The organism is Pseudomonas sp. NUPR-002 (genome assembly GCF_056322725.1).
The window spans coordinates 1,755,901-1,866,738 of the sequence record NZ_CM150476.1; the positions used below are offsets into that span (position 1 = coordinate 1,755,901).

102 protein-coding genes and 14 tRNA genes (2 of these 116 cut by a window edge) are annotated in these 110,838 nt (G+C 60.5%); 82 read left to right on the forward strand and 34 right to left on the reverse strand.

From position 1 onward, the window contains the following. Positions 1-213, forward strand: the 3' end of a protein-coding gene (locus ACVWSC_RS08145) for a hypothetical protein (RefSeq protein WP_442113081.1). 771 nt of this gene lie to the left of the window's left edge; only the last 213 of its 984 coding nucleotides appear in the window; its start codon lies beyond the left edge, outside the window; it ends in the stop codon at positions 211-213. Between the two features lie 60 nt (positions 214-273). Here ACVWSC_RS08145 and ACVWSC_RS08150 read toward each other — a convergent pair whose 3' ends face one another. From ACVWSC_RS08150 to ACVWSC_RS08165, 4 genes are all read right to left on the reverse strand, one after another. Continuing rightward, the gene (locus ACVWSC_RS08150; RefSeq protein ID WP_442113083.1) at positions 274-2,403 is read right to left on the reverse strand and encodes a TonB-dependent siderophore receptor; all 2,130 of its coding nucleotides are present in this window, start codon (positions 2,401-2,403) and stop codon (positions 274-276) included. A gap of 119 nt (positions 2,404-2,522) precedes the next feature. Next, the gene (locus tag ACVWSC_RS08155; protein WP_442113085.1) at positions 2,523-2,903 is read right to left on the reverse strand and encodes a hypothetical protein; all 381 of its coding nucleotides are present in this window, start codon (positions 2,901-2,903) and stop codon (positions 2,523-2,525) included. 103 nt (positions 2,904-3,006) lie between these two features. Beyond that, positions 3,007-4,200, reverse strand: a complete 1,194-nt coding sequence (locus ACVWSC_RS08160) for an MFS transporter (protein WP_442113087.1) — start codon at positions 4,198-4,200, stop codon at positions 3,007-3,009. A gap of 141 nt (positions 4,201-4,341) precedes the next feature. Continuing rightward, the gene (locus ACVWSC_RS08165) at positions 4,342-5,091 is read right to left on the reverse strand and encodes a 3-oxoacyl-ACP reductase family protein (protein ID WP_442113089.1); all 750 of its coding nucleotides are present in this window, start codon (positions 5,089-5,091) and stop codon (positions 4,342-4,344) included. Between the two features lie 123 nt (positions 5,092-5,214). On the opposite strand from ACVWSC_RS08165, the gene ACVWSC_RS08170 reads away from it, so the two are divergent. Next, positions 5,215-6,153, forward strand: a complete 939-nt coding sequence (locus tag ACVWSC_RS08170) for a LysR family transcriptional regulator (RefSeq protein ID WP_442113091.1) — start codon at positions 5,215-5,217, stop codon at positions 6,151-6,153. Positions 6,154-6,169: 16 nt separating this feature from the next. Here the strand turns inward: ACVWSC_RS08170 and ACVWSC_RS08175 are convergent, their stop codons facing one another. Both ACVWSC_RS08175 and ACVWSC_RS08180 read right to left on the reverse strand, forming a co-directional pair. After that, positions 6,170-6,652 carry a GreA/GreB family elongation factor gene (locus tag ACVWSC_RS08175; protein ID WP_442114274.1) on the reverse strand — a complete coding sequence of 161 codons (483 nt, stop codon included), beginning with the start codon at positions 6,650-6,652 and terminating at the stop codon, positions 6,170-6,172. Positions 6,653-6,656: 4 nt separating this feature from the next. Continuing rightward, positions 6,657-7,037 (reverse strand): hypothetical protein, encoded by a 381-nt coding sequence (locus ACVWSC_RS08180; RefSeq protein ID WP_442113093.1) that lies wholly within the window; start codon positions 7,035-7,037, stop codon positions 6,657-6,659. A gap of 122 nt (positions 7,038-7,159) precedes the next feature. On the opposite strand from ACVWSC_RS08180, the gene earP reads away from it, so the two are divergent. Together earP and efp are read left to right on the forward strand one after the other, a co-directional pair. After that, on the forward strand, positions 7,160-8,293 hold the full coding sequence (earP, locus tag ACVWSC_RS08185; protein ID WP_442113095.1) for an elongation factor P maturation arginine rhamnosyltransferase EarP: 1,134 nt from the start codon (positions 7,160-7,162) through the stop codon (positions 8,291-8,293). A 48-nt stretch (positions 8,294-8,341) separates the two neighbouring features. After that, entirely contained in the window at positions 8,342-8,911 is a 570-nt protein-coding gene (gene efp / locus ACVWSC_RS08190; protein ID WP_442113097.1) for an elongation factor P, read from the forward strand. 60 nt (positions 8,912-8,971) lie between these two features. On the opposite strand, the gene ACVWSC_RS08195 is transcribed toward efp, so the two are convergent. From ACVWSC_RS08195 to ACVWSC_RS08205, 3 genes are all read right to left on the reverse strand, one after another. Further along, positions 8,972-9,400 carry an organic hydroperoxide resistance protein gene (locus ACVWSC_RS08195; protein ID WP_442113099.1) on the reverse strand — a complete coding sequence of 143 codons (429 nt, stop codon included), beginning with the start codon at positions 9,398-9,400 and terminating at the stop codon, positions 8,972-8,974. A 125-nt stretch (positions 9,401-9,525) separates the two neighbouring features. Beyond that, positions 9,526-9,984 (reverse strand): MarR family winged helix-turn-helix transcriptional regulator, encoded by a 459-nt coding sequence (locus ACVWSC_RS08200; protein WP_442113101.1) that lies wholly within the window; start codon positions 9,982-9,984, stop codon positions 9,526-9,528. Between the two features lie 47 nt (positions 9,985-10,031). Then, positions 10,032-10,997, reverse strand: coding sequence for a LysR family transcriptional regulator (locus ACVWSC_RS08205; RefSeq protein WP_442113103.1), 966 nt, complete (start codon positions 10,995-10,997; stop codon positions 10,032-10,034). 112 nt (positions 10,998-11,109) lie between these two features. On the opposite strand from ACVWSC_RS08205, the gene ACVWSC_RS08210 reads away from it, so the two are divergent. Then, a complete protein-coding gene (locus ACVWSC_RS08210) occupies positions 11,110-11,859 on the forward strand; it encodes a sulfite exporter TauE/SafE family protein (protein ID WP_442113105.1) in 750 nt (249 codons plus the stop codon). On the opposite strand, the gene ACVWSC_RS08215 is transcribed toward ACVWSC_RS08210, so the two are convergent. Beyond that, positions 11,849-12,703 carry a LysR substrate-binding domain-containing protein gene (locus ACVWSC_RS08215; protein ID WP_442113107.1) on the reverse strand — a complete coding sequence of 285 codons (855 nt, stop codon included), beginning with the start codon at positions 12,701-12,703 and terminating at the stop codon, positions 11,849-11,851. The genes ACVWSC_RS08210 and ACVWSC_RS08215 overlap by 11 nt on opposite strands. Positions 12,704-12,800: 97 nt before the next feature. Here ACVWSC_RS08215 and ACVWSC_RS08220 point away from each other — a divergent pair, with 97 nt between their 5' ends. Together ACVWSC_RS08220 and ACVWSC_RS08225 are read left to right on the forward strand one after the other, a co-directional pair. Next, positions 12,801-13,013 (forward strand): DUF1127 domain-containing protein, encoded by a 213-nt coding sequence (locus tag ACVWSC_RS08220; protein WP_442113109.1) that lies wholly within the window; start codon positions 12,801-12,803, stop codon positions 13,011-13,013. 58 nt (positions 13,014-13,071) lie between these two features. Further along, positions 13,072-14,313 (forward strand): winged helix-turn-helix domain-containing protein, encoded by a 1,242-nt coding sequence (locus tag ACVWSC_RS08225; protein WP_442113111.1) that lies wholly within the window; start codon positions 13,072-13,074, stop codon positions 14,311-14,313. On the opposite strand, the gene ACVWSC_RS08230 is transcribed toward ACVWSC_RS08225, so the two are convergent. Beyond that, positions 14,294-15,640, reverse strand: a complete 1,347-nt coding sequence (locus tag ACVWSC_RS08230) for a class II 3-deoxy-7-phosphoheptulonate synthase (protein ID WP_442113113.1) — start codon at positions 15,638-15,640, stop codon at positions 14,294-14,296. The two genes, ACVWSC_RS08225 and ACVWSC_RS08230, sit on opposite strands and share 20 nt — an antisense overlap. A 129-nt stretch (positions 15,641-15,769) precedes the next feature. Here ACVWSC_RS08230 and ACVWSC_RS08235 point away from each other — a divergent pair, with 129 nt between their 5' ends. After that, positions 15,770-16,525: a spermidine synthase gene (locus ACVWSC_RS08235; RefSeq protein ID WP_442113115.1), complete on the forward strand. Its 756-nt coding sequence runs from the start codon at positions 15,770-15,772 to the stop codon at positions 16,523-16,525. A gap of 355 nt (positions 16,526-16,880) precedes the next feature. Then, entirely contained in the window at positions 16,881-18,545 is a 1,665-nt protein-coding gene (locus ACVWSC_RS08240) for a DEAD/DEAH box helicase (RefSeq protein WP_476461725.1), read from the forward strand. 174 nt (positions 18,546-18,719) lie between these two features. Here ACVWSC_RS08240 and ACVWSC_RS08245 read toward each other — a convergent pair whose 3' ends face one another. Next, positions 18,720-19,487 carry a DODA-type extradiol aromatic ring-opening family dioxygenase gene (locus ACVWSC_RS08245; protein WP_442113117.1) on the reverse strand — a complete coding sequence of 256 codons (768 nt, stop codon included), beginning with the start codon at positions 19,485-19,487 and terminating at the stop codon, positions 18,720-18,722. Positions 19,488-19,590: 103 nt separating this feature from the next. Between ACVWSC_RS08245 and ACVWSC_RS08250 the strand changes: the two genes are divergently transcribed. Next, complete coding sequence (locus tag ACVWSC_RS08250) at positions 19,591-20,241, forward strand: thiopurine S-methyltransferase (protein ID WP_442113119.1); 651 nt, start codon at positions 19,591-19,593, stop codon at positions 20,239-20,241. Between the two features lie 152 nt (positions 20,242-20,393). Here the strand turns inward: ACVWSC_RS08250 and htpX are convergent, their stop codons facing one another. Continuing rightward, positions 20,394-21,281 carry a protease HtpX gene (gene htpX, locus ACVWSC_RS08255; protein ID WP_130265684.1) on the reverse strand — a complete coding sequence of 296 codons (888 nt, stop codon included), beginning with the start codon at positions 21,279-21,281 and terminating at the stop codon, positions 20,394-20,396. A gap of 223 nt (positions 21,282-21,504) precedes the next feature. Continuing rightward, positions 21,505-22,716: a pyridoxal phosphate-dependent aminotransferase gene (locus ACVWSC_RS08260; protein WP_133210859.1), complete on the reverse strand. Its 1,212-nt coding sequence runs from the start codon at positions 22,714-22,716 to the stop codon at positions 21,505-21,507. A 167-nt stretch (positions 22,717-22,883) separates the two neighbouring features. Between ACVWSC_RS08260 and msrB the strand changes: the two genes are divergently transcribed. Beyond that, positions 22,884-23,276, forward strand: coding sequence for a peptide-methionine (R)-S-oxide reductase MsrB (msrB, locus tag ACVWSC_RS08265; protein WP_442113122.1), 393 nt, complete (start codon positions 22,884-22,886; stop codon positions 23,274-23,276). A 16-nt stretch (positions 23,277-23,292) separates the two neighbouring features. Continuing rightward, positions 23,293-23,778: a glutathione peroxidase gene (locus ACVWSC_RS08270; protein ID WP_442113124.1), complete on the forward strand. Its 486-nt coding sequence runs from the start codon at positions 23,293-23,295 to the stop codon at positions 23,776-23,778. Here ACVWSC_RS08270 and ACVWSC_RS08275 read toward each other — a convergent pair. Beyond that, a complete protein-coding gene (locus ACVWSC_RS08275; RefSeq protein ID WP_442113126.1) occupies positions 23,771-26,131 on the reverse strand; it encodes a response regulator in 2,361 nt (786 codons plus the stop codon). The two genes, ACVWSC_RS08270 and ACVWSC_RS08275, sit on opposite strands and share 8 nt — an antisense overlap. Before the next feature lie 82 nt (positions 26,132-26,213). Between ACVWSC_RS08275 and ACVWSC_RS08280 the strand changes: the two genes are divergently transcribed. Together ACVWSC_RS08280 and ACVWSC_RS08285 are read left to right on the forward strand one after the other, a co-directional pair. After that, positions 26,214-27,104: an ATP-binding protein gene (locus ACVWSC_RS08280; protein ID WP_442113128.1), complete on the forward strand. Its 891-nt coding sequence runs from the start codon at positions 26,214-26,216 to the stop codon at positions 27,102-27,104. After that, the gene (locus ACVWSC_RS08285; protein WP_442113130.1) at positions 27,101-27,583 is read left to right on the forward strand and encodes a GAF domain-containing protein; all 483 of its coding nucleotides are present in this window, start codon (positions 27,101-27,103) and stop codon (positions 27,581-27,583) included. Before ACVWSC_RS08280 ends, ACVWSC_RS08285 begins: the two co-directional genes overlap by 4 nt. An 86-nt stretch (positions 27,584-27,669) precedes the next feature. On the opposite strand, the gene ACVWSC_RS08290 is transcribed toward ACVWSC_RS08285, so the two are convergent. Then, on the reverse strand, positions 27,670-28,437 hold the full coding sequence (locus ACVWSC_RS08290; protein ID WP_442113132.1) for a hypothetical protein: 768 nt from the start codon (positions 28,435-28,437) through the stop codon (positions 27,670-27,672). Between the two features lie 336 nt (positions 28,438-28,773). On the opposite strand from ACVWSC_RS08290, the gene ACVWSC_RS08295 reads away from it, so the two are divergent. The 5 genes from ACVWSC_RS08295 to ACVWSC_RS08315 all read left to right on the forward strand — a co-directional run bounded on the left by ACVWSC_RS08295 (position 28,774) and on the right by ACVWSC_RS08315 (position 29,573). Beyond that, positions 28,774-28,849 (forward strand) — tRNA-Glu (locus ACVWSC_RS08295). Positions 28,850-28,851: 2 nt separating this feature from the next. After that, positions 28,852-28,927, forward strand: a tRNA-Gly gene (locus ACVWSC_RS08300). Between the two features lie 332 nt (positions 28,928-29,259). Next, a tRNA-Glu gene (locus tag ACVWSC_RS08305) sits at positions 29,260-29,335 on the forward strand. Between the two features lie 2 nt (positions 29,336-29,337). Continuing rightward, positions 29,338-29,413 (forward strand) — tRNA-Gly (locus ACVWSC_RS08310). 84 nt (positions 29,414-29,497) lie between these two features. Beyond that, positions 29,498-29,573: transfer RNA gene (locus ACVWSC_RS08315), tRNA-Gly, on the forward strand. Positions 29,574-29,668: 95 nt separating this feature from the next. On the opposite strand, the gene ACVWSC_RS08320 is transcribed toward ACVWSC_RS08315, so the two are convergent. Beyond that, entirely contained in the window at positions 29,669-30,079 is a 411-nt protein-coding gene (locus tag ACVWSC_RS08320; RefSeq protein ID WP_133210873.1) for a PA2817 family protein, read from the reverse strand. Positions 30,080-30,146: 67 nt separating this feature from the next. Next, positions 30,147-32,594, reverse strand: a complete 2,448-nt coding sequence (locus tag ACVWSC_RS08325) for an acyl-CoA dehydrogenase (RefSeq protein ID WP_442113134.1) — start codon at positions 32,592-32,594, stop codon at positions 30,147-30,149. 183 nt (positions 32,595-32,777) lie between these two features. Between ACVWSC_RS08325 and ACVWSC_RS08330 the strand changes: the two genes are divergently transcribed. The 3 genes from ACVWSC_RS08330 (at position 32,778) to ACVWSC_RS08340 (ending at position 35,248) form a co-directional block, all read left to right on the forward strand. Beyond that, positions 32,778-33,401 (forward strand): glutathione S-transferase, encoded by a 624-nt coding sequence (locus ACVWSC_RS08330; protein WP_442113136.1) that lies wholly within the window; start codon positions 32,778-32,780, stop codon positions 33,399-33,401. A gap of 138 nt (positions 33,402-33,539) precedes the next feature. Further along, positions 33,540-34,472: an ABC transporter ATP-binding protein gene (locus tag ACVWSC_RS08335; RefSeq protein ID WP_442113138.1), complete on the forward strand. Its 933-nt coding sequence runs from the start codon at positions 33,540-33,542 to the stop codon at positions 34,470-34,472. Next, on the forward strand, positions 34,469-35,248 hold the full coding sequence (locus ACVWSC_RS08340; protein ID WP_442113140.1) for an ABC transporter permease: 780 nt from the start codon (positions 34,469-34,471) through the stop codon (positions 35,246-35,248). Before ACVWSC_RS08335 ends, ACVWSC_RS08340 begins: the two co-directional genes overlap by 4 nt. On the opposite strand, the gene ACVWSC_RS08345 is transcribed toward ACVWSC_RS08340, so the two are convergent. Next, positions 35,216-35,758: a DUF2062 domain-containing protein gene (locus ACVWSC_RS08345; protein ID WP_442113142.1), complete on the reverse strand. Its 543-nt coding sequence runs from the start codon at positions 35,756-35,758 to the stop codon at positions 35,216-35,218. The genes ACVWSC_RS08340 and ACVWSC_RS08345 overlap by 33 nt on opposite strands. Before the next feature lie 143 nt (positions 35,759-35,901). On the opposite strand from ACVWSC_RS08345, the gene ACVWSC_RS08350 reads away from it, so the two are divergent. From ACVWSC_RS08350 to murB, 8 genes are all read left to right on the forward strand, one after another. Further along, entirely contained in the window at positions 35,902-38,124 is a 2,223-nt protein-coding gene (locus ACVWSC_RS08350) for a DNA internalization-related competence protein ComEC/Rec2 (protein WP_442113144.1), read from the forward strand. 70 nt (positions 38,125-38,194) lie between these two features. Continuing rightward, positions 38,195-38,830, forward strand: coding sequence for a MotA/TolQ/ExbB proton channel family protein (locus tag ACVWSC_RS08355; protein WP_442113146.1), 636 nt, complete (start codon positions 38,195-38,197; stop codon positions 38,828-38,830). Then, positions 38,827-39,258 (forward strand): ExbD/TolR family protein, encoded by a 432-nt coding sequence (locus ACVWSC_RS08360; protein WP_442113148.1) that lies wholly within the window; start codon positions 38,827-38,829, stop codon positions 39,256-39,258. The genes ACVWSC_RS08355 and ACVWSC_RS08360 overlap by 4 nt, the downstream gene beginning before the upstream one ends. Further along, positions 39,258-40,268 (forward strand): tetraacyldisaccharide 4'-kinase, encoded by a 1,011-nt coding sequence (lpxK, locus tag ACVWSC_RS08365; RefSeq protein ID WP_442113150.1) that lies wholly within the window; start codon positions 39,258-39,260, stop codon positions 40,266-40,268. The genes ACVWSC_RS08360 and lpxK overlap by 1 nt, the downstream gene beginning before the upstream one ends. Positions 40,269-40,306: 38 nt before the next feature. Further along, positions 40,307-40,492: a Trm112 family protein gene (locus tag ACVWSC_RS08370; protein ID WP_442113152.1), complete on the forward strand. Its 186-nt coding sequence runs from the start codon at positions 40,307-40,309 to the stop codon at positions 40,490-40,492. Next, positions 40,489-41,253 carry a 3-deoxy-manno-octulosonate cytidylyltransferase gene (kdsB, locus tag ACVWSC_RS08375; RefSeq protein WP_442113154.1) on the forward strand — a complete coding sequence of 255 codons (765 nt, stop codon included), beginning with the start codon at positions 40,489-40,491 and terminating at the stop codon, positions 41,251-41,253. Before ACVWSC_RS08370 ends, kdsB begins: the two co-directional genes overlap by 4 nt. After that, the gene (locus ACVWSC_RS08380; protein ID WP_442113156.1) at positions 41,253-41,717 is read left to right on the forward strand and encodes a low molecular weight protein-tyrosine-phosphatase; all 465 of its coding nucleotides are present in this window, start codon (positions 41,253-41,255) and stop codon (positions 41,715-41,717) included. Before kdsB ends, ACVWSC_RS08380 begins: the two co-directional genes overlap by 1 nt. After that, complete coding sequence (gene murB / locus ACVWSC_RS08385) at positions 41,714-42,733, forward strand: UDP-N-acetylmuramate dehydrogenase (RefSeq protein WP_442113158.1); 1,020 nt, start codon at positions 41,714-41,716, stop codon at positions 42,731-42,733. The genes ACVWSC_RS08380 and murB overlap by 4 nt, the downstream gene beginning before the upstream one ends. Before the next feature lie 128 nt (positions 42,734-42,861). On the opposite strand, the gene rne is transcribed toward murB, so the two are convergent. Then, positions 42,862-45,978 (reverse strand): ribonuclease E, encoded by a 3,117-nt coding sequence (gene rne / locus ACVWSC_RS08390; protein ID WP_442113160.1) that lies wholly within the window; start codon positions 45,976-45,978, stop codon positions 42,862-42,864. Positions 45,979-46,726: 748 nt separating this feature from the next. Between rne and rluC the strand changes: the two genes are divergently transcribed. Genes rluC through ACVWSC_RS08405 form a run of 3 tightly spaced genes read left to right on the forward strand, consistent with a single transcriptional unit; the run spans position 46,727 to position 49,349 of the window. Beyond that, entirely contained in the window at positions 46,727-47,683 is a 957-nt protein-coding gene (gene rluC / locus ACVWSC_RS08395) for a 23S rRNA pseudouridine(955/2504/2580) synthase RluC (protein WP_442113162.1), read from the forward strand. Further along, positions 47,673-48,350: an HAD family hydrolase gene (locus ACVWSC_RS08400; protein WP_442113164.1), complete on the forward strand. Its 678-nt coding sequence runs from the start codon at positions 47,673-47,675 to the stop codon at positions 48,348-48,350. Before rluC ends, ACVWSC_RS08400 begins: the two co-directional genes overlap by 11 nt. A gap of 6 nt (positions 48,351-48,356) precedes the next feature. Further along, positions 48,357-49,349 carry a S49 family peptidase gene (locus ACVWSC_RS08405; RefSeq protein ID WP_442113166.1) on the forward strand — a complete coding sequence of 331 codons (993 nt, stop codon included), beginning with the start codon at positions 48,357-48,359 and terminating at the stop codon, positions 49,347-49,349. A gap of 131 nt (positions 49,350-49,480) precedes the next feature. Here ACVWSC_RS08405 and ACVWSC_RS08410 read toward each other — a convergent pair whose 3' ends face one another. Continuing rightward, positions 49,481-50,059 (reverse strand): Maf family protein, encoded by a 579-nt coding sequence (locus ACVWSC_RS08410; protein WP_442113168.1) that lies wholly within the window; start codon positions 50,057-50,059, stop codon positions 49,481-49,483. Between the two features lie 95 nt (positions 50,060-50,154). Between ACVWSC_RS08410 and ACVWSC_RS08415 the strand changes: the two genes are divergently transcribed. The 12 genes from ACVWSC_RS08415 (at position 50,155) to ACVWSC_RS08470 (ending at position 59,920) form a co-directional block, all read left to right on the forward strand. Continuing rightward, positions 50,155-50,682 (forward strand): YceD family protein, encoded by a 528-nt coding sequence (locus tag ACVWSC_RS08415; RefSeq protein WP_045187160.1) that lies wholly within the window; start codon positions 50,155-50,157, stop codon positions 50,680-50,682. 13 nt (positions 50,683-50,695) lie between these two features. Next, a complete protein-coding gene (gene rpmF, locus ACVWSC_RS08420; protein WP_010223221.1) occupies positions 50,696-50,878 on the forward strand; it encodes a 50S ribosomal protein L32 in 183 nt (60 codons plus the stop codon). Between the two features lie 3 nt (positions 50,879-50,881). After that, positions 50,882-51,892 carry a phosphate acyltransferase PlsX gene (plsX, locus tag ACVWSC_RS08425; protein ID WP_442113171.1) on the forward strand — a complete coding sequence of 337 codons (1,011 nt, stop codon included), beginning with the start codon at positions 50,882-50,884 and terminating at the stop codon, positions 51,890-51,892. A gap of 129 nt (positions 51,893-52,021) precedes the next feature. Next, complete coding sequence (gene fabD / locus ACVWSC_RS08430; protein ID WP_442113173.1) at positions 52,022-52,960, forward strand: ACP S-malonyltransferase; 939 nt, start codon at positions 52,022-52,024, stop codon at positions 52,958-52,960. Between the two features lie 16 nt (positions 52,961-52,976). Continuing rightward, positions 52,977-53,717 (forward strand): 3-oxoacyl-ACP reductase FabG, encoded by a 741-nt coding sequence (gene fabG, locus ACVWSC_RS08435; RefSeq protein WP_038994156.1) that lies wholly within the window; start codon positions 52,977-52,979, stop codon positions 53,715-53,717. Between the two features lie 195 nt (positions 53,718-53,912). Beyond that, positions 53,913-54,149 (forward strand): acyl carrier protein, encoded by a 237-nt coding sequence (gene acpP / locus ACVWSC_RS08440; protein ID WP_003175607.1) that lies wholly within the window; start codon positions 53,913-53,915, stop codon positions 54,147-54,149. Positions 54,150-54,254: 105 nt separating this feature from the next. Next, positions 54,255-55,499, forward strand: coding sequence for a beta-ketoacyl-ACP synthase II (gene fabF, locus ACVWSC_RS08445; RefSeq protein WP_442113175.1), 1,245 nt, complete (start codon positions 54,255-54,257; stop codon positions 55,497-55,499). Beyond that, entirely contained in the window at positions 55,499-56,314 is an 816-nt protein-coding gene (pabC, locus tag ACVWSC_RS08450; RefSeq protein WP_442113177.1) for an aminodeoxychorismate lyase, read from the forward strand. Before fabF ends, pabC begins: the two co-directional genes overlap by 1 nt. Before the next feature lie 3 nt (positions 56,315-56,317). Continuing rightward, positions 56,318-57,466, forward strand: coding sequence for an endolytic transglycosylase MltG (gene mltG / locus ACVWSC_RS08455; RefSeq protein ID WP_442113179.1), 1,149 nt, complete (start codon positions 56,318-56,320; stop codon positions 57,464-57,466). Positions 57,467-57,485: 19 nt separating this feature from the next. Beyond that, complete coding sequence (gene tmk, locus ACVWSC_RS08460) at positions 57,486-58,118, forward strand: dTMP kinase (protein ID WP_442113181.1); 633 nt, start codon at positions 57,486-57,488, stop codon at positions 58,116-58,118. Further along, positions 58,111-59,097, forward strand: coding sequence for a DNA polymerase III subunit delta' (locus ACVWSC_RS08465; protein WP_442113183.1), 987 nt, complete (start codon positions 58,111-58,113; stop codon positions 59,095-59,097). Before tmk ends, ACVWSC_RS08465 begins: the two co-directional genes overlap by 8 nt. 43 nt (positions 59,098-59,140) lie before the next feature. Then, positions 59,141-59,920, forward strand: a complete 780-nt coding sequence (locus ACVWSC_RS08470) for a TatD family hydrolase (protein WP_442113185.1) — start codon at positions 59,141-59,143, stop codon at positions 59,918-59,920. Positions 59,921-60,223: 303 nt separating this feature from the next. Here the strand turns inward: ACVWSC_RS08470 and ACVWSC_RS08475 are convergent, their stop codons facing one another. Beyond that, positions 60,224-61,357: an aminotransferase class V-fold PLP-dependent enzyme gene (locus ACVWSC_RS08475; protein WP_442113187.1), complete on the reverse strand. Its 1,134-nt coding sequence runs from the start codon at positions 61,355-61,357 to the stop codon at positions 60,224-60,226. Between the two features lie 72 nt (positions 61,358-61,429). On the opposite strand from ACVWSC_RS08475, the gene ACVWSC_RS08480 reads away from it, so the two are divergent. From ACVWSC_RS08480 to ACVWSC_RS08495, 4 genes are all read left to right on the forward strand, one after another. Further along, a complete protein-coding gene (locus ACVWSC_RS08480) occupies positions 61,430-62,068 on the forward strand; it encodes a TetR/AcrR family transcriptional regulator (protein WP_133210931.1) in 639 nt (212 codons plus the stop codon). 126 nt (positions 62,069-62,194) lie between these two features. Continuing rightward, complete coding sequence (locus ACVWSC_RS08485; RefSeq protein WP_442113190.1) at positions 62,195-63,163, forward strand: GTP 3',8-cyclase MoaA; 969 nt, start codon at positions 62,195-62,197, stop codon at positions 63,161-63,163. A gap of 66 nt (positions 63,164-63,229) precedes the next feature. Further along, the gene (locus ACVWSC_RS08490) at positions 63,230-63,835 is read left to right on the forward strand and encodes a DUF4823 domain-containing protein (RefSeq protein ID WP_442113192.1); all 606 of its coding nucleotides are present in this window, start codon (positions 63,230-63,232) and stop codon (positions 63,833-63,835) included. Between the two features lie 10 nt (positions 63,836-63,845). After that, positions 63,846-64,406 carry a DUF1285 domain-containing protein gene (locus tag ACVWSC_RS08495; protein WP_442113194.1) on the forward strand — a complete coding sequence of 187 codons (561 nt, stop codon included), beginning with the start codon at positions 63,846-63,848 and terminating at the stop codon, positions 64,404-64,406. A 106-nt stretch (positions 64,407-64,512) separates the two neighbouring features. Here ACVWSC_RS08495 and ACVWSC_RS08500 read toward each other — a convergent pair. Next, positions 64,513-64,588 (reverse strand) — tRNA-Asn (locus tag ACVWSC_RS08500). Between the two features lie 62 nt (positions 64,589-64,650). Then, positions 64,651-65,847 (reverse strand): amino acid aminotransferase, encoded by a 1,197-nt coding sequence (locus tag ACVWSC_RS08505; protein WP_442113196.1) that lies wholly within the window; start codon positions 65,845-65,847, stop codon positions 64,651-64,653. Positions 65,848-66,155: 308 nt separating this feature from the next. Here ACVWSC_RS08505 and uvrB point away from each other — a divergent pair, with 308 nt between their 5' ends. After that, positions 66,156-68,171 (forward strand): excinuclease ABC subunit UvrB, encoded by a 2,016-nt coding sequence (uvrB, locus tag ACVWSC_RS08510; protein ID WP_442113198.1) that lies wholly within the window; start codon positions 66,156-66,158, stop codon positions 68,169-68,171. Between the two features lie 96 nt (positions 68,172-68,267). On the opposite strand, the gene ACVWSC_RS08515 is transcribed toward uvrB, so the two are convergent. Then, positions 68,268-69,818 carry a DHA2 family efflux MFS transporter permease subunit gene (locus tag ACVWSC_RS08515; RefSeq protein ID WP_442113200.1) on the reverse strand — a complete coding sequence of 517 codons (1,551 nt, stop codon included), beginning with the start codon at positions 69,816-69,818 and terminating at the stop codon, positions 68,268-68,270. Next, positions 69,808-70,857 carry an HlyD family secretion protein gene (locus ACVWSC_RS08520; protein WP_442113202.1) on the reverse strand — a complete coding sequence of 350 codons (1,050 nt, stop codon included), beginning with the start codon at positions 70,855-70,857 and terminating at the stop codon, positions 69,808-69,810. The genes ACVWSC_RS08515 and ACVWSC_RS08520 overlap by 11 nt, the downstream gene beginning before the upstream one ends. Before the next feature lie 144 nt (positions 70,858-71,001). On the opposite strand from ACVWSC_RS08520, the gene gltX reads away from it, so the two are divergent. The 7 genes from gltX (at position 71,002) to ACVWSC_RS08555 (ending at position 74,796) form a co-directional block, all read left to right on the forward strand. Beyond that, positions 71,002-72,483 (forward strand): glutamate--tRNA ligase, encoded by a 1,482-nt coding sequence (gltX, locus tag ACVWSC_RS08525; RefSeq protein ID WP_442113204.1) that lies wholly within the window; start codon positions 71,002-71,004, stop codon positions 72,481-72,483. 254 nt (positions 72,484-72,737) lie between these two features. Continuing rightward, a tRNA-Ala gene (locus ACVWSC_RS08530) sits at positions 72,738-72,813 on the forward strand. Between the two features lie 79 nt (positions 72,814-72,892). Then, a tRNA-Glu gene (locus tag ACVWSC_RS08535) sits at positions 72,893-72,968 on the forward strand. Between the two features lie 53 nt (positions 72,969-73,021). Beyond that, a tRNA-Ala gene (locus ACVWSC_RS08540) sits at positions 73,022-73,097 on the forward strand. A 44-nt stretch (positions 73,098-73,141) separates the two neighbouring features. Continuing rightward, positions 73,142-73,217, forward strand: a tRNA-Glu gene (locus ACVWSC_RS08545). Between the two features lie 179 nt (positions 73,218-73,396). After that, positions 73,397-73,936 carry a TetR/AcrR family transcriptional regulator gene (locus tag ACVWSC_RS08550; RefSeq protein WP_442113206.1) on the forward strand — a complete coding sequence of 180 codons (540 nt, stop codon included), beginning with the start codon at positions 73,397-73,399 and terminating at the stop codon, positions 73,934-73,936. 26 nt (positions 73,937-73,962) lie between these two features. Beyond that, on the forward strand, positions 73,963-74,796 hold the full coding sequence (locus ACVWSC_RS08555; protein WP_442113208.1) for an alpha/beta fold hydrolase: 834 nt from the start codon (positions 73,963-73,965) through the stop codon (positions 74,794-74,796). A gap of 3 nt (positions 74,797-74,799) precedes the next feature. Here the strand turns inward: ACVWSC_RS08555 and ACVWSC_RS08560 are convergent, their stop codons facing one another. Then, positions 74,800-75,534 (reverse strand): ATP-binding cassette domain-containing protein, encoded by a 735-nt coding sequence (locus ACVWSC_RS08560; RefSeq protein ID WP_442113210.1) that lies wholly within the window; start codon positions 75,532-75,534, stop codon positions 74,800-74,802. Continuing rightward, positions 75,534-76,280: an ABC transporter permease gene (locus ACVWSC_RS08565; protein ID WP_442113212.1), complete on the reverse strand. Its 747-nt coding sequence runs from the start codon at positions 76,278-76,280 to the stop codon at positions 75,534-75,536. Before ACVWSC_RS08565 ends, ACVWSC_RS08560 begins: the two co-directional genes overlap by 1 nt. A gap of 465 nt (positions 76,281-76,745) precedes the next feature. Here ACVWSC_RS08565 and ACVWSC_RS08570 point away from each other — a divergent pair, with 465 nt between their 5' ends. From ACVWSC_RS08570 to ACVWSC_RS08580, 3 genes are all read left to right on the forward strand, one after another. Beyond that, positions 76,746-77,186, forward strand: a complete 441-nt coding sequence (locus ACVWSC_RS08570) for an acyl-CoA thioesterase (protein WP_442113214.1) — start codon at positions 76,746-76,748, stop codon at positions 77,184-77,186. Between the two features lie 49 nt (positions 77,187-77,235). Continuing rightward, positions 77,236-78,195 carry a tRNA dihydrouridine synthase gene (locus tag ACVWSC_RS08575; RefSeq protein WP_442113216.1) on the forward strand — a complete coding sequence of 320 codons (960 nt, stop codon included), beginning with the start codon at positions 77,236-77,238 and terminating at the stop codon, positions 78,193-78,195. Positions 78,196-78,309: 114 nt separating this feature from the next. Then, positions 78,310-78,756: an Hsp20 family protein gene (locus ACVWSC_RS08580; protein ID WP_442113218.1), complete on the forward strand. Its 447-nt coding sequence runs from the start codon at positions 78,310-78,312 to the stop codon at positions 78,754-78,756. Positions 78,757-79,462: 706 nt separating this feature from the next. Here ACVWSC_RS08580 and ACVWSC_RS08585 read toward each other — a convergent pair. Further along, the gene (locus tag ACVWSC_RS08585; RefSeq protein ID WP_442113220.1) at positions 79,463-82,759 is read right to left on the reverse strand and encodes a sensor domain-containing protein; all 3,297 of its coding nucleotides are present in this window, start codon (positions 82,757-82,759) and stop codon (positions 79,463-79,465) included. A gap of 53 nt (positions 82,760-82,812) precedes the next feature. Further along, the gene (locus ACVWSC_RS08590) at positions 82,813-83,703 is read right to left on the reverse strand and encodes a LysR family transcriptional regulator (protein ID WP_442113223.1); all 891 of its coding nucleotides are present in this window, start codon (positions 83,701-83,703) and stop codon (positions 82,813-82,815) included. Between the two features lie 132 nt (positions 83,704-83,835). Between ACVWSC_RS08590 and leuC the strand changes: the two genes are divergently transcribed. From leuC to ACVWSC_RS08685, 19 genes are all read left to right on the forward strand, one after another. Next, a complete protein-coding gene (leuC, locus tag ACVWSC_RS08595) occupies positions 83,836-85,269 on the forward strand; it encodes a 3-isopropylmalate dehydratase large subunit (protein ID WP_442113225.1) in 1,434 nt (477 codons plus the stop codon). Beyond that, on the forward strand, positions 85,266-85,910 hold the full coding sequence (gene leuD / locus ACVWSC_RS08600) for a 3-isopropylmalate dehydratase small subunit (protein ID WP_442113227.1): 645 nt from the start codon (positions 85,266-85,268) through the stop codon (positions 85,908-85,910). The genes leuC and leuD overlap by 4 nt, the downstream gene beginning before the upstream one ends. 122 nt (positions 85,911-86,032) lie before the next feature. Next, entirely contained in the window at positions 86,033-87,115 is a 1,083-nt protein-coding gene (gene leuB / locus ACVWSC_RS08605) for a 3-isopropylmalate dehydrogenase (RefSeq protein ID WP_442113229.1), read from the forward strand. A gap of 68 nt (positions 87,116-87,183) precedes the next feature. Beyond that, positions 87,184-88,296, forward strand: a complete 1,113-nt coding sequence (asd, locus tag ACVWSC_RS08610) for an aspartate-semialdehyde dehydrogenase (RefSeq protein ID WP_442113231.1) — start codon at positions 87,184-87,186, stop codon at positions 88,294-88,296. A gap of 230 nt (positions 88,297-88,526) precedes the next feature. Continuing rightward, entirely contained in the window at positions 88,527-89,537 is a 1,011-nt protein-coding gene (locus ACVWSC_RS08615) for an aspartate-semialdehyde dehydrogenase (RefSeq protein WP_442113233.1), read from the forward strand. Between the two features lie 72 nt (positions 89,538-89,609). After that, entirely contained in the window at positions 89,610-92,360 is a 2,751-nt protein-coding gene (locus ACVWSC_RS08620; protein WP_442113235.1) for a motility hub landmark protein FimV, read from the forward strand. A 90-nt stretch (positions 92,361-92,450) separates the two neighbouring features. After that, a complete protein-coding gene (gene truA / locus ACVWSC_RS08625; RefSeq protein ID WP_442113237.1) occupies positions 92,451-93,326 on the forward strand; it encodes a tRNA pseudouridine(38-40) synthase TruA in 876 nt (291 codons plus the stop codon). A gap of 38 nt (positions 93,327-93,364) precedes the next feature. Then, positions 93,365-93,985: a phosphoribosylanthranilate isomerase gene (locus tag ACVWSC_RS08630; protein ID WP_442113239.1), complete on the forward strand. Its 621-nt coding sequence runs from the start codon at positions 93,365-93,367 to the stop codon at positions 93,983-93,985. A gap of 281 nt (positions 93,986-94,266) precedes the next feature. Further along, a complete protein-coding gene (gene accD / locus ACVWSC_RS08635) occupies positions 94,267-95,187 on the forward strand; it encodes an acetyl-CoA carboxylase, carboxyltransferase subunit beta (RefSeq protein ID WP_442113241.1) in 921 nt (306 codons plus the stop codon). Continuing rightward, positions 95,184-96,491: a bifunctional tetrahydrofolate synthase/dihydrofolate synthase gene (folC, locus tag ACVWSC_RS08640; protein ID WP_442113243.1), complete on the forward strand. Its 1,308-nt coding sequence runs from the start codon at positions 95,184-95,186 to the stop codon at positions 96,489-96,491. Before accD ends, folC begins: the two co-directional genes overlap by 4 nt. Next, complete coding sequence (locus ACVWSC_RS08645; protein WP_442113245.1) at positions 96,475-97,158, forward strand: SPOR domain-containing protein; 684 nt, start codon at positions 96,475-96,477, stop codon at positions 97,156-97,158. Before folC ends, ACVWSC_RS08645 begins: the two co-directional genes overlap by 17 nt. 99 nt (positions 97,159-97,257) lie before the next feature. Beyond that, complete coding sequence (locus tag ACVWSC_RS08650; RefSeq protein ID WP_442113247.1) at positions 97,258-97,812, forward strand: CvpA family protein; 555 nt, start codon at positions 97,258-97,260, stop codon at positions 97,810-97,812. Positions 97,813-97,853: 41 nt separating this feature from the next. After that, the gene (purF, locus tag ACVWSC_RS08655; protein ID WP_442113248.1) at positions 97,854-99,359 is read left to right on the forward strand and encodes an amidophosphoribosyltransferase; all 1,506 of its coding nucleotides are present in this window, start codon (positions 97,854-97,856) and stop codon (positions 99,357-99,359) included. Between the two features lie 15 nt (positions 99,360-99,374). Continuing rightward, positions 99,375-100,586, forward strand: a complete 1,212-nt coding sequence (locus ACVWSC_RS08660) for an O-succinylhomoserine sulfhydrylase (protein WP_442113249.1) — start codon at positions 99,375-99,377, stop codon at positions 100,584-100,586. An 11-nt stretch (positions 100,587-100,597) separates the two neighbouring features. Further along, a complete protein-coding gene (locus ACVWSC_RS08665) occupies positions 100,598-101,356 on the forward strand; it encodes an SDR family oxidoreductase (protein ID WP_442114275.1) in 759 nt (252 codons plus the stop codon). Positions 101,357-101,536: 180 nt separating this feature from the next. Next, a tRNA-Val gene (locus ACVWSC_RS08670) sits at positions 101,537-101,612 on the forward strand. 77 nt (positions 101,613-101,689) lie between these two features. Continuing rightward, positions 101,690-101,766 (forward strand) — tRNA-Asp (locus tag ACVWSC_RS08675). Positions 101,767-101,864: 98 nt separating this feature from the next. After that, positions 101,865-101,941: transfer RNA gene (locus ACVWSC_RS08680), tRNA-Asp, on the forward strand. 112 nt (positions 101,942-102,053) lie between these two features. Continuing rightward, a tRNA-Asp gene (locus ACVWSC_RS08685) sits at positions 102,054-102,130 on the forward strand. A gap of 187 nt (positions 102,131-102,317) precedes the next feature. Here ACVWSC_RS08685 and ACVWSC_RS08690 read toward each other — a convergent pair. Beyond that, positions 102,318-103,871: a methyl-accepting chemotaxis protein gene (locus ACVWSC_RS08690; RefSeq protein ID WP_442113250.1), complete on the reverse strand. Its 1,554-nt coding sequence runs from the start codon at positions 103,869-103,871 to the stop codon at positions 102,318-102,320. A 269-nt stretch (positions 103,872-104,140) separates the two neighbouring features. Between ACVWSC_RS08690 and ACVWSC_RS08695 the strand changes: the two genes are divergently transcribed. Then, positions 104,141-105,013 carry a DUF2242 domain-containing protein gene (locus ACVWSC_RS08695; RefSeq protein WP_442113251.1) on the forward strand — a complete coding sequence of 291 codons (873 nt, stop codon included), beginning with the start codon at positions 104,141-104,143 and terminating at the stop codon, positions 105,011-105,013. A 215-nt stretch (positions 105,014-105,228) separates the two neighbouring features. Here ACVWSC_RS08695 and ACVWSC_RS08700 read toward each other — a convergent pair whose 3' ends face one another. Further along, positions 105,229-106,269 (reverse strand): AraC family transcriptional regulator, encoded by a 1,041-nt coding sequence (locus ACVWSC_RS08700; RefSeq protein WP_442114276.1) that lies wholly within the window; start codon positions 106,267-106,269, stop codon positions 105,229-105,231. A 7-nt stretch (positions 106,270-106,276) separates the two neighbouring features. Then, positions 106,277-107,398: a nitrilase-related carbon-nitrogen hydrolase gene (locus ACVWSC_RS08705; protein WP_442113252.1), complete on the reverse strand. Its 1,122-nt coding sequence runs from the start codon at positions 107,396-107,398 to the stop codon at positions 106,277-106,279. Between the two features lie 193 nt (positions 107,399-107,591). On the opposite strand from ACVWSC_RS08705, the gene ACVWSC_RS08710 reads away from it, so the two are divergent. Then, complete coding sequence (locus tag ACVWSC_RS08710; RefSeq protein WP_442113253.1) at positions 107,592-109,628, forward strand: oxidoreductase; 2,037 nt, start codon at positions 107,592-107,594, stop codon at positions 109,626-109,628. A gap of 72 nt (positions 109,629-109,700) precedes the next feature. Further along, a complete protein-coding gene (locus ACVWSC_RS08715) occupies positions 109,701-110,597 on the forward strand; it encodes a 1-aminocyclopropane-1-carboxylate deaminase/D-cysteine desulfhydrase (RefSeq protein WP_442113254.1) in 897 nt (298 codons plus the stop codon). On the opposite strand, the gene ACVWSC_RS08720 is transcribed toward ACVWSC_RS08715, so the two are convergent. Then, positions 110,594-110,838, reverse strand: the end of a protein-coding gene (locus ACVWSC_RS08720) for a cytochrome b (RefSeq protein WP_442113255.1). It continues 304 nt past the right edge of the window; only the last 245 of its 549 coding nucleotides appear in the window; its start codon lies beyond the right edge, outside the window; it ends in the stop codon at positions 110,594-110,596. The two genes, ACVWSC_RS08715 and ACVWSC_RS08720, sit on opposite strands and share 4 nt — an antisense overlap.

Consider the following 110,838-nt stretch of genomic DNA (forward strand, 5'->3'; position numbering starts at 1 on the left):
TTGCTGATGAACCATTCTGGCAAGACCTACACCTACAACGTCATTGAGCCGGTGCTTGGCGACCCGATCGGTGTTCCGCAGGGGCCGATCAATCCGCTGATCGCTCAAAAAGTCAGAGTGGTTTATCGGGTATCAGATGATGTCTCAGGCGCGCTACGCTGGCAGCCAGGGCAGAACCCGGACAGGCTGACGCTCAAGTGCGGTGTCATCTGATCATCGCGGGGCAAGCCCGCTCCCACAGGTGGGAGCGGGCTTGCCCCGCGATAACCCTCCTCAAAAACTCACAGAAGCCGACACCCGCGCAGTCCTTGGCGCGCCCTGGAACAGGTAGCCATCTCCCAGGTATTCGCCCGCGTCACGCCAGTAGCGTTTATCAAAAACGTTGTCGACCATCAGCCGCAGTGTTGTGTCGTAACCGCCGATTTTTGTGCTGTAGCGGCTGCCCAGGTCGAACACGGCGTAGCTGCCGACTTCCACGTTGCCCGCCTGGTTGGCGTACTTGCTGGCGCTGTAGCGTGCCCCGCCGAGCAGGGCCAGGCCGTTGATCGGCAGGCTGTAGTCGGCCTGCACCGCAGCACGCAGGTTGGGCACATTCAGCGCCTGATGGCCTTCGTAGTCAGCAGTTCCGCTGTTTTTCACCCGCGCACGAATGGCCGCAGCGCTGGCGTTGATCTGCAGGCGCTCGGTCAGCCAGCCGCTGGCGCCCAGCTCCAGGCCGATATTCTTTTGCTGGCCTTGTTGCACATAGGTGAAATGCCCCGCGCCGTCTGGCCGTGAGTATTGGTAGGCCTGGCGCAGTTGAAACAGCGCTGCACTCAGGCTCATGCGCTGCCAGTCGCGTTTGATGCCCACTTCCAATTGGTGCGACAGGGTCGGCGCGAGGATTTCGGCGCTGTTGCTGGCGAACCAGGGCGCTGTACCGCCGGAGGAGATTCCTTTGCTGTAACGGGTGTACACCGAGATGTCCGGGCGCGGTTTGTAGATCAGGGCGGCGTTGGGCAGCAGTTGATAGTCACGGGTATGGCGCCCAGGGTCGCCATTTTCGTCGAAGGTTTTTTCGTCCAGGCGCACCAGGCGCGCGCCCAGCACGGTCTGCCATTGCTCGTTGAAGCTGATCCGGTCACTGGCGAACAGGCCATATTGGCGGCTGTCCAGGCGACGGGTGCTGGGCCCAACGGCTTTCTCGGAGGGCGGTAACGCCGGAGTCGGTTGGTAAATGTTGCCGCTGCCAAGCCATTCATTGAAGTACGGGCGTTGGTCAAGGGTGCGGCGCTGGGCACTGGTACCGACCGTAAGTTCGTGGTTCAAACTCATGGCCTCAAAGTGACCATTGAGTGCGGCCTGCACTTCGTCGGTGCGGCGGGTGTCATCGGGGCTGCGGTAATCGTAGATGTCGTAGTCGCCAGCGCTGCTGAAATACGGCCCCTCGCTCGAACCCCAGGCAAATGAGCTGTAGTCATCGATCACCACTTTGCTGCGCGAGGCGCTGAGGGTGCCGGTCCAGCTATCGTTGAAGCGATATTCAAAGCGCCCGCCAAGGTTCAATGAGTCAATGCTGACTGGATTGGCCCATTGTTGGTACGCCAGGCGGTCGTGCGGGTCAATGTCGTGGGGCAGTTGGCTGCCGCCGAGCAGTTGATAGCCGGGGACCGAGCGTTGTTCACGCTGCTGGTACTCGGCATCCAATTGCAGTACGGCGTCGGGGTTGATCTGCCAGTCGAAGGCCAGCGCGGCAAAGTCACGCTTGCCATCGGCATGGTCTACGTACGAGCGGATGTCTTCATGCGCGAGGTTGGCGCGCACCCCAAACTGGCGCTCGCTGCCGAACCAGCCGCCCAGGTCGGTAGCGATGTAGCGTTCGCCCTGGTCGTTGCTCGACACCGTCACCGAACGCACGTCTTCTGGACGCTTGGTCACGTAGTTGATCAATCCGCCGGGTTCGGCAACGCCGCTCTGCAACCCGGACAAGCCTTTGAGCAGCTCGATCTGTTGCTTGTTCTCCAGCGCCACGTTCTGTTCGCCAGCGATGGTTTGGCCATTGATCTTGTAGCTGCTGGCGGCATTCAGTTCGAAACCGCGTACGTTGAAGTTTTCGTAGTAACCGATCGGCGCATAACTTTCGCCTACCGAGGCATCGCTTTGCAGTACTTCACTGAGTTTGCGCACCTGCCGATCAGCCAGCAGCTGTTCGCTGAATACCGCCACCGATGCCGGGGTGTCGAGCAAGGGCGCGGGAGCAAAGCCTGCGACGGATGCGTCCTGCACCTGATAGCCCTCGCTATAGGCCTCGGAGACTTTTACCGGCGCCAGGGTGATGCTGTCTTGCGCCAGGCTGTGACAGGCAGGCAGCGCCAGGCTCAAGCCGAGCAGGCTTGCGGGCAGGCGAGGGTGGGGCAGGGGCATGCAAAACGTTCCTTGATAGCGCGGAGTTAAAACGAGCGCGCATCTTAACAGGGGCTACTGCCTCACGGAGCCCCTGTCCAGGTGGTTCAAGCAATGCCGTGAATCGCCTAGCAGCTGATTCAGCGATTGGCTGCCGGTTGGTTGTGGCGACGCCAATGACCATTGAGTTTCGACCAGGTCTTGCTGTCGGTAACCGCCATCAGTTTGCGGCCATCTTTGAAGGTGGCCAGGAAGGTGATTTCCTCTTCCTTGCCGCCCAACCACATCCCGGCAATCAGGCCCACCGGCCCAGCCATCAAGGCGCCAGCCACGCCCCAGCCCAAGGTACTGCTCAGGCTACGGCTGGACTCCTGATTGGCAACGATCAGTTCACTGATTCGGGTAAGGGCGATTTTTTCCCCGGGGGAAGGGCTGCGGCAGGTCTTGAGAGTGAGCGATCCATTGCGGTACTCGCCTTCACCTTGCAAGAAATCGCCGGACTGAACCGTGAGTCTTGTCATCGTGGCATCCAGTAAGAAGGGGCTGTTGACCACCCGCTACTCAGCGCCACCGGCTCAAACAAGTCAATCCTCAGGCGACGGAGGGTCGCCTGAGCTGACCACATCAGGCCGTGCGCACCCGCACGCTGCGCTGGCGTTCGGCCAGGGCCCAGACCAGCAAGGCCACACTGCCAATCGCCAGGCCGGCGGCGACGATACCGTGCCAGCCATAGTGCTGGAACAGCTGGGTGCCAAGCAGCGAACCCAGCGCGCCACCAATGAAGTAGCAGGTGATGTAGCCAGCGTTCAGGCGATTGCGCGCTTCAGGACGCAGTGCAATGACGGCGTTCTGGTTGCTCACATGCACCAGTTGCACGGCCAGATCCAACAGCAGCACGCCGATCAACAGGGCAACCAGCGAAGATTGGGCAAAGCCCAGGGGAATCCAGGACAGCAGCAGGGCCAGTAAGCCGACTGTGGTGCCCAGCGAGCCTTTGCCGCGATCAGCCAGGCGGCCGGCCCAGTTGGCCGACAGCGCGCCTGCTGCACCGGCCAGGCCGAACAGGCCAATGATGGCATCGGAATAGTGGTAGGGCTCGGCGGCCAGAAGAAACGCCAGTGGAGTCCAGAACAGCGCAAACAGGCTGAAGGCCAGTAGCCCAAGCAAAGAGCGCAGGCGTAATACCGGCTCATCAACGAACAGACGAAACACCGAACCGATCAGGGCGGGGTAGCGCAGTCCCGCGTGTTGTCGGCGTTCTGGCAGGGCGCGAAACAAGGCGATGGCGCACACCGCCATCAGCCCGGCTGCCAGCAGATAGATACTGCGCCAGCCGCCCAGTTCGGCCATGAACCCAGCCGCTGTACGCGCCAGCAGAATGCCCAGGAGCAAACCGCTCATCAAGGTCCCGACCGCGCGGCCGCGCTGGCCCGGGTCGCTCAGGCCAGCAGCCATGGGTACCAGTACCTGAGCCACTACCGAAAACAGGCCGGTCAGGGTCGTACCCAGCAGCAACCACACAAGGCTCGGTGAAAAGGCACTGATCAGCAGCCCCAGGGTACTGATGGCGATCATGCTGACGATCAGTCGCCGTTGTTCGAACAAATCGCCCAGCGGTGCCAGTAGCAGAAGGCCTGCGCCATAACTCAGTTGCGCGGCAATCACGATGGCACCGGCGCTGGCAGTGCTCAGGCCGAACTGCTCAGCGATGCTGTGCAGCAGCGGTTGGGCGTAATAGTTGCTGGCGACGGCCAGGCCGGTGGCAGTGGCCATCAGCAGGATCAGGCCGCGGCTCAAGGATGTGCTGGAGGAGGTCATGGACCGTCTCGATCAGTGGCAGTAAAGGAGTGACAGTATCGGAAATGTGCTGGCGGGATGCCAATGTATCAACATCAGCTCCGGCGGCCCGGGCCTGTGTCGAGATGATCTCACACAGTCAGGGCCGTCCGGGGCGGTGTGTCAGGCGGCAAAGCCGCCGTCGATCGTCAGGCTGGCGCCGGTGATATAGGCCGCCTCGGGGCTCGCCAGGTAAGCGACGAAACCGGCAATTTCTTCGACTTCACCGTATCGCCCCACCGCCATGTAGCCCATCAGGCTCTCGGCAAATTCGCCATGAGCAGGGTTCATGTCAGTGTCAACCGGGCCGGGCTGCACGTTATTGATGGTGATGCCCAGGGGGCCGAGATCACGGGCCAGGCCGCGGGTCAGCCCCACCAGAGCCGATTTGCTCATGGCGTACGGGCCGCCACCGGCAAAGGGCATGCGCTCGGCGTTGGTGCTGCCGATGTTGATGATCCGCCCGCCTTGGCCCATGTGCCGGGCTGCGGCCTGGCTGGCGACGAACACGCTGCGCACGTTGACGGCCAGGGTACGGTCGAAGTCGTCGAGGTTGAACTCCAGCAGCGGGGCAACGGCCAGTACACCAGCGTTGTTGACCAGAATGTCCAGGCCGCCAAAGGCCTCGACCGTGTGCTCCACGGCTTGTTGCACGGCGCTGGCATCGGCGCTGTCGGCCTGGATGGCCAGGGCTTTGCCACCGGCGTCAACGATGCTCTGTTGTAACGCTTGAGCTTGCGCCGTGGCGCTGGCGTAGGTGAAGGCAACACGGGCGCCTTCGGCGGCCAGGCGTTTGACGATGGCTGCGCCGATGCCGCGTGATCCACCCTGAACCAGGGCCACTTTGCCGGTGAGGCGGGCTTGATGTGACATGCTGTGCTCCAGAAAGAACAAGGCCCGATGCCTTGGATGGAGCTCAGTATCGGCGCTGGATTACCTTCTGATAAGCCAGTAATCGCTATAGTCTGTGTAAACCAAAAGTATGGAATCACGGGTGTGGAATCGTTCAGCAGCATCGAATGCTTCGTGCGTAGCGCGGAAGTGGGCAGTTTTGCAGAAGCCGCGCGGCGCCTGAGTCTGACGCCTGCAGCGGTGGGGAAAAATGTCGCCCGCCTGGAGCAGCGTCTGGGCGTGCGCTTGTTTCAGCGCAGCACCCGGCGCCTGACCCTGACCGAAGCCGGTCAGCGCTTTCTGGGCGAGGTGGCCAGTAGCTTCCAGACCATCCAGCACGCCATGGCCAACCTCGCCAGCGCCGAAGGTCAACCCGTCGGCACTTTGAAAGTCAGCATGGGCACGGTGTTCGGGCGGTTGTACATCGTGCCGTTGCTGGCTGAATTTCTTGATCGTTACCCTGCGATCAGCCCCGATTGGCATTTTGATAATCGGCAGGTCGATTTGATTGGCCAGGGTTTCGATGCGGCGATTGGCGGCGGTTTTGACCTGCCCCAGGGCGTTGTTGCGCGCAAACTGACCCCAGCGCACCGGATTCTGGTGGCTGCCCCTGCGTTCCTTGCACAGCACCCGGCGATACTGCAGCCGGCCGACCTGCAGGCGCTGGACGGTATTCTGATCCGCTCACCGCAGACCGGGCGGGTGCGCTCCTGGCCGCTGACCAACCGCCAACAGGAGCAGAGCCCCCTGACTATTCGCCAGCGCATGACCATGAGCGATTCCGAGGCCGCCTGTGCGGTGGCACAGCAGGGCTTGGGCGTGGCCTTGGTGAGCATGCCGTTTGCGGTGCCCTACCTGCAGGCGGGCAGCCTGGTGCGGGTGCTGCCGGATTGGTATGTGGATGATGGCAACATCTGCCTGTATTACGCCGAGCACAAACTGTTGCCGGGCAAGACCCGAGCGTTTATCGATTTCATCGTCGAGCAGTTTGCCGCCCAGGGATTGGCGCAGCGTTTCAACGCCTTGGCTTCCGGATATCACTGACATGTCACCGCCGCTTCTACCGGACTTGCAGCACCAGGTAATCCTGGCGCACGCCGCCGAGCACCAGGCTGACTTCCTCATCTTCGACCTTGCCCAGCAAGCACTGCCCCAGCGGCGAGCGCGGTGTAATCACGGTCACCAACTGTTCACCCTGACCGATCTTCAGGCCTGCACCTTCAGGGCCTAGAAACAGCTGCTGACAGCTGCCATTCTCGGCTTCCAGGGTTACCAGATTGCTGAGTTGAATACCGCGGCTGGCATCGTAGTCGCGCAGCACCAGTTGCTGGTAGGCCGCGCGTGCCTGGCGAATTTCTTCCATCCGTCGGGCCTGCCCGGTGGCAAGGTACGACGCTTCCAGGCCCAGGGTGTCGTATTTGTTTTCGGCGATGTTTTCTTCGGCCGTGGCCGCTTCATAAGCGGTTTGCGCAGCGCGTTGGGCCACGTCGAGATCGAAGCTCAGGGTGTCGATGATGCGTTGCAGCAAGTCGGCTTTGTTCATGGTGCTAGTGACAGAATTCAAGGACAAGGGCGCGGCTCTTTTCGGTTGGTGCCGTGCGGTTTTGTTGCAACCAGAACTGGCATTTGGGATTGGACAGATTACGGACGCTGCTTTCAGCCTGATCCTCGGCCTGCTGCAGTTCCTGGTTGCGCAAAATTTGTTTGTACTGCTCGAACATCTGGCTCTGCTGCTCGGCGCCTGGGGCTGGTGCTGCGACAGGCGGGATCAGTACCTGGCTCAAGGGTTGCACTGTCTCCGGCACAAAGCGCCAGGCCAGCCACAGGCTCAAGGCGATCGCCAGGGCACCGAACCAAAGGCCCAGGGCAATGCACACAATCAACTGGAGTGGTTTGAGGGTGATCTTCAGTTCGCGAGGGCGGGGCATGATGGCCTCCTGGCCAGGGCACAGGATTCTATTGTGGCATGGCGTTGCAGGTTTTTTTCGCAGTGTGCTTTTGTCTGCGATGATTTCCCCGGACAATTGGCACTTTTTCCAAGAGGCCAGCTATGAAAGCTGACTGGGACATCTTCTGTTGTGTCGTTGATAACTACGGCGACATCGGCGTGACGTGGCGCCTGGCCCGGCAACTGGTGGCCGAGCAGGGAATGGCGGTGCGCCTGTGGGTGGATGATCTCAACGCCTTCGCGCGTATCTGCCCAGAGGCTGACGCCCAGGCGCCGCGTCAATGGCAGCAGGGCGTAGAGGTGTGCCACTGGCTAGCGGACTGGCAGGAAACGTCAGTAGCAGATGTAGTCATCGGCGCTTTTGCCTGTCAGTTGCCGGCCGATTATGTGCAGGCAATGCTCGATTGCCCGCGCCCGCCGCTGTGGCTGAATCTTGAGTACCTGAGCGCTGAAAACTGGGTGGAAGGCTGTCATGGTTTGCCTTCACCGCAACCCAACGGCCTGCGCAAAGTGTTTTTCTTTCCAGGTTTTACCCCCAAGACCGGTGGCTTGCTCCGCGAGGCCACACTGCTGGCGCGGCGCGAAACCTTCGAGCAAGACCCCGCCGCGCGCACGGCATTTCTTCAGCATCTGGGCGTAGTTCCGGCCGATGGCGCCCGTTTGATTTCGCTGTTTGCTTACGAAAATGCCAGCCTGGCCAGTTGGCTCGACGCGTTGGCCGCCGATTCTCGAAGCAATCACCTGCTGGTACCTGAGGGACGGATTCTGGCAGACGTGCAGGCGTGGCTGGGCGACGGCGAGATGCAGGTGGGCCGTGTGCTCACACGGGGTGCGCTGACCGTGCAGATTCTGCCTTTTGTCAGCCAGGACGAGTATGACCAGTTGCTCTGGAGCTGCGACTTCAACGCCGTGCGTGGTGAGGATTCGTTCGTCCGCGCGCAATGGGCAGGGCGGCCGTTGCTCTGGCACATCTATGTGCAGGAAGAGTATGCCCATTGGGAAAAGCTCGAAGCGTTTCTCGATCACTACGTAGTGGGGCTTTCGCCGTCAGCCCAAGCGGCGATTGTCGATTTGTGGCGCGCCTGGAACATGGATCGCGACATGGGCCAGGCCTGGCAACAGGTGCTTGAACACTGGGACGAACTCGACCGCCACGCCCGCCATTGGGCCACCGCACAGGCCGCTCAGCCGGACCTTGCCACGGCGCTGGTACAGTTTTACCGAAATTCGCTATGATACGCGGCCTCGATTTTTGTAAATCCATCCAAATTCGGATATCTCGCGATGAAAACTGGTAAAGAACTGAAACCCGGTACCGTACTGCGGATCGACAACGACCCTTGGCTGGTCCAGAAAGCTGAATTCACCAAGTCGGGCCGTAACAGCGCGATCATGAAGACCAAGCTGAAGAACCTGCTGACCGGCTACAAGACCGAAACCGTTTACGGTGCGGACGACAAGCTGGACGACGTGATCCTGGATCGCAAAGAAGCGACCCTGTCGTTCATCAGCGGTGACTCCTACACCTTCATGGACACCACCGACTACACCATGTACGAACTGAACGCTGAAGACCTCGAAGCCGTTCTGCCGTACATCGAAGAAGGCATGGAAGACGTCTGCGAAGCAGTCTTCTTCGAAGGCCGTCTGGTTTCGGTTGAACTGCCGACCACCATCAGCCGTCAGGTTGTTTACACCGAGAACGCTGCTCGCGGCGACACCTCGGGCAAGGTCATGAAACCTGCCAAGCTGAAAAACGGCACTGAAATCAGCGTTGCTGACTTCATCCAGATCGACGAGTGGATCGACATCGACACTCGCGACAACAGCTTCAAAGGCCGTTCCAAGAAGTAATTCCTGGCGCCCAGAAAAAACCCGGCCTTGGCCGGGTTTTTTTATGTCCGGGACTCAGCCTCAGACCGTCACGTGCAGGCGAACGTCAACGTTGCCGCGGGTGGCGTTGGAGTATGGGCAAACCAGGTGAGCAGCATCCACCAGCGCCTGCGCATCCGCCTGCTGCAGGCCCGGCAGGGCGATGTGCAGGTCGATATCCAGGCCGAACCCGCCCGGGATCTGGCCGATACCGACCTTGGCGGTAATCGAGCTGTCGGCAGGCAGGGCTTTTTTCTGCTGGCCGGCAACGAACTTCAGGGCGCCGATAAAGCAGGCCGAATAGCCTGCAGCAAACAGTTGTTCGGGGTTGGTGCCGTCACCGCCAGCGCCGCCCAGTTCTTTGGGCGTACTCAGTTTGACTTCGAGTTTACCGTCGCTGGAGCGCGAGCTGCCGTCGCGACCACCGGTGGACTTGGCTTCAGCAATGTACAGCGGAGTGACCTTTTGCATGTTGAGCCTCGCTTGTATGTTGCGCCGCAGCGCTGAGTGGGTACGGGGTTTAACTTAGTGCGCAATTATTTTGCGCGCAAGATAAATTTCGACCAGCTTACAAACGGTCATTCACAGCATAGCTGTCAGAGGCTTTTCTGCAGGTTGGTGCGCAGTTCCAACAGCTCCGCCTGCAAGTGTTGCAGGCGCGCCAGGCTTTCGCCGCTGGCCGCCAGAATGCACTGCGGAACGTTCTTGGCGCGGTCTTGCAGGGCGCGCCCCTGGTCGCTCAGGTGCACCTGTACAACCCGCTCGTCTTCCCGGCTGCGGGTGCGTTTGAGCAGGCCTTCTGCTTCCAGGCGTTTGAGCAGTGGGGTGAGCGAGCCCGGATCGGTCAGCAGGCGCTGGCTGATTTCACCGACAGTCAGGCCATCCTTTTCCCATAGCACCAGCATTGCCAGATACTGTGGATAAGTCAGTCCGAGTTGCTGCAGCAGCGGCTTGTAGACTTTGGTCATCAGCAGCGATGTCGAGTACAGGGCGAAGCACACTTGGTTATCCAGCAACAGCTCATCGCACAGGGCAGGGTTTTTCGCGGCGTTCATGCACATCCTTTATTTCGTTGAGTCCTTTGAATTTAGCACGCTGTTCATTAGCACGAGGATGACCAGCGCAGCTCGCTTTGCAAGGCCAGATCCCAAGGCGGTACGGGGCTGAAGCGGCTCTTGAGGAATTCGAGTAGCAAACGGCTGCGAGAGTTCGTTTCGTGTTCCAGGCGCAAGGCATAAATTCCGCTGGACTCGGCAGCGGGCAGGCCCTGTTCGCAGAACAGCGGCAGCAATTCGCCGCGCAGCAGGTAGTCGCTGATCAGCCAGGTGGGCAAGTGAGCAATGCCCAGGCCGGCCAGCGCCCCGAACAGCAACGTCTCGGCATTGTTGGCGCTCATGCGCATTCGGGTGGGGCGATACAGGCGCAACTGGCCGTCAACGGCAAAGCGCCAGGCAAACGGAGGCGCCAGGCCATCCCAGTCCAGGCCGTCGTGCTCAGGGAGTTCGGCGGGACTGCTGGGAACGCCGCGGGCGGCCAGGTAAGCAGGGCTGGCACAGGCAATACGGACCATGTAGGCCAGCGGCGTGGCCACCAGGCGGGTATCGGCCAATGGCCCGGCGCGCAACACCAGATCGACTTCTCCCAAGTGCGAGCCGTGCAGGTCGACAAAACTGTCGATCAGGCGCAACTGCACATCCAGCCCGGGGTAGGCCACCAGAAAGTCGGCAATCGCCGGGGCCAAATGCCGACGACCGAACGCTGCGGGGGCATCGATGCGGATCAGCCCTTCAGGGGCATTACTCAATGACACTGCTTCGGCGCGGGCCAGGCGTAATTCTTCCACGATGCGCCGGGCGCGTTCAGCAAATGCATTACCAGCCGGGGTAGGGCGCACCGCGTGCGTACTGCGCACGAACAGGCGGCTGCCAACGGCACTCTCCAGCGTGTCGATACGCCGGGCAACGGCAGAAGGGGTCAGCGGATGGCGCCGGGCGGTGGCGGAAAAGCTGCCGGTCTCCAGCACGTCGAGGAACAGGCTGAGTTGCTCGGTGAGGGTGTCAGGGTTCATTTCGCGTGGTCTGCTTGTGCGTAAATGGCAAAGCCATTGTGCGTTGCTATGCGTTTCCCCGCTAGCACTGGCTCGGTAGCATGCGCCCATTGGTTTTCGGTGAGAGGCAGCAATGATTGAGTGGGCAATGTACATCGCGCTGGGCGCAGCACTGGGCACCGTGGGTGGTTTGTTTGGCATCGGCGGTGGCCTGATCGCCATTCCGGCCCTTGGCGTGTTGTTCGGTCTCGACCAGCAGCTTGCCCAGGGCACTGCACTGGTGATGGTGGTGCCTAACGTGTTGCTGGCGCTGTGGCGCTACCACCAGCGCAATCGCATCGAATTGCGGCATGCGCTGCCACTGGCGGCTGCCAGCTTCATCTTTGCCTGGCTCGGTTCGATCTGGGCTGTCGGTATCGATGCGCAGTCGATGCGCATGGGGTTCGTGGTGTTTCTGGTGGCTCTGGCAGCATGGAACCTGGCGCGGATGTTCATGCGCAAGGCGCAACCGAGTAGCGAGCTACGCCATCCCTGGCCGTGGCTCGGGGTGCTGGGCGGTGGTGCCGGGGTGTTGGGCGGTTTGTTTGGCGTGGGCGGAGCGGTGGTGGCAACGCCGATCCTGACCAGTGTCTTTGGCACCACCCAAGTGGTTGCTCAAGGGCTCTCGCTGGCCTTGGCCGCGCCAAGCACAGCGGTGACGCTGATGACCTACGGCATTCACCAGCATGTGCAATGGAGCATGGGCATTCCGTTGGCCATTGGCGGTTTGCTGAGCATCAGTTGGGGCGTGAAGCTGGCGCATGCCTTGCCGGAAAAAGTCCTGCGTTCACTGTTTTGTGGATTTCTCGTAATTTGCGCGGCGATGCTGGCCTTCAAGATTTGAAGCCTTCGGCAATGTAGTCAGCCATGCAATCGGTCATCTGCGACTGATTGCTGTGGTTGCGTAGCAGCATGATGCTTGCCGTCGGCAGCTCAGGCAGGCCTTCTGCTTCACCAATAATGCGTAGGTCGTTGGTGATCAGACTCTGCAATTGAGCAGTGACTGCCAGCCCGGCGCTGACCACCGCCATGATCGCGGGTGTGCTGGCGCTGGTATAGGCAATGCGGTATTCCTTGCCGATCGTGTCCAGGGCATTGCAGGCCCAGGTGCGGCAGCAGCAATCGGTATTGAACACTGCAAGTGGCAAGGGCTGGTGTTCGTGCGGGCAAAAACCTTGTGCCTGCACCCACACCGCACGTTCCCGGCGCAGTAATTGGCCGACTTCATGGCCGGGCTCGCAGGTGACAATGGTCATGTCCAGATCCTGACGCTGCATCAATTGGCGCGAGCTTTCGCAGTGCACCTCTACCTGAATCAGCGGATAGGCCTGGGCGAAGCTGGAGAGGATGCCGGGCAGAAAGCGCATGGCATAGTCGTCGGGTGTGCCGATGCGCACCGTGCCGACCATATGGGGCATACGCAGTGTATTGATCACCTCACCATGCAGCTTGAGGATGCGCCGGGCATAACTGAGCAACACTTGGCCCTCGGCGGTCAGGCGCACTTGGCGGCCGTCACGCTCGAACAGCTGGCGTTGAATGATGTCTTCTTCCAGGCGTTTCATCTGCATGCTCACCGCCGACTGAGTGCGGTTGACCACTTCGCCGGCACGCGTAAAACCGCCATGTTCGGCAATCGCGACGAAGGTGCGCAGCACCTCGGAGTCGATACTCTGATACTGGGACAATGCATCAATCCCCTAGATGTATGACATAAGAAACATTCGTTGGATTGATTTTAGGCCCGGCCTGACACTGTCGTCATCCCACACGGAGGGCAAGACGATGAAAGGTCAGAAATCGCAGGTCCCGATGGATTTCCAGCCGCACCTGGTTCAGGAAGTTGTCCGGCAGTTTGCGCGCTGGTGGCAGTTGCATCAGCAACGTATGGAACTGGCGCGTCTGAGTGATGCCGCGCTGCACGATATCGGTATGAGCCGTGTTGATATCTTGCAGGAAGTGGAGCGGCCATTCTGGGATGACCCGCTGAAAAAATGAGTCGCGCGCTGCAGGCGTCGCGGCTACCTTGAGTGGGCTTGTTCTGAAGGAGTCGGGCATGCCCACCACACAATCCTTTTCCATGCTGCAGGCGCGTCGGCTGGTGTTGTCGGCCCAGGGTCTGGCAGGCGCCGGGCCTCGGTCAAGCGTGAACGGCACTCACCTGCAGCGTTTGATCGAGCGCCTGGGCGTGGTGCAGATCGATTCGGTCAATGCCTTGGTGCGTTCGCATTACCTGCCGCTGTTTTCCCGCCTGGGTAGTTATCCACAGGCCTTGCTTGATCAGATCGCCTGGGGCTCCAGGCGTCAGCGTAAACTCTTTGAATACTGGGGTCATGAGGCCTCGCTGTTGCCCTTGCAGCTTTATCCGCTACTGCGCTGGCGCATGCAGCGTGCGCGTGAAGGGCAGGGGATTTATCAACAGCTGGCGCGATTTGGTCGGGAACAGCAAGCGACCATCGCTCGCGTGCTGGCTGCTGTCACCGCGCAGGGCGCGTTGGGGGCAGGCAGTCTGTCGACTCGGACAGAACGTGCCGGTCCCTGGTGGGACTGGAGCGCGGAAAAGCATGCGCTGGAGTGGTTGTTCGCTGCGGGGCTGGTAACGGTGGCCGGGCGGCGTGGCTTTGAGCGTTTGTATGACTTGCCGGAGCGGGTGTTGCCGGCAGCGTTGCTGCAGCAGCCGTTGCTGGATGAGGCAGAAGCTCAGCGCGGTTTGCTACTGCAGGCGGCCAAGGCGCTGGGCGTCGCTACGGAAAAGGATCTGCGCGACTACTATCGCTTGAGCCCGGCCGACAGCCAGGCACGGCTGGCCGAGCTGGTTGAGGAGGGGCAATTGCAGACCTGCTCGGTTCAGGGGTGGGCGCAACCAGCCTATTGCCTCAACGAAGTCCGAATGCCGCGCAAAGTCGTCAGCAGTGCGTTGCTGTCGCCATTCGATTCATTGGTGTGGCAACGCGAACGCACCGAGCGGCTGTTCGATTTTCGCTACCGCCTGGAAATTTATACCCCGGCCCACAAGCGGGTGTACGGCTATTACGTCTTGCCGTTTCTGCACAACGAGCGCATTGCAGCGCGCGTGGACTTGCGCGCCGAGCGGGCCAGCGCGTGTTTGCTGATTCATGCGCTGCATGAGGAAGTGCAGGGGCTTGATGACGCCGGGATGCAGGCGTTGGCCGATAGCCTGTGGCAAATGGCGGCCTGGCTTGGTCTGAGTCGAGTACAGCTTGAGTGCCCGCGCTCCAGCGCCGCACGCTTGCGTGTGGCGCTGGCAGGCAGTGCGGTCAGCGGCGCACTTGCTTGAGCGTTTCGGCGATCAGGAAGGCCAGTTCCAGTGACTGATCGGCGTTCATCCGCGGGTCACAGTGGGTGTGGTAGCGGTCAGACAGGGCGTCTTCGGTGATCGGCCGCGCACCACCGATGCATTCGGTGACATTCTGCCCGGTCATTTCGATGTGAATACCGCCGGCATGGCTGCCTTCGGCCTGATGCACCTGGAAGAACTGTTTGACCTCGCTGAGGATCTGCGCGAAATCGCGGGTCTTGTAACCGCTGCTGGCCTTGATGGTGTTGCCATGCATCGGGTCCGAGCTCCACAGCACCTTGCGGCCTTCGCGTTCAACGCTCTGGATCAGCGCCGGCAAATGTTCGCCAACCTTGTCGGCGCCCATGCGCACAATCAGGTTCAGGCGGCCGGGGTCGTTGTCCGGGTTGAGCACATCGATCAGGCGGATGAGTTCCTCGGTGTTCATGCTCGGCCCGACTTTGACGCCAATCGGGTTGTTGACCCCGCGCAGGAACTCCACGTGGGCGCCATCAAGCTGACGAGTACGGTCGCCAATCCACAGCATGTGCGCGGAGCAGTCGTAGTAGTCGTTGGTCAGGCTGTCGCGGCGTACGAAGGCCTCTTCATAGTTCAACAGCAGCGCTTCGTGGGCGGTGAAGAAGCTGGTTTCGCGCAGTTGCGGCGAACTGTCCATGCCGCAGGCGCGCATGAAGGCCAGGGTTTCGTCGATGCGGTCAGCCAATTGGCTGTATTTTTCTGCCAGCGCCGAGTTGGCGATGAAGTCCAGGTTCCATTTGTGCACCTGGTGCAGGTCGGCAAAACCGCCCTGGGCGAAGGCGCGCAGCAGGTTCAGGCTGGCGGTGGACTGGTGATAGGCCTGCAGCAGGCGCTCTGGGTCCGGTACGCGGCTCTTTGAGTCAAAGCCGATGCCGTTGACGATGTCGCCGCGGTAGGCCGGCAGGGTCACCCCGGCAATGGTTTCATCGCCGGCTGAGCGTGGCTTGGCAAATTGCCCGGCCATGCGCCCCACCTTCACGACCGGACAACCGGCGGCAAAGGTCATGACGATGGCCATTTGCAGCAGTACTTTGAACGTGTCGCGGATTTTCGCGGCAGAAAACTCGGCGAAGCTTTCTGCGCAGTCGCCGCCTTGTAAGAGAAACGCCCGGCCCTGAGTGACTTCGGCAAACTGGCGGCGCAGCTCTCGCGCTTCGCCAGCGAAGACCAGCGGCGGATAGCTGGCCAAAGTCTGTTCGACCTTGAGCAAATGTGCCGCGTCGGGGTAGGTCGGTTGTTGCTGGATCGGCAGGGCGCGCCAGCTGTCAGGGCTCCAGGGTCGGTTCATTACAGGCTCGATCTGATCGTAAGTGGGCTGTCTGCCATGTTAACAGTTGCGGCATGCCTTGTTGCACTGGCGCCATTGACGGACAATGGCGGTTTTTGCCTGGGGCAGCGGCGCGAGCCGGGAGACAGCATGACAGTGGAACGGGTAGAGCGGGTGCTGGCCCGGGTACAGGATCAGTACGGCACCATCAGTGTGCTGGAAGTCGAGGACTACCGCTTTCTCGAATTCGGCGACGCCATCGAGCAGAGCTGTGTGTTCACTGCCGACCCCAGCTGGCTGGAATACGACTATACCCGCGCCATGTTGATTGGCGCGCTGTGCCATGAAGCGCCTGAAAGTGCGCTGTTCCTTGGCCTGGGCGCTGGCACCCTGACCCAGGCGTGCCTGAAGTTCCTGCCGCTGGAAGACGTCGAGGCCATTGAACTGCGCCCCGATGTGCCGCGCCTGGCCATCGAGTACCTGGGGCTGGATGACGACCCGCGCCTGTACATTCGCATTGGCGATGCAATGGAGCTGCTCAATAGCGCGGAACCGGCCGATCTGATCTTCGTCGATCTGTACACCGATCATGGTCCGAACGCTGCACACCTGGCATGGCAGTTCCTGGAAGACTGCCAGAAGCGCTTGAACCCTGGTGGCTGGCTGGTGATCAACCAGTGGGCCAGCGATGACGGCAAGCCGCTGGGGGCCGCGTTGTTGCGCGGTCTTTATCATCGCCACTATTGGGAACTGCCGGTCAAAGAAGGCAATGTCATCGTTTTGGTGCCGGCCGATCTCGATCAGGTCCTGGACATGGACGGCCTCAACGCGCGTGCGCAGGCCCTGGCGCCACGTCTGGGTTACTCGCTGCAGCCACTGATCGGCGCGATTCGCCCGGCCACCTGAGCCGCGTGCTAGAGCAGGCGCAAGAAAATCGATTCAGCCGCCTGCAGACTCACCCACCCAGGCCCGTAGCAACGCGGCCTGACGTAGGCGTGTTGCGATAAAAAAATCTCCCGTGATTTGCGAATTCAGGTATAGTACGCGCCGGTCTTTTACCGGACCTCGTTTAGGTAGTGCAATTCCCCGAAGCCAGCTTCGGTTGCGCGTCCGCCCCGCGGACTCTCCCTGACGTTCCTTTTTTTCTTCAATCGTTTTCGCAAATCCCCGCCGACAAAGCTGCCAGGGTGACCTTCGGGTCTTACAAGGCATGTGCAGCTTTGGAGCATGGGTCTTTGCGGATGCACTTAGAGGCAGACCCATGACCCAGGAAACCGGCGGCTTCGCCGCTCTCGATCTTCATCCGAGCATTGTTGCTGCAGTACTGGCTACCGGCTACGAAGAGCCTTCAGCCATTCAGCAGCAATCGATCCCGATTATTCTTGCTGGTCACGACATGATCGGTCAGGCACAGACAGGTACCGGTAAAACCGCTGCCTTCGCACTGCCTATCCTGAACCGTATCGACCCGAGCAAGCGCGAGCCGCAAGCCCTGATCCTGGCGCCAACCCGTGAGTTGGCGCTGCAAGTAGCCACTGCATTCGAAACCTACGCCAAGCAAATGCCAGGCGTAACCGTAGTGGCCGTATACGGTGGTGCCCCAATGGGCCCACAACTCAAAGCAATCCGCAACGGCGCGCAAATCGTCGTGGCTACCCCTGGCCGTCTGTGCGACCACCTGCGTCGCGACGAGAAGGTCCTGGCTACCGTCAATCACCTGGTGCTCGACGAAGCCGACGAAATGCTCAAACTGGGCTTCATGGACGACCTCGAAGTGATCTTCAAGGCCATGCCGGAAACCCGTCAGACCGTGCTGTTCTCGGCTACTCTGCCAGCCTCGATCCGCGCTATCGCTGAGCGTCACCTGCGTGATCCAAAGCACGTCAAGATCCAGACCAAGACCCAGACCGTAACCGCTATCGAACAAGCCCACCTGATGGTCCATGCCGACCAGAAGGTTTCCGCTGTTCTGCGTTTGCTGGAAGTCGAAGAGTTCGACGCGTTGATCGCCTTCGTGCGTACCAAGCAAGCCACTCTGGACCTGGCCAGCGCCCTGGAAGCCAAAGGCTACAAAGCCGCTGCGCTGAACGGTGACATTGCCCAGAACCAGCGTGAGCGCGTCATCGACTCGCTCAAGGATGGCCGCCTGGACATCGTCGTCGCCACCGACGTTGCTGCTCGTGGTCTTGACGTACCGCGCATCACTCACGTGTTCAACGTTGACATGCCGTACGATCCGGAATCCTACGTTCACCGTATCGGCCGTACCGGCCGTGCGGGTCGTGAAGGTCGTGCACTGCTGCTGGTCACCCCGCGTGAGCGCCGCATGCTGCAAGTGATCGAGCGTGTGACCGGTCAGAAGGTTGCCGAAGTTCGTCTGCCAAATGCCCAGGCCGTTCTTGATGCACGCATCAAGAAACTGACCAGCAGCCTGGCGCCGCTGGTTGGCGACGCTGAGTCGACCCACGGTGATCTGCTCGATCGCCTGACTGCCGACATCGGTTGCAGCCCGCGTGCCCTGGCCGCAGCCCTGCTGCGCAAGGCCACCAACGGTCAGGCCCTGACCCTGGAAGCCGTCGAGAAAGAGCAGCCGCTGGTTCCGACCTACACCCCGCGTGAGCGTACTGGCGGTGATCGTCCAGAGCGTGGCGAGCGTGAGCGTCGTGCACCAATGCCGCTGGCTGAAGGCCGTGCTCGCTGCCGTACCGCGCTGGGTGCGCGTGATGGTATCGCCGCCAAGAACCTGCTCGGCGCCATCCTCAATGAAGGCGGCCTGGCCCGCGAAGCTATCGGCCGCATCCAGGTGCGCGACAGCTTCAGCCTGGTCGAGCTGCCGGAAGAAGGTCTGGAGCGTCTGCTGGCCAAGCTCAAGGATACCCGTGTTGCCGGTAAGCAGCTGAAGCTGCGCCGCTACCGCGAAGATTGATCCGCGAGCGTTAAAAAAAAATCCCCGACCGAGTCGGGGATTTTTTTTGTCTGCCTGATGGGCCTGTAGGAGCGGCGGTGCGGCGACCCGACTTGCCCCGCGATACGATTTTTACTGACACACCGCAATCGCGGGGCAAGTCGGGTCGCCGCACCGCCGCTCCTACAGGTGAGGTTAGTCAAAGCGGTATATGTCCATCCCCAGCGCTCCCATCGTGAAGCCTTGGTGGACGATTCCGAAATGTTCGCCAGCGCCCCGTGCAAAGTACAGCGGCAGCAAATGCTCATCGCTCGGATGGCTGCGTACGGCAAAGGGTGCTTGCTGCCGGTAATCATGCAGAGCCGCTGTGTCGCCTGCCTGCAGCTTCTCGATCATCCAGTCGCGAAACGCCAGGGCCCAGGGCTCGATGCTTTCCGGGCCGGCGTGCCAGTCCAGTTCGCCGAGGTTGTGGGTGATGCTGCCGGAGCCGACCAGCAGGATGCCTTGTTCACGCAAACCGATAAGCGCTCGGCCTACCAGCTCCTGCAATTGCGGGCCAAGTTGGGTAGGCAGGGAAACCTGCACCACTGGAATATCGGCCTTGGGGTACATCAATGACAGTGGCACCCAGGTGCCGTGGTCAAACGGGCGTTGCGGGTCGAGGCGCGCAGGCAGGCCGGCAGCGCAGAGCAATTCGCTGATGCGCTGGGCCAGGGCAGGGTCACCGGGGGCCGGGTATTGCACGGCGTACAGCGCTGCCGGGAAGCCGCCGAAGTCGTGCCAGGTTTGCGGTTGCGGGCTGCTGGAGACCAGCAGCTCACGGCTTTCCCAGTGCGCCGAAACCACGATAATGGCTTTCGGCCGATCCAGCTCGGCGGCCAGACGCTTCAGGGCCGGGCCACTGGCGCCCGGCGCCAGGGCGAGCATGGGGGAGCCATGAGAAATAAACAGGCTGGGCAGCATAGGAGCATTCCTGACGTTAAGATGGGCCCATCTTCAGGCACAACATAGATCTAAATCTAATATAAGTTTTCGCAGCTTTTGATCGAATTTATTGAGGTGAAGCATGCAGGCGGATTTTTGGCATTCACGCTGGAACAGTAATCAGATCGGCTTTCATCAGTCGCAGGTCAATGCCTACTTGCAGCAGTACTGGCCAGCATTGGCGGTGGCGGCGGGAGAGCGGGTATTGGTGCCATTGTGTGGCAAAAGCCTCGACATGCTCTGGTTGGCTGGGCAAGGGCTGCAGGTAGTGGGTGTGGAGCTGTCCGAGAAGGCGGTGGAAGACTTCTTCAGCGAACATCAGTTGCAGCCGCAGGTGACGCAGAAGGGCGCCTTCAAGGTGTTTCGCTGTGAGGATATCGAAATCTATTGCGGTGATTTTTTCGCCTTGAGCGCTGAGGACGTCAGTGGTTGCAGCGCGTTGTATGACCGTGCGGCGCTGATCGCGTTGCCGGCGGATATGCGCCAGCGCTATGTCGCGCATTTGCAGGCAATACTGCCTGCCTCGGTCAAGGGGCTGTTGATTACGCTCGACTACGATCAGTCGCAGATCGACGGGCCACCTTTTGCCGTGACGGATGCGGAGGTTCAGGCATTGCTCGCCAGTTGGCATCCTGTTGAGCTAGCGGCACACGATGTGCTGGAGTCGAGCCCAAAATTTAAGCAGGCCGGTGCTACGCATCTGTTTGAGCGGGCCTACAGTCTGCAGCGCTAATTGGTCAAGGTGGGAGCGGGCTTGCCCCGCGATAGCGGTCCATCTGCCACACCGCCTCGCGAGGCAAGCCCGCTCCTACCGAGCCAGTTCGAATAACCAATAGAGCAAAAAAAGGGCGACCCTGAGGTCGCCCGTTTTCGTTGCCGTAAGACTTAGCCGCGACGGCGCAGTGCTTCGATGCGGTCTTCCAGCGGCGGGTGGCTCATCAGCAAGCCAGCCAGGCCTTGCTTGAGGCCGCCGTTGATGCCAAAGGCGTTCAGCGTGTCGGGCATGTGCACAGGCACGCCTTGTTCCGAACGCAGGCGCTGCAGGGCGCCGATCATGGCATTGGTGCCAGCCAGGCGGGCACCGGCTTCGTCAGCACGGTATTCGCGTTTACGCGAGAACCACATGACGATGATGCTGGCCAGAATACCCAGTACCAGCTCGGCGACGATGGTCGCGATGTAGTAGGCAATGCCCTGGCCTTCTTCGTTTTTGAAGATCACCTTGTCGACAAAGTTACCGATGATCCGGGCGAAGAACATCACGAAGGTGTTGACCACGCCCTGTACCAGCGCCAGGGTGACCATGTCGCCATTGGCGACGTGGCCGATTTCGTGGGCCAGTACCGCGCGCACTTCATCGGGCGAGAAACGCTCCAGCAGGCCCTGGCTTACGGCGACCAGAGCGTCGTTGCGGTTCCAGCCGGTGGCAAAGGCGTTGGCCTCGTAGGCCGGGAAGATGCCCACTTCCGGCATTTTGATGCCAGCTTCACGGGAGAGCTCTTCGACCGTTTGCAGCAGCCACTGCTCGTGGCGAGTGCGCGGCTGGCTGATGATCTGCGTACCGGTGCTCATTTTCGCCATCCACTTGGAGATGAACAGCGAAATCAGCGAGCCGGCAAAGCCGAACACGGCGCAGAAAATCAGCAACTGGTCGAGTTTGAGGTCAACCCCGTTTGCCGCCATGAACCCATTGAAGCCGAACAGGCTCAAGGTAATGCTGGCAATCAGCACAACCGCAAGGTTGGTGGCTACAAACAGTAAGATGCGCATCATGGTTGTTACGGTCTCCTGACGGATAAAAATGTCACGTATGCGGGGTATATAAGGCGCGGGCTTCAGTGATTCAACCGGGCGACTATTTCAAACTGTGTACTTCTCTGTATTACAGCCGAATTCCGTCAACTCGCACGTCAGGTAGGCGAGGTCTTACAGAGGCGGTAATTAATCTGAAGGACCTGCGCCGGAAGCGACGCAGGCTTTCTCAACCGACTGCAGGTTACTGCTGATAGGTTTTCAGGAAGTTTCCGATGCGGCCGATGGCCTGCTCGAGGTCGTCGACCCGCGGCAGGGTGACTACGCGGAAGTGATCGGGCCACGGCCAGTTGAAGGCGGTGCCTTGCACGATCAACAATTTTTCCGACAGTAGCAGGTCGAGTACGAACTTTTCGTCGTTGTGGATCGGGCAGACCTTGGGGTCGATTCGTGGGAAGGCATAAAGCGCTCCCATAGGTTTGACGCAGCTGACGCCGGGAATGCTGTTGAGCAGCTCCCAGGTGCGGTTGCGCTGTTCGAGCAGGCGGCCATTGGGCAGTACCAGGTCATTGATGCTCTGGTAGCCGCCCAGGGCGGTCTGGATGGCATGCTGGCTCGGCACGTTGGCGCACAGGCGCATGTTGGCCAGCATGTCGATGCCTTCGATATAGCTCTGGGCGTGCTGCTTGGGCCCGGAGATGATCAGCCAGCCGGAACGGAAGCCCGCGACCCGGTAGGATTTCGACAGGCCGTTGAAGGTCAGGCAGAGCAGGTCAGGGGCCAGCGATGCGGTGCTGATGTGCACGGCTTCATCGTAGAGAATCTTGTCGTAGATCTCGTCGGAGAACACCACCAGGTTGTGCTGGCGTGCCAGCTCCAGCATGCCCAGCAGCAGTTCGCGCGAGTACACCGCACCGGTCGGGTTGTTCGGGTTGATGATCACCAGCGCTTTGGTGTTCGGGGTGATCTTGGCCTTGATGTCGTCAAGGTCGGGGAACCAGTCGGCCTGTTCGTCGCACAGGTAGTGCACCGGGTTGCCGCCGGCCAGGCTGACTGCAGCCGTCCACAGCGGGTAGTCCGGCGCCGGGATCAGCACTTCGTCGCCGTTGTTGAGCAGCGCCTGCATCGACATCACGATCAGTTCGGAGACGCCGTTGCCCAGATAGATGTCTTCGATGCCGACACCTTCGATCTGCTTCTGCTGGCAGTACTGCATCACCGCTTTACGCGCGCTGAACAGGCCTTTGGAGTCGCTGTAGCCTTGCGCAGTTGGCAGGTTGCGGATCACATCCTGGAGGATTTCGTCCGGCGCTTCGAAACCAAAGGGCGCCGGGTTGCCGATGTTCAGCTTGAGGATGCGATGGCCTTCCTCTTCCAGGCGCTTGGCGTGCTTGAGCACCGGGCCGCGAATGTCGTAGCAGACATTGGCGAGCTTGTTCGATTTGCTGACCTGCATGATGTGATCCCGATTAGAAAAGATCGCCGCGCACTGCGCTGTGAAATCGTTTGAAATGCGTGTAACGCGGGTGCCAGACTGATGTCTGATGAGGCGCAATAATATACGTGCCGACCGCGTTGTGGAAAAGACGCAGCGCGGGGTTTTTAGTCTGCCGAGGCCTGCACATGCAAAAGATAGAGAAAACCCTGGAAGAATGGCGTGCCATGCTCGACCCGGAGCAGTACAACGTCTGTCGCCTCAAGGGCACCGAACGGCCGTTCAGCGGCAAGTACAACAGCAGCAAAACCGACGGCGTCTATCACTGCATCTGCTGCAATGCGCCGCTGTTCGACTCGACGGCCAAGTTTGACTCCGGTTGCGGTTGGCCGAGCTTTTACCAGCCGATCGAGGACAGCGCGATGATCGAAATTCGCGACACGTCCCACGGCATGATTCGCACGGAAGTGACCTGCGCACAATGCGACGCACACCTGGGCCACGTATTCCCTGACGGCCCGCCACCGACCGGGCTACGCTATTGCATCAACTCGGTCTGCCTGGACCTGGTCCCACGCTAACAGAGGAGAAACGGTCATGGCCGACGCACTGTTGAGCATTCCCTGCGTCACCCTGAGCGGTGAACAGAAGGCCTTGGGCGATTTCCAGGGCAAGGCACTGTTGGTAGTCAATACTGCCAGCCAGTGCGGGTTTACCCCGCAATACAAGGGGCTGGAGCAGCTCTGGCGCCACTACCGCGAGCGCGGCCTGGTGGTGGTGGGCTTTCCGTGCAATCAGTTTGGCAAGCAAGAGCCGGGTGATGCCCGGGAAATTGCGCAGTTCTGCGAAAGCAATTTCGGTGTCAGCTTTCCGCTGTTTCGCAAGATCGAGGTCAATGGTACGGGCGCCCATCCGTTGTTCGTCGAGCTGAAAAAGCGTGCCCCCGGCCTGTTTGGCTCGGAAAAGATCAAATGGAATTTCACCAAGTTCCTGCTGGATCCGGTCAGTGGCAAGGTCACCCGTTTTGCGCCAAGCACCAAACCAGAGGCGCTGACTTCATCGATCGAGAAGCTGCTCAGCTAGTGCTCAGCGGTACCCAGTGGTCGATCAGGGCCAGCAGCTCTTCGCGGCGAAAGGGCTTGGCCAGGTAATCGTTCATGCCCGCCACCCGGCAGCGCTCGCGCTCTTCGGGGAGGGCATTGGCCGTCAGGGCGACGATGGGCAAATGCGGCCAGCGCCCGCTCTGGCGAATTTTGCGACTGGCTTCATAGCCATCCATCACCGGCATGTTGCAGTCCATCAGCACCAGGTCAAAAGGCGCCTGCTCCAGGTGTTCCAGCGCTTCGGCGCCCTGGGCGGCAACGCTGACATCACAGCCGAGCTTGGCAAGCATGCCTTTGGCCACCAACTGGTTCACCGGGTTGTCTTCCACCAGCAGGATGCGCGCGCGGCTCAGGCTGCCAGGCGTGTTGTGCTGCGCATTGGGCTTGAGTGTGTGGGCGCCTTGGAGGGCGCGCCGCAAGGTTTGGTACAAGGCGTTGCGCGCCAGTGGCCGGGCCTGCTGCTGCAAGGGCGCCAGGCAGTTGGCCTGTTCGCTCGGCAGGAAGTTGCCATAAGCAGTGACCAGCAGAATCGGGGCCTGAATCTGCGGGCGAAGGCTGAACAGGTTTTCCAGGTCGTCGGTAATCAACAGGTTAGGTTGTGCACCGTGCAGTTGGTTTGCCTGGTCATAGCGTCGGTAATCCAGCCCCCAGCCTGGAAGCAGGCTTTGCAGTAGCTCGGCCAGGCCGCTGCTGGCATTGGTCAAGGCGGCGATATGACCGTGCAGGCGCTCAGCAGGTACCGCCGGGGAGTGGCAGGGCAGGGGCAGTTCGGCGCTGAACTGGCTGCCGAAACCCGCTTCAGAGCTGATACTCAGGCGGCCCTGCATGGCCTCGCAGAGGTTGTTGGTCAGTGTCAAACCCAAGCCGGTACCGCCATATTGGCGGGTGATCCCTGCGCCGGCCTGAGTGAAAGGCTGGAAAATTTTCGCCTGGGCGTCCTGGGCAATACCGATGCCGGTGTCGCAGACATCCAGGCGCACACCGCCGTTGTGAGCACTCAGGCGCAGATCGACGCGACCGAAGCGGGTGAACTTCAGCGCGTTGGACAGCAGGTTGCTGACAATCTGGCGAACGCGCGTGGGGTCGCCCAGGACCATGCTGGGAAACTGCGGATCGATCAGGCAGGTCAGCTCGACGCTGGGGGCGGTATTTTGCGATAACAGGTTGGCGGTATCTTCAACCAGCGCGCCGAGGTCGAAGGGAATGCGCTCAAGCTCCAGTTGGCCAGCGTCGAACTTGGACAGGTCGAGGATGTCGTTAAGCAGCTCCACCAGTACTTTGCCGGAGTCGTGGGCGATGGACAGCTGTTGGCGTTGTTCGGCGTTGAGCGGGCTGTCCAGCGACAGCGCGATCATGCCCAGCAGGCCGTTGAGCGGTGTGCGGATTTCGTGACTCATATTGGCCAGAAAGGCCGCCCGTGCCTGGGCCATGTCCAGTGCCCTGCGGCGTGCGGCCTCAAGCTCTTCGTTCGACTGGCTCAGGCGGATGTTGCTGGCCTTGAGTTCATTGGTGCGTGCCGAAACGATATTTTCCAGCTCGTTAAGGTACTCGGTCAGGCGATTTTCGGCACTGCGCCGCTGCTGAATTTCAGTGGCCATGCTGACGAACTGCTGATTGGCGACTTTGACCAGCACGCCGATCTCATCATGCTCGTGGCCGGGTGGAAACGACAGTTTCGACTGCTCTGGCTGGCGCGGGTCGCGGTTGGCCAAGGCGCTGATCAAGCGCACCAGCGGTTTGGTCAGCATGAAGTAGAACAGCGTCAGCAGAATTCCGGTGAGGATCAGGCTGCGGAAAAAGCCATTGAGCAAGGTAATTTCGGCACGCTTGAGAAAGCGGCTGCCAAAGGCAAAGGTGTCGACCTCCAGGTACAAGGTTCCGAGGTTTTCGTCTGGCAGATGGCTAAGGAACAGCGGGTCTTGAAACGCTCGGCTTTCACCGAAGAGAAAATCGCTGAACAGGCGGTAGTTGCTTTCAGTGCGCGGGCGCTGCACGTCGGCCAGCACGGTGTCGTTGTTATCGATCAGGCGTGCGCGGGTGATCGCTGGCGATTGCAGCAGGCCGCCGGTCAGTTCCTGGGCCAGTTCGGCGTCGATGTTGTAGGCAATGCGTGAGGCCGGGTTATGGCTGATTTGCAGCAGCGCCTGCATCTCGCGGTTGATAGAGGCGTCTTCGCTGGCATAATCGATACCGATCTGGATGAGACTGAGCAATGTACCCAGGATGAAGCCGACCAGGACCGTCAGCCGGGCTTGCTTGTAGGACAGGCGATTGGTGAACTTGATATCCATGAGTCCCGAGCCAGTTTCACTTTCCGTGCGCTGCGCAAGCATAGCCGATCAGGCCCCGCTGCTGGCACGCCCTGTCTCACATTCAGCACTGCCGTTGTCCTTGAAACTGTCTTGAGGAATCGTTGTGGACTCTCGTTTGAATGCTTTTCTGGAGCGTGCCGAAACCGTGCTCGCCCGTCTTGAACCGTTGTTGCCGGCTCCCCGTGCACCGATCGACTGGAGCCGCTGTCTGGCCGCACGTTGGCAGCGCGATGGCCGCAGCGGTTATCTGTTGCCGCTGGAAGTCAGCCTCGACATGCGCCTGTCAGACCTGATCGGCGTTGATCAGCAGCGCGAGCAACTGGGGCGCAATACCCGCCAGTTCCTCGATGGCATGCCCGCCAACCATGCGCTGCTGTGGGGCTCGCGCGGTACCGGCAAGTCGTCACTGGTGCGTGCCCTGCTGGCTGAGCACGCTGAGGCAGGCCTGCGGCTGATCGAGATAGAACGTGATCACCTGGCCGATCTGCCACGGGTAGTGGAGCAGTTGAGCAAGCTGCCGCAGCGTTTTGTGCTGTTCTGCGATGACCTGTCGTTCGAAGCGGGGGAGGGCGATTACCGGGTGCTCAAGAGCGTGCTCGATGGCTCCCTGGAGCAAGCACCGGATAACGTACTGCTATATGCCACTTCGAACCGTCGGCACTTGGTGCCGGAGAAGCAGAGCGACAACGAAAACTGGAAGATGGTTGACGGCGAACTGCACCCCAACGAAGCGGTGGAAGACAAGATTGCCTTGTCTGATCGTTTTGGCCTGTGGCTGTCGTTCTACCCATTCACCCAGGACCATTTCCTCAATGTCGTGGAGCACTGGATCGGTCAACTGGCTGAGGCTGCCGGGCTGGTCTGGCAGCGCGATGAAGCCCTGGACATCCTCGCCGTGCGTTGGGCCACTGGCCGCGGCAACCGCAATGGCCGTTGTGCCTATCAGTTCGCCCGCTATTGGGTAGGACTGCAACTGTTGGAGCAGAAAAAATGATTGACCTTAACGCTTCTGGCGCAGGCCTTGAGGGCTACGCCCTGATGGCTGCACAGCTGGAGGCATTGTTTGCCGACGAGCGCGATTTCATTGCCAATGCGGCACAGTTTTCGGCGTTTCTCTACAGTCAGGTCGACGACTTGAACTGGGCAGGCTTTTACCTGAATCGCAATGAAGAGCTGGTGCTCGGTCCGTTCCAGGGCCAGGTGGCCTGTGTGCGGATTGCCTTTGGTCGCGGTGTGTGCGGGGCGGCGGCAGCCACTCGGGAAACCCAGCGGGTTGAGGACGTGCACGCGTTCCCGGGGCATATCGCCTGCGACAGCGCCTCGAACAGCGAGCTGGTGATTCCGTTGGTCAAGGACGGGCGCCTGATTGGCGTGCTGGATCTGGACAGTCCGAAGCTGGCGCGCTTCAGTGAGGCGGATCAGGTGGGGCTGGAGCGGTTGGCGGCGATCTTCTTGCGTTTGACTGACTGCTGATGGTTGATCGCGGGGCAAGTCCGCTCCTACAGGATTTGTAATGAACCTGTAGGAGCGGGCTTGCCCCGCGATGCTTTCAGCCGGCGTCAGTCGTAAATAACCTTCTTCTTCCAGTCTTCACTGGTATCGGTCTTCAAACCTTCGGTCAGCTCGTTGACCTCGTCCTCGGCAGGCTCCAACTGGCTCAGTACTTGAGCATTGGCGCGGGCCAGCAGTTTTTCCATGTAATCAAGCTGCTCGCGGTAAACCGCCGGGTCCGGCTGTTTGCGCAGGTACTGAACGCCACGTTCGAACGCCAGGCGTGCATGCCCAGGCTGGTTTTGCTGCAGCGCTTGCTGGCCGAGGTTGTTGAAAAACTCGATGTGCAGCAGTACCAGAATGTGGCGGATCTCTTTGATCCAGTACTTGGCTTCGTTGGTGGGCAGAAAGCCTTCGTGGGCCGCACGGGTGATCTGGTTGTGCATGCCTTCCAACAGAAAGCGTACGTCCTTGGCCCGGGCTTCGGTCTGGATAGGGGCGGGCGGGTTGTTCACCGGCAGTGCTTCACCCTGGGCGATCAGGCCTTCAAGTTCGGCAATCCGCGCGCGGATGTCGCGGCTGTTTTTATCCAGAGCCAGCTGGCGCTGATTGAGGTTGAGTTCGAGGCGGGTTAACAGCAGCTTTAGGGCCGGGGTCATCAACTGGCCGGGAAAGGTTTCGGTGATCTCGCCACAACGGCGCAAGCGGTCGGCCAGTTCGATCTTCAGCCGGGCACGCTCGAGCTTGTTGTTTTCGACCACATTGTTCAGGTAGCCGATCACAATCAACAACGCGATCCCCGCCACGATAAGCAGGGTGATCATAAGTGGTGTCACCGTTAACGCCTCATACAGGATGATTTACTGTTTGAGTGTAGTGACTTCGCTTTTGGCCGGATAGAGCTGTTTGGCGGTTGTCGAGTGTGCGTTGATGGCCTTTTGCTTGTATCGCGCCGTCGCTGCTGGGGTTTCGGCACCGTTGGCGCGCCAAAAAATAAACGTCAAGGACCAGGCGCCGTTAACCGCCGTGAGCCTTGCGAAGCTCCGGGAAGTCATTGATTTAAATAAATTTATCGGCAGGGGTTGACGGAGTGTCAAAGCCTCCATAGAATGCGCGCCACTTGCAGCGTAAAGCACACAGCGGAACGCGGCAGGGAGTGAATGCAGTAGCGTGTCCCCTTCGTCTAGTGGCCTAGGACACCGCCCTTTCACGGCGGTAACAGGGGTTCGAGTCCCCTAGGGGACGCCAATGCGGGAATAGCTCAGTTGGTAGAGCACGACCTTGCCAAGGTCGGGGTCGCGAGTTCGAGTCTCGTTTCCCGCTCCAAATTCAATCGGCGCCAGCCGATCAAAAAAGAGGCCTAAGGCCTCTTTTTTTGTGCCTGAAATTCCTTCCTTCTTCTTGTTCTTGTTTACTCAGCGCAGTTCTCAACGTGCTGCACCTGCCTGTCTATTCAATTTCAACGGTTCTCGATTGAAAGGTGCTACCTTGGCGCTGCTGGCAAGCGGCGGGGTTGGGCGATTCTCACCTCATGGAAGTCATTGATTTAAATAAATTTATCGATAGGGGTTGACGGCTTGTCCAGGCATCCATAGAATGCGCGCCACTTGCAGCGTAAAGCACACAGCGAAACGCAGCAGGGAGTGAAGTTGTAGTGTGTCCCCTTCGTCTAGTGGCCTAGGACACCGCCCTTTCACGGCGGTAACAGGGGTTCGAGTCCCCTAGGGGACGCCATTGCGGGAATAGCTCAGTTGGTAGAGCACGACCTTGCCAAGGTCGGGGTCGCGAGTTCGAGTCTCGTTTCCCGCTCCAGTTTAAATACTGTGGCGTTCATGACGGTACAGGGGTAGTGAGTCGCTTCAAGGCAGTTCACACCACAGCGGTTTGCTTCACATTGCGGGAATAGCTCAGTTGGTAGAGCACGACCTTGCCAAGGTCGGGGTCGCGAGTTCGAGTCTCGTTTCCCGCTCCAATTAAAAAACGCCGTTCGATTGAACGGCGTTTTTTTTCGTCTGGACTTTTTACTGTTAACGGCGGCAGGGTATTCAACCTTGCCGCCGTTGCAGGTCAATGCTTGCTGTCGTCGTCCGACATGCTCAGCAGCTGCTTTTCCTGGTTCCAGTCGAACGGCTCATCGTTCTGCTCGGCCTCGTAGCGGCGCTCTTCCAGGGCCTGGTACATGTCCAGTTCTTCGTCTGGCATGAAGTGCAGGCAGTCACCGCCGAAGAACCACAGCAAGTCGCGTGGTACCAGGTGGGCGATTTGCGGGTAGCGCTGGATCACCTGGCACATCAGGTCCTGGCCCAGGTACTGGCTTTGCAGTGGGTCGATCGGCAACTCTGCGCGCAGTTCATCGAATCGCTCGAGAAACAAGGCATGGCTCTCTTCTGGAACCTGCTCGGCTTCGCCCAGGGCAACCAGGATGCTGCGCAGGTGATCGAGCAGAAGGAGGTGATACTCCAGATGTGGGGTGGCCATGTGGCGATCCTCTTGGGTTAAAACGGGCGCGGGAGTATACGGCTCCCAGCGCCCGATGTCCCGACCGTTAACGAATTTTGCCGGGGGTCGCCAGCAGTTCTTCCTGGCTGAAGGCATCGACATCGATGACCTTGCGCCGGGCTGCCTCGGCGGCGAGCAGGGAGTGCGCTTCAGCGGCCTCAAGCACGCCAGCCTGCAGGGCTGCCTCGATGTTTGACTCGCCTGGTGCCGGGTTGACCTTGCCCTCCTTGAGTGCTTGATGCAGTTTTTTCTGCAAGGGGGAGCAGGCGTCGAGCAAGGTGCTGGCGTGCTGCAGCGCACCTACCGGGTCATCTGCATCCTGTGGGCGATAGCAGCCGGCAAGCAGCTCCTCCAGCGCCGGATCGCCTTTGGCGCGCCCAATCAGTGCGGCAACTTCGGCGTCCAGTGCGTCGCTGGGGCCGGTGTGCTGGCGACCGAACGGGAATACCACCACACGCAATGCACAGCCAAGGAAACGATTGGGGAAGTTGTCGAGCAGGCGATCCAGCGCCTTCTCCGCCTGGCCCAGGCTTTCCTCCATGGCCCAGCGCAGCAGGGGTTGCAGATGTTCTGGCGAGTTGAGGTCGTGATAGCGCTTTAGCGCCGCCGAGCTCAAGTAGAGGTGGCTCAGGACATCACCCAGACGCGCTGACAGGCGCTCGCGGCGTTTCAGTTCACCGCCGAGCAGCATCATGCACAGGTCGGCGAGCAAGGCGAAGGCGGCTGCCTGGCGGTTGAGGGCGCGGAAGTAACCCTGGCTCAAGGCATCGCCCGGGACTTTTTCAAAGTGTCCCAGGCCCAGCCCGAGGATCAGGGTGCTGGCGGCGTTACCTACTGCGAAGCCGATGTGTTGCATCAGCAGTTGGTCAAATTCCTTTAGCGCCTGGTGATGGTCTTCGCGTGCTGCCAGGGCCATTTCCTTGAGGACGAAGGGGTGGCAGCGAATCGCGCCCTGGCCGAAGATCATCAGGTTGCGCGAAAGGATATTGGCACCCTCGACCGTGATGAAAATTGGCGCGCCTTGCCAGTTGCGGCCCAGGTAGTTGTTCGGGCCCATGATGATGCCCTTGCCGCCATGCACATCCATGGCGTGCTGAATGCACTCGCGGCCACGCTCGGTCAGGTGATACTTGAGGATGGCCGACAGCACCGACGGCTTCTCTCCCAGGTCCACGGCCTTGGCAGTCAGCAGGCGGGCGCTGTCCATCAGGAAGGCGTTGCCGCCAATGCGGGCCAGCGATTCCTGAATGCCTTCGAAGGCCGCCAGCGGGACGTTGAACTGTTCGCGAATCCGCGCGTACTGGCCGGTGACGAGGCTTGTGTACTTGGCCGCGCCGGTGCCCACCGCTGGCAGCGAGATCGAGCGGCCCACCGACAGGCAGTTCATCAGCATCATCCAGCCCTTGCCCAGCATCTGTTGGCCACCGATCAGGTAGTCCAGCGGAATGAACACGTCTTTGCCGCTGTTGGGGCCGTTCATGAAAGCGGCGCCCAGCGGCAGATGGCGCTTGCCGATGTCCACGCCGGGCGTATCGGTTGGGACTAGCGCCAGGCTGATCCCCAGTTCCACTTGTTCGCCGAGCAAGTGCTCTGGATCGTAGGCCTTGAAGGCCAGCCCCAGCAGGGTCGCCACCGGGCCGAGGGTGATGTAGCGCTTTTCCCAGTTCAGGCGCAGGCCAATGACCTCTTCACCTTGCCACTGGCCTTTGCAGATAACCCCGCTGTCGGGCATCGCGCCGGCATCAGAGCCGGCCAGTGGACCGGTCAGGGCGAAGCAGGGTATTTCCTCGCCGCGGGCCAGGCGGGGCAAGTAGTACTGGCGTTGCTCGTCGGTGCCGTAGTGCAGCAACAGCTCAGCCGGGCCCAGGGAGTTGGGGACCATGACCGTCGAGGCCAGGTCGCCGCTGCGGGTCGCCAGTTTCATCGCCACTTGCGAGTGGGCATAGGCGGAAAAGCCTTTGCCGCCGTACTCCTTGGGGATGATCAAGGCAAAGAAACCGTTGGACTTGATGTGCTCCCAGGCGGCTGGCGGCAGGTCCAGTTGCTGGCCGATCTGCCAGTCGCTGACCATCGCGCACAGTGCTTCGGTGGGGCCGTCGATGAAGGCTTGTTCTTCCTCGGTCAACTCGGCTTTGGAGTAACCCAGCAAGGTATTCCAGTTCGGGCGTCCGCTGAAAAGTTCACCATCCCACCACACGGTGCCGGCATCGATTGCCTCGCGTTCGGTCTGCGACATCGGCGGCAGGGTGCGTTTGAACCAGCCGAACAGCGGGGCGCTGAACGCCTTGCGGCGCAGTTCGGGCAGCAAGACCAGGGCAGCTTTGGCTGCCACAACCAACCAGAAAATCGTCAGTAGCCAACCCGGCGCGTGGCTGAAAATCCCCATCAGCACCAGATACAGCGCAATCAGGGCCAGTGCGGGTAGGGCGGCGATGCGTCGGTGGGCAAGGTAGGCGGCACCGATCACCAGAACGACTAACCACAACAGCAACATGTTCATTCCTCCGTGAAACCTCAGGGCATTTTGCAGTCCATCAGAGCTTAGACGGCATCCGATGTTCGGCTTGTCAGAACAGTGACAGGTTGTGGCAGCAGGAGTTCGCCATAGGCTGTGGGCGATTGTCAGGGCCGGAGTCTGGGGTAGACTGGGCGGCCGCTCATTCATCAGGACGACGTTATGCTCAAGATCTGGGGACGGAAGAATTCGACCAATGTCAGGAAAGTGCTGTGGTGCGCCGAAGAGTTGGGGCTTGAGTATGAGGCGATTGATGCTGGTGGCGCCTTCGGCCTGGTCAATGAGCCGCAATACCGGGCGCTGAACCCCAATGGCCTGGTGCCGATGATCGAAGATCAGGGGCTGGTGCTCTGGGAGTCCAACGCCATCGTGCGCTATCTGTCGGCCGAGTATGGGGCCGAGGATGGTTGGTATGCCGGCAACCCACGTCAGCGCGCCGAAGCGGACAAGTGGATGGATTGGGTCACCTCGTCGCTGGCGGCACCGTTTCGCCCGCTGTTCTGGGGTATTCTGCGCACCCCTGCCGAGCAGCAGGATTGGGTCGCGATCAATGCCGCGCACAAGACCTGCGCGCAATTGTTGTCGATTGCTGACCAGGCCCTGGCGCACCAGCCTTATCTGTCTGGTAAGTCCCTGGGCATGGGCGACATCCCCCTGGGCTGTTTCGCCTATGCCTGGTTCGAAATGCCCATCGAGCGCCCCGAAATGCGCCATTTGCGCGCCTGGTACGAGCGCTTGCAGGAGCGGCCGGCATTCCAGGCGGCGGTGATGACTGCACTGACCTGATCACTACGGTTAAGCTGATAGTTATTATCGATACACATGACTGTACTTGTATGGCCTGGGCACGCACCATGGCCATATTCACTGCGATCGGCCTGCTCGGTCGCGTCTTGAACCCCTCACACTGGTACGCGACCCGCTATGAGTTCTGCTCTGTCCATAAGGCAGCTAACCAAAACCTACGGCAACGGTTTCCAGGCCCTCAAGGGCATTGATCTGGACGTCGCCGAGGGTGACTTCTTTGCCTTGCTCGGCCCCAATGGTGCGGGTAAATCCACCACCATTGGCATTCTTTCGACGCTGGTCAACAAGACCAGTGGCACCGTGAGCATCTTCGGTCACGATCTTGACCGTCAGCCTGCAGCGCTCAAGCGCAGCATTGGCGTGGTGCCGCAGGAGTTCAACTTCAACCAGTTCGAAAAGACTTTCGACATTGTCGTGACTCAGGCCGGTTACTACGGTATTCCGGCCAAGGTGGCCAAAGAACGCGCCGAAAAATACCTGACCCAGCTCGGACTGTGGGACAAGCGCGATGTGCCGTCGCGTTCGTTGTCGGGTGGCATGAAGCGGCGCTTGATGATTGCCCGGGCGCTGATCCACGAGCCGCGTTTGCTGATTCTCGATGAGCCGACTGCCGGTGTGGATATCGAACTGCGCCGCTCGATGTGGAGCTTTCTCACCGAGCTGAACCAGCAGGGCATCACCATCATTCTCACCACCCATTACCTGGAAGAAGCCGAGCAGCTGTGCCGACACATCGGCATCATCGACCACGGCACCATCGTTGAAAACACCAGCATGCGCGCGCTGTTGAGCAAGCTGCATGTCGAGACGTTCCTGCTCGACCTCAAGCAAGACCTGCCTCAGGCGCCAACCCTGGTGGGCTATCCGTGCCGGTTGATCAGCCCGCACACCCTGGAGGTACAAGTGGACAAGGATGTGGGGATCACGGCGTTGTTCGGCCAATTGGCCCTGCAGAACATCGAAGTGCAAAGCCTGCGTAACAAGAGCAACCGTCTTGAGGAGTTGTTTGTGTCTTTGGTTGAGAAAAACCTGGCGAAGGTGGCGGTATGAGTTCTGAGCTGAGCGCCAACCTGGTTGCCCTCAATACCATTGTTTATCGCGAAGTACGTCGTTTCACTCGGATCTGGCCGCAAACCTTGCTGCCGCCGGCGATCACCATGGTCCTGTACTTCGTGATCTTCGGTAACCTGATCGGTCGGCAGATTGGCGACATGGGTGGCTTCACTTACATGGAGTACATCGTGCCGGGGCTGATCATGATGTCGGTGATCACCAACTCCTATGGCAACGTGGTGTCGAGTTTCTTCGGCAGCAAGTTTCAGCGCTCGATCGAAGAGCTGATGGTGTCGCCGGTATCGCCGCATACGATTTTGATCGGTTACACCCTCGGTGGTGTTCTGCGTGGGCTGGCAGTGGGGGTGATCGTTACCATTCTGTCGCTGTTCTTCACTCACCTGCAGGTCCATCACCTGGGTGTGACCGTTCTGGTGGTGTTGTTGACCGCAACGATCTTCTCGCTGTTGGGCTTCATCAACGCGGTGTTCGCGCGCAACTTTGACGATATCTCGATCATTCCGACCTTCGTCCTGACACCGCTGACCTACCTGGGCGGGGTGTTCTACTCGATCAACCTGTTGCCGCCGTTCTGGCAGACAGTGTCGTTGGCCAACCCGGTGCTGCACATGGTCAACTCGTTCCGCTACGGCATTCTCGGTGTGTCGGACATTCGCATCGGCGTGGCCATCACCTTCATGCTGGTGGCCACGGCGGTGCTGTACCTGGGTTGCGTACGCCTACTGGTCAGTGGGCGTGGAATGCGTAGCTGACAGCTTTTGCTTGCGCCGGTGCCATTGCCGGCCTACCCACCAGCGCCAGTAGAGCATGGTCAGGCAGTAGGCCAGGGCACCGAGCAGCAGGCCGCACACCACCGAGCCGAGCAGGAACGGCTGCCACAGGGTCGACAGCTCGCCGGTGATCCACTCGAATGTCAGTTCTTCTGGCAGGGTTCTGGGCGGCACCTGCATCAGCCAGGCGCCCATCTGGTAGGTGCAGTAGAACACCGGCGGCATGGTGAACGGGTTGGTCAGCCACACCAGACTGACGGCTATCGGCATGTTGCCACGCACCATGACGGCCAGGCTGGCGGCCAGCAACATCTGCATCGGCACCGGAATGAACGCGGCGAACAGGCCTACCGCCATGGCTCGCGCCACCGAATGCCGATTCAGGTGCCAGAGGTTGGGGTCGTGCAGCAGCCGGCCGAGAAAGCGTAAGGATTTGTGTTCCCTGATGCTGGTCGGGTCGGGCATGTAGCGTTTGAAGAGACGACGCGGCATGTAGGCTCTCGACTGGGTGAAGGGGGCAAGTATGCACCGAATCTAAAAAGCCCCCATTACAGACTTTGTGACAATTATTGAGTGAGCAGTCGCCCACGCTGATCTAAGCCTCAGGAAGGGAAATTTTTCTGGAGCTTCAAACCATGCGCACAGGGATGGTGGCGCTGGCACTGGGCTTGCTGAGCCTGCGTGTTTTACCGGCGTTGCCATCGGTCGGGATGATCGTGTTGATGGCGCTGGTCGGGGTGATTTGTTTGTTCTGGCGCACGCGTGCGCTGGGCTTGTTTCTGTTGGGCCTAAGCTGGGCGTGTCTGTCGGCGCAGCAGGCACTGGATGATCGTCTGGCGCCAGCGCTCGATGGTCGCACGCTGTGGCTGGAGGGGCGGGTGGTTGGCTTACCCCGGCAAACTGGCCGGTCGGTGCAGTTCGAAATCGACGCCGCGCAGTCACGCCGTGCCCAGTTGCCGCAACGCCTGCAACTCAGCTGGTTTGCCGGGCCTGAGATCAACAGCGGCGAACGATGGCGGCTGGCGGTTACCCTCAAACGCCCGCATGGCTTGCTCAATCCCCATGGTCCGGACCGCGAGGCGGCCTTGCTGGCGCGGCGCATCGGCGCTACCGGTAGTGTCAAAGCCGGCACGTTGCAAGCGCCTGCCCAGGGTGCCTGGCGCGACTCGGTGCGCCAGCGCTTGCTGAGTGTGGATAGTCAAGGGCGAGAGGCCGAGCTGGTCGCGCTGGTGTTGGGCGATGGCGCTGGTTTGACGCGAGACAGCTGGCAAGTGCTGCAGGCGACTGGCACCGTGCATTTGTTGGTGATCTCCGGGCAGCATATCGGGCTGCTGGCCGGCCTGGTCTATGGCTTGATTGCAGGCCTGGCCCGCCTCGGTGCCTGGCCTCGGGTTTTACCTTGGCTGCCCTGTGCGTGTGCTGCAGCCTTTCTGTCAGCCTTGGCCTACGGTTTGCTGGCCGGTTTCCAGGTGCCAGTACAGCGTGCCTGCGTGATGCTGGCGGTGGTGCTGCTGTGGCGTTTGCGCTATCGCCACCTGGGAGTGGGCGTGCCGTTGCTGCTGGCGCTCAACGCTGTGCTGTTGTGGGAGCCGCTGGCCAGTTTGCTGCCGGGCTTCTGGTTGTCGTTCGCCGCGGTTGCCGTGCTGCTGTTTACCTTCAGTGGCCGTCTGGGGGCTTGGAGTCCTTGGCGGGCGTGGGGCCGAGCGCAGTGGTTGATCGCTCTGGGCTTGCTGCCGGTGCTCATCGCCCTGGGGTTGCCTGTCAGTCTCAGCGCGCCGCTGGCCAACCTGTTTGCCGTGCCCTGGTTGAGCCTGTTGGTGTTGCCTCTGGCGTTGCTGGGCGCTGTGACGCTGCCCGTCCCTATGCTTGGAGTCGGGTTGCTCTGGCTGGCGGGTGGGTTGCTCGACGCATTGTTCAGCGTGTTGACCTATCTGGCACAGTGGCAACCCGCCTGGGTGCCGGAGCCGTTAGCCTGGCAGGTGTGGCTGTTGCTGTGTCTGGGTGCGATCCTGCTGTTGCTGCCTTCGGGGTTGCCCATGCGTGTGCTGGGCTGGCCTCTGCTACTGCTGGCCGTGTTTGCCCCTCGCGAGCGTATTGATCATGGTCAGTTGGATGTCTGGCAACTGGATGTTGGCCAGGGCCAGGCCTACGTGCTGCGTACTCGCAATCACACGCTGCTGTATGACGCCGGGCCTGCGCTAGCCGATCACGACCTGGGGGAGCGGGTGGTGTTGCCGACCTTGCACAAATTGGGGGTGAAAGAGGTTGATCTGATGCTCCTTAGTCATGCCGACGCCGATCATGCCGGTGGGGCGATGGCGCTCAAGCGTGGGCTGCCGATGCGTCGGGTTCAGGGCGGCGAAGTCGCGAAGCTGGCGCCAGCGCTGCACGCCCAACCTTGCGTGAGTGGTGAGCGTTGGCAATGGGATGGCGTCGATTTTTCGCTCTGGCAGTGGCTGGGCGCTGGCGACAGTAATCAAGGGTCCTGTGTGCTGTTGGTGGAAGCGGGAGGCGAACGCCTGTTGCTTACTGGTGACCTCGATGCCAAGGGCGAGCGGGCCTGGATCAACGACTGGCAGGCCACTCGGGTCGACTGGCTGCAGGCGCCGCATCATGGCAGCCGTACCTCATCCAGCCAGGCTTTGCTGGCGGCCACGGCACCCCGCGGTGTGCTGATTTCCAGGGGGCGTTACAACGCCTTCGGGCACCCGCATGCCGAGGTTATGACGCGTTACCGGACTAATGGTATCGAGGTGTTCGACAGTGCGGAGCAGGGCGCTGTGCGCTTGCGCCTGGGGGCTTTCGGCGAGCCGCAGGGGCAGCGTAGCCAGCGGCGCTTCTGGCGTGAGCGCAGTTGACGACCTTCGGCAGATGAGTGCCCAAGGGTCCTATGGTAGAGTGGCGGACTTTTTCAAGGGGATGCTAACTGTGTGGGAATTGGTCAAGTCCGGTGGTTGGATGATGCTGCCGATCATTCTGAGCTCCATCGCTGCCATGGCTATCGTCGCCGAGCGTCTCTGGACTTTGCGCGCCAGCCGGGTCACTCCACCGCACCTGCTGGGCCAGGTGTGGATGTGGATCAAAGACAAACAGCTGACCAACGACAAGCTCAAGGCCCTGCGCGCCGATTCGCCGCTGGGTGAGATTCTGGCAGCTGGTCTGGCCAACTCCCGTCATGGTCGCGAGATCATGAAAGAGTGCATTGAAGAGGCCGCCGCCCGGGTCATTCATGAGCTTGAGCGCTATATCAACGCCCTCGGCACCATTGCTGCGATGGCTCCTTTGCTGGGGTTGTTGGGTACGGTGCTGGGGATGATCGACATTTTCAGCGCGTTCATGGGCACCGGCATGAGCGCCAATGCCGCTGTGCTGGCCGGGGGTATCTCCAAGGCCCTGATCACCACCGCTGCAGGCCTGATGGTGGGTATTCCAGCGGTATTCTTCCACCGCTTCCTGCAGCGCCGTATCGACGAGCTGGTGGTTGGCATGGAGCAAGAGGCAATCAAACTGGTTGAAGTGGTGCAGGGCGACCGTGATGTCGATCTGGCCGGAGGCAAGGCGTGAAGTTTCGGCGCAAGCCACGGGAGACCGTGGATATCAACCTGGCGTCATTGATCGACGTCGTGTTCATCCTGCTGCTGTTTTTCGTGGTGACCACTACCTTTACCCGAGAAACCCAGTTGCGCGTTGAGCTGCCAGAGTCGGTCAGTGGTGCTCCAGCCCCTGACAGCGAGCTCAAGCAGCTGGAGATCACCATCAGCGCCGAGGGCGTCTACTCGCTGAACAACAACTTGCTGCCCAAGAGCGATCTGGCCACCTTGATCGAAGCCCTGCAGAAAGAATCTGCCGGTGATACCAAACTGCCGTTGTCGATCAGCGCCGACGGCAAGACCCCGCACCAGGCGGTGGTGACTGCCATGGATGCGGCCGGCAAGCTCGGTTTCAGCCAGTTGCGCATGACCACGGTCGAGGCTGCTCAGGGGACCCCTTGATGGCCTTGGCTGACCGTTTACTCAATGCTTGGTACAACGGGCATCCGGCGTTGGCGCTGTTGCGCCCGCTGGAGGCCCTCTATCGCCGCGTAGTGCTACGCAAACGGGAGCGTTTTCTCAGCGGGGAGAGCGCCAGTTACCGTGCGCCGGTGCCAGTGATCGTGGTCGGCAACATCACCGTCGGCGGCACGGGCAAGACGCCGATGATTCTCTGGCTGATCGAACATTGTCGCCAGCAAGGTCTGCGCGTCGGTGTGGTCAGTCGTGGTTACGGCGCCAAGCCGCCGCAGTTGCCCTGGCGGGTGCGGGCTGATCAAGCTGCGGCCGAGGCCGGCGATGAACCGCTGTTGATCGTGCAGCGTAGCGGTGTGCCGTTGATGATCGATCCGGACCGCTCACGCGCTGTACAAGCATTGCTGGCCAGCGAAACCCTTGACCTGATTCTCTGTGACGATGGCATGCAGCACTATCGCCTGGCGCGTGACTTGGAGCTGGTACTGGTTGATGCGGCCCGTGGTCTGGGCAATCGCCGTTGCCTGCCGGCCGGGCCGCTGCGCGAGCCGGTGGAGCGTTTGCAGGCGGTCGATGCGCTGCTCTACAACGGTGCCTTGGCTGATCGCGACGATGGTTTTGCCTTTGCCCTCAAGCCTACCGCGCTGATCAACCTGCGCACCGGAGAGCGTGCCGGTCTTGAGCACTTTCCGGCAGGCCAGGCGCTGCATGCGGTTGCCGGAATCGGTAATCCACAACGTTTCTTCAATACCCTGCAGGGGCTAAAATGGCGGCCTGTGCCGCATCCTTTTGCCGATCATGCCGAGTACAGTGCCCGGGCCCTGAGCTTCAGCCCGGCGCTACCGCTGGTCATGACCGAAAAGGACGCAGTCAAATGCCGTGCCTTTGCTGCCGATGACTGGTGGTATCTGGCGGTTGACGCTGTGCCTTCGCCGGCCTTTGTGGCCTGGCTGGATGGCCAGCTTGAGCGACTGTTACAGAGATCATCGAAGCCCTGATTCTTTTCTTTTTCCGGCCCCTGGCCTGAGGAATACCCATGGACACCAAATTGCTCGACATCCTCGCCTGCCCAATCACCAAAGGCCCACTCAAGCTCAGTGCCGACAAGACCGAGTTGATCAGCAAGGGCGCCGGCCTGGCCTATCCGATCCGCGATGGCATTCCGGTGATGCTCGAAAGCGAAGCGCGCACCTTGAGCGATGAAGAGCGCCTGGATAAATGAGCCTGACCTTCACTGTGGTGATTCCTGCGCGGTTGGCGTCTACCCGCCTGCCGGGCAAGCCGTTGCTGATGATTGCCGGTAAGCCGATGATCCAGCATGTCTGGGAGCAGGCGCGCAAGAGCAGCGCCAGTCGTGTGGTGATTGCCACCGACGACGCCGGTATTTACCAGGTCTGCGAGTCGTTCGGCGCGCAAGTGCTGATGACCCGTGAAGATCATGATTCAGGCACCGATCGCCTGGCCGAAGTGGCCAGCAAACTCGGCTTGGCGGCGGATGCCATTGTCGTCAATGTCCAGGGCGATGAACCGCTGATTCCACCGGTCATCATCGATCAGGTGGCGGCGAACCTGGCCGCGCATCCTGAGGCCGGGATCGCTACCTTGGCCGAGCCGATCAGCGATGTCACTGCAGTGTTCAATCCCAATGCCGTTAAGGTGGTCAGCGATTGTAACGGTCTGGCGTTGACCTTCAGTCGTGCACCGTTGCCCTGGGCGCGGGATGTATTCGCCCAGCAGCGAGACATGCTGCCGGAAGGTGTGCCCTATCGTCGTCATATCGGCATGTATGCTTACCGTGCCGGCTTTCTACAAGACTTCGTCGGTTGGGGGCCGTGCTGGTTGGAGCGCACCGAATCGTTGGAGCAGCTGCGAGCGCTCTGGCATGGCGTGCGTATCCATGTTGCCGACGCCATCGAGGCGCCACCGGTGGGAGTCGATACCCCTGAAGACCTCGAGCGCGTCCGGCGCATTCTGGAGGCCTGATGCGGGTTCTGTTTGTGTGCCTGGGTAATATCTGTCGCTCTCCGACTGCTGAAGGTGTGTTGCGCCATCAACTGCAGGCCCAAGGCCTGGAGGGTTTGGTCGAAGTGGCCTCGGCCGGAACCGGCGACTGGCATGTGGGCAAGCAGCCTGACAGCCGCACTCGTCGCGCCGCGCAATTGCGCGGTTACGACCTGTCGCAGCAGCGTGCCCAGCAGGTTGAAGCCAAACACTTCAACGACTATGACCTGATCCTGGCCATGGACAAAAGCAACCTTGGCCACCTGCGCGCCATGCAGCCTGCAGGTGCCAAGGCCGAGCTGGACTTGTTCCTGCGCCGCTATGAAGGCCCGTTGGATGAAGTGCCGGATCCTTACTACGGCGGTGAGCAGGGCTTTGAGCAGGTGCTAGACCTGATCGAGGCGGCTTGCCAGCGATTGGTCGTCGAACTCAAGGGACGCTTATGAGTGCTCAGTGGCAGGAGCAGGTATCGCTCAAGCCGTACAACACCTTCGGCATTGATGTCAGGGCACGCTACTTCACCGAGGCGCACAATGATGAAGATGTTCGTCAGGCGCTGACACAGGCGAAATCGCAGGATGTACCTGTGCTGGTCATCGGTGGTGGCAGCAATCTGTTGCTGACCGCCGACGTGCAGGCGTTGGTGATGCGCATGGCCAGCAGTGGCCTGCGTATTCTGAGTGATGACGGCCAGCGGGTGATTGTAGAAGCCGAGGCAGGGGAGCCTTGGCATCCGTTCGTGCAGTGGAGCCTGGCCCAGGGTTTGTCGGGGCTGGAGAACCTCAGCTTGATTCCCGGTACTGTCGGTGCGGCGCCGATGCAGAACATTGGCGCTTACGGCGTCGAGATCAAGGATGTGTTTGCCGGGCTGACTGCGCTGGATCGGCAGACCGGCGCGCTGCGTGACTTCGATCTGGATGAATGCCAGTTTGCCTACCGTGACAGTGTGTTCAAGCAGCATCCAGGTCGTTGGTTGATTCTGCGGGTGCGTTTTGCTTTGAGCCGCGTGATGCACGCACACCTGGACTATGGGCCGGTGCGCCAGCGTCTGAGCGAGCAGGGTATTAGCCAGCCGACGGCGCAGAATGTCAGCGATGCGATCTGTAGCATTCGCCGGGAGAAACTGCCAGACCCAGCGGACTTGGGTAATGCCGGGAGCTTCTTCAAGAACCCGGTGGTGGCAAGCGTGCTGGCGGAGCAGATTCGTGCGCAGCATCCGGGGCTGGTGGCTTATCCACAGGCTGATGGGCAAGTGAAGCTGGCCGCTGGTTGGCTGATCGAGCAGGCCGGGTGGAAGGGCTACCGTGATGGTGATGCTGGGGTACACCGCTTGCAGTCGTTGGTGTTGGTCAACTATGGCCAGGCCACGGGTGGGCAGTTGCATCAGCTGGCGCAGAAAATCCAGGCCGATATTCTTGAGCGTTTTGGCGTAAGCCTGGAAATGGAACCCAACCTTTACTGACTGCCTGTAGGAGCGGGCTTGCCCCGCGATGCGTTATCACTGATAGATCGCATCGCGGGGCAAGCCCGCTCCTACAGACACAAAAAAGCCCCGCCAGCTACCTGGCGGGGCTTTTTATTGCCTGGACCTTAGACGAGCGGCTTTTGCTCTTCTGCGGTTTCCGAGGCTTCAGCTGCGGCAGCAGCAGCGGCTGCTTCAGCTTCACGCTTGCGACGGCGCACTTCACGAGGATCGTTAGGTGCACGACCATTTGGCAGCATGACCACCGGGGCTTCTACTGCAACCGGTTCGGCAGCCTGGGCAGGCTCTGCAACCACTGGTGCTGGCTCGGCAACTACCGGTGCAACGGCTTCAGCCTCAACCACTGGAGCCTGAACAACTTCTGGCTCGCGTGGGGCTTCAACCACTGGCTCGGCAACAACCGCAACAGCAACCGGTGCTTCAGCGACGGGCTGCGGGGCAACCTCGACAATCGGCTCGATGCTCGCTTCGACCACTGCCACCGGTTCGCTGATTGGCTGCTCGACCACAGGGGCGATGGCAACTTCTTCAGCAACCACAGGCTGTTGTGCTTCAACCACGGCAGGCTCGACAGCGATCGGCTGGGTGGATTCAACGACCTCAACAGCTTCAGCGACGACCGCTTCGGCAGGTGCTGGAGCGGCTACCGGGGCAGTCTGTTCAACGGCTGCGGTGGCGCGTTCAGCTTGAACGTTGGCTTGAGCTTCGGCTTCAGCGCTGATGTTGATGGTAGCAACAGCGGCGGTTACGGCAAGACCAGCGGCCAGTTCAGCGCCCGATGGCTCGTTGCCTTCCTCGGTAGCGTCTTCGGCGCCTTCGACGACGTCACCGTTGGCATCACGCTGACGCTCGCGGCGGTTGCTGCGACGACGCTGACCGCGGGAGCGGCGACGTGGGCGTTCGCCTTCGGTGCCTTCCTGGTTGTCATCCTGCAGCAGTTCTTCGTTTGGCAGTTGCTCGTCGGTCGCTTCAGCAGTTGCTTCGGCTGGACGAGGCTGGCGCTCTTCGCGTGGCGGGCGTGGTTGACGCTCTTCACGTGGGGCGCGTTCTTCACGCGGTGCACGTTCTTCACGTGGGGCACGTTCTTCACGCGGTGCACGCTCTTCGCGTGGTGCACGTTCTTCACGCACTACACGCTCTTCACGCGGCTGACGCTCTTCACGCGGTGCGCGCTCAGGACGCTCTTCGCGTACTGCTGGAGCAGCATCCAGTGGCTCACGCAGTTCGCGGACCGGGCGCTCTTCACGCGTGCGGCGATCTTCACGCGGGGCGCGAGGCTGACGCTCTTCGCGCGGCTGGCGTGGGGCGCGCTCTTCGCGGGCCTGGGTTTCTTCGCGGGCTTCGCGTGGTTGGCGCTCTTCACGTGGTGCACGTTCTTCGCGAGGCTTGCGCTCTTCGTCGCGACGACCGTTACGGTTGCGGCTCTGCTGGCGACCGTTACGACGCTCTTCGTTGCGCTGCGGGCGCTCGGTGGCCGGCTTTTCGGCAACCACTGGAGTGGCGGCAGGTTCTTCCTTGCCGGCAAACAGGCTGACCAGCGATTTCACCAGACCTTTGAACAGGCTTGGCTCTGGAGCAACGTGTACGGGTGCTGCAGGTTGCTCCTGTGTGGTTGGCACTGGGGCGTTGGCGCGAGCTGGTGCAGTTTTGACCGCCGCTTCCTGGCGTACCAGGGTGCGGGTGGCTGCAGCCGGTTGGGCTTCTTCCGCCTCAGTGGCAGCGATTTCGTAGCTGGATTGGCTGCTCAGTGCTTCCGGGCTGTCGTCGCGCAGGCGCTGGACTTCGAAATGCGGGGTCTCCAGGTGATCGTTCGGCAGGATGACGATACGGGCCCGGGTGCGCAGTTCGATCTTGGTGATCGAGTTGCGTTTTTCGTTGAGCAGGAAGGCGGCAACCGGAATCGGCACTTGGGCGCGAACTTCAGCGGTGCGGTCTTTCAGGGCTTCTTCTTCGATCAGGCGCAGAATGGCCAGCGACAGCGATTCGACGTCACGGATGATGCCGGTGCCGCTGCAGCGTGGGCAGACGATGCCGCTGCTTTCGCCCAGGGAAGGACGCAGGCGCTGACGGGACATTTCCAGCAGGCCGAAGCGCGAGATACGACCGACCTGTACGCGAGCACGGTCAGCTTCCAGGCACTCACGGACTTTCTCTTCGACCGCGCGCTGGTTTTTAGCTGGGGTCATGTCGATGAAGTCGATGACGATCAGGCCACCGATGTCACGCAGGCGCAGCTGGCGGGCGATTTCCTCAGCCGCTTCCAGGTTGGTCTGCAGGGCGGTTTCTTCGATGTCGCTGCCTTTGGTGGCGCGCGCCGAGTTGATGTCGATAGACACCAGGGCTTCGGTTGGATCGATGACGATCGAGCCGCCGGACGGCAGGTCGACTACGCGCTGGAAGGCGGTTTCGATCTGGCTTTCGATCTGGAAGCGGTTGAACAGCGGAACGCTGTCTTCATACAGCTTGATCTTGCTGGCGTACTGCGGCATGACCTGGCGGATGAAGGTCAGGGCTTCTTCCTGGGCATCGATGCTGTCGATCAGCACTTCGCCGATGTCCTGGCGCAGGTAGTCGCGGATAGCGCGGATGATGACGTTGCTTTCCTGGTAGATCAGGAAAGGCGCAGCGCGGTCCTGGGAGGCTTCCTTGATCGCAGTCCAGAGCTGCAGCAGGTAGTCCAGGTCCCATTGCATTTCTTCGCTGCTGCGGCCAAGGCCGGCAGTGCGAACGATCAGGCCCATGTCGGCAGGGGCAACCAGGCCGTTCAGGGCTTCGCGCAGTTCATTGCGCTCTTCGCCTTCGATACGACGGGAGATGCCACCGGCACGCGGGTTGTTGGGCATCAGCACCAGGTAGCGGCCGGCCAGGCTGATGAAGGTGGTCAGGGCTGCGCCCTTGTTGCCGCGCTCTTCTTTCTCGACCTGGACGATGACTTCCTGGCCTTCGCTGAGCACTTCCTTGATGTTCACCCGGCCTTCCGGGGACTTCTTGAAGTATTCGCGGGAGATTTCTTTCAGCGGCAGAAAGCCATGACGCTCGGAGCCGAAGTCGACGAATGCGGCTTCCAGGCTAGGTTCGATCCGGGTAATCCGGCCTTTGTAGATGTTGGCCTTCTTCTGCTCACGCGCACCGGACTCGATGTCCAGGTCGTAGAGACGTTGGCCGTCCACCAGAGCTACACGCAACTCTTCGGGTTGAGTCGCGTTAATCAGCATTCTTTTCATGTAATACCGTCGGTTTCCGGGCTGCCGGAAACGGCGTTCGGCACACACGACTTCTCACGGTCGGTGTCAGGTGCGCAAGGGGTGGCGGGCCACCCCCGTGTCCAGCGACTGTCGAACCAGACTGGTAACCCAGTACTGCCGAAGTCGCGACAACGCGTCCTGCTTGCTGTGGTGTCAAATGCACTCAGTCAGGAGGAGGAATCAGCCTTCGGCCGTGGACACCCCAGGGGCATCTTGATCAAGACCGGGTCCGGTCGCCTGGCCAAAAGGCCGCTGGACTGGACGCAGTACTACACGGTCCGACGGTTGTGCATCTCCACCCTACACGTATCCCTGATAATTCGGGTGCTGCCGCGCGCTGAATCCGCAACGGGTTGCATTTATCGCCAGCTCCAATACGGGAGCCCGCGCCTTTTATGTCCAAGGCTGGTATTTCCGAAGCCTTCGCCATGGCTGCGTGAAATTGACGGCACTGACAGAGTGGCATCGAAAAAAACATCAGGGGGAGGGCAATACACCGCTCTTGTCGTTTTTATCGGTCTTCTCTGCACGGCGCTGGTGGCGATTCCAGGCAGTTCAGTAAACTGGCGAAAACCCCGTCGGACGGCCTCGCGTCCTCAAGATTTTGCGTCGGTCAGGGCCGGCTAGAAGCCGTGGGTCCGCTGGCCAGCCGCTTTTGGCGGCGTTCGCGACTATAGCAGCAATCATTAAGTGCTTCAAATCCATAAAAAATTGTTATGATTGGCAAATGACGACTAATGCCCCCCCGACCTCCGGCGTCCAGCTGATCGAGGTCGCGCCGGAACTTGCCGGCCAACGAATCGATAATTTCCTCATCACAGCACTCAAGGGTGTTCCCAAGACCTTGATTTACCGCATTTTGCGCAAAGGCGAAGTGCGCGTGAACAAGGGGCGGATCAAGCCCGAGTACAAGCTGCAGGCCGGTGACATCGTGCGCGTGCCGCCCGTTCGTCTGCCGGAACGCGACGAACCTGTGCCGGTGGCCCAGGGGTTACTTGAGCGCCTGGAGGCGGCGATTGTCTACGAAGACAAGGCCCTGATCGTGCTGAACAAACCGGCCGGCATTGCCGTGCACGGCGGCAGCGGCCTGAATTTCGGGGTGATCGAAGCCTTTCGTCAGATGCGTCCGGATGCCAAGGAGCTGGAGCTGGTCCATCGCCTGGACCGTGACACCTCTGGCCTGCTGATGATCGCCAAGAAACGCAGCATGCTGCGTCATCTGCATGCCGCGCTGCGCGGTGATGGCGTCGACAAGCGCTATATGGCGCTGGTCCGTGGTCACTGGGCGACGGCGAAAAAGCAGGTCAATGCGCCATTGCTCAAGAGTAACTTGCGCTCGGGCGAGCGCATGGTCGAGGTCAACGACGAAGGTAAGGAAGCGTTGACCATTTTCCGGGTGCTGCGTCGCTTTGGTGAATTTGCCACCATCGTCGAAGCGCGGCCGATCACTGGTCGTACCCATCAGATCCGTGTACATGCCTTGCATGCCGGGCACTGCATCGCCGGTGACAGCAAATACGGCGATGAAGATTTCACCCGTGAGATCCGTGAGCTGGGTGGCAAGCGTTTGTTCCTGCACGCCTATGCCTTGACCGTGCCGCTGCCTGATGGTGGTGAACTCAAGCTTGAGGCGCCGGTCGACGAGATGTGGAAGAAAACCGTGGAGCGCTTGAGTGCGGCGTGATTACGACCTGCTGATCTTTGATTGGGACGGTACCCTGGCAGATTCGATCGGGCGCATCGTCGAGTCCATGCATGTGGCTGCGGGTCGCGCAGGTCACCCGACCTGTGCTGACGAGGCGGTCAAAGGCATCATCGGACTGGCGCTGAACGAGGCCATCAGCACACTTTATCCACAGCTGGATGCTGAGCAGGTGGCGGTGTTCCGTCAGCACTATGCTGATGTGTACATGGCGCTAGACGCTCAGCCGTCGCCACTGTTCGATGGGGTGGTGGAGTCGCTGGAGGTGTTTCGAGCCCAGGGGTATCGTTTGGCTGTGGCAACGGGCAAGGCGCGTCGCGGTCTGGATCGCGTGTTGCGAGCCAATGGTTGGCAGGATTACTTCGACATTACTCGGGCGGCCGACGAAAGCCGCGGTAAGCCTCATCCGCAGATGCTTGAAGAAATTCTCGCCCATTGTCAGGTTGAGCCTGCGCGTGCCTTGATGGTGGGTGATTCATCTTTCGATTTGTTGATGGCCAGCCATGCTGGGATGCATTCGGTGGCGGTCAGTTATGGGGCCATGTCCTCGGAGGCGTTGGCTGCCTTTGGGCCGCAGGTCTGTATTGAGCATTTTTCACAGTTGCAGGCCTGGCTGAGCCGGGCGCCTGTGGCAGGAATTCCAGGGTAGGTGAGCATGGCTGACGAATGGAAGGCGCCTCGCGCCGAAGAAAACGAAAGCAACGAAGAGCAGAAAAGTTGGAAGTTGTTGGAAAAAACCCTCCTGGCGGGTGTGCAGGAGCAGCGTCGCGCGCGGCGCTGGGGGATTTTTTTCAAGCTGCTGACCTTCGCCTACCTGTTTGGCATTCTCGCGCTGTTCACTCCCTTGATGGGTGTGGACAAGGCCGCCTCCCGCAGTGTCAGTCACACGGCGCTGGTTGAGGTGCGTGGGATGATTGCCGATCAGGAGCCGGCCAGTGCCGACAATATCGTCAGCGGCTTGCGCGAGGCGTTCAAGGACTCGAAAACCAAGGCCGTGATCCTGCGCATCAATAGCCCAGGCGGCAGCCCGGTGCAGTCGGGCTATATCTACGACGAAATTCTTCGCCTGCGCGCCGAATATCCGCAGATCAAACTGTATGCGGTCATCAGTGATCTGGGTGCTTCTGGTGCCTATTACATCGCCAGTGCTGCTGATCAGATTTATGCCGACAAGGCCAGCCTGGTTGGCTCCATTGGGGTGACGGCTGCTGGTTACGGTTTTGTCGGCACGATGGAAAAACTCGGTGTCGAGCGGCGTACTTATACGGCTGGCGAGCACAAGGCATTTCTCGATCCGTTCCAGCCGCAAAAGCCTGAGGAAACCGAGTTCTGGCAGGGTGTGCTGGAGACCACGCATAAACAATTCATTGCCAGCGTCAAGCAAGGTCGCGGCGATCGTCTCAAGGATAAGGAGCACCCTGAGCTGTTCAGTGGTCTGATCTGGTCTGGTGAGCAGGCGTTGGCGTTGGGCCTGGTGGATGGCCTGGGTAGTGCCGGTTACGTGGCGCGTGAAGTGGTTGGGGAGAAAGAGCTGGTCGACTTTACCGTCGAAGAGTCGCCGTTCGATCGTTTCTCCAAGCGCCTGGGTGCCAGTATTGCCGAGCGTCTGGCGCTGTGGATGGGCTTTCAGGGGCCGTCGTTGCGCTGAAGTGTTGCTTGATGAAAAAGCCGGCCCTCGTGGCCGGCTTTTTGCTTTCTGTGTGGGAGCGGGCTTGCCCCGCGATAGCGTCCTTCCTGCTAAATCGCTATCGCGGGGCAAGCCCGCTCCTACAGAGAATTTCAGGGCAGGTCGACACCTTCGGTGAGCAGCATGTCTACCAGGCGAATCAGTGGCAGGCCGACCAGGCTGGTGGCATCGACGCCGTGGGTGCTCTGAAACAGGCTGACACCCAGGCCTTCGGCCTTGAAGCTGCCAGCGCAGTCATAGGGCTCCTCGGCGTGCAGGTAGCGTTCGATGCGTGCCAGCTCCAGCTCGCGCATGTAGACCGTGAACGGTACGCAATCGACTTGGCAGTGGCCGGTCTGGCTGTTCAGCAGTGCTACGCCAGTGAGAAAGGTCACATGGTTGCCGCTGGCGGCGAGCAGTTGTTCGCAGGCGCGGTCAAAGGTGTGCGGTTTGCCGAGAATTTGCTCGCCAAGCACCGCTACCTGGTCGGAACCGATGATCAGGTGGCCGGGGTGGCTGCCAGCCAGGGCCTGGGCTTTTTCCCGGGCCAGGCGTTTGACCAGGTCGGCAGCAGGCTCTTCGGGCAGGCGCTGTTCGTCAATATCAGGGGCGGCCCAGCTGAAAGGAAGGCGCAAGCGTTCAAGCAATTCGCGCCGATAGGGTGAGCTGGAAGCCAGTAATAAAGGCAGCATGGTAAACTCCTGGGCAAGTGAAACGATTCTAACATGCTGAACGGAGCCGAATTTCCTTTGACAGGGGCGGGGGTCATCCCTAGAATGCTGCGCCTATGTTGAATGACCCGATTCCACCTCACGTTGACCCGCGCAAATTGGCCGACCGTGGCGTTTCTCTCGAAGGAACACTGCAGCTCGCCGATTTGGAGAGACTCTGCGACCCGCTTTCCGACAATGTCGGTACGGTGCAGGCTAAATTCGATTTTGAGCGAGACGAGCAGAAGGCTGTGGTTATCCACACCGACCTGAGCGTCGAGGTCAAGATGGTTTGCCAGCGTTGTCTTGAGCTGGTCACCCTGCCGATCCACAGCGAATGCACTTACGCCGTGGTGAAGGAGGGTGCGAATACCCAGTCGTTGCCGAAAGGTTATGACGTGCTGGAACTGGGCGAAGATCCTTTGGATCTGCAGGCCTTGGTCGAGGAAGAGCTTTTGCTTGCCCTGCCGATCGTGCCTGCTCATCATCCGGAAGAATGCCAGCAGCCGGCGGGCGCCGATGAGCCCGAACCGAGCAAGGACGAGGTAACACGGTCCAACCCGTTCAGTGTATTGGCGCAGTTAAAGCGTGACCCAAACGTTTAGGAGTTAATCAATTATGGCTGTTCAGCAGAACAAAAAATCCCGCTCTGCCCGTGACATGCGCCGTTCGCACGACGCTCTCTCGGAAAACGCTCTGTCCGTAGAGAAAACCACTGGTGAAGTACACCTGCGTCACCACGTATCGCCAGAAGGCGTATACCGTGGTCGCAAAGTGATCGACAAGGGCGCTGACGAGTAATCCTTGTCCGCTCAGATCATCGCGATTGACGCAATGGGCGGGGACTTCGGTCCCCGCAGCATTGTTCAGGCAAGTATTGCTTGCCTTTCAGCTACTCCCTCGCTGCACCTGACCCTCGTCGGTCAACCCTCCCTTCTTGAAGAGCTTATCGCTGGCCAGTCGGCAGCGGATCGCGCGCGCCTGCAGATTGTTGCTGCCAGCGAAGTGATCGGCATGGATGAGCGACCTTCCCAGGCATTACGTGGCAAGCCGGATTCGTCTATGCGCGTGGCTCTGGAATTACTACGTGATGGCAAGGTTCAGGCTTGCGTGAGTGCTGGCAATACCGGCGCGCTAATGGCGCTGTCGCGTTACGTGCTCAAGACCCTGCCGGGCATTGATCGTCCGGCTATGGTGGCGGCCATTCCCACCCAGACCGGTTACTGTCAGTTGCTGGACCTGGGCGCCAATGTCGATTGCAGTGCGGACAACCTCTTCCAGTTTGCGGTGATGGGTTCGGTGGCGGCGCAAGCGCTGGGGATATCCCGGCCTCGGGTGGCGCTGCTCAATGTCGGTACCGAAGATATCAAGGGCAATCAGCAGGTCAAGCTGGCGGCCAGTCTGCTGCAGAACGCGCGCGGGCTTAACTACATTGGTTACGTCGAAGGCGATGGCCTGTACCGGGGTGAAGCCGATGTGGTGGTGTGCGACGGTTTTGTCGGCAACATCCTGCTCAAATCCAGTGAAGGCCTGGCGACCATGATCGGGGCGCGCATCGAGGCGCTGTTCAAGGGTGGAGTTGCTTCGCGTCTGGCGGGGGCGGTGGCCATGCCGCTGCTCAAGCGCCTGCAGGCCGACCTGGCACCCGCGCGGCATAATGGCGCAAGCTTCCTGGGGTTGCAGGGCATTGTTATCAAAAGCCACGGTTCGGCGGGCGTGCAAGGCTTCCAGAGCGCCATCCAGCGGGCGTTGATCGAGATCCAGGAGAACCTGCCGCAGCGCCTGCACGGGCGTCTGGAAGATCTGTTGCTTTAGGCATCTGCCTCAGGAAGTGGTTAAATGTGACCGCTTGGTCCTCGTTACCATCCAAGTCTTCAGTTTCTTGTGCTCAGCCTGGCGCTGAGTACTTCATTTCCGACGACAAGATCATTAGGGGCTTGTTCAATGTCTGCATCCCTCGCATTCGTCTTTCCCGGTCAAGGTTCGCAGTCCCTCGGCATGCTCGCCGAGCTGGGCGCTCAGTACCCACTGATTATTGATACCTTCCGTGAGGCCTCCGAGGCTCTGGGCTATGACCTTTGGGCGCTGACCCAGAACGGTCCGGAAGAGCAACTCAATCAAACCGACAAAACCCAGCCGGCCATTCTCACCGCCTCGATCGCCCTGTGGCGCCTATGGCTGGCTGAAGGTGGCGCGCGTCCGGCGTTTGTCTCCGGCCACAGCCTGGGTGAATACAGCGCGCTGGTTGCCGCCGGCAGCCTGACCCTGGCTGATGCAGTCAAACTGGTCAAGCGCCGTGGTGAGCTCATGCAAGAGGCCGTTCCGGCCGGGCAGGGCGCCATGGCGGCGATCCTTGGCCTGGACGACGCCGACGTCGTTGCCATCTGCGCCGAAGCGGCTCAAGGCGACGTGGTAAGCGCAGTCAATTTCAACTCGCCGGGCCAGGTGGTTATCGCCGGTGCCAAGGCCGCTGTCGAGCGCGCCATGGAAGCCTGCAAGGCCAAAGGTGCCAAGCGCGCACTGCCATTGCCGGTGAGCGTGCCATCGCACTGTGAGCTGATGCGTCCGGCTGCCGAGCGTTTCGCCGAGTCGGTCAATGCCATCGACTGGGAAGCGCCGCAAATCCCGGTGGTTCAGAACGTCAGTGCTGGCGTTGCAGCTGACCTGGACACCCTCAAGCGCGACCTGCTGGAGCAGCTGTACAAGCCTGTTCGCTGGGTCGAGTGCGTACAGACGCTGGCGGCCAATGGCGCGCTGCAACTGGTCGAGTGCGGCCCGGGCAAAGTGCTGGCCGGCCTGAACAAGCGCTGCGCCGACGGCGTCAACACCTCTAACCTCAATACCCCGGATGCTTTCGCCGCCACCCTCGCGGCGCAGGCCTGAATTAGGAGAAGCTTGCATGAGCCTGCAAGGTAAAGTTGCACTGGTAACCGGCGCCAGCCGTGGTATTGGCCAGGCTATCGCCCTGGAACTGGGCCGTCTGGGCGCTACCGTGATCGGTACTGCGACCTCCGCCTCGGGTGCCGAGCGCATCGCCGCGACCCTCAAAGAGCACGGTATCACCGGTACCGGCCTGGAACTGAACGTCACCAGCGACGAGTCGGTTACCGCCACCCTGGCCAAAATCCAGGAGCAGTTCGGTGCGCCGACCATTCTGGTCAACAACGCCGGCATCACCCGCGACAACCTCATGCTGCGCATGAAGGACGACGAGTGGTTCGACGTTATCGACACTAACCTGAACAGCCTCTACCGTCTGTCCAAGGGCGTGCTGCGTGGCATGACCAAGGCGCGTTGGGGCCGTATCATCAGTATCGGCTCGGTAGTCGGTGCCATGGGTAACGTTGGCCAGGTCAACTACGCTGCTGCCAAAGCTGGCCTGGAAGGTTTCAGCCGTGCTCTGGCGCGTGAAGTGGGCTCTCGTGCGATCACCGTCAACTCGGTAACGCCAGGTTTCATCGACACCGACATGACCCGCGAACTGCCAGAAGCCCAGCGCGAAGCGCTGCAGACCCAGATTCCTCTGGGTCGTCTGGGCCAGGCTCAGGAGATCGCCAATGTGGTGGCTTTCCTGGCCTCTGAAGGCGCAGGTTATGTGACTGGCGCGACCATTCCGGTCAACGGCGGCATGTATATGTAAAACTAATGTGACGGATTGCTTCAAAAAAATGTCATACGAGCTGTCTAAAATCCGTTATAAAGCTGCAACCAGATTCTAGTCGGTTGGCAGGTGTGGTCTGGCGAGGCGTGTTGCGCTTGAAAAGCGGACGTCTTTCTATACACTTACACACCGGCCAGCTGCCTGACATATGTCCATTAGGAGTGAAAACAAGGTATGAGCACCATCGAAGAACGCGTCAAGAAAATCGTCGCCGAGCAACTGGGCGTTAAAGAAGAAGAAGTAGTGAACACTGCTTCCTTCGTCGAAGATCTGGGTGCCGATTCCCTTGACACCGTTGAGCTGGTGATGGCTCTGGAAGAGGAATTCGAGACCGAAATCCCTGACGAAGAAGCCGAGAAGATCACTACTGTTCAAGCTGCTATCGACTACGTCACCAGCCACCAGGCTTAAGACGTTGTAGTCGTCGCTTCTTGTCATGAGAAAGCCGCACTGCCTTAACCGGCGTGCGGTTTTTTCTTTACAAGACATGTAGTCAATGTGAATAAGGAGAGTGCTGTGTCGCGTAGACGCGTCGTGGTCACCGGTATGGGTATGCTGTCGCCACTGGGCACGGATGTGCCGAGCAGTTGGCAGGGCATTCTGGCTGGCCGCAGTGGCATAGGTCTGATTGAACATACGGACCTGTCTGCCTACTCCACCCGTTTTGGCGGCTCGGTAAAGGGCTTCGAGGTTGAGCAGTATCTATCGGCCAAGGAAGCTCGCAAGCTCGATCTGTTCATTCAGTACGGCCTGGCGGCCGGTTTTCAGGCAGTGCGTAACGCCGGCCTGGAAGTCACCGACGCCAACCGCGAGCGCATTGGCGTGGCCATGGGCTCGGGTATCGGTGGCCTGACCAACATCGAAGAAACCAGTCGGACGTTGCATGAGCAAGGCCCGCGGCGCATTTCGCCGTTCTTCGTGCCGGGTTCGATCATCAACATGATTTCTGGCTTCCTGTCGATCCACCTGGGTGTACAGGGGCCTAATTACGCTATCGCCACGGCTTGCACCACAGGTACTCACTGTATCGGTATGGCTGCGCGCAACATCGCTTTCGGTGAAGCCGACGTGATGATTGCCGGTGGTGCCGAAATGGCGGCCTGCGGTCTGGGTATGGGCGGATTCGGCGCTTCGCGCGCGTTGTCCACCCGCAATGATGACCCGACCCGTGCCAGCCGTCCGTGGGACAAGGGCCGCGACGGTTTCGTCCTCGCCGACGGCGCGGGTGCGCTGGTGCTTGAAGAGCTCGAGCACGCCAAGGCGCGTGGCGCGACCATCTATGCCGAGCTGGTTGGTTTTGGCATGAGTGGCGACGCCTACCACATGACTTCGCCGCCAGAAGACGGCAGCGGTGCTGCACGCTGCATGGTCAACGCCCTGCGCGATGCGGGTCTGAACGCTGATCAGGTCAGCTACATCAACGCCCATGGCACCTCGACCCCGGCTGGTGACCTGGCTGAGGCTTCGGCCATCAAGTCGGTGTTTGGTGAGCATGCCTACAAGCTGGCGGTCAGTTCGACCAAGTCGATGACCGGCCACCTGCTGGGTGCTGCTGGTGCGGTAGAAGCGATTTTCAGCGTGCTGTCGATCAACAGCCAAGTGGCGCCGCCGACCATCAACCTCGATGAGCCGGACCAGGGCTGCGACCTGGATTTCGTGCCACACGAGGCGCGCAATATGGCAATTGATGTCGTGCTGTCCAACTCCTTCGGTTTTGGCGGTACCAACGGCTCGCTGGTGTTCCGCCGGTTTGCCGAGTGATGCACAGCTGGATTGATGGCCAGCCGGCGGATGCAGTCAACCTGCGCAGTCGAGCGCTGACCTACGGCGACGGTCTGTTCGAGACCATCGCCGTCAGGGCTGGTCGGCCATCATTGCTCGAGTATCATCTCGAGCGCCTGGCGTTGGGTTGCCAACGCCTGGCGATCAGCCTCGATGCAGTGCTGATTCGCGACGAGCTATGCCGTTACGCCAGTGCACTGGGTGACGGCGTGCTCAAACTGATTCTTGTGCGTGGTGACAGCCAGCGCGGCTATGCGCCCGCGCCTGATGCGCCCGCGCGACGTATTCTTCAGGGCAGCCCTTTGCCCGCTTATCCGCTGCAGCACGCCGAGCACGGTGTTCGTCTGTTCGCTTGTAGCACGCGCCTTGCTGAGCAGCCGTTACTGGCCGGGCTCAAACACCTCAACCGCCTCGAGCAGGTACTGGCGCGTGCCGAGTGGCAAGATGCTGAATGTGCCGAAGGCTTGATGCGCGATACTTCGGGGCGAATTGTCGAAGGCGTCTTCAGTAACCTGTTTCTGGTGCGTGGAGGCGAACTGTTGACGGCCGACCTGAGCCGTTGTGGTGTGGCCGGGGTCATGCGTGCAGCCTTGATCGAGCAGGCGGCGATTGCCGGGATCACGTTGCGCATCACCGATCTGTCCCTGCAGGACCTGGAGCAGGCTGATGAGGTTTTCGTCTGCAACAGTGTCTACGGTGTGTGGCCTGTGCGCGCATTTGCATCACTGAACTGGTCGCCGGGCCCGCTCACCCGTAAACTGCAGGCCATTGCCCGTACGTTACTGGATGCCTGATTAGTGAGACGTAAATTCTTGGTGCTGCTGGAAACTGGATTGATCCTGGCAGGCCTGATGTTGGGGTTTTCGGCCTGGAAAGTGAATTCAGCGCTTGAGCAGACCTTGCACGTTAACCAGGAGCAATTGCTCGACGTGCCCACCGGTACCAACCCCAATCGCATGTTCTACCGCATGGAAAGCCAAGGCCTGCTGGACGACGCCTTCTGGCTGCGCCTGTACTGGCGCTTCAACATGGCTGGGGTGCCATTGCACACCGGCGAGTACCGCATGACCCCCGGCATGACCGTGCGCGAGCTGTTTGAGGTGTGGCGCCGTGGCGACGTCGTGCAATACAGCCTGACCCTGGTCGAGGGCTGGAATTTCCGTCAGGTACGCTCGGCGCTGGCCAAGCACGAAAAAATCAAACAGACCCTTGATGGCCTCAGCGATGCTGAGGTGATGGACAAGCTCGGCCACCCCGGGGTTTTCCCTGAAGGGCGCTTTTTCCCGGACACCTACCGCTTTGTACGCGGCATGAGCGATGTGGAGTTCCTCCAGCAAGCCTATGCTCGACTCGACGAGGTGCTGGCCAAGGAGTGGGCTGAACGCCCGGCTGACCTGCCATATCGTGACCCGTACCAGGCGCTGATCATGGCGTCCCTGGTGGAGAAGGAGACAGGGGTGCCGCAAGAGCGCGGTCAGATCGCCGGGGTGTTCGTGCGGCGTATGCGCATCGGCATGCTGCTGCAGACCGACCCTACGGTGATCTACGGTATGGGTGAGCGTTACAACGGCAAAATCACCCGCGCCGACCTGCGCGAGCCAACGCCTTACAATACCTACACCAATGCCGGCTTGCCGCCGACGCCGATTGCCATGGTCGGCCGCGAAGCCATTCACGCTGCGTTGAACCCAACGCCGGGCACCAGCCTGTATTTTGTTGCCCGCGGTGACGGTAGCCACATCTTCTCTGACGACCTGGATGCGCATAATTCGGCGGTCCGCGAGTACCAGATCAAGCGCCGGGCCGATTACCGTTCCAGCCCGGCACCGGTAACAGAACCTGAATCCGAGGATGCACCTGAGGCCGAGCCGCAGGCGCCGCAAGCCCCTGAGGCGAGCCCTGAGCCTGAAGCGTCGGCTCCGGCCACTGAATCCTCTTCGCAATGAACCACTGTAAGGACTGCCTGTGAGCGGCTTGTTTATCACCCTGGAAGGTCCCGAAGGCGCGGGCAAGAGCACCAACCGCGAGTACCTTGCCGACTACCTGCGCGCCCACGGCGTGGATGTGGTGCTGACCCGCGAACCCGGCGGCACGCCACTGGCCGAGCGGATCCGCGAATTGCTGCTGGCGCCCAGCGATGAGCGCATGGATGCCGACACCGAGCTGTTGCTGGTGTTCGCTGCCCGTGCCCAGCACCTGGCGCAGGTCATTCGCCCGGCGTTGGCCCGCGGTGCAGTCGTGCTGTGTGATCGTTTTACCGACGCCACCTATGCCTATCAGGGCGGCGGTCGTGGGCTTTCGGTTGCGCGCATTGCCACTCTGGAGCAGTTCGTTCAGGGCGAGCTGCGCCCTGATTTGACCCTGGTTTTCGATTTGCCGGTGGAAGTCGGTTTGTCCCGCGCCGCGGCTCGTGGTCGTCTGGACCGTTTCGAGCAGGAAGGTCAGGCCTTCTTCGAAGCGGTACGCCAGGCCTACTTGGCGCGCGCCAAGGCCGCGCCGCAGCAATACACGCTGGTTGATGCCTCGCAGTCACTGGCGCAGGTGCAACAAACACTGGATGCCTTGCTGCCGCAGATCCTGGAGCGCTGCCGTGGCTGAGGCCTTCCCTTGGCAGCAGGCAGTGTGGCGACAACTGGCCGGGCGTACCCAGCATGCTCACGCCTACCTGCTGCACGGGCCGCAAGGCATCGGCAAGCGGGCCTTGGCCGAGCGCCTGATGGCCTTGCTGCTGTGCCAGCGTCCGCACGATCTGCAAGCCTGCGGGCAGTGCAAATCCTGCCTGTTGCTGGCCGCCGGCAGCCACCCGGACAACTATGTGCTGGAGCCGGAGGAGGCTGACAAGCCGATCAAGGTCGACCAGGTGCGTGATCTGGTTTCCTTCGTGGTGCAGACCGCGCAACTGGGTGGGCGCAAGGTAGTGCTTATCGAACCGGTCGAGGCGATGAACATCAACGCGGCCAACGCCTTGCTCAAAAGCCTGGAAGAACCCTCTGGCAATACAGTGCTGCTACTGGTCAGCCACCAGCCCAGCCGTCTGTTGCCGACCATCAAGAGTCGCTGCGTGCAACAGGCCTGTCCGTTGCCTGATGCCGCACAAAGCCTGGCGTGGCTGAGCAAGGCGCTGCCTGAGTGTGACGAGCAGGAACGTCTTGAGCTGCTCGCTCTGGCCGCAGGTTCGCCGCTGGCCGCCGTCAGCCTGCAAGCCCAGGGCGTGCGTGAGCAGCGGGCGTTGGTGGTCGAGGGGGTGAAAAAACTGCTCAAGCAGCAACAGTCTCCAAGTCAGCTGGCTGAAGCCTGGAATGCTATTCCTTTGCTGCTGTTGTTCGATTGGTTCTGTGACTGGTCCAACCTTGTCCTGCGCTACCAGTTGACCGAGGACGAGGAAGGTTTAGGCTTGAACGACATGCGCAAGGTCGTGCAGTACCTCGCGCAAAAAAGTGCCCAGAGCAAGGTGCTGGACATCCAGGACTGGATCCTCGCCCAGCGCCAGAAAGTGCTGGGCAAAGCCAACCTCAACCGCGTGTTATTGCTCGAAGCGTTGCTGGCCTCCTGGGCAATGTTGCCTGGCCAGCGTTGAGCTGAGCTGTCCCTATTACTTTTTTCAGCGTTGTCATGTGCCCATGCTTGTAGATTCCCATTGCCACCTCGACCGACTCGATCTCAGTGCTCACCAGGGCTCGTTGGATGCCGCCCTTGAAGCTGCCCGGGCCCGCGGTGTCGGCCACTTCCTGTGCATCGGTGTCAGTGCCGACAACGCCAAAGCGGTCAAGGACCTGAGCGAGCGTTACAGCGATGTCGACTGCTCGGTGGGTATCCATCCGCTGGACCTGACACCCGACGGCGCGCCACCTTTGGAGTGGCTGCTCAAAGAGCTTGAGCATCCCCATGTGGTGGCCATCGGTGAAACCGGGCTGGATTATCACTACGAGCCGGAAGCGGCCGAGGTGCAGCAAGACTCCTTCCGCCTGCACCTGCAGGCCGCCCAGGTGACCGGCAAGCCGGTGATCATTCACACTCGTGCGGCGCGCGCCGATACCCTGGCGCTGTTGCGCGAAGCCGACTTGAGCCAGGCAGGGGTGTTGCATTGCTTCACCGAAGACTGGGACATGGCCAAGGCAGCGCTCGATCTGGGTTATTACATTTCGTTGTCTGGCATCGTTACCTTCCGCAATGCCGATGCCTTGCGTGACGTGGCCCGGCAAGTGCCAGCCGATCGTTTGCTGGTGGAAACCGATTCGCCTTACCTGGCGCCCATTCCCCACCGTGGCAAACCCAACCTGCCGCAATATGTTCGGGAGGTTGCGGAGTTTGTCGCCATGGTGCGCGGTGAGCGCTACGAACAACTGGCCGAGCAGACCACCGCCAACTTCAAGCGCCTGTTCCCGCTGGCACGCTTGTAGGAGCGGGCTTGCCCCGCGATAGCGGTGTACCTGTCAAACAGCTTCGCAGGCCAAGTCAGGTCGCCGCACCGCCGCTCCTACAAAAATTGCAGGCAAAAAAAACCCGGGTTCTGGGGGGTGAATCCGGGTTAAGACCATTAGGAGTAAAACAAAGGTACGCGGTCCCTGGGCACCTTTATCGGCGCGCCACTTGGGGGGATGCGCCGCGCCAACACCTGAAGTATTGGTCAGGATTGGCGCGCTGCCAGCGCTTGCTGGTCGTTTTTTAAACAGATTTGGAATACGGCTGCGGCTGCTGAGCACTCATCGCTCTGCGATCCGCCGTACCAATGCCAAGGTTTCGTCGATTATCAGCTTGGGCGTGTAGAAATGCGGCGAAAATCGCACTCCAGGCCCACGGGTGATGCAAACCACCTGTTCGCCTTTCAAGCGTTGATGGACGTTGTTGTTATCCAGCCCGGCAATGCTGAACGAGACGATGCCGGAGCGGCGCTGCGGATCTTCCGGGCTATGCAGGCGAACCCCGGGAATGGCCGCCAGTCCGTCATACAGCCAGCCTACGCGCTCTGCCAGAAGCGCAGCCACCTGCGTCATGCCCACCTCTTCAAGCAGCGACAGGCTGGCGTCCAGCGCGGCGGCGCCGAGCATGTTCGGGCTGCCGCACTCAAAGCGCCGCGCGCTGTTTGCCGGTTCCCAGGTGGTGCGGGTGTAGTCGCCCATGTGTTCAAGCATGTGCCAGCCGTACTCGCTGAGCTTCAGGCGCGGGCGAACTTCGGCACGGCAATAGAACACCCCCAGGCCTTCAGGGCCGAGCATCCACTTGTGACCATCGGCCATAGCGAAGTCGCATTGGTAGGCTTGCACGTCGAAGGGCAGGGCGCCCAGTTGTTGAATGGCGTCGATGCAGAACAGCACATCGCGTTCGCGACAGCCTTGGCCAAGGCGCGCCAGATCCAGGCGCAAGCCGCTGGCAAACTGCACGGCACTGATGGCCAGCAGGCGAACGCGTGGCCCGCAAGCGGCCAGCAGGTCGGCCTCCGGATCCTGGCCCTTGAGGCTCACCTGCAGCACTTCTACGCCCTGATCGGCCAAGGCTTCCCAGACGATACGGTTGGAAGGGAATTCCTCATCACTGATGACGATCTGATCCCCGGCTTGCCAAGGCAGTCCGAAGGCGACGAACGAAAGTGCCTCGGAGGTATTTTTGACCAGGGCGATGTCATCGGTCGAAGGCGCGTTGGTCAGGCGCATCAGGCGCTCGCGCAGACGCTGCTCCATGCTCATCCAGGACGGATAGTCCCGGGCGCCGAGCCAAACGTTTTCGTCGGCAAAGCGTGCGACCGCCAGACTGGCCCGTTTCGGCCACGGTGCGACGGCAGCATGGTTCAAGTAGCGAAGGCCTGGAGCCTGTTCAAACTCATCAAGAAACATAGACATGGTCGGATGATCCGTGCATTTTGGCGCAAGTTAGGCATAATAACCGGCTTCGATTTCGATCCAGTCCTTCTTATGCAGAAAGAACCTCGTAAGGTCCGTGAGTTTCGTCGCCGTGAGCAAGAAATTCTCGATACCGCACTCAAGCTGTTTCTCGAACAGGGTGAAGACAGCGTCACCGTCGAGATGATCGCTGATGCAGTGGGTATCGGCAAAGGCACGATCTACAAGCATTTCAAATCCAAGGCGGAGATCTACCTGCGCCTGATGCTCGACTACGAGCGCGATTTGAACGAACTGTTGCACTCTGCCGATGTTGACCGCGACAAGGAAGCCCTGTCGCGTGCCTACTTCGAATTCCGCATGCGCGATCCGCAGCGCTACCGCTTGTTCGATCGCCTCGAAGAAAAGGTGGTCAAGGGCAACCAGGTACCGGAAATGGTCGAGGAGTTGCACAAGATCCGTGCCTCCAACTTCGACCGCCTGACTTTGTTGATCAAAGGCCGCATCAGCGAAGGCAAGCTTGAAGACGTGCCGCCGTACTTCCATTACTGCGCTGCCTGGGCGCTGGTACATGGCGCCGTGGCGCTGTACCACTCGCCGTTCTGGAGCAACGTGCTGGAAGACCAGGAGGGCTTCTTCCAGTTCCTGATGGACATCGGCGTGCGCATGGGCAACAAGCGCAAGCGCGACCCGGATGTGGCCGGCAACTGACCGGCTCTGTTGGGCGCCAACCCTCCTGCGATAAGGCCTGAGGCCTATACTGATGGAAGAGGCTTGCAAAAACCTGATTTTTGAGTCAGGTTTTGCAGGCCCGATTCATCTATCCTGGAGTCACCCATGATCGTCGACCGCCAAGGCAGGCGTTTTCGCAACTTGCGCGTCAGCCTTACCGCTGCGTGCAACTATGCCTGCACCTATTGCGTACCGGACGGCAAGCGCCTGGTGGCGGCCCAGGATGAGCTCAGTGCCGAGGCCATGGCGCGTGGCGTGGCCTATCTGATCGAAGCGGCGGGTATCGAGCGGTTGCGCGTGACCGGCGGTGAGCCGCTGGTCAGCCCCAAGCTTGAAACCTTTCTGACATCCGTTGCCGGGCTGGGGTTGGACGAAATCAGCCTGACCACCAATGGTCAGCTATTGGCTCGCAAGCTGCCGTTGCTGCGCGAGGCAGGCATCCGCCGACTCAATGTCTCCCTCGATACCCTCGATGCCGATGCCTTTCGCCGCATTGCCCGGGGTGGCGACCTGGCTACCGTGCTTGAAGGTATGGAGCAGGCCAGCGCTGCCGGGATGAAGATCAAGGTCAATATGGTGCCCCTGCGTGGGCAGAACTTCGATCAGGTGTTGCCGTTGCTGGAATACTGCCTGGCGCGTGGTTTTGAGCTGCGCTTCATTGAGTTGATGCGCATGGGGCATCTGGCGCGTGATAGCAATGCCTTCCTGCAGCAGTTCGTCAGTCTTGAGCACTTGCTGCAGCTGATCGGCGAGCGTTACGAGTATTTGCAGGCCAATGCTCCGGTGGATGCAACTGCGCTGCGCTATCAGATCCCTGGGCAGGGGTATTTCGGGGTGATTGCCAACGAAAGCGTACCCTTCTGCCGCACCTGTTCGCGCCTGCGCCTGTCTTCTACTGGCTGGCTGCATGGCTGTCTTTCATCGACTAACCGTCACTTTATCGGCGACCTGCTCGACAAGCCGCGCCATCAGGCGTTGCCAGCCTTGCAAGGACTGCTGGTCAAAGCCTTGGGCGACAAGCAGCCGGTGGCCTTTTCCGGTGGTGCTACGGTGATGAAGATCATCGGCGGCTAAGACTGGCGCAAAAGCTGCATCTGTCAGCCATTCGCCGGTTTTCCGTCACCGGCCATTGGAGGATAGATGCGTAGCCTGGTTTTGCTGCTGGCGCTGACGGCGCTGGGTGGCTGTATGAATGTCAGTGATATGGGCGAGGGCGTGCGCTATCACATGAGTGATGCCGGTCTGCTTGATCACAGCGATACCCGGCGTTCGCTGTCGGTACGCCTGCAACCGGATTCATTCATCTATATCGGCCAAGGTGTCTTCGTTCCGCCGGGCAAGGGCCCGTACCCGCGGCCCAATGTGGTGGCTGAAGAGGCGTTCAAAGGCTTCATCGAATATTTCCCGATGGTGCGTCGTGCACAGGGTCCGCTGGGGCTGGAGCAGGCGCTGGTGGAGGCGCGTGGGGTAGGGGCTCATTACCTGCTGTATGCCCGCTTCGCGCGCACCGATGACCGTATTGGCAATGGTGACGAATGGTATGACGAGCAGGCGGTCGATCGCTTGGGTGTCGATACCGGCGTGGTCCAGTTGATGCTGGTTGAAACCAATACGCGCTACCTGATCGACACCGCACGGATCAATACCCGCGGCGGCTTGCTGACGTTCCATGACAACAGGCCGGAAGATTTGCTTGGCCCGCCGCTTGAGGATTACGCTCGTAGCCTTTTGGGCATGAGCCGTTGAGGAGAGGGTGATGACAGATACCGGTAAGGCCATTGACCTACTGGCGCAGATTCCTAAATCTGAAAAGGGGCTGCCACCGGTGCATCTGTGGAACCCGGACTTCTGTGGCGATATCGACATGCGTATCGCCCGCGACGGCACCTGGTATTACCTGGGCACGCCAATCGGGCGCAAGCCGATGGTTCGGCTGTTTTCCACCATCATGCGCCGGGACGGTGATGATTACTTTCTGGTCACGCCTGTGGAGAAGGTGGGCATCAAGGTTGATGACGCGCCGTTCGTGGCGGTGACCCTGGAGGTGCAAGGTGCCGGTGAGCAGCAGGTGCTGCGCTTTACCACTAACGTAGACGATCAGGTCGAGGCCGGCCCCGAGCATCCGTTGCGCTTCGAGATTGATCCGCAGACCCAGGAGCCATCGCCCTACGTGCACGTGCGTGACAACCTGGAAGCGCTGATTCATCGCAACGTGTTTTATCAGTTGGTTGAACTGGCTGTGCCGCAGCACATCGATGGTGAGCAGTGGCTGGGAGTTTGGAGCGGCGGTACGTTCTACCCCATTGGCCGCAGCTGATTGGCGACCTCGCTTTTCCCTGGCCGACTGCAGGGCAGGGGAAAGTGCAGGGGCGGAAACGAAAAAACCTCCAGTGCTTAGCGCAACTGGAGGTTTTTCAGGTATTTGGCTCCGCGACCAGGACTCGAACCTGGGACCCAATGATTAACAGTCATTTGCTCTACCGACTGAGCTATCGCGGAATCTGTGGCGTATCTTACTGATTGCTAAGGGGAAGTCAAGCCTCCCCTTGGCAAAAAGTCAGTTACAGGACCGCGACGATAGCCTTGGTCACCACATGGATGTTGCTTTGATTCAAGGTAGCCACGCAGATACGACCGGTGTCCAAGGCATAAATGCCGAACTCGTTCTTCAGGCGTGCCACTTGCTCAACGCTCAGGCCCGAGTAGGAGAACATGCCGCGCTGGCGACCGACGAAGCTGAAGTCGCGCTGGGCACCGTATTCAGCCAGCAGTTCGACCATTTGCTTACGCATGCCGTGGATGCGCTGACGCATCTCGCCCAGCTCTGCTTCCCACATCGCACGCAGCTCTGGGCTGTTGAGCACGGCAGCAACAATGCTGGCACCGTGGGTTGGCGGGTTTGAGTAGTTGGTACGGATTACACGCTTGACCTGCGACAGTACGCGAGCGCTTTCTTCCTTGGACTCGGTGATGATCGACAGCGCACCCACGCGCTCGCCGTACAGCGAGAAGGATTTCGAGAACGAGCTGGAGACGAAGAAGTTCAGGCCCGATTCAGCGAACAGGCGCACAGCGAAGGCGTCTTCATAGATGCCGTCGCCAAAGCCCTGGTAAGCCATGTCGAGGAATGGCACGTGGCCTTTGGCCTTGACCACTTCCAGGACGTTTTTCCAGTCGTCCAGGCTCAGGTCGACGCCAGTCGGGTTGTGGCAGCAGGCGTGCAGCACGATGATCGAGCCGGCTGGCAGGGCGTTGAGGTCTTCGAGCATGCCGCTGCGGTTGACGTCGTTGGTGGCGGCGTCGTAGTAGCGGTAGTTCTGTACCGGGAAACCAGCAGTTTCAAACAGTGCGCGGTGGTTTTCCCAGCTTGGATCGCTGATCGCCACGACGGCGTCTGGGGAAATCTGCTTGAGGAAGTCAGCGCCGATTTTCAGGGCACCCGTGCCGCCAACGGCCTGGGTGGTGATGACCCGGCCAGCCGCCAGCAGCGGGGACTCGGCGCCGAACAGCAGCTTTTGCACGGCCTGGTCGTAGGCGGCGATGCCGTCGATCGGCAGGTAACCGCGGGAAGCGTGCTGGGCAGCGCGCTGGGTTTCGGCTTCGATCACTGCGCGCAGCAGTGGGATACGCCCTTCTTCGTTGCAGTAAACACCTACGCCCAAGTTGACTTTGTTGCTACGGGTATCGGCGTTGAAAGCTTCGTTGAGGCCCAGAATGGGATCGCGTGGTGCCAGCTCGACAGCGGAAAACAGGCTCATTATTACCTTGGCTCTGAATGGAGAGTGATAGGGGTCGCACGCTCCAGTCGGATGCACTAGAGCGGTGCACAAACGGGGAGTCAGTATAGTGATACCCATCGGTCACGGCGACAGCCTGAAGCAGCTTTTCCTGCTGTTTCACCGAATATTTTTCGACCGTTAGTCGAATTGACCGGTCGTTAGGCAAAATTGGCCACAACACTGAGTTGAAAGTGGCGCAGCAGACCACTATTTCGGTATAACTACTGTCTATAAATACAGTTGCCCGCATCAGCGACAAACGTGTCGCGATAACACAGAGGTTTGTCATGTCCGAGTTCCAGCTCGTCACCCGTTTCCAGCCGGCCGGCGATCAGCCCGAGGCCATTCGCCTGATGGTCGAAGGGATCGAGGCAGGCCTGGCGCACCAGACCCTGCTCGGGGTGACCGGCTCGGGCAAAACCTTCAGCATCGCCAATGTCATCGCCCAGGTGCAGCGCCCGACCCTGGTGCTGGCGCCGAACAAAACCCTGGCAGCGCAGTTGTACGGTGAGTTCAAGGCGTTTTTCCCCAATAACGCTGTGGAGTATTTCGTCTCTTACTACGATTATTACCAGCCCGAAGCCTATGTGCCGTCGTCCGATACCTTTATCGAGAAAGATGCCTCGATCAACGACCACATCGAGCAAATGCGCTTGTCGGCGACCAAGGCTTTGCTGGAGCGTCGGGACGCCATCATCGTTACCACGGTGTCTTGCATTTATGGCCTGGGCAGCCCGGAAACCTACCTGAAGATGGTCCTGCATGTGGACCGTGGCGATAAGCTTGATCAGCGCGCTTTGCTGCGCCGCCTGGCCGACCTGCAGTACACCCGCAATGAAATGGACTTTGCCCGTGCCACCTTTCGGGTGCGCGGCGACGTTATTGACATCTTCCCGGCCGAATCGGACCTGGAAGCCATCCGCATCGAGTTGTTCGACGATGAAGTCGAGAACATCGCCGCCTTCGACCCGCTGACCGGCGAGGTGATCCGCAAACTGCCGCGCTTCACCTTCTACCCCAAGAGCCACTATGTAACGCCGCGGGAAACCCTGCTCGAAGCGGTGGAGGGCATCAAGGAAGAACTGCAGCAGCGCCTGGAATACCTGCACAAGGCCAACAAGCTGGTCGAAGCCCAGCGTCTGGAGCAGCGCACCCGTTTCGATCTGGAGATGATCCTTGAGCTGGGTTACTGCAACGGCATCGAAAACTACTCGCGCTACCTCTCCGGGCGTCCAGCCGGTGCGCCGCCGCCGACCCTCTACGACTACCTGCCGGCTGATTCCCTGTTGGTGATCGACGAATCCCACGTCAGCGTTCCCCAGGTGGGGGCGATGTACAAAGGTGACCGTTCGCGCAAGGAAACCCTGGTTGAATACGGTTTCCGCCTGCCGTCGGCGCTGGACAACCGGCCGATGCGTTTCGATGAGTGGGAGAATGTCAGCCCGCAGACCATCTTTGTCTCCGCAACGCCCGGGCCGTATGAGGCTGAGCATGCCGGGCGGGTAGTGGAGCAGGTGGTGCGTCCAACCGGCCTGGTTGACCCTCAGGTTGAAGTGCGCCCCGCCACGACACAGGTCGATGACCTGCTGTCGGAAATCCGCAAGCGCGTGGCCGTGGAAGAGCGCGTGCTGGTCACCACCCTGACCAAGCGCATGGCCGAAGACCTCACCGATTACCTCGCCGATCACGACGTACGGGTGCGCTACCTGCACTCGGACATCGACACCGTGGAGCGCGTCGAGATCATCCGCGACCTGCGCCTGGGCACCTTTGATGTGCTGGTGGGGATCAACCTGCTGCGTGAAGGCCTGGATATGCCTGAGGTGTCGCTGGTGGCCATTCTCGATGCCGACAAGGAGGGGTTCCTGCGCTCCGAGCGCTCACTGATCCAGACCATCGGCCGTGCTGCGCGTAACCTCAATGGTCGGGCGATTCTGTATGCCGACAACATGACAGGTTCCATGCAGCGGGCGATTGGTGAAACCGAGCGCCGCCGTGACAAGCAGATTGCCTTCAACCTGGCCAACGGCATCGTGCCCAAGGGCGTGGTCAAAGACATCACCGACATCATGGAAGGCGCCAACGTGCCGGGCTCGCGTAGCAAGAAACGCAAAGGCATGGCCAAGGCGGCGGAAGAGAGTGCCCGCTACGAAGCCGAATTGCGCTCCCCGGGCGAGATCGCCAAGCGTATCAAGCTGCTGGAGGAGAAGATGTACCAGCTGGCCCGCGACCTGGAGTTCGAAGCGGCAGCGCAGATGCGCGACGAAATTGCTGCCTTGCGCGAGCGTATGCTCACCGCCTGAGCAGGTTGCACGGCGGTGGGAGCGGGCTTGCCCCGCGATTGCGGTGTGCCCGTCACATCGCTTCGCGGGACAAGCCCGCTCCCACCGCCGCTGATTTCAGTGGGCTTCGCCCGCTTTCAGGCCTTGCGGCAATTTGCGCGTCATCATCACCGCCAGCATGCTGATCGCCAAACCGATACCGACAAAATGGAAGGCGTCGTTGTAGGCCATGATCATCGCCTGCTGGTGGGTAATCTCACTGAGTTTGCCCAGCGCCGCACTTTCACTGCCCAGTCGTTCCGCCAGTTGCGCCAAGCGCTCTGCCACTTGCGGGTTGGTCGGTACCACCGATTCGCGCAGGTAATCGAAATACACCTTGGCGCGCGCATCCAGCAGGGTCGCCAGCAGGGCAATGCCGATGGCGCCGCCGAGGTTGCGCAGAATGTTGAACAGGCTCGATGCCGACCCGGCATCCTGCGGCAGGATGTAGCTGGTGGCGATCAACGAGATGGTGACCATGATCATCGGCTGCCCCAGTGCACGAATGATCTGGATATGGTTGAACTGCTCGCCCGCGAAATCCGGGTTGAGAACCCCGGAGCCGAAGCTGGCCAGGCCGAACAGGCCAAAGCCCAAGGTGCAGAGTATCTTCGGCGAAATCACCTTCATCAGTTGCGGCACCAACGGAATCAGAAACAGCTGCGGCACGCCCATCCACATGATCACTTCGCCAATCTGCAGGGCGTTGTAATTCTGGATTTGCGCCAGATACAGCGGTAGCAGGTAGATCGATCCGTATAACCCAACCCCCATTCCCAGGCTGGCGATGCTCGACAGGCCGAAGTTGCGGTTGCCGAGGATGCGCAGGTTGATCAGCGGGTTGGGTTTGGAGAACTGCACGATCACAAAGGTGATCAGGCTGAGCAGGGCGATACTGCCAAGGCTGACAATCAGCCCGGATTCCAGCCAGTCTTTGCGGTGACCTTCTTCCAGGAACACCTGCAGGCAGCCCAGGCCCACGCCGAGGGTGACGATGCCGACGTAATCGGTGCTTTTCAGCAGCTCCCAGTGCGCCTCTTTCTTTTCCAGGCCATACATCAGGCCACCGATCATGATCAGACCGGGTGGGATGTTGATGTAGAAGATGTACTCCCAACCCCAGTTTTCGGTCAGCCAGCCGCCCAATGTCGGTCCGATGGACGGCGCGAAAGTAGCCGTCATGGCAAACATGGCCATGCCTTTGGCGCGGTGGTGCTCAGGCAGCTTGATCAGCGTCAGGGTAAACGCCAGCGGAATCAGCGCACCGCCGGTAAAACCCTGCAAGGCGCGAAAGATGATCATGCTCTCCAGGTTCCAGGCCATCGAGCACAGCAGCGACGAGACCAGAAAACCCAGTGACACCCACACCGCCAGGCGCCGTGCCGACAGCAGCTGCACCAGCCAGGCGGTGAGCGGGATCATGATGATCTCAGCGACCAGGTAAGAGGTCGAGATCCACGAGCCTTCTTCCAGGGTGGCCGACAGCGCGCCCTGGATATCTTTGAGCGAGGAGTTGGTGATCTGGATGTCCAGTACCGCCATGAACGCACCGAGCATCACACTCATGACCGCGATCCAGTCGCGTCGGCTCGGTTCGCCGACGGGACGGATCAGTGCATCACCGGCCATTGTCGGCTGTATTCCGGATATCCACGGTGGCAGTGACGGACATACCCGGGCGGATTCGGCCTTGCAGTGGGTTGTCGGCCGCGAAGGTCAGCTTGACCGGAATGCGTTGCACCACCTTGGTGAAGTTGCCGGTGGCGTTGTCCGGTGGCAGCAGGCTGAACTGGGCACCTGAGGCGGCGAACAGGCTGTCGACCCGGGCGCTGATCGGTTCGTCTGGGTAACTGTCAAAAACCAGTTCGGCCTGCTGTCCCGGCAGCATGTGGCCAATCTGGGTTTCCTTGAAGTTGGCCTGGATCCAGATGTCTTGGTCCGGAACGATCGACAGCAGGTAGGCGCCGGCTTGTACCACCTGGCCATTGCGTGCCGCGCGCTGGCCAATCATGCCGCTGATCGGTGCATGGATTTCGCTGCGGGTCAGGTTCAACTCGGCCTGGGCCAGGTCGGCACGGGCATTGACGATCTGCGCGTCCAGGCGCTTGATTTCGGCGCTCAGGGCATTGACCTGCTGACGCTGGCCTTGCAGGTCGGCTTGGGCTTTGCTCACCTGGGAGCGGGCGACATTGTTTTCTGCCGACAGGGTAGTGACCCGTTCTTCGGAAACAAAGCCGGGTTTGCGCAGCGCCTGGGCGCGGTTGAGGTCAAGTTCGGCGCGGCCGAGGGTGGCCTGGTTGGCGGCGACCTGGGCCTGGCCGGCGGCAATCAGGCTGGATTGTTGGGTCAGGCGGCTTTCAGCTTGCAGGCGCTCGGCCTGGCGGGTGTCGAGGGCAGCACGCGCGCGTTCCACGGCCAGGCGGAAATCGTCCGGCTCCAGGCGGACCAGCAGGTCGCCTTTGTTGACATGCTGGTTATCCTGCACCAGCACTTCATCGATGCGTGCACTCAGTTGGCTGGAAACCCGGGTGATTTCGCCCTGGACATAGGCGTTGTCAGTACTCTCGAAAAAGCGTCCTTTGAAGTACCAGTGAGCGAGAAAGGCGAGGGCGATCAGCACAACCAGGGTCAGGAAAACCAGCAGGCGGCGTTTAAGTTGAGCGGGCATGTGTACCATCGTTCCAAAAATGTAAGCAAATTTAACCGTGTTTGGATCCAGCACCACAAGTGCCGATCGCGCCCATTGCTGGAGCCCGGTGCCCGCTCCCTGTTAACATTCAGCCTTTGATTCATCTCTAGTCCGAGACTCTCCATGACCACCGTTCGCACGCGTATCGCGCCTTCACCTACTGGCGATCCCCACGTCGGCACCGCCTATATCGCCCTGTTCAACTACTGCTTCGCCAAGCAGCACGGCGGCGAATTCATCTTGCGTATTGAAGATACCGACCAGCTGCGTTCGACTCGTGAGTCTGAACAGCAGATTTTCGACGCCCTGCGCTGGTTGGGTATCGAGTGGAGCGAAGGCCCGGATGTCGGCGGCCCGCATGGCCCTTACCGGCAGAGCGAGCGTGGTGACATCTACAAGCAATACGCTCAGCAACTGGTCGACATGGGTCACGCCTTCCCGTGCTTCTGCACCGCCGAAGAGCTCGACCAGATGCGTGCCGAGCAAATGGCGCGTGGCGAAACCCCGCGTTACGACGGCCGTGCCTTGCTGCTGTCGGCAGAAGAAGTGCAGCGTCGCCTGGCTGCCGGTGAGCCGCATGTCATCCGCATGAAAGTGCCGAGTGAAGGCGTTTGCGTGGTACCGGACCTGCTGCGCGGCGATGTCGAGATCCCGTGGGACCGCATGGACATGCAGGTACTGATGAAGACCGATGGCCTGCCGACCTACTTCCTGGCCAACGTCGTCGATGACCATTTGATGGGCATCACCCATGTGCTGCGTGGCGAAGAATGGCTGCCGTCGGCTCCCAAGCTGATCAAACTGTACGAATACTTCGGTTGGGAACAGCCAACCCTGTGCTACATGCCGCTGCTGCGTAACCCGGACAAGAGCAAGCTGTCCAAGCGCAAGAACCCGACCTCGGTGACCTTCTACGAGCGCATGGGCTTCATGCCGGAAGCCATGCTCAACTACCTGGGCCGTATGGGCTGGTCGATGCCGGACGAGCGCGAGAAGTTCTCCCTGGCCGAGATGGTCGAACACTTCGACCTGTCGCGGGTGTCCCTGGGTGGGCCGATTTTCGATATCGAGAAGCTGTCCTGGCTCAACGGCCAGTGGCTGCGCGACCTGCCGGTGGAAGAATTCGCCGCACGGGTGCAGAAGTGGGCGTTCAACAGCGACTACATGATGAAAATCGCCCCGCATGTGCAGGGCAGGGTAGAGACCTTCAGCCAGATCGCCCCACTGGGGGGCTTCTTCTTCGAAGGCGCGCTGAAGCTCGATGCCAAGCTGTTCGAACACAAAAAGCTGTCGGCCGACCAGGTGCGCCAGGTCATGCAACTGATCCTGTGGAAGCTGGAAAGCCTGCGCCAGTGGGAAAAAGAGCGCATCACCGGTTGCATCCAGGCGGTGGTCGAAGCGCTGGAACTGAAGCTGCGTGATGCCATGCCGCTGATGTTCGCTGCCATCAGTGGCCAAGCCAGCTCGGTATCGGTGCTCGACGCCATGGAAATCCTTGGCCCGGACCTGACCCGTTACCGCTTGCGCCAGGCACTTGATCTGCTCGGTGGCGTGTCGAAGAAAGAAAACAAGGAATGGGAGAAGCTGTTGGGCACCATCGCCTGATAGTTTTCGCGGGGCAAGCCCGCTCCTACCAGACGGTAGGAGCGGGCTTGCCCCGCGATGCTTTTCAGCCCGCTACCCAGCAAAACCGGGCATTCGAAGGTAAGTGTTTGTTATCTCGGAAAAAAAATTCAAAAAAAGTCGAAAATAAATTTGACAGGTGTGCAATCCGATCTTAATATGCGCCCCGTCCACAGCGATGAACGAAACGAAGCGCGAAGCACCCAGCCAAGCGATTCAGTTCAAAGCGACATTGTGGGGCTATAGCTCAGCTGGGAGAGCGCCTGCATGGCATGCAGGAGGTCAGCGGTTCGATCCCGCTTAGCTCCACCAAATTCCGATTCGTAGTCAGCTACACTGACTGCGGAGTCAACCAGGTTCCAGCAGCCGGGTTGTTAAGGTAAGAAGGTTCGTCCCCTTCGTCTAGTGGCCTAGGACACCGCCCTTTCACGGCGGTAACAGGGGTTCGAGTCCCCTAGGGGACGCCAGTTTTACACAAGCGATATCGAAAGACATCGCTGGGCCGCGAGGCTAGAAATCTGGGGCTATAGCTCAGCTGGGAGAGCGCCTGCATGGCATGCAGGAGGTCAGCGGTTCGATCCCGCTTAGCTCCACCAATTTTGCCAGGATTCGTGAAAACGGATCTGCACGAAGGTTACAAGTCCCCTTCGTCTAGTGGCCTAGGACACCGCCCTTTCACGGCGGTAACAGGGGTTCGAGTCCCCTAGGGGACGCCATTTTACCCACTTTGTGGGATTTCAAGGCTCATTCGATTATTGAATGAGCCTTTTGTTTTTGCCTCGAAAAAAGTTTCCCTCCACTGCAAGTGTTTGCCGCGCGACGAGCGGCACACGAAAGCGCTTGCAGAAAAATATTATGAGAATAATATTTCGAGCATAATATTCGGAGGCGAGTCATGAACGACAAAAAAGCAAAAACCCGTGAACGGATTCTCGATGCCGCCTGCAGTGCCTTGATCCAGCACGGCCCCGCCGAGCCCAGTGTCAATCAGGTCATGGGGGCTGCCGGGTTGACCGTCGGTGGCTTCTACGCGCACTTCGACAGCAAAGACGCGTTGATGCTGGAGGCCTTCAGCCAACTGCTCTCTGAACGTCGCGCCTTGTTGGCCGAAGTAGACCCGAACATGACAGGTGAGGAGCGCCGGGCGCTGGTTGCCGCGTTCTACCTGTCACGCAAGCACCGTGACGCCACCGAACGTGGCTGCCCATTGCCCACCGCCTTGAGCGAGATGGCGCGTCTTCCTGATGCCTTTCGCCAAGTGCTGGCCGACCACCTTGAACAGATGATGGCCAACCTCGCCGACAGCCCCGAAGACGCCGATAAAGTCCTGGCTGACATGGCCTTGATGATCGGTGGCCTGGCCCTGGCCCGCGCCTTGGGCACTGACGAGTTGTCTGACCGTATCCTGCGTGCCGCCAAGTCGGCGGTTGTCTGACTCGCACTATCCACCGGAGCGAAGCGATGAATACCTTGAGCTGGATTCGTAGCGTAAACGGTACCCTCGGACACCTGGCGCCGGAGCACATCGCCGGCAAGATGCGGCGCGCTTTCATGACCCCGCGTAATTTGCCGCCGCGTGAGTGGGAGTTGCCACTGCTGGCGAGCGCCGAGCGCATTACCCTGCGTTTCGGATTATCGGCGTTGCGCTGGGGGCAAGGGCCTACGGTGTTGTTGATGCATGGTTGGGAAGGGCGGCCGACTCAGTTCGCCCATCTGATCAATACCCTGGTGCAATCCGGCTATACAGCCGTCGCGTTGGAAGGGCCTGCCCATGGTCATTCGCCGGGCGATCAGGCACATGTCGTGCTGTTTGCGCGAGCGCTGCTGGAAGCCGCTGCCGAGTTACCCCCCTTGAAGGCGGTGATTGGCCATTCCATGGGCGGCGCCAGTGTGCTGTTGGCCTTGCAGTGGGGCCTGCGTGCAGAGGCTGTAGTGAGTATTGCTGCGCCAGCGCGATTGATTGGCGTGCTGCGTGGTTTTGCGCGGCGTCTGGGCATGCCGACCCGCTCGCGCGCAGCGTTCATTCGCCAGATTGAGCGCGATCTTGGTGTACAGGTATCGCGCCTGGATGTGAGTGGCTACCAACTGGAAATGCCCGGCCTGATCGTCCACGCTGAAGACGATCAGTTGGTACCGGCCAGTGAAGCGCAGGTTATTCACGATGCTTGGTTCGATAGCCGGTTGATGCTGTTGCCTGAAGGCGGGCATCAGCGTGTGCTGGCTGATTCGCGGGTAGTTGAAGGCATCATGGCTCTGCTTGAGCGTCGCACGTTACCTGCGGAGCAATCGGCTTGAGGGCTAAGGCGCCGCGCTAACGGAAAAGGCGGCGTCCTGAGTCAATGACTTAATGAACGCTTCATCGAGTGACGTTGCGTTGTATCTTTTCAAGTAGTCCTCGCCGCCTGTGAATGTTAAGAACTGGCCATTGCTGATCGAATGGAATACATCACAATGGTTTGCCAACTCCTCAATGTAGTGAGAAGACACCAGTATGGTGGTGCCTTGGCTCGCAGCCTGGCGCAGGCATTGCCATATGTAATAGCGGAATTCGGGATCGACACCTGCTGTAGGTTCATCGAGGATGACCAGATCGCTAGGTATCAGCAGCAGCGATAGAGTGAAAAAACATCGTATTTCCCCGTAGCTGCAAACAGCAGGCTTTTTCTTGCTGATTTCCCGGTAGCGATTGCCAATTTGGACTGGCCACTGTGCCAACTTGGCGGCGACCTGTGCAGCGGATGGCGGGTTTGCGCAGGTGAGCGCCGCCAACAGCTTGAAGACTTCACTCATGCGAAGTGAACTCGGTGTCGATAAGGTCTGCGAGAGGTAAAGCTGTGTATTGGCCGTGTTCGTCACCGTACCGGATTGCGGTCTTCGGAAACCGCAAAGCATATCGAAAAAGGTCGTCTTGCCTGATCCGTTGGGGCCTAGCAGGCCAGTGATTGTGCCTTGCTTGATCTCAAGGGACGCCTTGTTGAATAAGTTTTTGTTGCCAAAGCTATGGCTGATTTCGCGAACGCTGAGTAAGTTCATTAGTAGCGGCTCCACACAGGCTGAATGCGAAGAAACTTGTAGAGAATCCAGCTGCAGGCCAACAGCAATACTATTGCACCTATCGCTATAAAGATGAGATTGGGTGGATTATTGATAAGTGCTTGCGCCACTATCAGCGGGTTGAACGAGTTGAAGCCTTCAAGTGGACTGCCTGAGGTTGCGCCGAGGTAGCTGAGCGATAGCATCATGAAAGAAGCAATCGAGAATAGCGTACTTGCGGTCGAGAACTTCAGTGGCAAGAGTGCAATCAGCAGCCCGATAGATGAGAAAACGGTGTAGCAAATAAAAAAGCGGAGCAGCAGAGTTGCTAACTCTACTGCCGAGTAAGCTCCAAACGCTGGGCGTGTCACTAGATAGAATACAGTGCCGTAGCACAGGGCGATAAGCGAATATCCGATAATGTGTGCGCATAAATACAGCGCAATTGATGAGCGCTGATAGATGAATGAGCGAACGAATCCGCTTTCACGTCTGCCGATCAGATAAAAGCTGCAACCGAAGAGGGCAGTGCTTGACGCTATGTAGGCATAAAACCAGGATGAAGCAAGTGTGTAGTCGGTGGTGAGGGTTTCTCCGTTGCTCCGTAGAAAAGTCAGAAAATAAAAGAAGGCACAAGGTGAGGCGATCGTCCAGAGGATGGCGATGGGTTCGCTGATTTGTTCCTTGAAAAATATATGTACAAGTGTTTTGAGCCTGCGACTTGTTTTGTTTGTTGATTTTTTCATGCTTTGGATTACTCACCGTTTTTTTTTTTGTGAGTGTTTAATGCATTAAATGTTCAGTGTCAAAGTGGGTGGTGTGTGGTTTTTATTTTTGTTTTTTTATCTTGGTTGGGTGTGGTGTTTTATATTCTCTCAGGTGATTCTTTTTATTTTGTAAGAGTGCTCTTTGATTTTATTTTGTGTCAGTTCTGTATTTTTCTTTTGTAGGGCTGCTCTTTGTTTCATCAAGAAGGGTCTGCTTTTTGTGTGATTTGTTCTGGCGGCGATCATTTGAGAGGTTTACTTTGTTTTACAAAAAATGCGCGTTGCGACGAGTGGTTTGGGAATAGTTTCCTGGCTATCTATGAGCATGAAGCGATTGGTTGGAACGCGAGTTAGCAGTCCGCCTCAGTCCTACGTCTTTACGACGCGGCAATCCGCCTAAGCTTCCGTTACACTCTGCCCGTTCATCACAGACCTGGAGCGGGCATGAGTTGGGATCTGGCAACACCGTTCATCATCGATCTGCGTGTCGCAGCCGACGATATCGATGGCCTCGGCCACGCCAACAATGCGGTCTACGTGACCTGGCTGGAACGCTGTGCCTGGCGCCATTCCCAGCGTCTGGGGCTGGATCTGGCTGAATATCGGCGCCTGGACCGGGCGATGGCGGTGGTCCGCCATGAGATCGATTACCTGGCGGCAGCATATGAGGATGATGAATTGCAGTTGGCAACCTGGATCGTCGATTGGGATCAGCGCCTGAAGATGACCCGACGCTTCCAGCTGGTACGCCCCAGCGATGGCACGACCTTGCTGCGTGCGCAGACCACGTTTGTCTGCATCGAGTTATCCACAGGGCGGCCGAAGCGCATGCCGGGCGAGTTCATAGACGGCTATGGCCCGGCGCTGATGGTCGGAGCGCTGTAGCTCACGGATTTTGCTAGACTGCGGGCCTTTTTCGCCCGAGATGCAAGCCATGCAAATTGCCCTGGCCCCGATGGAGGGGCTGGTCGACGATATCCTTCGCGACGTACTGACTCAGGTCGGCGGTATCGACTGGTGTGTCACTGAGTTCATTCGCGTCTGCGACCGGCTGTTGCCTGCTCCGACCTTCGACAAGCTGGCACCTGAACTGCGCCAGGGTGCGCAAACCGCTGCCGGGGTGCCGTTGCGTGTGCAGTTGCTCGGGTCTGACCCTGTTTGCCTGGCAGAAAACGCCGTGCTGGCCTGCGAGCTGGGCGCGCCGGTGATTGATCTGAACTTTGGTTGCCCGGCCAAGACTGTGAATAAGTCTCGCGGCGGGGCGGTGTTGCTCAAAGAGCCGGAACTGCTGCATGCCATTCTGCGTGAAGTGCGCCGCGCTGTCCCGGCGCATATTCCGGTGACCGCCAAGATGCGTCTGGGCTTCGACAGCCCGGATGGCGCCCTGGATTGCGCGCGGGCGCTGGCCGAGGGCGGGGCTGAGCAGTTGGTCGTGCATGCGCGCACCAAAGTCGATGGTTACAAGCCGCCTGCTCACTGGGAGTGGGTCGCCAAGGTGCAGGATGTGGTCAAGGTGCCGGTGTACGCCAACGGCGAAGTCTGGACCCTGGATGATTGGCGGCGTTGCCGCGAAGTCAGTGGGGTAGAGGACATCATGCTCGGTCGTGGTCTGGTGTCGCGCCCGGACCTGGCTCGGCAGATTGCCGCTGAGCGTGATGGCGTTGAGTTCGTGCCGATGGACTGGCAGAGCCTGTTGCCGCTGATTCAAGACTTCTGGGGTCAGGCCCGGGCGCAGATGACCCCGCGTCAGGCGCCGGGGCGACTGAAGCAATGGGTGGCAATGCTGACCCGCACCTACCCGGAAGCGGTGGCGTTATTTACCGAGCTGCGCCGTGAAACCGACTGCGATCGGGTCGGGCAGTTGATCGGAGTAGCGGTCAGCGAGGCGGCCTGAAAAATTTTTCTGGTGTCGCTTGAAAAGCAGACGAGGGTCCTTATCTAGGTAGTACGCGATGCCGAAGTCGGGTCGCGTTACTACACAAACTCGCTGATTTTCAGGAGATGTACCATGACTACTGCTTTTTCTCTGGCTCCACTGTTCCGTCATTCCGTAGGCTTCGACCGTTTCAACGACCTGTTTGAATCTGCGGCGCGTAATGAGGCGGGTAGCAGCTACCCACCCTACAACGTTGAAAAACATGGCGATGACCACTATCGAATTGTCGTTGCTGCAGCTGGTTTCCATGAGCAGGACCTGGACCTGCAAGTGGAGAAGGGCGTCTTGACCGTCACTGGCGGCAAGCGTGAAGGCAACGGCGAAAGCGTCACCTATCTGCATCAGGGCATTGCCCAGCGGGCGTTCAAGTTGTCGTTCCGCCTGGCCGACCATATCGAGGTCAAGGCTGCGGCACTGGCCAACGGTCTGCTCAGCATCGACTTGCTGCGCATTGTGCCTGAAGAGGCCAAGGCCAAACGTATCCCGATCAATGGGGATAGCAAGCCTGCACTGAACTAAGTGCTGTGGTGAAAAGAGGGCACCTTCGGGTGCCCTTTTTTATGGTTCACGGATTGTCGGGGGAAGAATTGGCTTTGAGGGCTGCGGGCTTATCCCTTCGATGTGGTGACTGTGTTGGCCCCTTCCGCCCTTACGGCGGCCTACTTTCTCGCGGGAAAGTAGGCAAACCGCTCGCTCCTGCATCCGGCCCTACGCTGCACTTCGGGTTCCTTCGCTCCGGCATTGCTCCCGTGAGGACCGCGCTAACGGGCCATCCATGGCCCGAAGCGCTTGACGGGCTCCTGCCCGTCACCTCACTACGCAATACCTCCACTCAGCCTCCTGAAGTCGCAGACCGTGGCGCCTGAACTAACGCGCACGCAAAGCAAAAGCAAAGCGACAAACCACCCCAACCGACATTAGCGAAGCTAACGCCAGCCCAGGCGCTGCCCGTAACTTAGCGACTTCAGGAGGCCGACCGGAGGACTTGTCGCGGTGGGAGCGGGCTTGCCCCGCGATCTGGCGCGATATAGCAAATCGCGGGGCAAGCCCGCTCCCACCATGTGTCCGGTCCATACACCAAGAAAAAAGGAGGCCGCCACAACAAATGGATAAGCTCACAGCTCACAAACCAAAACCAATCCTTCCCAAGGATCCATGAAGAACCTTTTTTATGGGGGTTGTGGAATGTCGGGAAGGATTGCTGGCTTGCTGCAGTAGTGGGCACTCAATGATCCGCAGGCGCCTCCAGTAGCAATTGCCGGAACTGCCCCAACGGCAGCGGCCTGCTGTGCAGATAGCCTTGATACAGGTAACACCCCTGCCGTTCGAGAAACGCCAATTGCTCGGTCAATTCCACGCCTTCAGCAATCACCGCTAGCTCCAGGCTGTGCGCCATGGCAACGATGGCTCGAACGATTTCCGCGTCGTTAGGGTCCACAGGCGCGTCGCGCACAAACGACTGGTCGATTTTCAAGGCATCAACCGGTAAGCGTTTGAGGTAAGTCAGCGACGAGTACCCGGTGCCAAAGTCATCCATGGCAAAGCTCACGCCATAGCGTTTGAGTTCGCGCATTTTGTTGATGGTGTCTTCCAGGTTCTGGATAACGATGCCTTCGGTGATTTCCAGTTTGAGCATGTGGTAAGGCAAGCCGAAGTCATCCAGGCTACGCAGTACCCGCTCAACAAAATCGTTCTGACGAAACTGGCGCGGGCTGATGTTGACGCACAGGCTGAAGTCGTCAGCTTCGATCAGGTGGTCACGCAACATGCCGGCGCAGGCATCGCAGGCCTCATCGAGTATCCAGTTGCCAACTTCCAGAATCAGGCCGCTTTCTTCCAGAACCTGGATGAATTGGGCGGGCGGTTGCTGGCCCAGTTGCGGGTGGTGCCAGCGCAACAACACCTCGGCACCGACAATATGGTTATCGCGGGCATCAACCTGCGGCTGGAAGTGCAGGGCCAATTCGCCACGGGCCAAGGCCATGCGCAGGTCGCTCTCCATGCGCAGGCGCTCGCTGGCGGCTTTCTGCATGGTGGTGTGGAACAGTTGGGTGGTGTTGCGCCCGGAGTCTTTGGCCCGGTACAGGGCGATGTCGGCTCGCTTGAGCAGGTCGGCTGGGGTCGAGCCGTGATCGGGAATCAGCGCCACGCCAATGCTTGGCGTGACTTGCAGGCGTTGACCGTCAAGGAACATCGGTTCGGCGAGCAATTCGCGCAGGGTGTCGGCCAGTTCGCGGACTTTGTCCGTGACCTCGTCGCGGCTGCCGTCCAGGCCGCTGAGCAGTACCACGAACTCGTCGCCGCCCAGGCGGGCCACGGTGTCTTCCATGCGCACGCTGGCTTCAAGGCGCGCGGTGATGATTTTCAGCACCGTGTCGCCAACCGGGTGGCCGAGGGAGTCGTTGATGTGTTTGAAGTGGTCGAGGTCAAGGAACAGCAAGGCACCGCGCAGGTTGTGGCGTTTGAGCAAGGCGATCTGCTGGCTCAGGCGGTCCATCAGCAGGGCGCGGTTGGGCAGGTTGGTCAGGGGATCGTGGTAGGCCAGGTGGCGGATCTGTGCCTGGGCGTTTTTCAATTGGCTGACATCACGGGCGGTGAGCAGCAGGCAGTGGGTCTCGTTGAGGGTGATCGGCTCGATGGATACCTCCACCGTGAGGATATCGCCGCGTTTGTTGCGACCGAGCATTTCCCGGTGGTGCACACGGCCCTTGTCCTGCAGCTCGGCGATCAGCATGGAACGCTGTTTGTCATCGGCCCAGATGCCGATCTCATACACGGTGCGACCAATCACTTCGCCGGCGTTGTAACCGGTCAGGCGACAGAAGCCGTCATTGATCTCCAGATAACGGCCACTGACCAGCTCGGTGATGGTGATCGCGTCCGGGCTGGAATGGAACGCTTTGGCGAACTTCTCTTCGCTGGCCTTGAGCGCGGCTTCGGCCCGTTGTTGCTGGGTGATATCGCGCAGGGTGGTGACGCTGCAGGCGTGGTCGTCGACTTTGATCAGGCGGCTGGAAATCACGCAGGTCAGCGTTTGACCGTCTTTATGGTTGACCACGACGGCGACGTTGTTCAGCGCTTCGTCGCGGATCACCTGCTCGATTCGGCGGGCCCGTCCGGCAGACTCGGCCCATAAACCGACTTCCTCGGCGTTGCGGCCAATGACCTGTGCCGCGTCCCAGCCGAATGTCTGGGTGAAGGCCGGATTGATTTCGATGAATTGACCGTTGTCCTGACGCGTCACGCAGATCGGGTCCGGGCTTGCCTGGAACAAGCTGGCGAATTTTTCTTCCGAGCTGGTCAGGCGTTGCTCGCGCTCAACCTGATCGGTGATGTCGAGCAGGGTGCCGGCCATGCGCAGCGGATTACCCTGTTCATCGCGATACAGCCGGGCGCGGCTTTCGATATAGCGCACCGTGCCGTTTTCCAGTTGCACCTGGTAAGTGATCTGGTAGTTATCGGCCGGGCCTTCACGCAGGCTGCGGTAGGCCTTGCGCATGCTGTTGCGTTCTTGCTCTGGCACGCCTTCGAAAAACGCGTCGAAAGACTCATGAAACGGTTCGGCTTTCATCCCGTGCAGCTCGGCGGCGCGTGCCGAGCCGTAGAGCATCCCGCTGGGAATATGCCAGTCCCAGGTGCCGAGCTGGGCGGAATCGAGGGCCAGGTCGAGTCGTTCCTGGCTGTCTCTGAGGGCCTGGTCGGCGCGCTTGCGCTCGCTGGTATCGACGAAGGTGCTAAGCAGGTAGACGGTGCCTTCGAGCTCGATGTTCTGGGTGCTGAGAATGCCGTCGTGAACCTTGCCGTTGCTGGCGCAGAACTGCACCTCCAGCGTTACCGGGCCGCTGGTGCTGCGGGTGGCCTCAAGCACCAGTTGGCGCTGGTTGGGATTGGCCCACAGGCCCAGTTCGATGGTGGTTTTGTTGATCACCTGGTGGCCGGGCCAGCCCAGAGTCTGCTCGAAGTGTTGGTTCACTTCGTAGATCAAACCGTCGGAGCGACGCGTCAGCAACACCACGTTGGGGCTCAGGTGAAACAGGGTGGCGAAGCGTTTTTCCGAGTTGATCAGCGCCGTTTCGCGCTCGCGCTGGCGGGTGATTTCGCGGATAACGCCGATCATCTGCGGGCGGCCGTGTTTATCCTTGGCCATGCTACCGTTGATTTCCAGCCAGTGCAGGCTCCCGTCGGGCCAGCGGATACGGTGACGCAGGGCCTGTTCCACCGGCTCACCGTTAAGCACCGCATGAAACGCCTGCAAGGTGCGGGCGCGGTCTTCGATGGGCAGCAGGTCGAGGTAGTCGACGTCGTTGGGTAAGGGTTGTTGCGGGTCGAAGCCGAATAACGCCTGGGTGCCCCGTGACCAACTGATGTGCCCGGTCTCGACATCCCAGAACCATGCGCCCAGGTGCGCGCCATTCAACGCCGCCAGGAGTTGCGGGGCATTCTCCCAGGTTTGCTCCAACGCCTGGGGGTCTGCCGAATGGATACGCGGCAGACGCGGAAAGCGATTTACTGATTTGGGCATCGATACCAGACCTTTGGCAGATGACACGTCCTTGAGGGTTGTACTGACCGGTTTTACCTCAGTGGCTCAGGGCTGCTTGCATGGCTGTCGAGCAGTGCCATAAAGGCCTTGGCTGCATTCGATAACGTTCGTTCGGTGTGCAGAATGTAGCCTAGCTGGCGCGACAGCTGTACGCCCGGCAATGCGATAGGCGCAACCTGCTCATCGAGCATAGTACGCGGCAGCACGCTCCAGGCCAGGCCAATGGAAACCATCATTTTTATGGTTTCCAGGTAGTTGGTGCTCATGGCGATGTTCGGGGTCAGCCCCTGGGCTTCGAACAGGCGCTGAACAATATGGTGGGTAAAGGTGTTGCCGCCGGGGAAAACTGCCGGGTGATGGGCAATGTCAGCCAGGCTCACGGCGCCGTTGCAGGCCAGTGGGTGCTCTGGGGCGGCGACGAAATCCAGCAGGTCGTCCCACACCGGCACCGCCTGAATCAGCGCATGAGGCTCCGGGGCGAGGGTGATCACGGCGATTTCGGCGCGGCCGTGGAGTACTTCGTCGTAGGCCGCTTCCGAATCCAGAAACTCAATATCCAGTGCAACGGCTGGGTACTGGCGGGTAAATGCCCGTAAAACCGGGGGCAAGCGGTGCAGGCCGATGTGGTGGCTGGTCGCCAACGTCAAACGGCCTGCCACTTCACCGGTGAGGTTGGTCAGGGCGCGGCGGGTATCGTCCAGCACGTTGATGATCTGGTAGGCGCGCGGTAACAGGGCGCGGCCGGCTTCGGTCAGGTTGACCTCGCGGCCAAGGCGGTCGAACAGGCGCACATCCAACTGCTGCTCAAGCCCGGCAATGCGTTTGCTGATGGCCGGTTGTGTGAGGTGCAGGCGCTCGCCTGCCCCGGAAAAGCTGCCGGTTTCGGCCACGGCAATAAAGGCATTGAGGTTAGCGACGTCCACCGTTCTCGTATTCCTTGGAGTTATTCAAAGCATAAAAATTATGAATTTGAGTTATTCAATCTACCGTCATAGCATCGTCCGTACAAGCCAAGTGGTTATTGGCATAGAAAGACGCTGATGAGGAACAGTCTGATGGCCGGCAAAACGCTCTACGACAAGCTCTGGGATTCGCATTTGGTCAAACAGCGCGACGATGGTTCGGCGCTGATCTATATCGATCGTCACATCATTCACGAAGTGACGTCGCCGCAAGCCTTCGAAGGCCTGCGCCTGGCCAATCGCAAACCCTGGCGCATCGATGCCAACATCGCCACGCCGGATCACAACGTGCCGACCACCCCTGAGCGCAAGGGCGGTATCGACGCCATTGTCGATCAGGTGTCGCGTTTGCAGGTGCAGACCCTCGATGAAAACTGCGACGAATACGGCATCACCGAATTCAAGATGAATGACGTGCGTCAGGGCATCGTTCACGTCATCGGCCCGGAGCAGGGCGCCACCTTGCCGGGCATGACAGTGGTGTGCGGTGACTCGCACACCTCCACCCACGGTGCCTTCGGCGCCTTGGCGCATGGCATCGGTACTTCGGAAGTCGAGCACGTGCTCGCCACCCAGTGCCTGGTGGCCAAAAAAATGAAAAACATGCTGGTGCGTGTTGAAGGCCAGTTGCCGTTTGGCGTCACCGCCAAAGACATCGTATTGGCGGTCATCGGCAAGATCGGCACCGCCGGTGGCAACGGCCATGCCATGGAATTCGCCGGTAGTGCGATTCGCGACTTGTCCGTCGAAGGCCGTATGACCATCTGCAACATGTCGATCGAAGCCGGTGCACGTGTGGGCCTGGTGGCGACCGATGAAAAGACCATCGCCTACGTCAAAGGCCGCCCCTATGCGCCGAAAGGCGAGCAATGGCAGCAAGCCGTAGAGGCCTGGAAAGACCTGGTCTCCGACGCTGATGCCGTGTTCGACACCGTGATTGAGCTGGACGCCGCGCAGATCAAGCCGCAGGTCAGCTGGGGCACTTCGCCGGAAATGGTTCTGGCGGTTGACCAGCGCGTTCCGGATCCGGCGGCTGAAGCCGATCTGGTCAAGCGTGGCTCGATTGAGCGTGCCTTGAAGTACATGGGCTTGAGCGCCAATCAGGCGATCACCGATATCCAGCTTGATCGTGTGTTCATCGGTTCCTGCACCAACTCGCGAATCGAAGACTTGCGCGCAGCTGCCGAAATCGCCAAGGGCCGCAAGGTCGCTGCGACCATCAAGCAAGCCATTGTTGTGCCGGGTTCGGGCCTGGTTAAAGCCCAGGCTGAGCAAGAAGGCCTGGACAAGATTTTCCTCGACGCCGGTTTTGAATGGCGCGAGCCGGGCTGCTCGATGTGCCTGGCAATGAACCCTGATCGCCTGGAGAGTGGCGAGCATTGCGCCTCCACCTCCAACCGTAACTTTGAGGGGCGTCAGGGTGCTGGCGGCCGTACCCACCTGGTGAGCCCGGCGATGGCCGCTGCCGCCGCTGTAACCGGTCGTTTTGTCGATGTTCGCGAGTTGATTCAAGGGAGTGCAGCATGAAAGCCTTTACCCAGCACACTGGCCTGGTCGCGCCTTTGGACCGTGCCAACGTCGACACCGACCAGATCATTCCCAAGCAGTTTCTGAAGTCGATCAAACGCACCGGCTTCGGCCCGAACTTGTTCGATGAATGGCGTTACCTGGATGTTGGCCAGCCGTACCAGGACAACAGCAAGCGCCCGAAGAACCAGGACTTCGTCTTGAATCACGAGCGTTATCAGGGCGCCAGCGTGTTGCTGGCCCGTGAGAACTTCGGTTGCGGCTCAAGCCGTGAGCATGCGCCTTGGGCGCTTGAAGAATATGGCTTTCGCAGCATCATTGCGCCGAGCTACGCCGACATTTTCTTCAACAACAGCTTCAAGAACGGCTTGCTGCCAATCATCCTCAGCGATGAGGAAGTCGACGAATTGTTCAAGCAAGTCGAAGCCGACCCGGGCTATCAGTTGACAATCGATCTGCAGGCGCAGACGGTAACCCGTCCTGATGGCAAGGTGCTGAGCTTCGAAATCGACGCCTTCCGCAAGCACTGCCTGCTCAACGGCCTGGACGACATCGGCCTGACCTTGCAGGACCGCGATGCCATCGAAGCATTCGAAGGCAAGCACCGTGCGAGCCAGCCTTGGTTGTTCCGCGATGTTTGATTGAAGTCATCGCGGGGCAAGCCCGCTCCCAACGTAGGAGCGGGCGTGCCCCGCGATCAGCCCCACAATATTTTGAAGGCAAGCCAACATGGCCTGCCGCTTGATTCGAACAAGAGGAACCCATGAGCAAGCAGATTCTGATTCTCCCAGGTGATGGTATCGGTCCGGAAATCATGGCCGAAGCGGTCAAGGTGCTGGAGCTGGCCAACGACAAGTTCCAGCTCGGTTTCAGCCTGTCCCACGACGTTATCGGTGGCGCCGCCATCGACAAGCACGGCGTGCCATTGGCAGACGAGACCCTGGAGCGTGCACGCCAGGCAGACGCAGTACTGCTGGGCGCCGTAGGCGGCCCGAAGTGGGACAAGATCGAACGTGATATCCGCCCTGAGCGCGGCCTGCTGAAAATCCGCTCGCAACTGGGGCTGTTCGCCAACCTGCGTCCGGCGATCCTCTACCCGCAACTGGCCGATGCCTCGTCGCTGAAACCGGAAATCGTTGCTGGCCTGGACATCCTCATCGTGCGTGAGCTGACTGGTGGCATTTACTTCGGCGCCCCGCGTGGCACCCGTGAGCTGGAAGGTGGCGAGCGCCAGGCCTACGACACCCTGCCGTACAGCGAAAGCGAAATCCGCCGCATCGCCCGCGTTGGCTTCGACATGGCCCGCGTGCGTGGCAAGAAGCTGTGCTCGGTGGATAAAGCCAACGTTCTGGCCTCCAGCCAGCTGTGGCGTGAAATCGTCGAGCAAGTCGCCCAAGACTACCCAGACGTCGAACTCAGCCACATGTACGTCGACAACGCCGCCATGCAACTGGTGCGTGCACCCAAGCAGTTCGATGTGATGGTCACCGACAACATGTTTGGTGACATTTTGTCGGATGAAGCTTCCATGCTCACTGGCTCCATTGGCATGCTGCCTTCAGCGTCGCTGGATGCCAACAACAAGGGCATGTACGAGCCGTGCCACGGCTCTGCGCCGGACATCGCCGGGCAGGGGATCGCCAACCCGCTGGCGACCATTCTGTCGGTGTCGATGATGTTGCGTTACAGCTTCAACCAACAGGCGGCAGCCGAAGCAATTGAAAAGGCCGTCAGCCTGGTGCTGGATCAGGGGCTGCGTACTGGCGACATCTGGTCGGCAGGCTGCAGCAAAGTAGGTACGCAGGAAATGGGCGACGCAGTAGTCGCAGCGCTGCGGAATCTGTAATCTCTCGGGCCCGCTGCTGTTTTTCCTTGTGAAGCAGCGGCCCACTTTTTAGCAAAGGTGCAGTTGCGATGAAACGTGTAGGTCTGATCGGTTGGCGCGGTATGGTCGGTTCCGTGCTCATGCAGCGGATGCTGGAAGAGCAGGATTTCGACCTGATCGAGCCGGTGTTCTTCACCACCTCCAACGTAGGTGGCCAGGGTCCTGCTGTGGGCAAAGACATTGCCCCACTCAAGGACGCATACAACATTGAAGAGCTCAAGACCCTCGATGTGATCCTGACCTGTCAGGGTGGCGACTACACCAACGAAGTATTCCCCAAGCTGCGCGAAGCCGGCTGGCAGGGCTACTGGATCGACGCCGCTTCCAGCCTGCGTATGCAGGATGACGCGGTGATCATCCTTGACCCGGTCAACCGCAAGGTGATCGACCAGCAGCTGGATGCGGGTACCAAGAACTACATCGGTGGCAACTGCACCGTCAGCCTGATGCTGATGGGCCTGGGTGGCCTGTTCGAAGCCGGCCTGGTCGAGTGGATGAGCGCCATGACCTATCAGGCGGCATCCGGTGCCGGCGCGCAGAACATGCGTGAGCTGATTCGTCAGATGGGGGCTACCCACGCCGCCGTGGCCGACGATCTGGCCAACCCGGCCAGCGCCATCCTCGACATCGACCGCAAGGTCGCCGAGGCCATGCGCAGCGAAGCCTACCCGACCGAAAACTTCGGTGTGCCGCTGGCTGGCAGCCTGATCCCGTGGATCGACAAGGAACTGCCAAACGGCCAGAGCCGCGAAGAGTGGAAGGCCCAGGCCGAAACCAACAAGATTCTCGGTCGCTTCAAGAGCCCGATCCCGGTCGATGGTATCTGCGTGCGCATCGGCGCCATGCGTTGCCACAGCCAGGCGCTGACCATCAAGCTGAACAAAGATGTGCCGATCGCTGATATCGAAGGCATGATCAGCCAGCACAACCCGTGGGTGAAGCTGGTACCGAACCAGCGCGAAATCAGCATGCAGGAGCTGAGCCCAACCAACGTCACCGGTACCCTGAACATTCCGGTGGGTCGTCTGCGCAAGCTGAACATGGGTTCGCAGTACCTGGGCGCCTTCACCGTTGGCGACCAACTGCTGTGGGGCGCGGCCGAGCCGCTGCGCCGCATGCTGCGGATTCTGCTGGAGCGTTGATCTGACGCTGGCTGCACCTCCAGGCCCGTGCTGGTAACAGCACGGGCTTTTTTGTGCCCGCACTCACTGTAGGAGCGGGCTTGCCCCGCGAAGCGATGTGATTGGTAAACCGCAATCGCGGGGCAAGCCCGCTCCCACAAGAAGACAGTTGTGCCCACTGAGTCTGTGTAATCTTGGCCGCTATTGTGGTGTAAAGTGCCGCTCCCGCCGTTGCCGCAGAGAATGTCCCCATGAGCCAGCTTATTGATATCGCCGTGATCGGCGCCACCGGAACTGTCGGTGAGACCCTTGTGCAGATTCTCGAAGAGCAGGATTTTCCGGTGGGCACCCTGCATCTGTTGGCCAGCAATGAGTCGGCCGGCAGTGGCGTGATGTTCCGCAGCAAAAGCCTGCGTGTGCGTGAGGTCGACAGTTTCGATTTCAGTAAGGTCAAACTGGCGTTTTTCGCTGCCGGTCCTGCGGTGACGCGCAGCTTTGCCGCACGCGCCCAGGCCGCTGGCTGCGCCGTGATCGATCTGTCAGGCGGCCTGACCGCCGAGCAAGCGCCCGCGCTGGTGCCCGAGGCAAACGCCGCACGCCTGCAAAACCTGAAGAAACCGCTGCAAGTAAGCAGCCCGAGCGCCGCAGCGGTAGCGTTGGCCGTGGCCCTGGCGCCGCTCAAGGGCTTGCTCGATATCGAGCGTGTCAACGTCACTGCCTGCCTGGCGGTGTCGGCTCAAGGCCGCGAAGCCGTCAATGAGCTGGCGCGCCAGACTGCTGAGCTGCTCAATGCGCGCCCGCTGGAGCCGCGTTTCTTTGACCGGCAGATGGCGTTCAACGTGCTGGCCCAGGTCGGAGCGAACGACGCCGAAGGCCATGGTGCGCTGGAGCGCCGCCTGGTCAGCGAGTTGCGCGAAGTGCTGGAGCAGCCGGCCCTGAAAATTTCCGTCACCTGTATTCAAGTCCCGGTGTTTTTCGGCGATAGCTACAGTGTATCGGTGCAAAGCCGTGAACCGATTGACCTGGCGGCAGTCAATGCTGCGCTGGACGCTGCACCGAGCATCGAGTTGGTCGAGTCGGATGACTACCCAACACCGGTCGGTGACGCAGTCGGGCAGGACGTGGTCTATGTTGGACGGGTGCGCGGCGGAATTGATGATGACCACCAGCTGAACCTCTGGTTGACCACCGACAACGTGCGTAAGGGCGCGGCGTTGAACGCCGTGCAACTGGCGCAATTGTTGATAAAACATGTTGTGTAAAAGATACTTGCAGCTAATTTTTACCGAGATATTGCTCGCTTGCCGGGGGCGGTTCTTTCAAAGGATGAGGTCATGCTTCGAATTCGCAAACTGGTCTTAGCAATAGCCGCGGCGTCGGCGCTGTCGTCCGGTATGGCGCAAGCTCTGGGCTTGGGCGAGCTGACCCTCAAGTCGGCGCAAAACCAGCCGCTGGATGCCGAAATCGAACTGCTCGATGTGCGCGATATCACGGCCGCAGAAATGGCCCCGAGCCTGGCGCCGCCTGAAGAGTTTGCCAAGGCCGGGATCGAGCGCCCGTCGTACCTCGACGATTTGACTTTCACACCGGTGATCAACCCTAACGGCAAGAGCGTGTTGCGGGTGACGTCCAGCCAGGCGCTACCGGCACCGATGGTCAAGTTCCTGGTGCAGGTGATGTGGCCAAGCGGGCGGTTGCTGCGTGATTACAGCGTGCTGGTCAATCAGGCCGCGCTGCCGGGTGCCAAGCCGGAATCAGCGATCAGCCCTGCGGTCAGTGCGCCGGCCAGCTACACCACGGTACGGCGCGACACCTTGTGGGAAATTGCCTCGAAAGCACGTCAGGGTGGCTCGGTACAGCAAGCGATGCTGGCCATTCAGGCCCTGAACCCCGACGCCTTTATCAACGGCAACATCAACCTGCTGAAAACCGGGCAGGTGTTGCGCCTTCCTGATCAGCAGCAAGTCATGAGCATCCCGCAAGGTCAGGCGGTGGCAGAAGTTGCCGAGCAATACGCCGCCTGGCGTGAGGGCCGACGCCTGGGGCCGCGTGCCCGTCAGTTGGATGCTACCCGCCGTACTGGCGCTGAAGCGGCGCCAGCGCGCATTGCCAACCAAGACAACCTGCGCCTGGTCGCGCCGGGCAGCAAAGCGGCTGCCGGTAGCAACAAGGCCGTCAGCGATAAGCTCGCGATGGCCCAGGAAAGCCTCGATACCACGCGCCGTGATAACGCCGAACTGAAAAGCCGCATGACCGATCTGCAAAGCCAGCTGGACAAGCTGGAGCGCTTGATCGCGTTGAAAAACGATCAGTTGGCCAAGCTGGAAGCGCAAGGCGCTGCCGAGCCCGATGCCGCGGCACCGACGCCTGAGTCACCGGCGATTTCCGCTGAGTTGCAACCGGCGCCAGTGGCGTCGAACGCTACGCCAGCGCCTGCAGCGGTAGATACGGCGCCGCTCGATACCGCGCCACCTGCCGTTGAGCAGGCACCTGGCAGTTCCAGCAAAGTCCTCGATGACCTGATGGGTAATCCGGTGCTGCTGGCGCTGATCGGCGCTTCTGCCTTGTTGGTACTCCTGTTGTTGCTGTTGCTGCTGGCGCGCAAGCGCAAGGCAAACCAGGAAGCGGAAAAGCACTTGCGCATGGCACGTGCCCTGGCTGAAGAGGGCGAGCGTGGTCCTGACCTGGACTTGCCACCCAGCAGTTTCGATGGTCTGGAAGTGTCTGCGCCAAGCGTGACCTTGGCGCCGGCCGTGGTTGCAGCGTCTGCTGCGGCGGCCAGTGCTGCAGTGGAAAACACTCAGACCGCGCAGAAGCCTGCCGAACCGGCCCCGGCCAAGCCGCAACCGATGGCCGCGCCATTGGTGGCGCCGGCTGCCGATGCTGCGCCGGTACCCAGTGGTGATGCGCTGCTCGACGAAGTCGAATTGAGCATTGCCCGGGGTCGCCTCAATCATGCTGCTGAGCTGCTTGAGCCGGCCGTGGCGGCTGCGCCAGGGCGTAGCGACCTGCGTTTGAAGTTGATGGAAGTCTATGCGCGCCAGGGTGACCGCGACGCTTTTGTGGGTCACGAACGGCAGTTGATCGCCACCGGCCAGAACCATGCTGATGTCGAAGCCCTCAAGAGCCGTTTCCCGGCCATGGTGGCCTTGGCGGCAGCGGGCGGTATTGGCGCGGCAGCTTTGGCCGCCGAGCTTGATGCGCAATACGTCCAGGCATTGTTGCAGGACGCGCCGGCGGAAGAACCTGCGCCAGAGCCAGCAGCGGAGCCGGAGCTAGCGCCAGAACCAGAACCAGAACCAGAGTTGGCAGTGGAGCCGGAACCCGCCCCGGTTGCCGAGCTGGAGCCAGAACTGGAGCCAGAAGTGCAGCCGGTTGTCGAAGACGATCTGGACAGCGCCTTCGACCTCAGTCTGGAAGATGACCTGCAGGGCCTGGACCTGAACGAACCGCTGCAGTTGGGTGAGTCTGCACCTGAAATTGAGGTAGAGGTTGCGCCCGAGCCCGTGCCCGAGGCGCCGGTTGCCGAGATGGAGCTGGACGCGCCAGAGTTGCCAGTCGCCGAGCAGGCCCCGGTCACCCTGGATGACCTGGCTGATTTCGATCTTGACGTGGCAGGCGACCAAACAGCAGCGCTGCCAGCGCTCGAGCCGGTGGATATCGCTGCCGAGCTGGCCGCTTTCGACGAGACGATGCCGGAGTTCGATCCGTTGAGCGAACTGGAGTTGCCGGAGGACTTCGACCTGTCGTTGTCGCTGGAAGACGATTCTGACGCGGCCAAGAGCTTTGCGTCCGAACTCGATGACGTCAACGCCGAGCTCGACAAGTTGTCGCAAAGCCTGGAGCAGCCTTCGATCGAACCTCACTTCACCGCTGAGGACGCCTTGAGCGACGACCTGGGTGATGACCTGGAGTTCGATTACCTGGGCGGTGCCGACGAGGCCGCGACCAAGCTTGATCTGGCCCGTGCCTACATCGACATGGGGGACCATGACGGTGCCCGCGACATTCTCGACGAAGTGTGCAAAGAGGGCAGCGATGCCCAGAAGCAGGAAGCTGAAGAGATGCTTTCGCGTCTGGTCTGAAGCCTGCCTTTGTACGTCCGACGGCAGCCCTGGTGGCTGCCGTTGTCGTTATAATTCCCGCCATCTGCTTAATCTACAGGCTGTATTTTCTTGGAAATCATTGATAACACGGCGGCCGAGTCGGCAGCCGACGGCTTCTTCCGCATCGCCCTTGGCGTCGAATACAAAGGTTCGCGTTATCGCGGATGGCAGCGCCAGGCCGATGGTGTGCTGAGTGTTCAGCAGACCCTTGAAGAGGCGTTGTCGAAAGTCGCCGACTCGCCTGTATCGCTGGCGTGCGCCGGACGCACCGACGCCGGGGTGCATGCCTGCGGTCAAGTGGTGCATTTCGACACCCAGGCGGTGCGCAGCATGAAGGCCTGGACCATGGGCGCCAATATCAACCTGCCGCACGACATCAGCGTAAGTTGGGCCAAGGAGATGCCGGCGCATTTTCACGCACGCTTCAAGGCCATTGCCCGGCGCTACCGCTACGTGATCTACAACGACCAGATCCGCCCGGCGCACATGGGCCAGGAGGTCACCTGGAACCATCGGCCGCTGGAGGTCGAGCGCATGGCCCTGGCGGCCGAGTATCTGGTGGGTACCCATGACTTCAGCGCCTTTCGCGCGGGGCAGTGCCAGGCCAAGTCGCCGATCAAGAACATTCACCACCTGCGGGTCACCCGTCACGGCAAGATGATTGTCCTGGATATCCGTGCCAGCGCCTTCCTGCATCACATGGTGCGCAACATTGCCGGGGTATTGATGACCATTGGCGCTGGCGAGCGACCGGTGGAGTGGGCCCGGGACGTACTGGAGAGCCGTGAGCGGCGCGCCGGTGGCGTCACCGCCCATCCTTTTGGCCTGTACCTGGTGCAAGTGGAGTACCACGACGAGTTCGCGTTGCCCGAGCGTTACATCGGCCCACACTTTCTCACCGGTTACGAGTCGCTGGCGGCTGACGGCCCAGACGTCATTTGCTAACATCCGGGACTTTCCAGATCAGCCGAGGTTCACGCTTCATGAGCGCCGTTCGCAGCAAAATCTGTGGTATTACCCGCATCGAAGATGCGCTGGCGGCGGCCGAGGCGGGCGCTGATGCCATTGGTCTGGTGTTCTATGCCAAGAGCCCGCGGGCGGTCGATGTGCAGCAGGCGCGGGCCATCATCGCGGCCTTGCCGCCGTTCGTGACCACGGTGGGGCTGTTCGTCAATGCCAGCCGCTGCGAGCTGACTGAAATCCTCGAAGCCGTGCCGCTGGACCTGCTGCAGTTTCACGGCGATGAAACCCCGGCCGATTGCGCGGGTCATAACCGGCCATGGATAAAAGCGTTGCGGGTGCGTCCCGGCGATGATCTGGAAGCCGCCTGCCAGTTGTACAGCGGGGCCAGCGGGATTCTGCTCGATACCTATGTCGCCGGCGTGCCGGGCGGCACCGGTGAGGCGTTCGACTGGTCTCTGGTGCCGGAAAAACTCAGCAAGCCGATCATTTTGGCCGGCGGTCTTTCGGCCGATAACGTTGCTGCAGCCATCGCTCAGGTGCGGCCATACGCAGTGGACGTCAGTGGAGGTGTGGAGCAAGCCAAGGGCATCAAGGATGCCGCGCGGATCGAAGCCTTTATCAGCGCGGTCAAACGCGCCTGATGCCGACGGTTGATGCCAATGTGACGGCTGGCCGCGCGCCATCGTCCATAGCTTTCGCAGCCCGTTGCTGCCGGATCGCGCCCATGGGCCGGTCGAAATTACCGGGCGACGCCCTTGGCGTTGCCCTTACAGGTTGACGATGGTTCGGTATCGGGGCACCTCGCAGTATGTGGGGCGCCGGAGCCGGTCCATCATCGCGACATACATGAATTGAGCTCAAGGGCATACGTGCGAACCTGGCAGCCAAAGCCTGCCGGTCGCCGTTACTGGAGAAAGAAAGCATGAGCAACTGGTTAGTAGACAAACTGATCCCATCGATCATGCGTTCCGAGGTGAAGAAGAGTTCGGTACCTGAAGGGCTGTGGCACAAGTGCCCGTCCTGTGAGGCCGTGCTGTATCGTCCGGAGCTGGAAAAGACCCTGGATGTCTGCCCCAAGTGCAACCATCACATGCGTATCGGCGCACGTGCTCGTATCGACATCTTCCTCGATGCTGAAGGCCGTGCCGAACTGGGTGCCGACCTGGAGCCGGTCGATCGCCTGAAATTCCGTGATGGCAAGAAGTACAAGGACCGTCTGAGCGCCGCGCAGAAGCAAACCGGTGAAAAAGACGCCCTGATCTCCATGAGTGGTACCCTGCTGGGTATGCCGGTGGTGGTCAGCGCCTTCGAATTCTCGTTCATGGGTGGTTCGATGGGTGCCATCGTCGGTGAGCGTTTTGTTCGCGCCGCCAACTATGCCCTGGAAAACCGTTGCCCGATGGTCTGCTTCTCGGCCTCCGGTGGCGCGCGTATGCAGGAAGCGCTGATCTCGCTGATGCAGATGGCCAAGACCTCGGCAGTGCTGGCGCGTCTGCGCGAAGAAGGCATTCCGTTCATCTCGGTATTGACTGACCCGGTCTACGGCGGTGTTTCGGCGAGTCTGGCAATGCTCGGCGACGTTATCGTTGGTGAGCCAAAAGCCCTGATCGGCTTTGCCGGCCCGCGAGTGATCGAGCAGACCGTGCGTGAAAAACTGCCAGAAGGCTTCCAGCGCAGCGAGTTCCTCCTCGAGCACGGTGCGATCGACATGATCATCCCGCGTCAGGAACTGCGTCAGCGTCTGGGCAACCTGCTGGCACAAATGATGGGCCTGCCGACGCCGAAGTTCGTCGAGCCTGTGCTTGAGCCGATCGTCGTTCCGCCGGCGCCTGCCACCGTATGACCCAACGTACCCTTGGCGACTGGCTCGCCTATCTCGAGCAGTTGCACCCCTCGGCCATCGACATGGGCCTGGCGCGTTCGCAACAGGTTGCAGCCAGGCTCGGGCTGGACAAGCCGGCGCCACGGGTAATCACCGTGACCGGCACCAATGGCAAAGGCTCTACCTGCGCCTTTGTCGCCGCGTTGCTGCGTGCCCAGGGCCTCAAGGTCGGGGTCTACAGTTCGCCGCACCTGCTGCGTTACAACGAGCGGGTGCAGATCGACGGCCAGGAAGCTGACGATCAGCAGCTGTGCGAAGCCTTTGCCGCTGTTGAAGCGGCCCGTGGCGAGATCTCCCTGACCTATTTCGAGGCGGGCACGCTGGCGGCGTTCTGGCTGTTCAAGCGCTCGGCCCTGGATGCCGTGGTGCTTGAAGTCGGTCTGGGCGGGCGTCTGGACACGGTCAATATCGTCGATGCCGATATGGCGCTGGTTACCAGTATCGGCGTTGATCATGCCGATTACCTGGGTAATACCCGTGAATCGGTAGCCTTCGAAAAAGCCGGTATCTTCCGTCAGGGCAAACCGGCCTTGTGCGGTGACCTCAATCCGCCGCAGCCCTTGCTCGACAAGGCGCGTGAGCTCAATTGCCAGTTCCTGTTGCGCGGCCGTGATTTCGATCTGGCCAGCACTGACCGCTACTGGCAGTGGCGAGGAGTGGGCAGCCGAGGCCAGCAGGTCGAGTTGCACGACTTGCCACTGCTCGATCTGCCGATGGAAAACGCCGCGCTGGCCTTGCAGGCCCACCTGCTGCTGGACCTGCCCTGGGATGCCGAACAGATTGCCGGCGTGTTGCGCGCCACGCGCATGGTTGGTCGTCTGGATCGTCGGGCGTTTCGCTGGCAGGGCAAGGCATTGACTATCCTCATGGATGTCGGCCACAACCCGCACGCAGCCGAGTACCTGGCGCAGCGCCTGGCGGCACGGCCGGTAGCGGGCAAGCGTCTGGCAGTGTTTGGCCTGTTGGCCGATAAAGACCTGGCTGGTGTTGTGCAGCCGCTGCTGAGTGCCGTCCAGGGCTGGGCCGTTGCGCCGCTGGGCACGGCGCGCAGTCGTCCTGGCGCAGAGCTTGAAACGGCGCTGGCGAATCTCGGTGCTGAAGTGACCGCGTATGCCAGTGTCGCCGAAGCCCTTGACGGTCAAGCTGCGCTGGCAACGGCGGATGATGAAATTCTGCTGTTCGGATCGTTTTTCTGTGTCGGCGAAGCCCTGCAGTGGCTGGAGCGGCACGCCATGGAGGAAGGGGCAGATGGCATTGCTGGATAAAGTGGTCAAGCAACGCATGGTCGGGGCGCTGGTGCTGGTGGCGCTGGCGGTGATCTTCTTGCCGATGCTGTTCTCGCGTGAAGATGAAATGCGGCAGGTGCGCGTCGACGCGCCGCAAGCCCCGGCAGCGCCAAGCATGCCGCAAGTGCAGGTTGAACCTGTGGCGGTACCTGAGCCACAGGTGCTGCCGGATGAAAACCCGGTGATCGTCGACGAATCCACAGCGCCCGTGCAGGCGCCGAGTACACCGATCGCGCCAGTTCCCGCAGCGGTTCCTGCTCCGGCTCCAGCCTCGACACCTGCTCCTGCACCAGCCGTTGCCGCCAAGCCTGCCACGCCGCCATCAGCGGCCAAGCCTGAGGTCAAGCCAGCGCCTGCCGTGGCTGCTGCGGCCAAGCCTGCGGCGGGCAAGATCGACGCCAATGGTCTGCCGGTCAGCTGGTCGGTGCAATTGGCCAGCCTGTCCAACCGCGCCGGTGCCGAAAGCCTGCAGAAAACCTTGCGCAGCCAGGGTTACAACGCCTACATCCGCTCCGCTGGCGGTCTTAACCGGGTGTACGTCGGGCCGTTGATCGAGCGTGCCGAGGCCGAGCGCCTGCGTGATGTGATCAGCCGCCAGCAGAAGCTGAACGGCATTATCGTGCGCTTCCAGCCCGAGCGCAGTTGATTGCTCGTCGCCCGGCCAGAGCCGGGCGGCAAATCACTGCTTACCGATAGCCCGTTGCTCTGGTAAAATGCGCCGCCTTATCCGTTTGCAGGCAACACTGTGGCATTTACCTGGGTCGACTGGGCGATTTTCGCAATCATCGCCGTTTCTTCGCTGATCAGTCTCAAGCGCGGCTTTGTCAAAGAGGCCTTGTCGCTGCTTACCTGGATCATTGCCGGTGCGGTGGCCTGGATGTTCGGTGGTTCGCTGTCGCAGTACCTGGAGTCCTATATCCAGACGCCATCGGCCCGCGTCATTGCCGGATGCGCCATTCTTTTCGTCGCCACCTTGCTGGTGGGGGCCATGATCAACTTTCTTATCGGCGAGCTGATTCGCGTTACCGGGCTTTCCGGAACCGACCGCTTCCTGGGCATGGCCTTCGGTGCCGCCCGTGGGGCCTTGCTGGTGGTAGTGGCTGTCGGGCTGTTGAGCCTGGGGCCGGTACAACAAGATCAGTGGTGGCAGGAATCACGCCTGATACCACAATTTCTATTGGTGGCTGATTGGTCGAAAAACCTCATTCTGGGGTTCACCAGTCAGTGGCTAGCCAGCGGAATCAGCGCACCGGCTGATCTCCCGTTCAAGGAACAGCTTCTGGGGCCAAAAACGCCTTGAAAGCTGCTCAGTCCAGTTTCATTAAGTAGGGGTTGCGTCGCATGTGTGGCATCGTCGGTATCGTCGGTAAGTCGAACGTCAATCAGGCGCTGTATGACGCGCTAACCGTCCTCCAGCACCGCGGCCAGGACGCTGCCGGTATTGTGACCAGCCATGACGGCCGGTTATTCCTGCGCAAGGACAACGGCCTGGTGCGTGATGTGTTCCAGCAGCGCCATATGCAGCGCCTGGTCGGGCACATGGGCATTGGTCACGTGCGTTACCCAACCGCAGGCAGCTCGACCTCGGCCGAGGCTCAGCCGTTCTACGTCAACTCGCCCTACGGCATCACGTTGGCGCACAACGGCAACCTGACCAACGTTGAACAGTTGGCCAAGGAGATCTACGAGTCCGACCTGCGTCACGTCAACACCAGCTCCGACTCTGAAGTGCTGCTCAACGTTTTCGCCCACGAGCTGGCGGTGCGCGGCAAGCTGCAGCCAACCGAAGAAGACGTGTTCGCCGCCGTGACCGATGTACACAACCGTTGCGTCGGTGGCTACGCGGTGGTGGCGATGATCACCGGCTACGGTATCGTCGGCTTCCGTGACCCGAATGGCATCCGTCCGATCGTCTTCGGTCAGCGCCACACCGACGAAGGCGTCGAGTACATGATCGCCTCCGAAAGCGTCTCCCTCGACGTCCTCGGCTTTACCCTGATTCGCGATCTGGCGCCGGGTGAAGCGGTGTACATCACCGAAGAAGGCAAATTGCACACCCGTCAGTGCGCAACCAATCCGCAACTGTCGCCGTGCATCTTCGAGCACGTGTACCTGGCCCGTCCCGATTCGATCATCGACGGCGTTTCGGTGTACAAGGCGCGCCTGCGCATGGGTGAGAAGCTGGCCGAGAAGATCCAGCGCGAACGCCCGGATCACGACATCGACGTGGTCATTCCGATTCCTGATACCAGCCGTACCGCTGCGCTGGAACTGGCCAACCACCTGGGCGTCAAGTTCCGTGAAGGCTTCGTCAAGAACCGCTACATCGGCCGCACCTTCATCATGCCTGGCCAGGCGGCACGCAAGAAGTCGGTACGCCAGAAGCTCAACGCCATCGAGCTGGAATTCCGCGGCAAGAACGTGATGCTGGTCGATGACTCCATCGTCCGTGGCACCACCTGCAAGCAGATCATCCAGATGGCCCGCGAAGCCGGGGCGAAGAATGTCTACTTCTGCTCGGCGGCGCCGGCGGTACGCTTCCCTAACGTCTACGGCATCGACATGCCGAGCGCTCATGAGCTGATCGCTCACAACCGCAGCACCGAAGATGTCGCCGAGCTGATCGGCGCCGACTGGCTGGTCTACCAGGACCTGCCAGACCTGATCGAGGCTGTGGGGGGTGGCAAGATCAAGATCGAGCATTTCGACTGCGCGGTGTTCGACGGCAAATACGTGACCGGCGACATCGACGAGGCCTACCTGAACAAGATCGAGCAGGCGCGTAACGATGCCTCCAAGGTCAAGAATCAGGCGGTCAGCGCGATCATCGACCTCTACAACAATTGATTTAGGAGCAGCGGCATGACACAGGAATGGGATGCCGGGCGCCTGGACAGCGACCTCGAAGGGGTCGCTTTCGATACGCTGGCGGTACGCGCCGGCCAACATCGCACGCCGGAAGGTGAGCACAGCGATCCGCTGTTCTTCACCTCCAGCTATGTGTTCCGCACAGCGGCCGATGCCGCTGCGCGGTTCGCGGGCGAGGTTCCAGGCAACGTCTATTCACGCTACACCAACCCGACCGTTCGTGCCTTCGAAGAGCGCATTGCCGCCCTGGAAGGCGCTGAGCAGGCTGTGGCGACCTCCACGGGCATGTCGGCGATCCTGTCGACGGTGATGGCCTTGTGCAGCGCGGGTGACCATGTACTGGTCTCCCAGAGTGTGTTCGGTTCGACCATCAGCCTGTTCGAGAAGTACTTCAAGCGCTTCGGTGTCCAGGTCGATTACGTTCCTCTGGCGGATCTCGCCGGTTGGCAGCAAGCGATCAAGGCCAACACCAAGCTGCTGTTCGTCGAATCGCCATCCAACCCGTTGGCCGAACTGGTAGACATCGCGGCGCTGGCCGAGATCGCTCACGCCAAGGGCGCGCAACTGGTGGTCGACAACTGCTTCAGCACCCCGGCGTTGCAGCAGCCGCTGAAGCTGGGCGCCGATATCGTCGTGCACTCGGCGACCAAGTTCATCGACGGCCAGGGCCGTTGCATGGGCGGTGTGGTTGCCGGGCGCAGCGAGCAGATGAAAGAGGTGGTGGGCTTTCTGCGCACGGCCGGGCCGTCGCTGAGCCCGTTCAACGCGTGGATCTTCCTCAAGGGCCTGGAAACGCTCAACTTGCGCATGCGCGCCCACTGTGCCAATGCCCAGGCCCTGGCCGAATGGCTGGAGCAGCAGGAAGGTATCGAGAAGGTGCACTACGCCGGGCTGCCAAGCCATCCGCAGCACGCTTTGGCGAAAAGCCAGATGAGCGGTTTCGGTGCCGTGGTGAGCTTTGAGGTCAAGGGCGGCAAAGAGGGCGCCTGGCGCTTTATCGACGCCACCCGTTTGATCTCGATCACCGCTAACCTGGGTGACAGCAAAACCACCATCACCCATCCAGCCACCACCTCTCACGGCCGTCTGGCGCCGCAAGAGCGTGAGGCCGCTGGCATTCGCGACAGCCTGATCCGCGTCGCGGTAGGCCTGGAAGATGTGGTTGACCTGCAAGCCGACCTGGCCCGCGGTCTGGCGGCGCTGTGATCGACTGGTCGGTGGGCGACAACAGCCATAATGGCCGTGTCGCCCTGGTCACCGGCGCGGCCCGAGGGATTGGCCTGGGCATTGCTGCCTGGCTGATCGCCGAGGGCTGGCAGGTGGTGCTTACCGATCTGGATCGCGGGCGCGGTGCCAAGGCTGCCAAGGTACTGGGCGACAACGCCTGGTTCATCGCCATGGACGTCGCCGATGAGGCTCAAGTCAAAACCGCTGTGGCCGAAGTACTCGGCCAGTTCGGTCGCCTTGATGCATTGGTGTGCAATGCCGCGGTTGCCGATCCGCACAACACCACCCTCGAAACCCTGAGCCTTGCGCACTGGAATCGGGTGCTGGCGGTCAACCTCGGTGGGCCGATGCTGTTGGCCAAACACTGCGCGCCGTACCTGCGCGCCCATGGCGGCGCCATCGTCAACCTGGCGTCTACCCGTGCCGGGCAATCAGAACCTGACAGCGAAGCCTATGCGGCGAGCAAGGGCGGGCTATTGGCCCTTACCCATGCGTTGGCGGTCAGCCTGGGTCCGGAAATTCGTGTCAATGCGGTAAGCCCTGGCTGGATCGATGCGCGTGATCCGTCCCAGCGCCGTGCCGAGCCACTGACCGAAAGCGACCATGCCCAGCATCCGGCGGGCAGGGTAGGGACCGTGGAAGACGTTGCAGCCATGGTTGCCTGGCTGTTGTCGCGCAATGCAGGCTTTGTTACCGGGCAAGAGTTCGTGGTCGATGGTGGCATGACCAAGAAGATGATTTACCGGTAGCTTCAAGTTGTAAGCTGCAAGCTTCAAGTGGTTCGCGGTGTGCTTTGGATTTTGCTTTTACTTGCCGCTTGAAGCTCATCCCTTGCAGCTGTTTTTTTCACCTCCGTGAAAAAAACTTCAACAGGGGTATTGACTTAGGTTCGATACCTGCGTAAATTTCGCCACCTCAGCGAAGCACACGGGTGATTAGCTCAGCCGGGAGAGCATCTGCCTTACAAGCAGAGGGTCGGCGGTTCGATCCCGTCATCACCCACCACTTCCTGAGATGTTCCTGGTTCGACACTTTCGCAAGAAGGCGTCACCTGAGAGGAACCGGACGCAAGTCCACACTGCGCGGCGGTAGTTCAGTCGGTTAGAATACCGGCCTGTCACGCCGGGGGTCGCGGGTTCGAGTCCCGTCCGCCGCGCCATTTTTCTCCAGATCGGTCAATGACCGGTTTGAGGTCCGAAGGCACCGAAGCCTTCAGGCCAGATCCCAGTTTCAAGCAAGCGCAAGCTTGTACGATACGCAGCGGTAGTTCAGTCGGTTAGAATACCGGCCTGTCACGCCGGGGGTCGCGGGTTCGAGTCCCGTCCGCTGCGCCATATTTGCTTCGAGGCCCTTGAACTCCTCGAAGCTACAAGAAGAGCGACCTAAGGTTCGCTTTTTTTGTGCCTGAGATCAGCGGTGGTTTCGCGATCCAGGTTTGCACGACACGCAGCGGTAGTTCAGTCGGTTAGAATACCGGCCTGTCACGCCGGGGGTCGCGGGTTCGAGTCCCGTCCGCTGCGCCATATTGAAGTCACAAAGAAAGCGACCCCCGGGTCGCTTTTTTTGTGCCCGTTGCGGTGGGAGCAACTGCCTTGCCCCCCCTGTGGGAGCGGGCTTGCCCCGCGATGCAATATGACTGACGCACCGCAATCGCGAGACAGGTCGGGTCGCCGCACCGCCGTTCCTACAAATCCGTTCATCCCACTGCACTCATACTCTAAAACGTGCCACCAGCTGTTGCAGCTCGTTGCCAAGGCGCGCCAGCTCCATCGACGAGGTCGCAGTCTGCTGCGAGGCGGTGGACGACTGTTCCGCGACATCGCGGACACTCAGCACACTTCGATTGATCGATTCGGCCACAGCGCTTTGTTGTTCGGCCGCTGTGGCAATCTGCACGTTCATGGTCTGGATGCTGGTAACCGTCTGGCTGATGGCTTGCAGCTCAATGCCGGCCTCATTGGCCAGCGCTACCGTGGCACCCACCATCTGATGGCTGCTGTGCATCATCTCGGCGGCTTTTTGCGCCCCTTGCTGCAGCGAGACGATCATCGCTTCGATTTGGGCGGTGGACTGCTGGGTGCGCTTGGCCAATCCGCGCACTTCGTCGGCGACCACGGCAAATCCACGTCCGGCATCACCCGCCCGTGCCGCTTCAATGGCTGCGTTGAGCGCCAGCAGGTTGGTTTGCTCGGCGATGGCGTTGATGACGGTCATGACGCTGCTGATGCGTTCGCTTTCTGCTGACAGCACGTTGACGGCTTGAGTCGAGCTACCGATGTCCGCGGCCAGTTGCTCGATCTGCGCCACAGCCCTGCGCACTACCTGGTCGCCTTGATGGGCCTGGCTATTGGCCTGGCGGGTCGCTTCGCTGGCGTATTCGGCGTTGCGTGCGACGTCCTGAACGGTGGCGACCATCTCGCTCATGGCCGTGGCCACTTGGTCGGTCTCGATTTTCTGGCTGTTGATGCCTGCGCTGGTCTGTTCGGTGATGGTCGATAGCGCTTCGGCGGCGCTGGACAGTTGACGGGTGACGGTGCCGGTGTGGCCGAGCATCTCGCGCAAGTTAGTGCTGCTTTGCGTCAGCGCTTGCAGGAGTTGGCCGAATTCGTCGCGGCGCGGCTCATGGCTGGCGTTGGTCAGATCACCTTCACCCAGACGCTGGGCAATCTGCAGGGCCTGGCCCAAGGGACGGGTGATTTGTCGAATGATCAGCGCGCTGATGATGCCGCCCAACACCAGGGCGCAGAACAGCAGGGAGAGCATCAAGGTGCGGCTGTGGCTGGCCTGCTCTTCGCTACGCTGGTTCTGTAGGGTGATCAGTTGGTTGATCGCCTTGAGCCCTGTGTGCAGCGTGTCCAGCAGTTGCTCGTGCAGCGTTATGGACTGCGGGCTGTTGGCGGCTGCTGCCTGCAACTGCTGGAACTGCTCCAGATAGCGCTGCAGGTCCTCGCGGGTGGTGCGCAACAAGCGCTGCGAGTCGGCGTCCGCCAGGTGCTTGAGGTTTTCATCGAGCAATTGCCGGGTTTGTTGGTAGGCGGACTCCAATTGGCTGGCAAAGGTGGCCTCACGGCGTATTTCGAAACTCAACTGGGCAGCGCGCATTTCATTGAGGTTGTCGAGGATGTAGTTGACCGATACCAGCCTGTCGGCGCGCTGAGTCAAGGTGTTCAAGCTGTTGATGGCGGTGACAGCGAGGAGCACCATCAGCACCAGAATGGGGGTGAAGCCAAGCAGCAGCTTCATTTTCACTGATACGTTTTTCACCGAGGTAACTCCTGTTGTCCTGTTGAAGTGAATGCTGGCCTCATGCCAGCGTAGTCGGACATTGCTCGGGAAAAAGCGCTGTTATCTTGCCGATTGCAACAAATCGTTTGCTCGATGGACTCAAGGCTTTTTCGACCGGCGGCGCGCCGCTCAAGTGCCTGATTTGCGGTTTTTCCGGTGAATTTTCTGCGGTGATGGCCCGGCTGCGGTTCCAGTGATCTGCCGATGTGTTGCACAATAGGCCCTGATCGTTTTACTCAGGATTTGCAATGTCAAAGTCAACCGTCTTCAGTGCGCTGGGGCTGGCCCTGGTGCTGGCGGGTGTTGCTGGCTGTTCTTCAAAGAAAGCTGCCATTTACGAACACGAGAATTTCGACGACTCGGGTACCTATTCGCGTAGCTTCCCGGTCAGCGAAGCGGGTAGCTGTGAGGCTGCGCGGCGGGCATTGCTCAGTCAGGGCTACATCATCACCAACAGCGATGCCGGGCAGGTGATTGGCAACAAGAGCTTCCAGCAGACCGGCGAGTCGCACCTGCAAATCAGCTTCAACGTGGTGTGTGCCCGCGACAGCGGCGATGAACTGCGCTCGACCATGTTCGCCAATGCCTTGCAGGACCGCTATGCATTGAAGAAATCCAATACCTCGGCCAGCGTCGGGGTAGGGGTGCTGGGCTCGTTGTCGATGCCGATTGGCTCCACAGACGACTCGATGGTCAAAGTGGCCAGCGAAACCGTTACCTCGGCCAAGTTCTACGAGCGCTACTTCGCGCTGGTGGAAAGCTTTCTGCCCAAAGAGCAGAAAAAGAAGCTGTCGCTGAAAAAGTCGCCGGAACAACCTGCGCCCGCACTGGGTGTGCCTGAAAGCGCCGCTGCGCCGGCGCCTGCCGCCCTGGCACCGGTCGAGCCTGCAGCGCCTGCACCGGCACCCGCTGCCGTTGAGCCTGCGCCATCTCAAGCGGTGCCCGTGGTCGAAGCCCCTGCGGCGCCTGTCGTCGACGACAGTGCCGGTTCCAAGCCCGTAGCGCCGCCCAGCGAGGCGACGCCGATCAATGTTGAGCAGCCGGCGCCTGCACCGGCTGAGCCGGTATCGAGCACCGCCCCGGTAGTGCCTGCCAGCAGCCCTGAGCAGGCGCCGCAGTAGCGGCAGGTAATTTTTCCATTAGCTGCTACGTTGTTTTGATAAGCGTCATTGTCATTTTTCTGTCATCGCGGCACTTTAGGCTCGTTGACGAATCAATGAATAGAATGAAAAACGACGGAGCAGATAATGGACGATTATCAAGAAGAACTACTCGAATACCGCGCCTTTGAACTCGACCCGCTCGAGCCTGCCGAGGACGCCACCGAGCTGTAGTTTCAGCCGGTACGCCGCTGACTGCGGCGAAACTCCCCTGGGGTCATGCTGTTCCAGCGCTTGAATGCGCGCTGGAAGGCTTCGGCCGAAGCAAACCCGAGCAGGTAGGCAATCTCACCAAAGGCCAATTCCGTGTCGCGGATGTAGGTCATCGCCAGGTCGTGCCGGGTGTCATTGAGAATGGCGCGAAACTGCATGCCTTCCTCAGCCAGTTTGCGCCGCAAGGTCCAGGTGGGCAGTTGCAGGTGGCGCGCCACTTCTTCCAGATCCGGTTCACGTCCGCCATTGAGCAACGGCCCGAGCAAATGGGCAATGCGCTCGCTCAGGCTGCGAATCCGCGTGCGTTGTTCCAGTTCTGCCTCACACAGGTTCAGCAAATGCCGCCAGGTGCTGGGGCAATGCGCTGGGTTGCGCAGGGCCAGGCTGGCTCGGCTCAAGCGCAACTGGTTGGTCTGCGCGCCAAACTGTATCGGGCTGCTGCACAGCGCCTGGTAGTCAGCAGCGTACTCCGGTGGCTCAAACTCGATCTCTACCCGATCGGCGACAATGTCCACCGCCACCAGGTCCGACAACTGCGCCAGCCAACCGGATAACAGCGAGTCCACGACAAAGCGGTTGTAGGCGTTGTAGGGGCTGATCGAGTAGAAGCGCAGCCAGGCCCCGTTGCTGTCTTCATGAAAGCTTGAGCGGCCACGGTAGTTGCTGGCATACAGCGGCTCGAAGCGCAGCAAGGTGCGTGCGGCTTCACCCACAGTCGGCGCTTGGGCGGCAGTAACGCCAGCCAGTCCGGCATGGCTCAGGCGGCTGCGGCGGCCCATGTGCAGGCCTAGCGCCGGATCGCCGCTCAGTTCGATGGCGGTGTGGCCCAGGTGCATGTAGCGGGCGATGGACAAGCGGGCACCCGCTTCGGCCAGACGAGCATGGTCCAGACCATAGCGCTGCAACAGCGCTGTGGAGTCGATACCGCGCTGGTGCAGGGTTTCACTCAGGCATTGGATAAACCCGACTGAGAGGTCTCCCAGGCGCATCCGTGGGCGGTTCATCATCCACCTACAACCACAGGTTCAGCAGACGCGCACCGGAGCTGCTGTTGCCGTTCAGCGTGACGCCTGCGCGGTTGGCAAAGCCATGCCCGTCAGCAACCACGTCCCAGAAGCGCCCGCGCTGGAACACACTCATGCTGATCATGTTCGAGGGGTTGGCGTTCAAGGTCAGCTGTTGCCAGGCGAGGGCCTCGCTGACTTCGCCGGGCTTGAACGGCAGTCTGGTCGCCAGCGGCTGATGGCGGTTGCCGCGCCAGGGCCCGTTCCAGCTGTCTTTGCCGCCGAGGAATGCCGGGTTGGCGATGATCTGTGCCGACTGATTGGCCAGCTGTTGCTGATTGCTTGGGTACCAGCTGTCGCTGCCGATCAGCACGCCCAGGCGTCCGGCCGGGGTTTGCAACACTTGTGGCGGCTGGTCGGTGCCGCTGTCGATGTAGCGTCGTACGTCGCCATCGGGGTGTTGTTGCAGTTGAGGCTGGCCAAGTACCGAGCCGTCACCAGCGAACACCAGGCTGCTGTTGTACAGCGCCCCTGAGCCGACTTTGAGGACGCCGTGCTCGACCCGTGGCGAAGGCAAGACAATCGAGCCCGCCACCAGGGTGACGCCAAATTCCTTGGCCAGGCCGCCAAACAACTGTTGGTAATCGCTGGCCATTTGCTGCGCCTTCATGCGCAGGTGAGCATCGGCACGGCGGTCGTCACCCTCGGCGTTGAGCATGGCCAGGCCATAGCGCAGCGGGTTGCTGACTTCCAGCCATTGCCAGGCATCACGGCGCTGGGTGACCTGGTACAGCTCGTTTTTTTCGCCGCGCGCCCACAGCCAGGTGCCGATGTGCTCGGGCAGGATGACAATGGTGCGGGTGTTGATCAGGCCCTGGGCGCGCGCCTGCTCCAGATACGCCGCCAGCTTGCGGTGCAGGCGTTGCAGGTTCTGGTAGTCGCTGGGATTGAGCTGCGGCTCGACCCCAAGCAAGTTGCCGTGGTCGGCGGGAACGCCTTCGCTCATGGCCAGTTCGATACGCAGGTCAGACAGGTAATGGCCTGCCGGCCGCTGCTCGGTCCAGAACCCGTAGCCGCAGAGCGCAGCAATGACAACTAGCGCCAGGGCGCCTAACAGAAGTTTTCGCATGAAGCAGCACAGCGCCAACAAGGGATTCGGTCCTAAGGGTAGTCCTCGGGTGCATTAGGATCAATAACTTGTCATTTTCGGTCATTGAGCCTGATGAGCGGGCTCTTTAATGTCGGCCTCAGATAACTGACGGGCCCCGCCAGCCTTGGTGAGGCGCCCGCATCCCGTGATTAGGCCTGTTGTGGAGTTCACTATGACCGCCGCTCGTTACCCGCATTTGCTCGCCCCGCTGGATTTGGGCTTCACCACCTTGCGCAACCGTACCCTGATGGGTTCGATGCACACCGGCCTGGAAGAGAAACCCGGTGGTTTCGAGCGTATGGCGGCGTACTTTGCCGAGCGCGCCCGTGGCGGTGTCGGCTTGATGGTTACCGGTGGCATCGGGCCGAACGTGGAGGGCGGGGTGTATTCGGGCGCTGCCAAACTGAGCACGCCGGAAGAAGCCGAGAAGCACCGCATCGTCACCCAGGCCGTGCATGAGGCCGGTGGCAAGATTTGCATGCAGATCCTGCACGCCGGGCGCTATGCCTACAGCCCCAAGTCGGTGGCACCGAGTGCGATCCAGGCACCGATCAACCCGTTCAAGCCCCATGAGCTTGATGAAGAAGGCATCGAAAAGCAGATCCAGGACTTCGTCAATTGCTCGCTGCTGGCGCAAAGCGCTGAGTACGACGGCGTCGAAATCATGGGATCGGAAGGTTACTTCATCAACCAGTTCCTCGCCGCCCACACCAACCATCGCACCGATCGCTGGGGCGGCAGTTATGAAAACCGCATGCGTCTGGCCGTAGAGATCGTCAGTCGCGTGCGCGAGGCCGTTGGCCCGAACTTCATCATCATCTTCCGCCTGTCGATGCTCGACCTGATCGAGGGCGGCAGTGACTGGGCCGAAATCGTGCAACTGGCCCAGGCCATCGAAAAAGCCGGGGCGACGATCATCAATACCGGTATCGGCTGGCACGAAGCGCGGATCCCGACCATTGCCACCAAGGTGCCACGGGCGGCCTTCAGCAAGGTGACGGCCAAGCTGCGTGGCGCGGTGCAAATCCCGTTGATCACCACCAACCGTATCAACACCCCGGAAGTGGCCGAGCAGATTCTCGCTGATGGCGATGCCGACATGGTCTCCATGGCGCGCCCGTTCCTGGCTGACCCTGAGTTCGTCAACAAGGCCGCGGCCGGTCGTAGCGACGAGATCAACACCTGTATCGGCTGCAACCAGGCCTGCCTGGACCACACCTTCGGCGGCAAGCTGACCAGTTGCCTGGTCAACCCGCGGGCCTGCCATGAAACCGAGCTCAACTACCTGCCGGTCACCCAGGTCAAGCAGATTGCCGTGGTCGGTGCCGGCCCAGCTGGGCTTGCGGCCGCTACGGTGGCGGCAGAGCGCGGCCATCAAGTCACGCTGTTCGATTCGGCCAGTGAAATCGGCGGTCAGTTCAACGTCGCCAAGCGTGTGCCGGGCAAAGAAGAGTTTTACGAGACCCTGCGTTACTTCAAGCGCAAGCTGCAAACCACCGGTGTCGAGCTGTGCCTGAATACGCGCGTGAGTGCCGAGCAACTGGCTGCCGGCGGTTTTGACGAAATCATCCTGGCCACCGGTATCGCCCCGCGCGTGCCGGCGATTCCAGGTATCGAGCACAGCAAGGTACTGAGCTATCTGGATGTGCTGCTTGAGCGCAAACCGGTGGGTCAGCGTGTGGCGGTGATCGGCGCGGGTGGCATCGGTTTTGACGTGTCCGAGTTCCTCGTGCATCAGGGCAAGGCCACCAGCCTGGACCGTGAAGCGTTCTGGAAGGAGTGGGGTATCGATACCGCGCTGCAGGCGCGCGGCGGTGTGGCCGGGATCAAGGCCGAACCGCATGCACCGGCACGTCAGGTGTTCCTCTTGCAGCGCAAGAAAACCAAGGTGGGCGATGGCCTGGGCAAGACCACCGGCTGGATTCACCGTACCGGCTTGAAGAACAAGCAGGTGCAGATGCTCAACAGCGTCGACTACCTGAGCATCGATGATGCGGGCCTGCATATCCGAATCGCCGAAGGTGAGCCACAGGTACTGGCGGTCGACAACGTGGTGATCTGTGCCGGTCAGGACCCGCTGCGCGAACTGCAGGAAGGGCTGCTGGCGGCCGGCCATTCGGTGCACCTGATCGGCGGCGCCGATGTGGCGGCCGAGCTGGATGCCAAACGTGCGATCAACCAGGGTTCACGCCTGGCCGCCGAGCTCTGAGTGGTGTACGCGGCGGGGTGCCCACTCCGCCGCGCTGTTAAACTGCCGCTTCCCTGCGGCAGTGATCTGAAAATGACGGGTTTTGACACACTTCCCAACGCCCCTTTGCAGCGCCTCGACCTGAGCTGGCTACGCCCGTTCGGCGTCGAGCTGGCGGTGCTGCGCCTGGACTTGATCGACCCGCTGATCAGCGGCAACAAGTGGTTCAAGCTTCTTGAGCATCTGCGCCTGGCCCAGCGCGCACAAGCGCCGGGCGTGATCAGCCTGGGCGGTGCGCATTCCAATCACCTGCATGCTCTGGCGGCGGCTGGCAAACGCTTCGGTTTCGCCACGGCAGGCCTGTTGCGTGGGCATGTTCAGGACACCGCGACCGTCCGTGACTTGCAGGCGTTCGGCATGCAGTTGCACTGGCTGGGTTATGCCGGCTATCGCGCGCGCCATCAGGCGGATTTCTGGTTGCCCTGGCAGGCTCACTACCCGGGTTGGCATTGCGTTCCTGAAGGCGGTGGCGGCCCCTTGGGCGCCAAAGGCTGCGCGTTGATCGTCGAGCAAGCCCGCAGGCAATTGGCCGCCTTGGGCTGGTCGGATTACCACGGTTGGTGGCTGGCGGCGGGTACCGGTACCACCCTGGCCGGCTTGGTGCTGGCTGAAGCAGGGGCGCGTGAGGTGCATGGTGCCTTGGCGCTGCCGCTGGACCACGGCGTACCGGCTCAGGTGCAAGCGCTCGCCGGGGACCATGGCTACCGTTTGTACCCGGCCTGTCGCGGCGGCTTTGCCAAGGTCGATGAGACCTTGCTCGGGTTTATCGACGCCTGCGAGGCCGAATCGGGTATGGCGCTGGAGCCGTTGTACACCGGCAAGGCCCTGCTGGCGCTGCGTGAACAGGTTGAACGTGGCGCGTTTGCCCCCGGCACACGCCTGATCTTTCTGCACACTGGCGGTCTGCAGGGCCGTCGTGGATTTACTTAATCGTTGCGCGGCAGCATGCGCAGCAGGGTGTTGTCACGCTGCACATAGTGATGGAACAGCCCGGCCAGGGCATGCAGGCCGATCAGCCAGTAACCCCAACTGCCGATGCGTTCGTGCCAGCCTTTGATGAATTTGGCCAGATCCGGGTCCGGTGCGATCAACGCGGGCAGTTCGAAGCCGTAGAAGGGGATCGGTTTGTTGGCGGCGCTGAGGATCAACCAGCCGGCAATCGGCAGGCCGA

What these genes read in the sequence shown, in the direction of transcription:
- ACVWSC_RS08150 (WP_442113083.1), bottom strand. Translation starts at nt 2,403, where the DNA reads ATGCCCCTGCCCCACCCTCGCCTGCCCGCAAGCCTGCTCGGCTTGAGC.
- ACVWSC_RS08155 (WP_442113085.1), bottom strand. Translation starts at nt 2,903, where the DNA reads ATGACAAGACTCACGGTTCAGTCCGGCGATTTCTTGCAAGGTGAAGGC.
- ACVWSC_RS08160 (WP_442113087.1), bottom strand. Translation starts at nt 4,200, where the DNA reads ATGACCTCCTCCAGCACATCCTTGAGCCGCGGCCTGATCCTGCTGATG.
- ACVWSC_RS08165 (WP_442113089.1), bottom strand. Translation starts at nt 5,091, where the DNA reads ATGTCACATCAAGCCCGCCTCACCGGCAAAGTGGCCCTGGTTCAGGGT.
- ACVWSC_RS08175 (WP_442114274.1), bottom strand. Translation starts at nt 6,652, where the DNA reads ATGAACAAAGCCGACTTGCTGCAACGCATCATCGACACCCTGAGCTTC.
- ACVWSC_RS08180 (WP_442113093.1), bottom strand. Translation starts at nt 7,037, where the DNA reads ATGCCCCGCCCTCGCGAACTGAAGATCACCCTCAAACCACTCCAGTTG.
- earP (WP_442113095.1), top strand. Translation starts at nt 7,160, where the DNA reads ATGAAAGCTGACTGGGACATCTTCTGTTGTGTCGTTGATAACTACGGC.
- efp (WP_442113097.1), top strand. Translation starts at nt 8,342, where the DNA reads ATGAAAACTGGTAAAGAACTGAAACCCGGTACCGTACTGCGGATCGAC.
- ACVWSC_RS08195 (WP_442113099.1), bottom strand. Translation starts at nt 9,400, where the DNA reads ATGCAAAAGGTCACTCCGCTGTACATTGCTGAAGCCAAGTCCACCGGT.
- ACVWSC_RS08200 (WP_442113101.1), bottom strand. Translation starts at nt 9,984, where the DNA reads ATGAACGCCGCGAAAAACCCTGCCCTGTGCGATGAGCTGTTGCTGGAT.
- ACVWSC_RS08205 (WP_442113103.1), bottom strand. Translation starts at nt 10,997, where the DNA reads ATGAACCCTGACACCCTCACCGAGCAACTCAGCCTGTTCCTCGACGTG.
- ACVWSC_RS08210 (WP_442113105.1), top strand. Translation starts at nt 11,110, where the DNA reads ATGATTGAGTGGGCAATGTACATCGCGCTGGGCGCAGCACTGGGCACC.
- ACVWSC_RS08220 (WP_442113109.1), top strand. Translation starts at nt 12,801, where the DNA reads ATGAAAGGTCAGAAATCGCAGGTCCCGATGGATTTCCAGCCGCACCTG.
- ACVWSC_RS08225 (WP_442113111.1), top strand. Translation starts at nt 13,072, where the DNA reads ATGCCCACCACACAATCCTTTTCCATGCTGCAGGCGCGTCGGCTGGTG.
- ACVWSC_RS08230 (WP_442113113.1), bottom strand. Translation starts at nt 15,640, where the DNA reads ATGAACCGACCCTGGAGCCCTGACAGCTGGCGCGCCCTGCCGATCCAG.
- ACVWSC_RS08235 (WP_442113115.1), top strand. Translation starts at nt 15,770, where the DNA reads ATGACAGTGGAACGGGTAGAGCGGGTGCTGGCCCGGGTACAGGATCAG.
- ACVWSC_RS08240 (WP_476461725.1), top strand. Translation starts at nt 16,881, where the DNA reads ATGACCCAGGAAACCGGCGGCTTCGCCGCTCTCGATCTTCATCCGAGC.
- ACVWSC_RS08245 (WP_442113117.1), bottom strand. Translation starts at nt 19,487, where the DNA reads ATGCTGCCCAGCCTGTTTATTTCTCATGGCTCCCCCATGCTCGCCCTG.
- ACVWSC_RS08250 (WP_442113119.1), top strand. Translation starts at nt 19,591, where the DNA reads ATGCAGGCGGATTTTTGGCATTCACGCTGGAACAGTAATCAGATCGGC.
- htpX (WP_130265684.1), bottom strand. Translation starts at nt 21,281, where the DNA reads ATGATGCGCATCTTACTGTTTGTAGCCACCAACCTTGCGGTTGTGCTG.
- ACVWSC_RS08260 (WP_133210859.1), bottom strand. Translation starts at nt 22,716, where the DNA reads ATGCAGGTCAGCAAATCGAACAAGCTCGCCAATGTCTGCTACGACATT.
- msrB (WP_442113122.1), top strand. Translation starts at nt 22,884, where the DNA reads ATGCAAAAGATAGAGAAAACCCTGGAAGAATGGCGTGCCATGCTCGAC.
- ACVWSC_RS08270 (WP_442113124.1), top strand. Translation starts at nt 23,293, where the DNA reads ATGGCCGACGCACTGTTGAGCATTCCCTGCGTCACCCTGAGCGGTGAA.
- ACVWSC_RS08275 (WP_442113126.1), bottom strand. Translation starts at nt 26,131, where the DNA reads ATGCTTGCGCAGCGCACGGAAAGTGAAACTGGCTCGGGACTCATGGAT.
- ACVWSC_RS08285 (WP_442113130.1), top strand. Translation starts at nt 27,101, where the DNA reads ATGATTGACCTTAACGCTTCTGGCGCAGGCCTTGAGGGCTACGCCCTG.
- ACVWSC_RS08320 (WP_133210873.1), bottom strand. Translation starts at nt 30,079, where the DNA reads ATGGCCACCCCACATCTGGAGTATCACCTCCTTCTGCTCGATCACCTG.
- ACVWSC_RS08325 (WP_442113134.1), bottom strand. Translation starts at nt 32,594, where the DNA reads ATGTTGCTGTTGTGGTTAGTCGTTCTGGTGATCGGTGCCGCCTACCTT.
- ACVWSC_RS08330 (WP_442113136.1), top strand. Translation starts at nt 32,778, where the DNA reads ATGCTCAAGATCTGGGGACGGAAGAATTCGACCAATGTCAGGAAAGTG.
- ACVWSC_RS08335 (WP_442113138.1), top strand. Translation starts at nt 33,540, where the DNA reads ATGAGTTCTGCTCTGTCCATAAGGCAGCTAACCAAAACCTACGGCAAC.
- ACVWSC_RS08340 (WP_442113140.1), top strand. Translation starts at nt 34,469, where the DNA reads ATGAGTTCTGAGCTGAGCGCCAACCTGGTTGCCCTCAATACCATTGTT.
- ACVWSC_RS08345 (WP_442113142.1), bottom strand. Translation starts at nt 35,758, where the DNA reads ATGCCGCGTCGTCTCTTCAAACGCTACATGCCCGACCCGACCAGCATC.
- ACVWSC_RS08350 (WP_442113144.1), top strand. Translation starts at nt 35,902, where the DNA reads ATGCGCACAGGGATGGTGGCGCTGGCACTGGGCTTGCTGAGCCTGCGT.
- lpxK (WP_442113150.1), top strand. Translation starts at nt 39,258, where the DNA reads ATGGCCTTGGCTGACCGTTTACTCAATGCTTGGTACAACGGGCATCCG.
- ACVWSC_RS08370 (WP_442113152.1), top strand. Translation starts at nt 40,307, where the DNA reads ATGGACACCAAATTGCTCGACATCCTCGCCTGCCCAATCACCAAAGGC.
- kdsB (WP_442113154.1), top strand. Translation starts at nt 40,489, where the DNA reads ATGAGCCTGACCTTCACTGTGGTGATTCCTGCGCGGTTGGCGTCTACC.
- ACVWSC_RS08380 (WP_442113156.1), top strand. Translation starts at nt 41,253, where the DNA reads ATGCGGGTTCTGTTTGTGTGCCTGGGTAATATCTGTCGCTCTCCGACT.
- murB (WP_442113158.1), top strand. Translation starts at nt 41,714, where the DNA reads ATGAGTGCTCAGTGGCAGGAGCAGGTATCGCTCAAGCCGTACAACACC.
- rne (WP_442113160.1), bottom strand. Translation starts at nt 45,978, where the DNA reads ATGAAAAGAATGCTGATTAACGCGACTCAACCCGAAGAGTTGCGTGTA.
- rluC (WP_442113162.1), top strand. Translation starts at nt 46,727, where the DNA reads ATGACGACTAATGCCCCCCCGACCTCCGGCGTCCAGCTGATCGAGGTC.
- ACVWSC_RS08405 (WP_442113166.1), top strand. Translation starts at nt 48,357, where the DNA reads ATGGCTGACGAATGGAAGGCGCCTCGCGCCGAAGAAAACGAAAGCAAC.
- ACVWSC_RS08410 (WP_442113168.1), bottom strand. Translation starts at nt 50,059, where the DNA reads ATGCTGCCTTTATTACTGGCTTCCAGCTCACCCTATCGGCGCGAATTG.
- ACVWSC_RS08415 (WP_045187160.1), top strand. Translation starts at nt 50,155, where the DNA reads ATGTTGAATGACCCGATTCCACCTCACGTTGACCCGCGCAAATTGGCC.
- rpmF (WP_010223221.1), top strand. Translation starts at nt 50,696, where the DNA reads ATGGCTGTTCAGCAGAACAAAAAATCCCGCTCTGCCCGTGACATGCGC.
- fabD (WP_442113173.1), top strand. Translation starts at nt 52,022, where the DNA reads ATGTCTGCATCCCTCGCATTCGTCTTTCCCGGTCAAGGTTCGCAGTCC.
- fabG (WP_038994156.1), top strand. Translation starts at nt 52,977, where the DNA reads ATGAGCCTGCAAGGTAAAGTTGCACTGGTAACCGGCGCCAGCCGTGGT.
- acpP (WP_003175607.1), top strand. Translation starts at nt 53,913, where the DNA reads ATGAGCACCATCGAAGAACGCGTCAAGAAAATCGTCGCCGAGCAACTG.
- pabC (WP_442113177.1), top strand. Translation starts at nt 55,499, where the DNA reads ATGCACAGCTGGATTGATGGCCAGCCGGCGGATGCAGTCAACCTGCGC.
- ACVWSC_RS08470 (WP_442113185.1), top strand. Translation starts at nt 59,141, where the DNA reads ATGCTTGTAGATTCCCATTGCCACCTCGACCGACTCGATCTCAGTGCT.
- ACVWSC_RS08475 (WP_442113187.1), bottom strand. Translation starts at nt 61,357, where the DNA reads ATGTCTATGTTTCTTGATGAGTTTGAACAGGCTCCAGGCCTTCGCTAC.
- ACVWSC_RS08480 (WP_133210931.1), top strand. Translation starts at nt 61,430, where the DNA reads ATGCAGAAAGAACCTCGTAAGGTCCGTGAGTTTCGTCGCCGTGAGCAA.
- ACVWSC_RS08485 (WP_442113190.1), top strand. Translation starts at nt 62,195, where the DNA reads ATGATCGTCGACCGCCAAGGCAGGCGTTTTCGCAACTTGCGCGTCAGC.
- ACVWSC_RS08490 (WP_442113192.1), top strand. Translation starts at nt 63,230, where the DNA reads ATGCGTAGCCTGGTTTTGCTGCTGGCGCTGACGGCGCTGGGTGGCTGT.
- ACVWSC_RS08495 (WP_442113194.1), top strand. Translation starts at nt 63,846, where the DNA reads ATGACAGATACCGGTAAGGCCATTGACCTACTGGCGCAGATTCCTAAA.
- ACVWSC_RS08505 (WP_442113196.1), bottom strand. Translation starts at nt 65,847, where the DNA reads ATGAGCCTGTTTTCCGCTGTCGAGCTGGCACCACGCGATCCCATTCTG.
- uvrB (WP_442113198.1), top strand. Translation starts at nt 66,156, where the DNA reads ATGTCCGAGTTCCAGCTCGTCACCCGTTTCCAGCCGGCCGGCGATCAG.
- ACVWSC_RS08515 (WP_442113200.1), bottom strand. Translation starts at nt 69,818, where the DNA reads ATGGCCGGTGATGCACTGATCCGTCCCGTCGGCGAACCGAGCCGACGC.
- ACVWSC_RS08520 (WP_442113202.1), bottom strand. Translation starts at nt 70,857, where the DNA reads ATGCCCGCTCAACTTAAACGCCGCCTGCTGGTTTTCCTGACCCTGGTT.
- gltX (WP_442113204.1), top strand. Translation starts at nt 71,002, where the DNA reads ATGACCACCGTTCGCACGCGTATCGCGCCTTCACCTACTGGCGATCCC.
- ACVWSC_RS08550 (WP_442113206.1), top strand. Translation starts at nt 73,397, where the DNA reads ATGAACGACAAAAAAGCAAAAACCCGTGAACGGATTCTCGATGCCGCC.
- ACVWSC_RS08555 (WP_442113208.1), top strand. Translation starts at nt 73,963, where the DNA reads ATGAATACCTTGAGCTGGATTCGTAGCGTAAACGGTACCCTCGGACAC.
- ACVWSC_RS08560 (WP_442113210.1), bottom strand. Translation starts at nt 75,534, where the DNA reads ATGAACTTACTCAGCGTTCGCGAAATCAGCCATAGCTTTGGCAACAAA.
- ACVWSC_RS08565 (WP_442113212.1), bottom strand. Translation starts at nt 76,280, where the DNA reads ATGAAAAAATCAACAAACAAAACAAGTCGCAGGCTCAAAACACTTGTA.
- ACVWSC_RS08570 (WP_442113214.1), top strand. Translation starts at nt 76,746, where the DNA reads ATGAGTTGGGATCTGGCAACACCGTTCATCATCGATCTGCGTGTCGCA.
- ACVWSC_RS08575 (WP_442113216.1), top strand. Translation starts at nt 77,236, where the DNA reads ATGCAAATTGCCCTGGCCCCGATGGAGGGGCTGGTCGACGATATCCTT.
- ACVWSC_RS08580 (WP_442113218.1), top strand. Translation starts at nt 78,310, where the DNA reads ATGACTACTGCTTTTTCTCTGGCTCCACTGTTCCGTCATTCCGTAGGC.
- ACVWSC_RS08585 (WP_442113220.1), bottom strand. Translation starts at nt 82,759, where the DNA reads ATGCCCAAATCAGTAAATCGCTTTCCGCGTCTGCCGCGTATCCATTCG.
- leuC (WP_442113225.1), top strand. Translation starts at nt 83,836, where the DNA reads ATGGCCGGCAAAACGCTCTACGACAAGCTCTGGGATTCGCATTTGGTC.
- leuD (WP_442113227.1), top strand. Translation starts at nt 85,266, where the DNA reads ATGAAAGCCTTTACCCAGCACACTGGCCTGGTCGCGCCTTTGGACCGT.
- leuB (WP_442113229.1), top strand. Translation starts at nt 86,033, where the DNA reads ATGAGCAAGCAGATTCTGATTCTCCCAGGTGATGGTATCGGTCCGGAA.
- asd (WP_442113231.1), top strand. Translation starts at nt 87,184, where the DNA reads ATGAAACGTGTAGGTCTGATCGGTTGGCGCGGTATGGTCGGTTCCGTG.
- ACVWSC_RS08615 (WP_442113233.1), top strand. Translation starts at nt 88,527, where the DNA reads ATGAGCCAGCTTATTGATATCGCCGTGATCGGCGCCACCGGAACTGTC.
- ACVWSC_RS08620 (WP_442113235.1), top strand. Translation starts at nt 89,610, where the DNA reads ATGCTTCGAATTCGCAAACTGGTCTTAGCAATAGCCGCGGCGTCGGCG.
- ACVWSC_RS08630 (WP_442113239.1), top strand. Translation starts at nt 93,365, where the DNA reads ATGAGCGCCGTTCGCAGCAAAATCTGTGGTATTACCCGCATCGAAGAT.
- accD (WP_442113241.1), top strand. Translation starts at nt 94,267, where the DNA reads ATGAGCAACTGGTTAGTAGACAAACTGATCCCATCGATCATGCGTTCC.
- folC (WP_442113243.1), top strand. Translation starts at nt 95,184, where the DNA reads ATGACCCAACGTACCCTTGGCGACTGGCTCGCCTATCTCGAGCAGTTG.
- ACVWSC_RS08645 (WP_442113245.1), top strand. Translation starts at nt 96,475, where the DNA reads ATGGCATTGCTGGATAAAGTGGTCAAGCAACGCATGGTCGGGGCGCTG.
- purF (WP_442113248.1), top strand. Translation starts at nt 97,854, where the DNA reads ATGTGTGGCATCGTCGGTATCGTCGGTAAGTCGAACGTCAATCAGGCG.
- ACVWSC_RS08660 (WP_442113249.1), top strand. Translation starts at nt 99,375, where the DNA reads ATGACACAGGAATGGGATGCCGGGCGCCTGGACAGCGACCTCGAAGGG.
- ACVWSC_RS08695 (WP_442113251.1), top strand. Translation starts at nt 104,141, where the DNA reads ATGTCAAAGTCAACCGTCTTCAGTGCGCTGGGGCTGGCCCTGGTGCTG.
- ACVWSC_RS08700 (WP_442114276.1), bottom strand. Translation starts at nt 106,269, where the DNA reads ATGAACCGCCCACGGATGCGCCTGGGAGACCTCTCAGTCGGGTTTATC.
- ACVWSC_RS08705 (WP_442113252.1), bottom strand. Translation starts at nt 107,398, where the DNA reads ATGCGAAAACTTCTGTTAGGCGCCCTGGCGCTAGTTGTCATTGCTGCG.
- ACVWSC_RS08710 (WP_442113253.1), top strand. Translation starts at nt 107,592, where the DNA reads ATGACCGCCGCTCGTTACCCGCATTTGCTCGCCCCGCTGGATTTGGGC.
- ACVWSC_RS08715 (WP_442113254.1), top strand. Translation starts at nt 109,701, where the DNA reads ATGACGGGTTTTGACACACTTCCCAACGCCCCTTTGCAGCGCCTCGAC.